Origin of the sequence: Streptomyces sp. NPDC005706, from assembly GCF_040631045.1 — a bacterium.
Lineage (GTDB): Bacteria > Actinomycetota > Actinomycetes > Streptomycetales > Streptomycetaceae > Streptomyces.
Window position 1 is genome coordinate 1 of record NZ_JBEXYS010000032.1, and the last position, 89,146, is coordinate 89,146.

General features: G+C 68.1%; 74 protein-coding genes, 7 pseudogenes and 4 CRISPR repeat arrays. Of the genes and pseudogenes, 44 read left to right on the forward strand and 37 right to left on the reverse strand.

The window, feature by feature from the left end; translation table 11 throughout:
* Positions 1-2,015 precede the first annotated feature (2,015 nt).
* Positions 2,016-2,435 (forward strand): hypothetical protein, encoded by a 420-nt coding sequence (locus ABZ478_RS32590; RefSeq protein WP_359555115.1) that lies wholly within the window; start codon positions 2,016-2,018, stop codon positions 2,433-2,435.
* 520 nt (positions 2,436-2,955) lie between these two features.
* On the opposite strand, the gene ABZ478_RS32595 is transcribed toward ABZ478_RS32590, so the two are convergent.
* Together ABZ478_RS32595 and ABZ478_RS32600 are read right to left on the reverse strand one after the other, a co-directional pair.
* Complete coding sequence (locus tag ABZ478_RS32595; protein WP_359555117.1) at positions 2,956-3,384, reverse strand: hypothetical protein; 429 nt, start codon at positions 3,382-3,384, stop codon at positions 2,956-2,958.
* Positions 3,385-3,876: 492 nt separating this feature from the next.
* Positions 3,877-4,446 (reverse strand): annotated as a pseudogene (locus ABZ478_RS32600) (IS5 family transposase); the annotation flags it as partial.
* A 1,456-nt stretch (positions 4,447-5,902) separates the two neighbouring features.
* Between ABZ478_RS32600 and ABZ478_RS32605 the strand changes: the two are divergent.
* The 4 genes from ABZ478_RS32605 to ABZ478_RS32620 all read left to right on the forward strand — a co-directional run bounded on the left by ABZ478_RS32605 (position 5,903) and on the right by ABZ478_RS32620 (position 11,731).
* Positions 5,903-6,796, forward strand: coding sequence for a ParA family protein (locus ABZ478_RS32605; RefSeq protein WP_359555119.1), 894 nt, complete (start codon positions 5,903-5,905; stop codon positions 6,794-6,796).
* Positions 6,797-7,452: 656 nt separating this feature from the next.
* Positions 7,453-7,971, forward strand: a complete 519-nt coding sequence (locus tag ABZ478_RS32610) for a hypothetical protein (protein WP_359555120.1) — start codon at positions 7,453-7,455, stop codon at positions 7,969-7,971.
* A gap of 409 nt (positions 7,972-8,380) precedes the next feature.
* Positions 8,381-8,818, forward strand: a complete 438-nt coding sequence (locus ABZ478_RS32615) for a hypothetical protein (RefSeq protein WP_359555121.1) — start codon at positions 8,381-8,383, stop codon at positions 8,816-8,818.
* A gap of 438 nt (positions 8,819-9,256) precedes the next feature.
* A complete protein-coding gene (locus ABZ478_RS32620) occupies positions 9,257-11,731 on the forward strand; it encodes a hypothetical protein (RefSeq protein WP_359555122.1) in 2,475 nt (824 codons plus the stop codon).
* An 81-nt stretch (positions 11,732-11,812) separates the two neighbouring features.
* On the opposite strand, the pseudogene ABZ478_RS32625 reads toward ABZ478_RS32620, so the two are convergent.
* The 5 genes and pseudogenes from ABZ478_RS32625 to ABZ478_RS32645 all read right to left on the reverse strand — a co-directional run.
* Positions 11,813-12,060, reverse strand: a pseudogene (locus tag ABZ478_RS32625) (IS5/IS1182 family transposase); the annotation flags it as partial.
* 80 nt (positions 12,061-12,140) lie between these two features.
* Positions 12,141-12,914, reverse strand: a pseudogene (locus ABZ478_RS32630) (MFS transporter); the annotation flags it as partial.
* A 30-nt stretch (positions 12,915-12,944) separates the two neighbouring features.
* Positions 12,945-13,130: a hypothetical protein gene (locus ABZ478_RS32635; RefSeq protein WP_359555125.1), complete on the reverse strand. Its 186-nt coding sequence runs from the start codon at positions 13,128-13,130 to the stop codon at positions 12,945-12,947.
* Positions 13,131-13,430: 300 nt separating this feature from the next.
* Entirely contained in the window at positions 13,431-13,691 is a 261-nt protein-coding gene (locus tag ABZ478_RS32640) for a YeeE/YedE thiosulfate transporter family protein (RefSeq protein ID WP_359555126.1), read from the reverse strand.
* Between the two features lie 251 nt (positions 13,692-13,942).
* A complete protein-coding gene (locus tag ABZ478_RS32645) occupies positions 13,943-14,680 on the reverse strand; it encodes a transferase (RefSeq protein WP_359555128.1) in 738 nt (245 codons plus the stop codon).
* A gap of 85 nt (positions 14,681-14,765) precedes the next feature.
* Between ABZ478_RS32645 and ABZ478_RS32650 the strand changes: the two genes are divergently transcribed.
* A complete protein-coding gene (locus ABZ478_RS32650; RefSeq protein ID WP_359555131.1) occupies positions 14,766-15,641 on the forward strand; it encodes a glycosyltransferase family 2 protein in 876 nt (291 codons plus the stop codon).
* Here the strand turns inward: ABZ478_RS32650 and ABZ478_RS32655 are convergent, their stop codons facing one another.
* From ABZ478_RS32655 to ABZ478_RS32720, 14 genes are all read right to left on the reverse strand, one after another.
* Positions 15,642-16,745 carry an NAD-dependent epimerase/dehydratase family protein gene (locus ABZ478_RS32655; RefSeq protein ID WP_359555133.1) on the reverse strand — a complete coding sequence of 368 codons (1,104 nt, stop codon included), beginning with the start codon at positions 16,743-16,745 and terminating at the stop codon, positions 15,642-15,644.
* A gap of 202 nt (positions 16,746-16,947) precedes the next feature.
* Positions 16,948-17,331 carry a DUF6415 family natural product biosynthesis protein gene (locus tag ABZ478_RS32660; protein WP_359555134.1) on the reverse strand — a complete coding sequence of 128 codons (384 nt, stop codon included), beginning with the start codon at positions 17,329-17,331 and terminating at the stop codon, positions 16,948-16,950.
* A gap of 585 nt (positions 17,332-17,916) precedes the next feature.
* Positions 17,917-20,088, reverse strand: a complete 2,172-nt coding sequence (locus ABZ478_RS32665) for a hypothetical protein (protein ID WP_359555135.1) — start codon at positions 20,086-20,088, stop codon at positions 17,917-17,919.
* On the reverse strand, positions 20,085-21,158 hold the full coding sequence (locus ABZ478_RS32670; protein WP_359555136.1) for a hypothetical protein: 1,074 nt from the start codon (positions 21,156-21,158) through the stop codon (positions 20,085-20,087). The genes ABZ478_RS32665 and ABZ478_RS32670 overlap by 4 nt, the downstream gene beginning before the upstream one ends.
* A gap of 98 nt (positions 21,159-21,256) precedes the next feature.
* Complete coding sequence (locus tag ABZ478_RS32675) at positions 21,257-22,525, reverse strand: hypothetical protein (RefSeq protein WP_359555138.1); 1,269 nt, start codon at positions 22,523-22,525, stop codon at positions 21,257-21,259.
* A 6-nt stretch (positions 22,526-22,531) separates the two neighbouring features.
* Positions 22,532-22,807, reverse strand: a complete 276-nt coding sequence (locus ABZ478_RS32680; RefSeq protein WP_281295922.1) for a hypothetical protein — start codon at positions 22,805-22,807, stop codon at positions 22,532-22,534.
* 3 nt (positions 22,808-22,810) lie between these two features.
* Complete coding sequence (locus tag ABZ478_RS32685; RefSeq protein WP_359555141.1) at positions 22,811-23,809, reverse strand: bifunctional lytic transglycosylase/C40 family peptidase; 999 nt, start codon at positions 23,807-23,809, stop codon at positions 22,811-22,813.
* Between the two features lie 190 nt (positions 23,810-23,999).
* On the reverse strand, positions 24,000-25,607 hold the full coding sequence (locus tag ABZ478_RS32690; RefSeq protein WP_359555143.1) for an FtsK/SpoIIIE domain-containing protein: 1,608 nt from the start codon (positions 25,605-25,607) through the stop codon (positions 24,000-24,002).
* 262 nt (positions 25,608-25,869) lie between these two features.
* Positions 25,870-27,012, reverse strand: a complete 1,143-nt coding sequence (locus ABZ478_RS32695) for a hypothetical protein (protein ID WP_359555146.1) — start codon at positions 27,010-27,012, stop codon at positions 25,870-25,872.
* 46 nt (positions 27,013-27,058) lie between these two features.
* Complete coding sequence (locus ABZ478_RS32700) at positions 27,059-27,325, reverse strand: hypothetical protein (protein WP_359555149.1); 267 nt, start codon at positions 27,323-27,325, stop codon at positions 27,059-27,061.
* A 13-nt stretch (positions 27,326-27,338) separates the two neighbouring features.
* Complete coding sequence (locus ABZ478_RS32705) at positions 27,339-27,518, reverse strand: hypothetical protein (RefSeq protein ID WP_359555152.1); 180 nt, start codon at positions 27,516-27,518, stop codon at positions 27,339-27,341.
* A gap of 205 nt (positions 27,519-27,723) precedes the next feature.
* A complete protein-coding gene (locus ABZ478_RS32710; protein WP_359555155.1) occupies positions 27,724-28,149 on the reverse strand; it encodes a hypothetical protein in 426 nt (141 codons plus the stop codon).
* Positions 28,150-28,332: 183 nt separating this feature from the next.
* Positions 28,333-28,626 (reverse strand): hypothetical protein, encoded by a 294-nt coding sequence (locus tag ABZ478_RS32715; protein ID WP_359555156.1) that lies wholly within the window; start codon positions 28,624-28,626, stop codon positions 28,333-28,335.
* Positions 28,627-28,862: 236 nt separating this feature from the next.
* On the reverse strand, positions 28,863-29,465 hold the full coding sequence (locus ABZ478_RS32720) for a hypothetical protein (protein WP_359555157.1): 603 nt from the start codon (positions 29,463-29,465) through the stop codon (positions 28,863-28,865).
* A 397-nt stretch (positions 29,466-29,862) separates the two neighbouring features.
* Here ABZ478_RS32720 and ABZ478_RS32725 point away from each other — a divergent pair, with 397 nt between their 5' ends.
* The 3 genes from ABZ478_RS32725 to ABZ478_RS32735 all read left to right on the forward strand — a co-directional run bounded on the left by ABZ478_RS32725 (position 29,863) and on the right by ABZ478_RS32735 (position 32,426).
* Entirely contained in the window at positions 29,863-30,660 is a 798-nt protein-coding gene (locus ABZ478_RS32725) for a GntR family transcriptional regulator (RefSeq protein ID WP_359555160.1), read from the forward strand.
* 165 nt (positions 30,661-30,825) lie between these two features.
* Positions 30,826-31,863 carry an AAA family ATPase gene (locus ABZ478_RS32730; RefSeq protein WP_359555162.1) on the forward strand — a complete coding sequence of 346 codons (1,038 nt, stop codon included), beginning with the start codon at positions 30,826-30,828 and terminating at the stop codon, positions 31,861-31,863.
* Positions 31,860-32,426, forward strand: a complete 567-nt coding sequence (locus tag ABZ478_RS32735) for a guanylate kinase (protein WP_359555165.1) — start codon at positions 31,860-31,862, stop codon at positions 32,424-32,426. Before ABZ478_RS32730 ends, ABZ478_RS32735 begins: the two co-directional genes overlap by 4 nt.
* Before the next feature lie 7 nt (positions 32,427-32,433).
* Here ABZ478_RS32735 and ABZ478_RS32740 read toward each other — a convergent pair whose 3' ends face one another.
* Both ABZ478_RS32740 and ABZ478_RS32745 read right to left on the reverse strand, forming a co-directional pair.
* Positions 32,434-33,273 carry a DUF1932 domain-containing protein gene (locus tag ABZ478_RS32740; RefSeq protein ID WP_359555167.1) on the reverse strand — a complete coding sequence of 280 codons (840 nt, stop codon included), beginning with the start codon at positions 33,271-33,273 and terminating at the stop codon, positions 32,434-32,436.
* Positions 33,274-33,277: 4 nt separating this feature from the next.
* Complete coding sequence (locus tag ABZ478_RS32745; RefSeq protein ID WP_359555170.1) at positions 33,278-33,922, reverse strand: HAD family hydrolase; 645 nt, start codon at positions 33,920-33,922, stop codon at positions 33,278-33,280.
* 157 nt (positions 33,923-34,079) lie between these two features.
* On the opposite strand from ABZ478_RS32745, the gene ABZ478_RS32750 reads away from it, so the two are divergent.
* From ABZ478_RS32750 to ABZ478_RS32835, 18 genes are all read left to right on the forward strand, one after another.
* Positions 34,080-34,358: a helix-turn-helix domain-containing protein gene (locus tag ABZ478_RS32750; protein WP_359555173.1), complete on the forward strand. Its 279-nt coding sequence runs from the start codon at positions 34,080-34,082 to the stop codon at positions 34,356-34,358.
* A 278-nt stretch (positions 34,359-34,636) separates the two neighbouring features.
* Entirely contained in the window at positions 34,637-34,780 is a 144-nt protein-coding gene (locus tag ABZ478_RS32755) for a hypothetical protein (protein WP_359555174.1), read from the forward strand.
* An 8-nt stretch (positions 34,781-34,788) separates the two neighbouring features.
* Complete coding sequence (locus ABZ478_RS32760) at positions 34,789-35,829, forward strand: hypothetical protein (RefSeq protein ID WP_359555176.1); 1,041 nt, start codon at positions 34,789-34,791, stop codon at positions 35,827-35,829.
* Between the two features lie 130 nt (positions 35,830-35,959).
* A complete protein-coding gene (locus ABZ478_RS32765; RefSeq protein ID WP_359555178.1) occupies positions 35,960-36,514 on the forward strand; it encodes a helix-turn-helix transcriptional regulator in 555 nt (184 codons plus the stop codon).
* 743 nt (positions 36,515-37,257) lie between these two features.
* Positions 37,258-38,628: a CRISPR direct-repeat array (repeat unit 29 nt; unit sequence GGGACCATCCCCGCGGGTGCGGGGAGCAG).
* Between the two features lie 337 nt (positions 38,629-38,965).
* On the forward strand, positions 38,966-41,782 hold the full coding sequence (gene cas3, locus ABZ478_RS32770) for a CRISPR-associated helicase Cas3' (protein WP_359555180.1): 2,817 nt from the start codon (positions 38,966-38,968) through the stop codon (positions 41,780-41,782).
* Positions 41,775-43,469 carry a type I-E CRISPR-associated protein Cse1/CasA gene (casA, locus tag ABZ478_RS32775; RefSeq protein WP_359555183.1) on the forward strand — a complete coding sequence of 565 codons (1,695 nt, stop codon included), beginning with the start codon at positions 41,775-41,777 and terminating at the stop codon, positions 43,467-43,469. Before cas3 ends, casA begins: the two co-directional genes overlap by 8 nt.
* Complete coding sequence (gene casB, locus ABZ478_RS32780; RefSeq protein WP_359555185.1) at positions 43,466-44,185, forward strand: type I-E CRISPR-associated protein Cse2/CasB; 720 nt, start codon at positions 43,466-43,468, stop codon at positions 44,183-44,185. The genes casA and casB overlap by 4 nt, the downstream gene beginning before the upstream one ends.
* Positions 44,182-45,375, forward strand: coding sequence for a type I-E CRISPR-associated protein Cas7/Cse4/CasC (gene cas7e / locus ABZ478_RS32785; protein ID WP_359555186.1), 1,194 nt, complete (start codon positions 44,182-44,184; stop codon positions 45,373-45,375). Before casB ends, cas7e begins: the two co-directional genes overlap by 4 nt.
* The gene (gene cas5e, locus ABZ478_RS32790) at positions 45,372-46,094 is read left to right on the forward strand and encodes a type I-E CRISPR-associated protein Cas5/CasD (protein WP_359555189.1); all 723 of its coding nucleotides are present in this window, start codon (positions 45,372-45,374) and stop codon (positions 46,092-46,094) included. The genes cas7e and cas5e overlap by 4 nt, the downstream gene beginning before the upstream one ends.
* Positions 46,094-46,864: a type I-E CRISPR-associated protein Cas6/Cse3/CasE gene (gene cas6e / locus ABZ478_RS32795; RefSeq protein WP_359555192.1), complete on the forward strand. Its 771-nt coding sequence runs from the start codon at positions 46,094-46,096 to the stop codon at positions 46,862-46,864. The genes cas5e and cas6e overlap by 1 nt, the downstream gene beginning before the upstream one ends.
* A gap of 4 nt (positions 46,865-46,868) precedes the next feature.
* Complete coding sequence (cas1e, locus tag ABZ478_RS32800) at positions 46,869-47,852, forward strand: type I-E CRISPR-associated endonuclease Cas1e (protein ID WP_359555195.1); 984 nt, start codon at positions 46,869-46,871, stop codon at positions 47,850-47,852.
* Positions 47,849-48,199, forward strand: coding sequence for a type I-E CRISPR-associated endoribonuclease Cas2e (cas2e, locus tag ABZ478_RS32805; RefSeq protein WP_359555197.1), 351 nt, complete (start codon positions 47,849-47,851; stop codon positions 48,197-48,199). The genes cas1e and cas2e overlap by 4 nt, the downstream gene beginning before the upstream one ends.
* Before the next feature lie 90 nt (positions 48,200-48,289).
* A CRISPR array of direct repeats spans positions 48,290-49,111; the repeat unit is 29 nt; unit sequence GTGCTCCCCGCGCCTGCGGGGATGGTCCC.
* Between the two features lie 344 nt (positions 49,112-49,455).
* Positions 49,456-50,469, forward strand: a complete 1,014-nt coding sequence (locus ABZ478_RS32810) for a hypothetical protein (protein ID WP_359555200.1) — start codon at positions 49,456-49,458, stop codon at positions 50,467-50,469.
* Between the two features lie 116 nt (positions 50,470-50,585).
* A CRISPR array of direct repeats spans positions 50,586-50,858; the repeat unit is 29 nt; unit sequence GTGCTCCCCGCGCCCGCGGGGATGGTCCC.
* 290 nt (positions 50,859-51,148) lie between these two features.
* Positions 51,149-51,400 carry a hypothetical protein gene (locus ABZ478_RS32815; RefSeq protein ID WP_359555202.1) on the forward strand — a complete coding sequence of 84 codons (252 nt, stop codon included), beginning with the start codon at positions 51,149-51,151 and terminating at the stop codon, positions 51,398-51,400.
* Entirely contained in the window at positions 51,397-51,780 is a 384-nt protein-coding gene (locus ABZ478_RS32820; RefSeq protein WP_359555206.1) for a fic family toxin-antitoxin system, toxin component, read from the forward strand. Before ABZ478_RS32815 ends, ABZ478_RS32820 begins: the two co-directional genes overlap by 4 nt.
* Positions 51,781-51,816: 36 nt before the next feature.
* A CRISPR array of direct repeats spans positions 51,817-53,935; the repeat unit is 29 nt; unit sequence GTGCTCCCCGCGCCCGCGGGGATGGTCCC.
* Positions 53,936-53,987: 52 nt separating this feature from the next.
* On the forward strand, positions 53,988-55,049 hold the full coding sequence (locus ABZ478_RS32825) for a hypothetical protein (RefSeq protein ID WP_359555209.1): 1,062 nt from the start codon (positions 53,988-53,990) through the stop codon (positions 55,047-55,049).
* 559 nt (positions 55,050-55,608) lie between these two features.
* Positions 55,609-57,408, forward strand: coding sequence for a pentapeptide repeat-containing protein (locus tag ABZ478_RS32830; protein ID WP_359555210.1), 1,800 nt, complete (start codon positions 55,609-55,611; stop codon positions 57,406-57,408).
* A gap of 541 nt (positions 57,409-57,949) precedes the next feature.
* Positions 57,950-58,594, forward strand: a complete 645-nt coding sequence (locus ABZ478_RS32835) for a hypothetical protein (protein ID WP_359555271.1) — start codon at positions 57,950-57,952, stop codon at positions 58,592-58,594.
* A gap of 9 nt (positions 58,595-58,603) precedes the next feature.
* Here the strand turns inward: ABZ478_RS32835 and ABZ478_RS32840 are convergent.
* Both ABZ478_RS32840 and ABZ478_RS32845 read right to left on the reverse strand, forming a co-directional pair.
* Positions 58,604-58,785, reverse strand: a pseudogene (locus tag ABZ478_RS32840) (IS5/IS1182 family transposase); the annotation flags it as partial.
* 109 nt (positions 58,786-58,894) lie between these two features.
* Positions 58,895-60,599: pseudogene (locus ABZ478_RS32845) on the reverse strand (Helicase associated domain protein).
* Positions 60,600-60,663: 64 nt separating this feature from the next.
* Here ABZ478_RS32845 and ABZ478_RS32850 point away from each other — a divergent pair.
* The 3 genes from ABZ478_RS32850 to ABZ478_RS32860 are packed head-to-tail and all read left to right on the forward strand — an operon-like array spanning position 60,664 to position 61,673.
* Positions 60,664-61,032, forward strand: a complete 369-nt coding sequence (locus ABZ478_RS32850; protein ID WP_359555213.1) for a hypothetical protein — start codon at positions 60,664-60,666, stop codon at positions 61,030-61,032.
* Between the two features lie 45 nt (positions 61,033-61,077).
* Positions 61,078-61,302 (forward strand): hypothetical protein, encoded by a 225-nt coding sequence (locus ABZ478_RS32855; RefSeq protein ID WP_359555214.1) that lies wholly within the window; start codon positions 61,078-61,080, stop codon positions 61,300-61,302.
* On the forward strand, positions 61,299-61,673 hold the full coding sequence (locus ABZ478_RS32860) for a fic family toxin-antitoxin system, toxin component (protein WP_359555215.1): 375 nt from the start codon (positions 61,299-61,301) through the stop codon (positions 61,671-61,673). Before ABZ478_RS32855 ends, ABZ478_RS32860 begins: the two co-directional genes overlap by 4 nt.
* 762 nt (positions 61,674-62,435) lie before the next feature.
* On the opposite strand, the gene ABZ478_RS32865 is transcribed toward ABZ478_RS32860, so the two are convergent.
* Both ABZ478_RS32865 and ABZ478_RS32870 read right to left on the reverse strand, forming a co-directional pair.
* On the reverse strand, positions 62,436-63,635 hold the full coding sequence (locus ABZ478_RS32865; RefSeq protein WP_359555216.1) for a HEPN/Toprim-associated domain-containing protein: 1,200 nt from the start codon (positions 63,633-63,635) through the stop codon (positions 62,436-62,438).
* A gap of 240 nt (positions 63,636-63,875) precedes the next feature.
* Positions 63,876-64,868 carry a hypothetical protein gene (locus tag ABZ478_RS32870; protein WP_359555218.1) on the reverse strand — a complete coding sequence of 331 codons (993 nt, stop codon included), beginning with the start codon at positions 64,866-64,868 and terminating at the stop codon, positions 63,876-63,878.
* Positions 64,869-65,116: 248 nt separating this feature from the next.
* On the opposite strand from ABZ478_RS32870, the gene ABZ478_RS32875 reads away from it, so the two are divergent.
* On the forward strand, positions 65,117-65,527 hold the full coding sequence (locus ABZ478_RS32875; protein WP_359555221.1) for a hypothetical protein: 411 nt from the start codon (positions 65,117-65,119) through the stop codon (positions 65,525-65,527).
* Positions 65,528-65,595: 68 nt separating this feature from the next.
* Here the strand turns inward: ABZ478_RS32875 and ABZ478_RS32880 are convergent, their stop codons facing one another.
* Entirely contained in the window at positions 65,596-66,021 is a 426-nt protein-coding gene (locus ABZ478_RS32880; protein WP_359555223.1) for a DUF4259 domain-containing protein, read from the reverse strand.
* 193 nt (positions 66,022-66,214) lie between these two features.
* Here ABZ478_RS32880 and ABZ478_RS32885 point away from each other — a divergent pair, with 193 nt between their 5' ends.
* The 6 genes and pseudogenes from ABZ478_RS32885 to ABZ478_RS32910 all read left to right on the forward strand — a co-directional run bounded on the left by ABZ478_RS32885 (position 66,215) and on the right by ABZ478_RS32910 (position 72,557).
* A complete protein-coding gene (locus ABZ478_RS32885; RefSeq protein ID WP_359555268.1) occupies positions 66,215-67,432 on the forward strand; it encodes an ABC-three component system protein in 1,218 nt (405 codons plus the stop codon).
* The gene (locus tag ABZ478_RS32890; RefSeq protein ID WP_359555226.1) at positions 67,429-67,905 is read left to right on the forward strand and encodes a three component ABC system middle component; all 477 of its coding nucleotides are present in this window, start codon (positions 67,429-67,431) and stop codon (positions 67,903-67,905) included. Before ABZ478_RS32885 ends, ABZ478_RS32890 begins: the two co-directional genes overlap by 4 nt.
* Positions 67,902-69,869 carry a DUF3732 domain-containing protein gene (locus ABZ478_RS32895; protein ID WP_359555228.1) on the forward strand — a complete coding sequence of 656 codons (1,968 nt, stop codon included), beginning with the start codon at positions 67,902-67,904 and terminating at the stop codon, positions 69,867-69,869. Before ABZ478_RS32890 ends, ABZ478_RS32895 begins: the two co-directional genes overlap by 4 nt.
* A gap of 207 nt (positions 69,870-70,076) precedes the next feature.
* Positions 70,077-70,331 (forward strand): annotated as a pseudogene (locus tag ABZ478_RS32900) (S24 family peptidase); the annotation flags it as partial.
* A gap of 786 nt (positions 70,332-71,117) precedes the next feature.
* Positions 71,118-72,125 (forward strand): hypothetical protein, encoded by a 1,008-nt coding sequence (locus ABZ478_RS32905; RefSeq protein ID WP_359555230.1) that lies wholly within the window; start codon positions 71,118-71,120, stop codon positions 72,123-72,125.
* 81 nt (positions 72,126-72,206) lie between these two features.
* Entirely contained in the window at positions 72,207-72,557 is a 351-nt protein-coding gene (locus tag ABZ478_RS32910; RefSeq protein ID WP_359555232.1) for a WhiB family transcriptional regulator, read from the forward strand.
* A 415-nt stretch (positions 72,558-72,972) separates the two neighbouring features.
* Here the strand turns inward: ABZ478_RS32910 and ABZ478_RS32915 are convergent, their stop codons facing one another.
* The 3 genes from ABZ478_RS32915 to ABZ478_RS32925 all read right to left on the reverse strand — a co-directional run bounded on the left by ABZ478_RS32915 (position 72,973) and on the right by ABZ478_RS32925 (position 75,866).
* The gene (locus ABZ478_RS32915; protein ID WP_359555234.1) at positions 72,973-73,470 is read right to left on the reverse strand and encodes a hypothetical protein; all 498 of its coding nucleotides are present in this window, start codon (positions 73,468-73,470) and stop codon (positions 72,973-72,975) included.
* Positions 73,467-74,471 (reverse strand): hypothetical protein, encoded by a 1,005-nt coding sequence (locus ABZ478_RS32920; RefSeq protein ID WP_359555237.1) that lies wholly within the window; start codon positions 74,469-74,471, stop codon positions 73,467-73,469. Before ABZ478_RS32920 ends, ABZ478_RS32915 begins: the two co-directional genes overlap by 4 nt.
* A 702-nt stretch (positions 74,472-75,173) precedes the next feature.
* Positions 75,174-75,866: a hypothetical protein gene (locus ABZ478_RS32925; RefSeq protein ID WP_359555240.1), complete on the reverse strand. Its 693-nt coding sequence runs from the start codon at positions 75,864-75,866 to the stop codon at positions 75,174-75,176.
* A 209-nt stretch (positions 75,867-76,075) separates the two neighbouring features.
* Between ABZ478_RS32925 and ABZ478_RS32930 the strand changes: the two genes are divergently transcribed.
* Positions 76,076-76,893 (forward strand): IS5 family transposase gene (locus tag ABZ478_RS32930; RefSeq protein WP_359555242.1). Its coding sequence is split into 2 segments (ribosomal slippage): positions 76,076-76,415 and positions 76,415-76,893, totalling 819 coding nucleotides; the frame shifts between segments, so codons are not numbered across the junction.
* Between the two features lie 80 nt (positions 76,894-76,973).
* On the forward strand, positions 76,974-77,627 hold the full coding sequence (locus tag ABZ478_RS32935; protein WP_359555245.1) for an SMI1/KNR4 family protein: 654 nt from the start codon (positions 76,974-76,976) through the stop codon (positions 77,625-77,627).
* A gap of 691 nt (positions 77,628-78,318) precedes the next feature.
* Here ABZ478_RS32935 and ABZ478_RS32940 read toward each other — a convergent pair.
* From ABZ478_RS32940 to ABZ478_RS32950, 3 genes are read right to left on the reverse strand one after another with little or no spacing between them, the layout of a single operon-like run.
* Positions 78,319-78,750: a hypothetical protein gene (locus ABZ478_RS32940; protein WP_359555247.1), complete on the reverse strand. Its 432-nt coding sequence runs from the start codon at positions 78,748-78,750 to the stop codon at positions 78,319-78,321.
* 33 nt (positions 78,751-78,783) lie between these two features.
* Positions 78,784-79,002, reverse strand: a complete 219-nt coding sequence (locus ABZ478_RS32945) for a hypothetical protein (protein WP_359555250.1) — start codon at positions 79,000-79,002, stop codon at positions 78,784-78,786.
* Complete coding sequence (locus tag ABZ478_RS32950; RefSeq protein WP_359555252.1) at positions 78,957-79,238, reverse strand: hypothetical protein; 282 nt, start codon at positions 79,236-79,238, stop codon at positions 78,957-78,959. Before ABZ478_RS32950 ends, ABZ478_RS32945 begins: the two co-directional genes overlap by 46 nt.
* An 86-nt stretch (positions 79,239-79,324) precedes the next feature.
* Here ABZ478_RS32950 and ABZ478_RS32955 point away from each other — a divergent pair, with 86 nt between their 5' ends.
* From ABZ478_RS32955 to ABZ478_RS32965, 3 genes are read left to right on the forward strand one after another with little or no spacing between them, the layout of a single operon-like run.
* Entirely contained in the window at positions 79,325-79,861 is a 537-nt protein-coding gene (locus tag ABZ478_RS32955) for a lanthionine synthetase LanC family protein (RefSeq protein WP_359555255.1), read from the forward strand.
* 7 nt (positions 79,862-79,868) lie between these two features.
* The gene (locus ABZ478_RS32960; RefSeq protein WP_359555256.1) at positions 79,869-80,015 is read left to right on the forward strand and encodes a hypothetical protein; all 147 of its coding nucleotides are present in this window, start codon (positions 79,869-79,871) and stop codon (positions 80,013-80,015) included.
* Positions 80,016-80,053: 38 nt separating this feature from the next.
* On the forward strand, positions 80,054-80,371 hold the full coding sequence (locus ABZ478_RS32965) for a hypothetical protein (RefSeq protein ID WP_359555257.1): 318 nt from the start codon (positions 80,054-80,056) through the stop codon (positions 80,369-80,371).
* Between the two features lie 114 nt (positions 80,372-80,485).
* Here ABZ478_RS32965 and ABZ478_RS32970 read toward each other — a convergent pair whose 3' ends face one another.
* A complete protein-coding gene (locus ABZ478_RS32970; RefSeq protein ID WP_359555258.1) occupies positions 80,486-80,782 on the reverse strand; it encodes a hypothetical protein in 297 nt (98 codons plus the stop codon).
* A 1,123-nt stretch (positions 80,783-81,905) separates the two neighbouring features.
* Here ABZ478_RS32970 and ABZ478_RS32975 point away from each other — a divergent pair.
* The gene (locus ABZ478_RS32975) at positions 81,906-84,683 is read left to right on the forward strand and encodes a DUF87 domain-containing protein (protein ID WP_359555260.1); all 2,778 of its coding nucleotides are present in this window, start codon (positions 81,906-81,908) and stop codon (positions 84,681-84,683) included.
* Between the two features lie 23 nt (positions 84,684-84,706).
* Positions 84,707-86,548, forward strand: a complete 1,842-nt coding sequence (locus ABZ478_RS32980) for a hypothetical protein (protein WP_359555263.1) — start codon at positions 84,707-84,709, stop codon at positions 86,546-86,548.
* Between the two features lie 265 nt (positions 86,549-86,813).
* Here ABZ478_RS32980 and ABZ478_RS32985 read toward each other — a convergent pair whose 3' ends face one another.
* Positions 86,814-87,320, reverse strand: coding sequence for a hypothetical protein (locus tag ABZ478_RS32985; protein WP_359555266.1), 507 nt, complete (start codon positions 87,318-87,320; stop codon positions 86,814-86,816).
* Positions 87,321-88,042: 722 nt separating this feature from the next.
* Positions 88,043-89,146, reverse strand: a pseudogene (locus tag ABZ478_RS32990) (helicase associated domain-containing protein); the annotation flags it as partial.

Genomic DNA, 89,146 nt, shown 5'->3' on the forward strand with positions numbered 1-89,146 from the left:
CGACTCACCGGCGAGAACACCATCTCCTGGCGCGACCCGACATCAACAAACCAAGCCCGCATCACGGGATGAAACAACGGGCGAAAACGACCTCTTAGCTGGCACATCGAGCACTGCCTCAATCTTGGCGTCCTCCATCTCCAAGTCATCCAGACACGGGGGGCGAGCGACACCGTGAGCAGGCCCTCTGTCAGAGCGACTTCACTGACACAGCCGTAGGCCGTGCACTGGTCCGGGGTCATCACGCAGTAAGTATCGAGGCCGAGCGCGATGTCGTGCGCAGAGGGCTCACCGACAGGGCACGTGAAGAGCAGGAAGAAGCCCTACTCGCCCTCGTACTCCGCCACTCCAGCCTGCATCTCGCCATCAACGTCGACCTCGGCAGCCACCGCACGGGCCGTGAACCTGTATGCCATACACCGGTTCTATCAGGGGCCACGGCACACACTCAGACCCGTACGCCCAGCATCGCGAACGCTGTAAGGAGCAACCTCCAAGACGCTTCTGTGAGCGGCGGGCAATGGGTCACCGTGAAAGCAGCGAGTTACTTAAGAACAGTCGGAGCGACAGATCACGCAGGGGGCCGCGGAGCGGGCACCTCTCAGTAGCCGGGCTCGGTTCGAGGCGCAGAGCCATTACGCCGTAATGGAGTCCGGGGGAGTTGGCGCAAGCGACAGCAAGGCGCGACGGCAATCAGCGTCCTGCAGTGACGGCAGCCAGTCTCAGCAGAGCACAGGCGTGCTGCAGCAGTCGGCGAGCCCGTCAGGCTTAGCCTTCCGGCAACGCGTCTGACGCCGACGCCGACATTCCGGACTCTGGGCAGCAGGGGAGCGGCGGGCTTCGCGATGCGGCGGAAGCACATCACTCTTCGATGTGACCATCTGCCGTACCTGCGTCGCCGAGGCATCCCGGCTAACCATCCCAGGGGGCTGACGACCAGGCCGTCCGGCCGACGCTACGGCGCACGCGGCGGTAGTCTCCCGGCTTGCGTGCAGATAGCGCAACGCCGCCGGGAGGACCAGGGTCCCAGCTTGGTGAGCTATTACGTCGTAATAGCCGCGCTAGTCGGGCTGCCTTGATGAGCGAACTCAGCATGTCGCCCCTGTAGTGATCACATGCCGTCCGGGGAGAGGGTACGAGCCGTGATGATGCGGAAGCAGTGACGCGAGAGAGCTCCGGCACAGCATGCTTCGGGGTTCAGCGCGAACGGCATAGTCAGGCGGGTAGCCACCGAGCGAAGGAAGGTAGGAGTAGTCCCTCTCGCACACGCGCATCTATTACGCGGTAATAGATCAAGGGCAACGGGTGGCCGGCAGTCAGCCTCGCGCGAGTGACAACGGTTAGCCTGAGCAGACGACTCATTAACTTCGTGCTTGTGATCGGTGGGCACCGGCATCAGCAGGTGGCGGTCAACGGTCCGCCAGGACAGCAGGAAGTCGCCTTGAAGAGTTGAACCGGCGGAGCACGCCGATCGGGGAGCGGTCAAGCAGTCATCGCCTAGAACGCCGGGCACGGTCGGCGAGTCCCAAAGCTATTACGCCGTAATGGAGTCCGGGGGAGCGACGCCCGACGGCAGCAGTGTCCTACGAGTGGCGGTAGTCAGTCTCAGCAGAGCCAATCCGTGATGCAGCAGCCGGGCCAAGCCGAAGCTGGAGCCGTCGGAGTCAGCGTCCGTGCACGAGCCCGGCGACAGCGTCGGTACTCCGGAGCCGAGGGAGCTGGAGGAGTTGGTGGACGTCGCGATGCGGCGGAAGCCCATCGCTCTTCGCTGTGACATCCCAATTTCATCTCCATGTACCTGGACTCCAGGATGGAGGTCGAGCACCTGGTCCCAGGAGAGCGGCCGATGCTCAGTTGCTCGACTTGCAGCCCTCACGGCTACCGTCGCCTCGCCAAGTAGAACGGTGCCTAGCTGCCGTCTGCGCCTTGATGGCTGGCTTCCCATTGTCCGAGCGCGCTTGGCCGGGGGCAGCCGGTGCTAAGGTCCTGTTGATCGAGATACGGGGCGGTATCAGGTGTTCACGCTTGTCACAGCTGCGGTGTTCTGCTTGCTGGCGCCGCACATGGCTTGGTACATCAACCTTCCTTTCCTCCCCGTCGTGACCGTCTGCTTCCTCGCGGACATGGCGTCGATGAAGAGGCACGTCCGGTACCTGGCTTTCGGCTACCTCCTCTTCATCGATGTCGCCGCGCCGTACGAAGCGAGCCGGAAGGACGGCTGGAACTGGGTCGCGCGGGTCGACCTGGGCGTCCTGCTGGTGGCGACCCTCGTGGCGGCGCTTGTCGTCCTGTTCGGTCAGGAGAACGCCGACAGCACCCGCCCGGCGCCCCTGTCGACGGTACGCAACCGGCCGGTTCTGGGGGTGCGCCGACGCCCGGCCCGGGTCGCTGCCTTGCGCCGGCAGGCAGAGCGGGCCAGGGCCCGTCGCCGCTGACCGGGGCGGTCGACCACGCGGGTGTTTACTCAGAGGGGGCTGGGCTCAACCCTGGATACGCCAGACTTCCTCGTTTCTCTGGCGCCTCTTGCTCGAGGCGCTGGCAGTGGTAATGGCACTGGCGTCGGACTAGGCGACTTGGCTGGAGAAGCAACGGTGTCGCGACGGCGAGACCGCCCCTGAGTTACTCCGCCGACTCCGCATATGGAACGGCTCCTTATAGGGGCCATTGCTCATCATCAGGCAGCTCGCCTGTCCCGGCCTCGTCGGGGGCCTGCACGCTCCGAAAGCGCCTCGCGAGCAGGGCAGTTGGGCTGCGGACCACGTACCCTTGATTGTCCTGGCTCTCATCGGTGTGGTGCTGGGGACCATGGGCAGCATATCCAACGACGATGTCACATGCCCCGGCGGAGCCACCAGCTGCGGCGTTCCCTAAAAAACGTCACGGCATTCCACCCGAAGCCCGTGTCCGCCGCCATGGGTCGCCGACAGATGTGTGGGTGGGTGGACGGCGGGAGCTTCACTTCTCTGTGGTCATGCATTCGAGGGCGTTGAGGAAGGCCTGCAAGGTTGCTTCGTCGCGGAGCCTGTATCCCTGTACTTTGCCTGAGCCTGGTCCGAGCGCGATGATCGGGGACTTCATGCCGCTGTGCCACCAGCCTTCCGTGGCACCGCGTTTGAGAACGCGGGTGAAGGCGCCAGCGTGGCCGCGGAGGCTGCTGTCGTCGTTTTCGCGGAGATCGTCGGCGGATACCTCGCCGTCGACTCCGGCCAGGGCTGCACGGAGGATTCGCTGGGCTCGCGGAGCGAGGGCTTCGTAAAAGGTGCGGGCGCGCTCGGTGTCCCAGCCGGGGTTGTGGCGGAGGGAGGCGCGGTGCTTGTCGAGCAGTGCTAGCAGCTCGCGCTCGAACTCAAGGGTTGGATTCTTCACGTGTACGGTGATCTCCACACGGGCTCCCGTTGCATTAGACGCGTATAGAGCGGGGAGATCGTATTCTCGCAGATGGCCCGTCAACAGGGTCTGCCTGCGTCTACGTAAACCGGTGAGGCTCGTATCCGGCTGTCAAAGGCTTGTTCGGCGGTTCAGCTGCAGGCGGCGCATTGGTCGGCGCGGGTGTGGTGGTGCTCCTCTACATGCTTTTGGGGCCGGGCGACGGCGGACTGCCGTCAAGCTGACCTCGGCGCACTCGGAGCGGGCAGGGCATGCGTCAATGTCGCAGTGGGCGGGCCGTTGCGGAACTGGACCTCCAGGCCGGTAGCGCGGCGGCCGCCGCCGCGGAAGCAGACCTTGCCAAGTGCTTCGGCCGCGAGGTCGCGCAGTCGCTGTTCGCCACCACCATGGTCCTGGGCGTCGAAGAAGGCGGCACCCGGCGGGCGGTGGAGCGCTTAGAAATGGCGTTGGACGTGGCGGGGAGTGATGAGGCAGGCGGCGAGTCCGAGGAAGGCCCCCGTGGATGTCGTCGCGTCGTTCCCAGCGGATGCGTGAGCGGAGAAAGCCGTAGAGCCAGGTGATGGTGCGTTCTACCACCCAGCGGAAGACACCCAGGCCGCAGCCGTGTTGCCGCCTCGCTGAGCGATCACGGGTCGATGCCGCGCTGCCAGTGGAGGCGACGGTACTTGTCGTGGTCGTAGCCGCGGTCGGCGAGGAGCGCGTCGGGCCGGCGTCTGGGACGGCCAGCGACGCCGGCGGCGGCTGGAACTCTCTCGAGCAGAGGCAGGGCAGTAGTTGGGTGACGTCGTTGCGGTCTCCGCCGGTCAGTGACACTGCGAGCGGGATGTCTTGGGCGTCGGTGAGGACGTGGTGCTTGCTGCCCGGTCGTGCACGGTCGACCGGGCTGGGTCCGCTTTTGGGCCCCGCCGAGCGGCCCGCACGTGGGGGGAGTCGATCAGCGCCCGCGACCAGTCCAGCTTCTTTGCGACCTCGAAGTCTCTGGAGCAGCACCAGATGCAGTTCGTCCCACACGCCGGCTTCGTTCCATGCAGCCAAACGCCGCCAGCACGTCATCCCCGAGTCGAAGCCCTGCTCCTGGGGCAAGTACCGGAGTGACGACGTCGGGTGTTGTAAAGGTTGAGCAGCGGAAACGCGTCGAGGCGGGCCTCGCGTTCACTGGACCAGGTCTTGCGGGCTTGAAACGTCCCGCGTTTGAACGTTGCGTCGAAGTACTCGGCAAGCGGGTTGTCCGCGCTTGAGTCGATGGCGCTCATGGACTGCCGGACGCCGACCGTGAACAGCCGTTGTCGCAACGCCCCTTTGATTTGGTTACTACGAGCCCGTGACCTGCAGCTTACTACGATTCCTGCAACGAGCGGTGCAACGTTCTGTGCGACTCGGCAGCAGCACGCGCCGCATCCCTGCCCCTTACGGTCGACTCTACATGCAATCCTGCAACGAAGGGGGCAACGATTTATGCGACGTTATGCGCTACGTCATAAACAACGACCCAGGCACAGTGTTGGCACCGCCAGGGAATCCTGCAACGATCTATACAACGTATTGGAGAACCTATCACGCAACGCTGCAACTTACGTTGCACGCACTCCTAGCACTTCTGAACGCACGCTCCACGCAACGCACGCTCAAGTAAGCTGTCGACCAAGGGCATCAACACTTCATCTATCGAGCTGACTTCCCATAGTGCCAACTACCTAGCTCTCAATAGCTTGATCCACGTAGCATGCTATGGAACGTGCAGCCCTGCGCTCACTGCACCGAGCTATCTACTTGCAGGACTTTCCCTGACTCTTACGAAGGAGCCGTCGAATCAGCTGCGCAGCGGACGCGTAATCCAGTTGTCCAACTGCCTGACGCTGTGGAACACGAATGAACGCCCGCTCATGCCCGCGCCTCTCGTGCCTAACGACTCAGCCGGCTGACATCCCAGCGCGGGGTGTTGCTGCCCGCCCGTCGAGAGAACTCGCAAGCAGCCAAGCGGGCGCTTGAACCGATCCTCGATGCTCCGCGCGAACCGCTCGACTCACGGCTATGCCAGCGCCGCCCAGCCACGAGTCCCTCTGGTGAGCGAATCCACAGGCCGCTGGCCTGCACGGTAACCACTCGCGCCGCTGCCAGGCCAGCCGACGCCTGGCAAGCCACTCGACCTTGCGTGACACCAGCGCCAGCCGACAGGCATCCGGTGATGAGCGCACAGCGCACGCCTGTTCCCCCAGCAGGCAGGAGAGGTATCAAAGGCGGTCGCCGGCCCGTTTACCTGCGCCGATGGCGGCTGGCCGTGGTGTCATGCAGAGCGCTCGCCCGGTAAACAGCGAGTTCTAACCCAAGAGGCGCCCTGTCCTGTTATCGTCATGCGCAAAGATCAGGTGTCACTAGAACATCGCCGTCTCGGAGGGCCTGGCAGAGTGGCCTTGTAGCTGGACGATCTACCCAAACTGCCCCTCCTGGATCCCTGGCGAGGTGGCGTGGTGCTCTGGTGACACGAACTCACAGTGCAGGGAGAGGTGCTCGAGGGATGAAGGTCTTCGCGTTCGCGACTCAGAAGGGAGGCGTAGGCAAGACCAGCACGACCGTCAACTTCGCAAGTTCACTCGCCCTTGCTGGTGGCCGCGTTCTCGTTGTCGATTTGGATCCGCAGTCCCAGGCCGGCGCGGCGCTGGGGGTGAACATCATCGGCGAAGAGCAGCTGGCTCGTTCGCTCGGCTGGGCGCTTCAGGCCCGCTTGCAGGGCATGCGGATGCCGCTCACTGACATCTGGTTCGACCGTACTCAACTTCTCGAAGAGTTCGGCGGGCAGGGTAGGCTCCACCTCCTCGCCAGCGAAGAGTCCACCATGACTGCGGCCCAGGACTTGATCCACAAGAAGGGGTTTCAGTCCACGCCCATCCTCCGTCGCATGTTGCTCGAGGCTGCCGAGCACTTCGACTTCGTTGTGATCGACACTCCGCCCGCCGTTTCCTCCCTTTCCGCAACGGCTCTGGCGGCCGCTGACTATGTGATCACGGTGTGTATCCCGGAGTACCCGGCGCTCAAGGGAGCTGCAGCAACCCGCGGAACTGTCCGTTATGTCAAGGATAGGACAAATGGTGAATGTGATCCCCAGTACTTGGGGGTGGTGCTGAACCGCTCCAACCCGCCGTCCAAGTGGAAAACTCAAGAGGTCAACATCCGGAACGGCATGCTCGATGCCGGGTTGAACCCGTTTCAGCGTGACGTCCGCACGGACAATCGCATCAGTGACTCCTTTGCCTACGGCACGCCAGCGGTCATCCGCTATGCAAGTCATGCTCCTGGCAAGATCTATGCAGAGTTGATGCACCAGGTCCTGACCCGAACCACTCAGGCAGAAGAGAAGTGGGAGATGCCTGGGCGGATCGAGTCTGTTGAGGATGCCGAGGTCGTCGGATGAGTAACGACGCCGCTAACGAAGCCGAGTCGAGAGCAGGCAAGTCCAAGACCAAGGCTGCAAGAGCCACTCAAGCGGGGTCGAAGCGTCGGACGCCTCCAGCGCATTTCGGGGCAGGTTTGGTTCAGGGTCTCATCGCGGGGGCTGAGGACGTAGCTGGCCGGTCTTTCATCGGGGGCGGGAAGCCCGCGTCTGATGAGAGGGAAGTCGTAGGACCGGCTGTGGCCGCGGAGCCGCCTTCGCCCGCCCCCTCCGAGTCCTCGTCCCCGCTGCCAAGCCAGGCCCTTGGCTCGCCCGTGCCGCCTCAGGTGGCTGGCCGCGCAGAGCACGCACATGATGCCGATCATGTGGTCGATGCAGCGGCGCAGACGGGGCCTTCGACGCTTGCGGCACCAGTCGCTCAGCCAATCGTGGATATGCCGGAAGCATCCGCTGCCCCTGCGGAGCTTGTCCGCCCCACGGATAGTGAGCCTGTCGACCTGGAGCCGGCGGAGGCTGGCGGGCCTGAGGGTTCGTCCTCCCGGGTGGGATCTCACACTTCGAAGATTGTGGAAGTCCGGGCTACGCGTTCCGGGGCCCAGGCATCCGAGGTGGATGACAGTGGGGGAGAGGCCCTTGCCGGCGGCGGGCATGCTGGGGGCTCCGTCACCGATCGAGGAATGCAGCCTGGCAAGTCTCAGCCTGGGGCGGCGTCGGCGGAGGGCCGGCCCCCGAAGGGAAGCCGGCGTCGCCCGCAGGCTGCTGCTCATGCTGTCCTGCTCGAGAGTTTCAAGGACGCCCGCCTGCACTCAAAAGATTGGCAGGGGTGGGGTTTTCGTATCTATCCGGACACACTGGCGGCCCTGAAGCAACGCATGAATGCGGATCGGCGGTCTACCGGTCTCAAGCTGGCCACGGGTCACTATGTCGACGCTGCCCTTCGATCAGCGCCCACCGAAGTGACAGAAATGATCAAGCTTGCGGACGAGTACGACGGTGAGCGGGTGTTCGCCAATGAGACCACGCGTCCGTCCACCTACCGGGTCGGGTTGGTTGCTTACGAGCTTGCCTCCAATCTGAAGGTGACGATGGATGAGGCGGACGAGTCCCGGCGCGGAGCTGCGTTTGTTTCGGCGGCGCTCCAGAGGCTTCTGGATGGTCTCGAGTTGGGTGGCGCGTTGATGCTGCCAGCCCGGTAGGGCCGGTTCGGTCAGCTTCTTCAAGAGCCTCAGCCTGCGGTTTTGCCTGGGCTGAGGCTCTTTCATGTATGCACTTTGCAACGAGCAGTGCAACGTTCGCTGCAGCGGGCACCACAACGCTCTGACGAACGATGCTGCGATCTCTGCATGCGACTAGCGTGCTCTTCAGCCGCCTCTCCATCGCGCCTTCCATTCTTCTATGACTAGAGCTTTGCCGCTCTGAACAGGTGGAACAAAAGCGGTCTTTCCCTGGTCAACGCCATAACTGATTAGCAGGGCCGACACGCCAAGCTCTAGTGACAGGAGGACTTTTCAAGATCGAGTGCGCTATGGTGTGAGCCACAATTAGCTAGCGGTGTCCCGGAGCACACAGATGTCGATGACAGGTCCTCAACTCAGTACAAGCGCAGTGGCGACCGCTGCGGGACTGAGCGAGTCATGGGCGTGGAAGGCCCGCGACCAGGGAGTGATCAACGAGCCTCACTTCGAAGAGGACGTCGTTGCGCTTCGGGTCTACGCCTTCGTCTCGCAGATCGTGTGGCCTGGCACCCGCCGGCCTCGCAGCGCTCGCCAAGAGCTCGAGCTCTGGCAGGCCTCGGCCGTGGAAGCAGCCAGGCAGGCTGTTTCCGACGAGAACACCACGTCCGAAACAGCGTTGTGGGTCCTTGAGGATTCCGTTCGGCTGGTGACCACGCCAGCCGAACGCGCAGCGGTCGATCTTCAATATCTCGGCGGCCGTGTCGCGTTCCGCATTCCTGTCGGCCTCTGGGTAGCGGAGCTGCCTGAAGCCTTGGAGAACGTCCGCACCCGCAGACGCCGATCAGTCGGGTCTCGAGCGAGGTCCTGATGCGCCGTCTTCTTCCAACCTCCAGCGCAATGGTCGTCTGCTTCACCGCAGACATGACTCGGCCCGGGATCTGCGGTCCCGGGCCAGTCGCGCTGTCAACGCCTGGAGTCTGCGGTTCCAGGTTCGTCCAATCACCAGGGAGGTGATGTCCGGCTCGTCGCACCCCTAACTGAACAAGGCCACCCACTCGGCTGCCTCCCACTGCCTTCCAGGAGCCGAGCGGCGATAGACGACGCCCTCTTTCGTTGTCGACAGGAGTCGATCATACCTACCAGTCCGAGGGCTGGTTCAGTGTTGCCTGAAACAGGCGACACCAATCAGCTCAAGATGTCCAAAAACCGTTCATCTCTCCCTTCCCGACGACCCCGGAAGTCCCCGCACCGGGACGCCTTCGCTTCCTGGGCCGGCCCGGTTCCGACCGGGACGCCAAATCACCCCTTGGAGCTGGGCGAAGGCATGCGGACTGCGATGCTGTCCGCAGTACGTGCATTGTTGGGAGATCCGCGTCTGGCTGACCGCAAGGACGTGGTGCGTCTGGGCGCCGTAGTGCTCCTTGCGAAGGCAGCCCACCGCACCTGTCAGGTGGCGATCACGGCTCGGGAGCTCGGGCGGTGGCTCGGTGTTCACGAATCGACGGTGGACCATGAAGTCCTGCCTGTACTGCAAGAGACAGGCCTGGTCACCAAGACCGTCGTCTCGGAGAGGGGTCGCGCTCCGTTTACGTACTACCGGATCATGCCGATGTGGAACGCCCGTGGCGTGAAGCAATCCCCGTTGGCTCTTCAACGACAGCAGCTTGCCACGCTCTTGCGTTTCATTGAGAGCCTCTTCGCCCCCGGGTGGGGCCAGGCCTGCGAGACTCAGCCGGGGTTGCTGGCTGGACGGCGAGGGCGTGGTGCGGCCACGGATCGTCTGGCCCTGCTGCTCCTCGCCTTGGAATCCCGGCCGGATGGTCGGGTGCCGCTGATGGGCGGACGGCTGGCGAGAAAGCTTCAACCGCATGGCCGCGCGGCGGCCACTCTGGCCCGCTTGCTGGGCTGCGCGGTCCCAACGGCTGCGTCGGTGCTGGCACGACTGGAACGGGTAGGCGCTGTAGGCCCCGTCGGCGGCGATGGCAAGGGGCTTCGGCTCCCTGCCATCGCCTCGGCCCATCACCGTGGCTCCCAGCCGCAAGTCGATGCTGCGGGTGCCGCTCCCACGCCAGCTCACCCGACCCACCCAGCTACCCCGTCCTCTGCGCCCTCAGCGCGCACCACCGTGTGCGACAACTGCCGCGGCGAAGGCCAGGATGCCCTGATGCCTCTCGAAGGCGAGGGGTGGCGCCAGCCCTCCTTCGAAGACCTTCTCCTGGAGCCAACGACAGTCAACGCAACTGCACCCAGGGGTATCGGCACGACCGCCGACGGCAAAAGCGCAGCTCAGCGTGACCCATTGGACTCTTCATCTGGTCGAAAAACTACGGGGCTTCACACCCACCACGCTCCTGTGGCTGATCATGTCCTGGAAACTACTGGCGATTTCGGGTTTTCCGGCGAAGCCGATAGGGAGCAAGGAAGTCTGCCGAGGCGCGCGTACACGCGCGAGGCCAACCCACACCACGCCCTGCCGATGACAGGCGCCGGGTCCGCCTCCAGCCGCGCATGCAGCCCGCTTCGCGGGGACAAACCGAACGATCTCCCGCCGACGGGCAGTGCCCATGGTGAGGGTGCTGACAACGAGACGTTCCAGGCTTGGCGGCGCGCATACCAGACCGTTGTGCCGGTGTGGTCTAACGTTCCTGCAGCCGTGCTGAGTGCGCTGCAGTACGCGGAGATCCTCTGGGGTCATCTGGCTCGTCCTGGTGCCCGCAGGCGCGTAGAGCAGGCAGTCAAGTGTGAACTTCAGGTGCTGCGTGAGACCTTTGGGGCCAATGCCAAGGTGGAGCAGATCCTTGCCAGCCGCCTGCGCCGGCGCATCGACGACCAGGGAGACATCCCATTGAGAGATCCGGTCGGCTGGTTGGTTGGCAGGGGCTTTCGCCGCCGGTCGGTTTGTCCGGACATGCGCTGCGACGACGGCATGCGAATGGATACCGGGTACGCGTGCGAAGCCTGTCAGCTGTTGTATGCCGATCGGCGGGCACTGCGGCATGCAGCGGTGGTGGAGCTCCACCACCGCTTGGGCACCTCCGTCACCGGCCGCGTGCCGCGGAGGGAGTTCGATACCGAGCTGCACCGTACGTGGAAGCGCCAGGTGCAGCACCAGGCCCTTCAACAGCGGCACGAGGCGAAAGTACACCAGGCCCGGCAAGCTGCGGTCTCGGCACGGCGGGAAGAGCTCCAGGCAGCCGAGGCCGCCCGGCAGCAGCTTCCGTGTGGAGTCTGCGGGCGGCCGCATGCTGGGGGACTGTGCGGTAGCTGCGCGAATGCTCGGCGCGTGGAAGAGCTGATCAGCGACGCAAAGGAGATCGCGGTAGCGGCATGGGCTTTCCAACGTTCCCGTGAACAACAGAGGGACGTCGCCTCCACCACGGAGTCCGAAATTCGTGCCAAGATCCGCCAGGAAAGGGAGGGCGTCCTGGCCGAGGGGGCGTTCGAGGAGACGGTCTCTGTCATGGGTCGACTTACTGCCGAGTTGGCCTTGGGAGAGATTCGCCGACGAGCCCTGGAGCACCTGGCGTGCTCGGAGGAAGCCAGTGTGGAGGCGAATACAGCTGGCACCGCCGAACTCCGGCGACGCCACCTGCACGGGACACGGGTGCACGCCAAGGAGTGTGCCGGCGCAGTCAGTCGGCTAGCCCGGTGGCGGACGGCCGAGTACCTGCTGCGGATGCGGGTGGGTACGCTCAGAGCATCCGGCAGCCGCACAAATGAAGACCGAAAGCGCCAGCCCTACGCTCGGCAAGCGGAGCCGATCAAGGCGGTGTCCAGGTGACTCCCCCCATGGCGTCGTCTGCCGTGTCAGCACGGCCCACACCTCCGGGCCGCAGTTTAGAGGTCGTTTCATCCTGTTGTTTCATCCCTCGATGCGGCTCTGATGAGCTGGTGTCGGGTCGCGCCAGGAGATGGTCTTCTCGCCGGTGAGCCGGCGGGCCGGCGGGCCATAAGGTCGGTCATGGCGAGGCGGATCATGGCTTCGGAGCGGTGCGGGTGGGTTTCGTAGTCCCGGGCCGGGCGACAGTGGAGCATGAGCCAGCCGTAGGTCCGCTCGACTGCCCAGCGTTTCGGGATGGGGGTGAATCCGCGGCTGCCGGGCGTGCGTGACTATCCGTGATCGGGGACGGAGCCGCTTCCGTCGTGGGCGCTGGAACATTCCCCGTGGCGATGCGTTCTTTCCGCCATGGCAGGAGCAGCGCGCTCGCCATACACAGCAGCCCAGCGATGAGCAGGGCACCGCGTACCCCTACTGGGGCGGCGATGAGACCACCAGCGATCATGAAGGCGGCCTGGCATGTCTTCGCGCCGACGGACCAGGAGGTGCCGACGCGGGACATGAACGCATCCGGTGTGGCCTCCCTGCGATACGTGGTGAACGACGGGTTGAAGACCCCGGCTGAGAAGAGCAGGCCGAAGTCGGCGGCCACGATGACGAACACGCCCAGGACACCGGAGGGCGCCAGAGGCAGCAGGACGGTCCCCAGTGTGCGTGCGACACCGGACAGCAGCAGAATACGGCGCTGTCCGAAGCGCCGGGTGAGCAGTGGGGTCAGGCGTGAGCCCAGCACGCCGCCCAGGCACGGCAGCCCCAGGGCAAGTCCGTACTGGCACGGTGCCAGACCGAGGTCATCCAGCATGAGGACGGTTATCAGCGGCGACGTCATCATGATGGATCCACCAAACAGAAGCGCGTTGAAGAACAGCGGCCGTAGTCCTGGGTGCCGCAGGAGGTACTGCCAACCGGCAGCGATGTCGCGGCCCAGGTGAGAGGTGGCGGTGCGGGCCGGTGGCGCGGGTTCAGGCTGCCGGATGCGACGGTACCCAGGGCCGCTCCGAGGAAGGACAGCGCGTCGACCACCATCGTGGCGGCCGTGCCCCAGTGCCCCGATGAGAAGCCCGCCGACGGGGCGGGCCGGCGCTGACGCTGATCCAGTTGGTCGTCTCGAACAGGCTGTTGGCACGAAGACGGTGCTCGGGCAGGACAAGTGCCTTCAGATGCGCGCCACTCGCCGCGTCGAACGCGACAGACGCCGCGTCTGGAGAACGCCGACGACACACAGCTGGGTGTAGGTGAGCCTGCCGAAAGCCATGGCGACCGGAACGCTCGCCAGCAGAACGCAGCGGGCCAGGTCGGCGGTGATCACGACGGACCGCTTGTACTGGTGCTCGATACGCACACCGAGCGGCAGAGCGATGTGGCCACCGCAAACAACGCGGCAAGCAAAGAGACCTGGAACGCAGAGGAGTCCAGCACCAGGAGGGCAATCAACGGCAATGCCCCCATGCCGACGGCACTGCCCGCTGCGCTGACTGCGTAGGCGCCCCACAACTGCCGGAAGTCCTGCCCGAGCGTGCTCCGCCGTACCAACCGAACCTCCCGAGGCGTGAAGGCGCTCAGCGTAGTGACTCGGACCAACCACCACCCCGTGATCAAGACATCACCAGACGCATCTCAGAGCTGAGATTGGAAACAGTACTTACAGTCCGCAGGAGCCGCAGTCGAGGTGGAAGTAGCGGGCGTTGGCCCAGCGGCGCAGCCGGATGCCGACGGTGACGCCGAGAATGGTGACCACGGCGGGGAGGTATCCGCCGGCGACCTGGACGATCGGGATGGCCGGGCACCCGCCGGAGAGGGCCCAGTCCGTGCCGAACAGCGCAGCGCCCGGGACCACGCCGGCGTGGATGCGCCCTGGGGTGCGGCGGATGCGCAGCAGAGCAAACGCGCACACGATGATCACGACGGCTCCGGCTAAGCAGTGTCGGGCTCGGGCACGCGCACGGTTTTCTGGGCGGGTGCTCTCGTCTTGGGAGCGACCTCGGGGGCCAGCCACCCGAACAGGCTCTCCTGCGGGTGAGAGCGGCTGGTCTCGGGCATGAGGGGAGCTGTCGCGGTCGTCACCGTTCCTCCGATCGCTGCTGGGTTGACGTGAAGCGCGACCCCGTTCACTCCCGCAACGTCAATGGTCCTGTTCTGTTACACCTCCCGTGCTCACCTGCCCGGGAAAGTCCCCGCGTGCAGGCTCCCGCGCGGGGGGTTGCGCCGGGCGGGGCGCTGCCGGACGTGGGCTTCGGCGGTGTGCGGGGCGGTGATGACGCTGTCATCGGGGATGGTGCGGGCCGCGACGGTGACACCGCTGGCGATTCGGCAGTCACGGCCGACCGCGAGGCCAGGGCCGAGGCTGATGTTGTTGCCGGTCTGAACTCGGTCACCGATCAGGGCGCCGAACTGTGGTGTGCCGCAGCGGTACAGGCCGCAGGGGACGCGCAGCACGATCTCCCGTTCGGGGTTGCTCATGTGGGGGCTCCACATGCTGATGGCCGCGACGGTCACGCTGGCGGATAGGTGGGCGTCCGCGCCGACCAGGGTGCGGTTCACGCCGATCCGGTGGCCGAGGATGGTCCGCTCGCCGAGGAACGTGCGGGTGACTTCGCAATTGAAGCCGACCGAGACACCCGCGCACAGCACGGACCCGGCGCGGACCGTCGAGAACTCCCACACGCGCACGCCGGGGCCGATGATCACGTCGTCGCCGATGATCGCGGTCGGGTGGATCTTTGCGGTGGGGTGGATGCGGTGGGGGAGCCGGGTCAGAGCGCGGGTGTGCCAGTCCTCCCAGGCCGTGAGGAAGTCGGACAGCTCCGTCTCCTCGATCTGCTCGTACGGGGTGCCGGCCAGCATGCCGCTGGTCGGGGCGGTGACGTAGTCACCGAGGCGGAGAGTAGGCATGGGTGCCTTCCTGTGGGTGGTCGGTGGCTGGCCCGGCGACGGCTAGCATCACCGGCACCGGATCCGAGGAACGGGGAGTTCATCCATGCGTCACCCGCGCTTAGGCGTCGCTATCTTGACCATGGGTAATCGGCCCGCCGAGCTGGCCGACCTGCTGGCGTCGGTGGCCGGGCAGGACACGTCCGCCGCGCGGGTGGTGGTCGTCGGCAACGGCTCGCCGCTGCCTCCGCTCCCCGACGGAGTGACCGGTGTCGAGCTGCCGGAGAACCTGGGGGTGTCCGGCGGCCGCAACGTGGCGCTGGCCCGGCTGCGGGAGTTCGGCGACGTCGATGTGGTGGTGGACCTGGACGATGACGGCCTGCTGATCAGCCGGAACGTCTTCACGCGGCTCACGGAGCTGTACGCGGCGGATCACCGGCTAGGCATCGTCAGCTTCCGCATCGCCGACGAACGTGGCCGCACCCAGCGCCGCCACATTCCCCGCCTGCGCGCCACGGATCCGATGCGGGGCGGGCTGGTGACGACGTTCCTGGGCGGCGGTCACGGGCTGTCCATGCGGATGCTTGATCAGGTCGGCGGCTGGCCGGAGCCGTTCTTCTACGCGCACGAGGAGACCGATCTGGCGTGGCGGGCGCTGGATGCGGGTTGGAAGGTGCTCTACGCACCGGAGCTGGTGCTTCAGCATCCGTGGACGTCGCCGACCCGGCACGCGGTCTTCCACCGCATGGTGGCCCGTAACCGGGTCTGGCTCGCCAAGAGGCACCTTCCCGCCCCCCTCGTCCCCGTCTACCTGGGGGTGTGGGCTGTGCTGACCGTTGCCCGCACCCGGTCAGTCGCGGGGCTTCGGGCCTGGCTGGGCGGGTTCGCCGAAGGCGTGCGCACCCCGTGCCCGCCCCGCCGGCCGATGCGCTGGGCCACGGTGTGGCGGATGACCCGGCTGGGCCGGCCGCCGATCATTTGATCAGGCGGAAGTAGCCTCGGACTGGGAGCGCAGCCACCCCGGGATCGCCCCGGGCGTCCGGCGCAACCAGCCCGCGTAGCGTGCCACCCCCTCCTCGACGGTGATCGTCGGCCGCCAGTCGAGGACCGCCTCCATGCGGCGGGTGGCCGCGTACCCGCCGAGTGGATCACCGGGCGGCATCGGCATCTGCACCATCCGAGTGCCCGGGTATCGGGCGGCGACCAGCTCAGCTACCTTCCGAATGCTGGTGGGCGTGCCCGTCCCGATGTTGATCGTCTCGTTGTGGGCGCGGGGCGCGATCAGGGCCCGCACGGTGGCTTCGGCGATGTCATCGACGTGGACCAGGTCCCGGATCTGGTGGCCGCCTCCATTGAGGTGCAGGGGCAGCCCGAGCGCGGCCCGGGTGGCGAACCAGGCCACCACCCAAGAGTGGCTGTTCTCCTTGACGACCTGTGGATCGCCGTAGACGGAGAAGTACCGCACGATCGTGTACGAGGTGCCCACGGCGCCGAGCGTGAGAGCGGCCTGCGTCTCTCCCCACGCCTTGGTGTTGGCGTAGACGGACATCGGCCGCAGCGCCGCGTGCTCATGGAACTGCGGCGGCACCCGCCCGTACACGGATTCCAGCAGGGCTCGCACCGTCCGGAATTCGTCGCAGGGGCGCGCCCAGTCGTCTGGGTTGCCGTTGCCGTAGACGCTGGCCGAGGAGACGTACACCAGGCGGCGGGTCCTCGCGCAGGCCGCGACCGCCTCGAGGAGGACTTGGGTGCCTGTGATGTTGTTGTGGATCGCCGACATGGGCTCGCGGGTGCAGGCGGCGACGTCGGCGAGCGCAGCGGCATGGATCACATAGTCGGCATTGCTAACGGCCTTCTTGACCAGGGCCGTGTCCCGGACGTCACCGACGATGACGCCCGGGTCGGATGCGTCGACGCCGAACAGATCCCGGTAGGTGTGCCGCGGGTAGGCGTCCAGCGTGCACAGAGCAATCGGCTGGGCCCCGATCTGCCGTAAGTGGCTGGTGATCCGGCTTCCGATCAGTCCGGCGCCGCCGGTGACCAGTACGGTCCGGCCTGCGAGTTCCTTGAACTGGGTGTCGTGCACAGTGCCCTCCGTCAGTGGTTGAGGTGTGCGCCTCGAACGCGCACAGATGCGTGCCGGCGCTGAGGCCCAGTGGGGATGGGAACCCGAGCGCCGTTCTCCGCCCGCGCCGACCGCCTGGTCAAGGACGGGCGGAGCTGTCCCGCAACGGCCCAGGGGAGTGCCCGGCCGTGCTACTGCGGGCGTGTCGCCTTGTGCCGCACCGTCAGGGGATGCAGTGCGACACAGGAGTCTGGGAGCCCGGCGGGGGCAGTGTGGGGAGCTCGCATAAGGTCAGCAGCGACCGGGCCAGGATCGCCGTGTCATGCAGTTGCTCGGGGTCCCGGGCCGCGGCAGGGTCTTTGGCAGTGAGGGCCTTGCGGGCGCGGGAGGCAACGTGGTCGGCGGTGGCGCGGGTCTCTCCGTGGAACTCGTTCGTGCGGCCTTCGAGCACTTCAAGGAGCAAGTGGAGGTGTCCGCGCAGGATCCCGGTGAGGTGCGCGCGCTGCTCCTCGCTGCCCAGGTCCGGGCGGCCGATTCGTACCTCGCCGAGCACTGTCATGTAGGTGCGGCGGATGTGGTCGGCGTCGATGCTGTACAGGGCTCTCATGCGATGTCCGGCTCCGGGTCGGTCGGCAGGTCTGGGTGGTCGAGCGGCCGGTTGGGTTGCCCGGGTGGCCGGCGGTGGCGTCGTTGACGGTGATGCCGAGCAGCGTCGGCGACTTGGCCGGCGGCAAAGAGCCGGGGTGATGGTGGTGCCTAACGACTCCGGGGCGCGTGACCTCGTGCGATCATCTGCGATGTCTGCCGGTCGGCGACATCGTGGCTGAGGCTGCCCCAGGCGCACCCGTTCACGGCCGGGTGTGTCATCCATAGCGTTGAGCATCTGGTCGAATGCGTGGCGGTGGTCGTTGGTGAGGGTGTCGTCGCCGTAGTCGACGAACCGGCCGCCCTCGTCCAAGCGTTCCGCTCGCGCCTGTAGCCGGGTCATCAGTTCGGGCCAGGCGCTGTCACGCTGCCAGAAGCGGAAGAGCCCACGGACCGTCTGTCACGGCCCGTACTCCGACGGCAGATCCCGGCATCGTCCGGCGGGTCCTGCAGCGGACCGCCGGCGGGCACTCAAATTGCTTGATCCCGGCCCCTCACGGCCCGTGCCGTAACGCGCGGGCCCTGGATACGTGGAGCGTGCTGGGGGTCAGAGATCGGAGGGCAGCTTGGCTCCGGTCTCGGCGTCGTAGGCGAGGCCGGTCGGGGACAGGCGCACCGTACGGGAGTAGGGCGCCATGCCCTCCTTCCAGGTTTTCCCGCCGATCGCTATACGGACCGTGACGTCGGCTAGAGCATCCTTGACCGGCAGTACGATCTCGGGGGCCTTGGGGAACCATCCATTTTCTCGGGTGCTGTGGGCGGTCTGCCCGGATGAGGCGTCAAGGCGCAGGAACTTGGCGTTGCGGTCGGCGTATGAGCGCAGTTCCACGATGACGCGGTCTCGGTCGGTGCTCCAGTGTGCGACCAGGTCGGCGTTGACGCCGTCGATGCGGACTGCTGCGCCGGACCTTCCCTTGTATGCGGCGGCCTTTTCTTGGCGTTCCTGGCGTTGGTCGTCGTTCTCGGCGCTCTGCCAGACGCAGGCCGCCGCGATGGCCAGGGCAGTGATTGCGGCGACGTAAGGCCAGGTGCGTCGTTGTGGGGGCGCCGGTAGCTCCGTGGCAGGGGCTGACATCGGCAGGGGGGCGACCGGTTCGGACCCGCGATGCCAAGCCGGTGCTCCGCTGCCGTTCGGCTCGTACCACTCGGCGTCTTTGCCCATACGTGCGACGGTAGCGCGCAGTTGCGCGGCCTGATCCCTGCTTCCGGACAGCTCCGCCACTTGGGCCCGGGTGGACAGCCAGGCTGCGGCCTGATCTGAGTGGATGCCGTGGGTGGTGATGTCTTCACGCTCCCCGATGGCGGCGAGCTGGGCGGCTTCGTTGAACCGACCGGCCGCTGCAGCCTGCAGGACGTCCTGGTGGCGGGTGTCGATGACATTCGGAGGCATCTCGAAGTTCCAGCCGCCTTCGTCGTCGAAGGCGGTGATGTCCTGCTGTTGCGTTGCCTGCTCGACTGGTGTGAGCGGGCCCTGGTCCAGGGTGTCGTGGCTGCTTACGAGATCAGGCACTGCCTCGTCTGCCCCGTGCTCAGGTTCGACGACGTGGGCTTGCTGCGCTTGGCGGCGTCGTGAGGACGTATCGGTGAGGTCGGCCTCTTCCGCACTCAGTGCGGTCTGGACGATGTCGACACAGTCGGGGCCCACCTTCCATACCGCCTGGCCCGGTTCGAGTGTCGGGATCCTCTCCACTGCCCAGGCGGGCAGACCGAGCAGATGGCCGACGTTGGCCGCCTCTTCGGGGCCGAGGCGTCCGACGTGGGCGATTTCGCACAAACGGGCCAGGTCCTGCGCCTTGCCGTTGCCGAGGTCGGACAGCGTGTGCATGACGACGTCCAGCGACAGGGCCGCCTTGCGGGAGTTCTTCAGCAGCCGCTGGATCAGCTCGCTGGTGGCCGGGGACAGCAGGATTTGCCAGGCCTCCTCGAGGACCAGGTGCCGATGCATGGCGGTCGACTGGCGCAGCCACACGTGCTCTGCCCAGCAGGACACCGCGGCCATGAGCGATGGGATGGCGGGGCTGTTGCGGTCCAGGCGGGAGAAGTCGAAGGACAGGATCGGCAGGTCCGTCTCGGGAAGACTTGCATCCTGGCCGTCGAATAGGCCGCGCAGCGATCCTTCGGTGTAGCGGGACAGGGCGATCGCCGCGCCCTCACCCCACTCGGTCAGCTTGGCGGCCGGCCACCTGCCGTCCTCGGCGCTGACCAGGGCGTCCACCAGCCCGTTCAGCGACGTCGCCTTTGGATGGTTCAGGGCGTGCTGGAGTGCGTGGGTGGCCTGGTGGCTGAGCGCGGCCGGTTCGACAGCCGCGATCAGGGAGCGCACCAGCTGCTCGCGGACCTCGGGCGGAAACATGCTGCTGCAGGGGTTCAGGGTGAAGGCGCTGGCCTCGATGACCCGGCCGCCCAGGGAGCGCACCAGCGGCGCCCACTCACCCCCGGCGCTGTCCTCGCCGAAGCTGTCGATGACGACGGCTTGGTGGGCGTGGTGGAGGATTTCGCGGCGGATCCTCGCCTTGGCTGTGGTGCTTTTGCCCGAGCCGAGTCCTCCGAGGGCAAGGGAGTTGGTGGATGGCAGCACGTTAGCCGGGGCGAGGACGGGGGACAGGTGGAACGGGCGCCCGTCGAGTAGTGACCGCCCGATGGAGATGCCGGGGAAGGCGTTGCTGGAGGCGACGAGCGGTGCGGTGATCGCGGCATGGCTGGAGGGTAGGCGGATCACAGGATTGCCCCTTTCCTGGTGGAGGCTCCGTGAGGGCTGGTCATCACGTGGGCGCGGTGTTGCTGGCCGGGGAGCCAGTCCAGGTGGACGCGATGCCGGTCGGCGGTGAGTGAGGCCTGCCAGCGTTCGGCGGTGATGGCCTCGAGACTGTCGCCCCATACGGTCAGGTAGGCGTCGAGGTCGACGAGCGTGGCGCCATGGACGAGCGCGCCGTGTGTGGCGGTGGACGCGATCTCGTGGCTGGCGGCCTTTACCTTGTCGGTGGTGAACGCCTCGCTGGCGGCGGCCTGCCACTTCGCCGAGCGGCGGGACTGGCCCGCCGGGAGTGGTCGGTAGAGCACGGCGAACGAGCGGTCGGAGTCATGTCCCAGTAGCAGCTTCGGCATGAGGTCGCCGCCGGTCTCCTCGGGCCAGCCAGTGATCCGCGCGGTGGCCGCGTAGCGGCCGTCGTCCAGAGCAATCCAGCCGGGCCCGCGCCCGGTCACAGCAGGGGGCGGGTCGGGAGCGAGGGGAGTCAATGCGCCGAGAGCGGCGAATTCGCCTGCCAGGCTGTCCAGGACCCGAAGGGGCTGGCCGACCAGCCCCTTCGGGACGTGCACGCTGATGGTCTGAGTGTGGGTGGTGTGAGCACCGACGTTCGCGTGGTGGGTTACGTGCACCTGGATACCGGCGGTGCGGGTCTGGCTGCCGGTGAATGCGAGCGCCCGGGAGAACGCGGCATGGAACGCGGCCCGGCGCTGCGGGTCCTGCATGGTGCCGTGCTCCGGGTACAGCGCCCATGAGGTGGTGGCCCCCGCCTGGGTGACCATGGAGGCTGGGGTGGTGCGCTCGGTCAGGTGTCGGTAGCCGACGGCTGCCCATCGGGCGATCGAGCGCGGCCCGGGGGCGAGATTGAGCAGTGTTGCTGCTGCGCCCACCGCGCCGAACGTCCACACGGGTGGTGGGGTGAGCATTGCCGACGCCAGGATGGCGCACCCGGCCCCGGCGTTCGCTTTCGTCAGCAGGGTTTCGGCGGGGCTGAGTCCGCGCTGCAGTGCCGGTACGCGGTAGCCGGGCGTCAGGGAGTACATGCAAAGCCTCCAGAGGAAGGGCCGACCGGGCCCCGGTGTCCGCCCCTGGCTGCCGTACAGCGAGAGGGGGGGCACCGGGGTGGGAGAGCAGTCGGTTGCTACAGGTTGTCGCCGGGCCGGCCAGACCGGCCGGGTGCCGGCCCGGGGTTCGAGGCCTGGCGTCTGGGATTGGGCGGCTGAGGGGTGCCGGTTCGGGGCTGGGCTGCGGTACGCGCCTGCTGGCGTACTTGCCTGATTCGCTCAGTGCGGGCGGCGGCCTCCGTTGCCTGCCGGCGGGCTGAGTCGACAGCGGACTCGGTGGTCAGGCGTCCCGGCCGCTGCGGCCGCTTGACGCCGTAGGCGGCGAAGAGCACGCCACGGTCCTGCGACATCGCCCGGCCAGGAGTGGGCACCGTGCGCGGCAGGTGTGGGGTGTTCTCCTGCTCGTAGAAGTCCGGCGCTCCCGCCCGTACGACGGCTCGCGCCACGGGATTGGTGGTGTTGCGTTCCACCAGCGTCCGAGCGCCGCGGGCCACCTTGGGCCCGAAGTAGGGCACTCCATGGAAGATCATTCGAAGCATCAGCGCGTCCGCGGCAACGAGCAGCACGGCGTCCACGACGAGCGAGCCATGGGCCAGCTCGACGAACGGTGCGACGAGCAGGAGTGCGAACGGGGCGAACATCAGCCCCAGCAGCCGCATCGCCCACTGTTTGACCGCTGTGGTGTCGCCGCCGCGTGCTAGGGACGCCAGCACGAGCGGCGCCATGCACACGAACACCAGGATGCCGATCTGGCGGGTCATGAAGACCAGCGCCGCGAATGCGAGGGCGACTACCAGCGCGGAGACGATCAGCAGTAGCGCCAACGGGTTGCCCGCGTCTGCTCCCTTCTCCAAGTCGTCACTGATCACGGAGAAGAGGGTGGACTCGTTGCTGGCGAACGCGGTGGTAAAGGCTGCGCTGACGGCCTTGTTGAGCAGCATCACTGCACCCGGTACCGATGCCATCCCGGCCACGGCCGCGAGTGCCCAGCCTGTGGAGGCGCCCATCTGCTTCAGCCGCGGTGCGCCCTGCCATGCGGTCAGGGCGCACACCACGATGACACCGATGAAGATCGCCACGGCTAAGTGCTGGCCGAGCCACAGGAACTGCTGGTAGACCCAGCTGTCGGCCTTGGCCGGCGCCCACGTCTTGTCAGGCGCGACAAGCTCGATGACCTTCTTGATCAGGCTTTCGGCGAGGTCTTTGACGTGGTCGGAGGCTCCGTGGGTGAGGCCTCCGCCGCCTCCGAGCCCGCTGCTGTCGGGTGGGCCGCCTCCTGGGTTGTCCGCTTCGCAGTAGGCGCGGCCTGGGCCTTTGATCAGGTTGCAGGGGTCTTTGTCTGCCATACCGGATCAGCCCTTGGCGTCGGTGACGGTGGAGAAGAGGGTGTCGCCGTAGAGGGCGAGGATGACGGCGACGAACAGGGTGCCGACTGCGAGGGAGCCCTTCTGCAGGGCGCCCTTGGGGTCGTTGGACAATTGCAGCAGCATGCGGACGGCGATGATGGCGATCACGGCGGCGATGCCTTTGGTGACCAGGCCGCCGCCGGTGAGGCCGATGGTGTCGAAGAAGTCCTTGAAGCCGCCGGACATGTCGACGGGCTTGGCGAGGGTGGTGAGCTGGGGCATGGGTCAGATCTCCTGGCTGTGGTGGGCGGTGGGGCGGGCGACGGCGATGAGGTCCGGCATGGTGTCCATGGGGTCGTAGCGGACCTGGGTGCCGGGGCGGGGGGCGTTGAGAATCCAGCCGCCGCCGATGTAGATGCCGACGTGGTGAATGCTGCTGAGGCTGGTGCCGTAGAACACGAGATCGCCGGGGCGTACTTCTCCGGGTTTTACGGGTTCTGATGCGGTGTATTGCTGTGCTGCTGTGCGGGGCAGGGTGATGCCGGCCTGTGCGTAGGCGTAGAGCGTGAGGCCGGAGCAGTCGAATCCGGTGATGGATTGACCGGAGCGGCCGTTGGGAGAGCAGCAGGTTCCTGTGCTGGGGCCGTTGGAGTTTCCTCCGCCCCATGAGTAGGGGGTGCCGATCATTTTGGTTGCTGCGTTGAGGGCGGTGGAGGCTTGCACTGTGGTCGCGGTTTTGCTGCGACCGGTGGTTGGTTTGTTGGCGAGGGCCTGGATGGACCGAACGTAGTTTTGTGTCTCTTTGTAGGGAGGTACGCCTTTGTATTTGCGAACGGCTCCACTTCCGGCGTTGTAGGCGGCAAGTATATTGCTCTGCTTGTCACCGGGAACATCATGGACGTCTTTCGCTGTGCCGCACAGATATCCGGCGGCTGCGGGGATGGCGTCTTCGGGGTCCCAGACGTCTCGTTTGCCGTCGTTGTTTCCGTCGACGCCGTGCTTCTCCCATGTGGACGGCATGAATTGTGCGATGCCTTGCGCGCCGACTGGGGAGCGTGCTTTCGGATTGAATCCGGATTCTTGCGTGAGGAGCGCGGCGAGCAGGTTCGGGCTGATTTCGGGGCAGGTGTTTCCCGCGTCCTGGATCAGCGACCTGTACTGGGTGGGGACGGCCAGGCTGAGCGCCGTGGACACCGGGTTGTCGGCGGCGCCCTGCACGAGTGCGGCTAAGACGACGGCCGTGGTCGCTCCTACGCCGATGGTGACGGCTGCAGAGGCACGCAACGGGCCTCCTCCCTCTCTTCCTGGTGTTTTGGGTGTTTGCGCTGGTCAGGTCCGCCATGGGGGACCGTCATGGCACCGCCTCGAGGCGGTTGGGGACCGCCAGGGCACCGCCATGGGTCGGTCCGGTGTGGCGGTGCCATGGCGGTCGCCGGCGGTGCTGTGGCGGTGCGCCGGCGGTGGTGCGTGGCGGTCACGAGTCGGACTTCGCGAAGGCGAGCAGGTCGTCCAGGCGGTAGCCGCGGCCCTGTGACGTCTTGTGCGCCGGGGGGCCGCCCAGAAGCTCGTTGAGCTTCTTTCCGCGCTTTACCGGATCGTCTTCCAGAATTCCTAGGGCGGGTGCCATGTCCGGTGTGGACATGAAGTCCAGTCCCTTGCTGCGCATCAGGTCGATGGCCTGCCGGAGCGGCGTTTCCTCCGGGAGTGCCTCCACGTGTGCGTCGACTTTTTCGTCGACCACGTCCCAGATGAATTTGTCTGAGAAGTGGAATCCTCGGATGAGGGTGGAGCGCCCTTTGGTGAAGAGGACGCCCTGTCCCTTGATGTCGGGGTCGAGGAGTGCGGGGTTGATCGGGGCGACGGTTTCGAAATAGGTGTCGCCGAGAGCGACCTTGGCGGTTCCCGCCGATGCCACGTAGAGGCACAGGCGGTAAAGGAACTGGTCGCGGACCATGACGGGAATGGCGTTCGTGGACGGGCGCTGGGTCATGAGGACCGTGGAGATCCCGGATTCCAGGGATTTGGAGACAAGGGACCGGGTGTCTTCCGCGATCTGCTTGGCCTGGTCTTTATCTTCGCTGTTTCCGCCGGAGGAGAAGAAGTCGGCTGCCTCGTCTACGATGAAGATGACCGGCTTGAACTTCGGTGCGGGTTGCCGGTTCCGGAGGGATTCCTTGATTTCCTCGTACCGGCGGTCCGATAGGTCGTTCAGCTCCCGGACCATGTCCCAGAAAACGGCCGGATCATCCGACGACTCATAGCGGGTGGCGATCGGTTCGAACCTGGTCAGCCCGCAGAATTTCCCGTCGAGCAGATACAGGTCGAACTCGCCGTACGCGATCAGCAGGCAGGTGATGAGCCCGTTGATCAGCGTGGTCTTGCCCATCTGCGTCATGCCCGCGACCAGGAGCGAGGCCTTGTCGAAGGTGGGCACCCCGACGAGCTGGCCGGTGACGTCGTGGCCGAGCGGGACCCCGGCGAACGCCGCGATCTCCTGCCAGCTGGGCGCGGGGAAGGGGCGGGTGAACGGCGGCTCGTGCAGCTTGAGCAGCTTGACCCGGCGCTCGTTGTCCCGGCTGCGCTCCATCGTCAGGTGCAGGCGGGTGACCTGGAACATGCCCGCCACGGTGCCGAGGCGCTTCTCGACGTCCTCGTAGGTGCGCCCCTCGGGGACTAGGAAGTCGTACAGCGCGCCGGTCTGTACGTCGCTGACCGTGGCCTGGTCGGCTCGGATGACTTCGTCCTTGCCGATGGCGCCGGCCGTGCGGAGCGCCGCGGTGAGTTCCGGGTGGGCTGGGGCGGTTTCGGCCGGGGGCAGGGTGCTGTCCGCGGGCAGTGGGACGGCTTGGGTGACGGCCTGTGTCCCTGCGCTCGTCTGGGCTTTGGCGGCCGTCGGTTGGCGTGCCCACAGGCGCTTGGCGGCCGTTTTGGCCTTCCAGGTGCCGTAGCCGATCGCGACCAGGGCTCCGGCGGTGAGCAGGACGGTGGCGGGCCAGGTGAGGCCGAGTTTGTCCTTGATGGCGGCGAGGACGCCGAAGGCGGTGGCGAGGACGCCGATCGCGCCAGCGGTCTGCGCGTACATGTCCTCACCTGCTTGTTTTCCTGACACGCCTCTCCTTCTGCGGGTCGTGCATGGGTGCACGGGGTCGTGCACGCGGGTGGCGGGATGGGGGGTGGGGTGCGCGCCGGGTCTGCTCTCTGGGTCTGCGAACCGTTCGTTCGCTCGCCAGGTCACTCACCGGGTCTGCAACCGGTCGACTGGCTTGGTTTCCGGCAGTCGCAGCAAGGGCCAGCCCGCAGGGGGTGCGGGTTGGCCATCACTGGTGGTGCCGGATAGGGCTGGGTCAGATGTCGGCGTCCTCGGACGCCTCGTCATCGGTGCCGGTGTCGGTCATCTCGCCGTGGCCTTCGTTGGCCCGCAGCGCGGCCCAGGCGTGGCGGATCCGTTCCTCGCTGCCCTGGTAGCCGGCGCCGCGGTAGGAGCTGCGGGCCTGACGGAAGGACAGCGGCGGGTCGTCGGAGTAGCGCAGGTGGCGCAGCACGACGCCGATCTGCGTGTCGGTCAGTTGCTCGCCGGGCTGCGGGACCGGCACGCCCTCGACGGCCGCGAGGTCCGTGAGCGTGACGGTGTGTGCCGCTGGGTGGGCCGGTGTGCCGGTGGGCGTGACGGCGGGTGTGCCGGTTGCCGTGCCGGATGCGTGCGGAAGGGCGTTGACCTGCGTGCCGTTGGCGTCACTGCCCGGCAGCGGCGTGCCGATGGGTGTGCCGGGCAGGGCGGGCGCGCCAGGCTTGAAGGTGCCGAGTTCGGGCAGGGCGATAGCTGCGACCGAGGCGGGCAGCACCTTCTCGGCGATCGTGGCGGCGGTGGTCTCGGCCTGCTCGTGCAGGTCCTCGGTCATAGTCTGCTGGGTCCTGAGGACCGACAGGCGGTAGGACGTCTCGGCCTCGGAGACCCGCTCGTTGAGATCTGTCGCCAAGGTCAGCAACTCGATCCGGTCGGCGGCTTCCGCCTCCATCTCCTCGAGCTGGTCCGCGACCTGCTGGCGCCTGGTCGCGATGGTGCGGCGGGTCTTGTCCGACACCCGCCGGCCGAGGGCCGGCAGGGCGATCCACCACGCGCCCTTGGTCGCCACGATGGCGATCGGAGCGATGACCACGGCCAGGTCGAACCCGGTGTCCGTGCTCTTCAGCCTCAGGGCCAAGTCGACCGTGGGGATCGCGGCGTTGACGAGCGTGAGCGCCAGTCCCGCCCACCGCACCCGCCCGGCGCGCCGGCGGTTGTTGCAGGACAGGATCTCGGTCGCCTGGAAGACGACCCAGAGTGCGTCCAGGGCGCCCACGGTCGGGACCGCCCACTTCCCGAAGGGCGGCTCCAGGATCTGATAGCTGACGGCCATCGACAGGACGGCCGCCCCGAGGGTGACCACCCCCAGGATCGCCAGCACCATCCCGCGCGACGTGGGCCGCCGCCAGATCTTCTTGATCACTCTTCTGTTTCCTCTCGCGTTTCGGGTCGGCGGAAGCCGAAGCCGTTCACAGGGCGTTGGGCTCCAGGGACCAGAAGACGATGTGGGCGCCCTGGCATTCGGGGTGGCTGTCGGCGATCTGATCGCGCAGCTCGGCGAGGAACTCGGCGCGCGTCCAGCCCGCGGGCGGGGTGATGGGGCCGGTGAAGGTGTGCATCAGGAACCCGTTACCGGCCGGGGCCTGCAGGGTGAGGACGAAGTGATGCGTGCCGCTGCCGGCCGCCTGGGCCGTGCCGGGCGCCTCAGTAGTGCCGGTCGTCTGTGATGTGGTCATCGGTGATCGCCTTTCAGCGCCGACGGCGCTGGTTGAGTCGATTGAGGTAGGCGTCCTGCAGCCGCGTGAACGACGCCCAAAGGCGACCGCCCTCAGGGCAGCGGGAGGCGTCGGTGCAGCTGGTGCAGGAAGTGGTGTGCGCCTGCTGGGCGCGGTGCGAGGCCTGGTAGCGCTGGTAAAGATCGTCAGGCAAGGGACGCCTGTCTTTCGTGGTGATGCCGGCGGATGAGGTGGAGGCCGGTGACGCGATGCCCGGGCGTCCCTCGCCGCCGCGGCTGCCATAGCGGCGGCCGTGAGCAGCAGATGGGAAAGCGAGCGAGTCGGTCCGGCGTCGGTCGCGGCCCGGGCAGCGCGGTGCTGCGCTGCCCAGGCCGCATGTATGAGGTGCGGCAGGTGGGTCAGCTGCACGCGCTGCAGACGCCGCCGGACCAGCCCTCGAACCAGCCGCCACACACCGAGCACTGACCACCACCGTTGGACACGGGGGCGGGGGCCGGGGCCGGATCCTGGGCGGCATCGTCCGGCGCAGGCGTGTGAGCACCGGCCTCGCTGCAGCGGCACCGCCAGTAGCCACACACAGGGCAAGCGTCGTCGGCCATAGCCGGGCGGTGCGTGGTGAGCACCGGCTGCCGCTGGAAGCCGGGCATCATCTCCTGCAAGGTGCGGCGCGCCCGCCGGCCGACCGGGATCCGGGCGTCGGCCTCGCGCACCATGCGTGCCAGGAGGTCACCGAGCTGGTGGTGCGCGGCGGCGGTGCAGGCACCGGAGTGCCAGCCACCGCACCGGTCACACGCGTACTCGGGATTGACCGCGGCTCCTGTCATGTGGGCCACGGGACGTGTCATGATCGCAGTGGTCAAGGGAAGTCCTCTTTCCTGTGACCGGACAGCCCCGGGGGTCTCAAGTCGCCGGGGCTGTCGCCTGTGACTGGCCGGACGGCCAGCCACGGCCCGTCTCCCATCCCCCTTACGCGCTCTGCGGGGTGGGAGAGGGACCGTGGCGGGCGGTCAGGCCGCTGGCGCGTAGACGCTCGTATCGGGGGCGGGGCGGATCAGGTAGTCGCTGTCCGTCCACACCGTGCCGACGGCGAAGGGCTGGCCGTCGGGACGAAGGGTGTCGCGGACGATGACCGCCCACCGAGCGGCGGTCCGGCGCAGCAGCTGCGCGGCGTCAGCCGGGTTCGTAACGAGCGCCAGGACCTCGAACCGGCCGTCACTGTTCTGGTAGATCGCGCCAGGGCGGCGGGGGCCGATCTCGTCTCGGCCGCTCAGACAGGTCTGGTGGAATGCGATGCTGTGCATGTGGGTCGTCCTCCCGGATCTCGACCTGCGACAAGAACCCCTCAGGGCTGCATCCCTGAGGGGTTCGTCGTGTTCTGGCCCCGCACAGCAGCGGGGCAGTGCGTCCTGCGCACTCCACCGGCCACCGAGCCCTGCGTGGCGTGGTGGGCGGTGGGCAGCGCAGGGCTGCTGGGAACCCGGCAGAGGTGGCGATGCCGGGGCAAGGAGGACGGCCACAGCCGCCCTCGCGCGGTGGATCAGGGCACGGGGCGCTTGGGGTGCAGTGTTTTGAGCGGCACCGGCGGCGCGCCCAGCGGCGCGTCATGGTCGGGCACTTGTGCGCGGCAGGCGTCGGTCTCGCGGACCGCCGACTCGGTCGATGCCCACCTCACCTCGCGCAGCAGCCACAGGGGACGACCATCGCCGGTCTTGTCATTCGCCGTCTGCTTCTGCGCGGCGATCTGGCTGACGGCCGGGGCAGGGTGCACCTCAGGCTTCCGCCGCACGGCGGTTCGGCGACGGCCGGTGGTCTCGGCGTTGCCGTCTTCGAGGCGCTCCCGCCACTTCTCGAACTCGATGTCCACGGTGACCAGACGGTTACTGCCCTGGCAGCGGCCGGCCGCGTCCTTCCCCGCACGCCCCGTGTCGTGCGGGACCAGCTTCTGTCTCTTGGCCTGAATGCCAGTGATCGGCACCCACGTCGTGCAGTCAGGACAGATCAGTGACGCGCAGATCGGACGCAGGTCGTACTGGTGGGGCTTGAGTGTGGAAATGGCAAGCGCCGGTCGGCCGCTGATGTTTCGGGAGCGGGTCCGGCTCCGGCGGTGGCGGGCGGTGCGCTCAGGGGGCGAAGCAGGCATCTGGACTCCTCAAGGACGGAGTGGCAGGGAGCGCGTCGCGATGCTCTCTCTGCCCTCCGGGCCGCTCAGCACAAGGCCGGCGTCCCGGAGGACAGACAGCGCACAGCGCTGCAGCGTGCACACAGTCGTCGCGGCCGTCAGGCTCCAGGGGAGTTCGATGAAGCTCTCAACCCCGGCCACCCCGAAGGGCGAACGACTACTGCGGTGGAGTCGTAGGCGCGTAACCCCTACTCAACGGAGCATTAGAGCTATCGCTATCGCCTAGTAGAGACCATGCAGGGCTGCTAAGTCAATAGCGATAGCTCTATGTGGCGCGAGCAGTTGTATTCGGCGCGTCGCCCACTGATAGAGCTAGCCCTAGAATCAGATCCACCCAGCACTCTGAAAGGTGGCTTCGATGGCCGTCTCGTATCGCGACATCGCCGCCGACCTGCGACAGCAGATCGGCGAGGGGCGATACGTATCGGGCGACAAGCTGCCGATGCTTACCGAGCTCCAAGCCCAATATGGCGCTGGCTACCAGACCGTGCGAAGCGCCATCTCGCTCCTGGAACAGGAGGGACTGGTCGTCGCAGTGCGCCGCAGGGGGACCATAGTGCGGGAGCGCCCCAAGAAGCGGCGCATCACACGGTCCCGTCAGGTCTTCCGCGACGAGACCGGCTACTACTTCGACCCCACCGCCCACCCGTGGGTCGCCCTGGAGCCTCCCACCCTGCGATGGGGCGTCGTGCCGGTCGACCTCGCTGCCCTCATGGGGCTCGCCACCGGATCCGAAGTTCTCGTTCGTGACGGCGTGATGGGCGATCCCGACACCGGGATTCCGAAGCAGCTTGCCACCAGCTACCTGCCAGCCGACCTCGCTCGAGGAACTCGACTTGCGAAAGCCGACACCGGCCCGGGAGGCATCTATGACCGCCTGGAAGAGATGGGCCACCGCCCGCTCCGCTGGAGCGAAGGCGTTTCTGCCCGCATGCCCTCGCCCGAAGAGGCGGAGGCGCTGAGTCTTCCAGCCGACGTCGGTGTTCCACTCCTGCGCATCGTGCGGGTCACGACCTCCCCCAACGGCGACGTCGTCGAACTGAACGACACCAGGATGAGCGCCGAAGAGTTTGAGATCGGCTACTCCATCCGACGCCACACAAGTGCTCGACTCACTGATGACGACGGAGACGGAGACAACGGTGACGACCACTGACTGCACCTCACGTCCGGGTTGCTGATCTGGTGAGGCCCATCACACCCGGACCGGACGCGGTGAACCATCACAGGGGCTTGTCGAAGCTCGTACGCATCGCCATTCATGGGTTTTCAACATCCGCGTACACATGCGATTTGCAGCTCGAGCCCTAGGCTCGCGGCCATGACGATGACGGAGGGGCAAAGGGTGGTGAAGCAGCGAGTTGGGTGGAGGCCAGACCGGCTGCGTGAGCAGCGCGAGGCTCACGGCCTGACCCTGGAGAAGGCGGGCGAGCGTATTCGGGAAGTTGCTGAAAGAGCCAAGCTCAAGGGCATCCCAGCTGCGAACCCGCAGACTTTGTGGCAGCACGAGCAGGGCGAGGTGTACCCGGGCCCGCACTACCGGCGCGCCTACTGCCTCCTCTACCGCGCGACCGAACCCGACCTCGGCTTCCGTGCCGCTCTGCCGGGGGAGGAGACGTCCTTCAAGCTGACGCCGATGGACGACCGCCTTAATGGCGCACACGTCTTGGCAGTTGAACGCGCGATCCACCGCATTTCGCCGGGCACCGAGGACGCTGGGCACTTCGCTCTGCAGCAGCGGATCATCGACGCGTGGAAGCGACGGCATACTGGCGGTGACCCACACCGTCCGGTCCTGATCCTAGTGGGCGGGTTCGCCGGTTCCGGGAAGACGGAGCTCGCGCGCTTCTTCGTTCAGCTCACGGGCTGGCCGCTGCTCGATAAGGACCCGCTGACGCGGCCGCTCGTGGAGCGTCTCCTGGTGGCGTTGGGCGGCGACCCGAACGACCGGCACACGGAGCTCTATCGGGAACGTGTTCGGTCTGTGGAGTACGACTGCCTCATGCAGTCGGCCATGGCCAACATCAGGTGCGGGATCAGCACCGTGCTCTCGGCGCCGTTCATCGCGGAGATGACCGACCCGGAGTGGATGCAACGTCTGTCGAACCGGGCCGCCTCCATGGGCGTCGACGTCTTCCCGGTGTGGGTGCGGTGCGATGAGGAGTCGATGCGCGAGTACATCACCTTCCGGTCCGCAGCCCGCGACGCGTGGAAGCTCCAGCGTTGGGACGAGTACATGGCCACGATCGATCTGGACCTGCGGCCTGCGGTGCCGCATCTGGTCGTCGACAACCGGCTGGGGACCGCGGTGACGCTTGCGGACCAGGCCCGGCAGGCCATGGGTGCGACGTACGCATGAAGGGAGGCCAGGGCGTGATCCTCTACGGCCCGCCGGCGGCGGGCAAGGACACCGTCACCACAGCGCTCACCGAGCTGCGCCCGCAGTGCCGCCAGTTTGCGCGGCTCAAGGTCGGCTCGGGCAAGTCGCTCGGCTACCGGATGGGCACGGCGGAGCAGCTGCGCAACCTGGAGGCCGCGGGCGAGGTCGTCTACGCAAACAGCCGGTACGGCAACGTATATGTCATCGACGCGCCCGGCCTGGACGCAGCGTTTATGGCCGGGGTACCGGTGGTGCATCTCGGGCAGGTCGATGGCATCCGGGCCCTGCTCGACGGCTACCCGGCGGACTGGGCGGTGGTGCTGCTGTGGTGTCCGCGCGAGGCTACCGCGGAGCGGTCCGCAGGCCGGGGCGACAGCGACACAACGGCGCGGATGGCGGCGTGGGACGCGACCCAGGAGGACCTGGACGCTCATCCAGGCATGGTCTGGGACCTGACGGTAGACACCACAGCATCGTCGCCGGAGGAGGTGGCGCGGCTCATCGACCAGTTGCTCGCGCAGCCGGGAGCGGCGCCGACATGAGCGCGGGCTACGGCTGGGCGAGTCGGTCTAGGGCATCAGTGAGCGTGAGCTCGCCGTCATCCTTGGCGTCTTGCCACCGTGCCAGCGTGGATGCGGCCGCGCGCAGCATCTCCGGCGGGAGGCCGGCGGCCTCGAGGGTATCGGCGGCTTCTTCCAGCTCCGGGCCCCAGCGCCAGGCGCGCGCCGCGGTTTTCGCGACGTACTGCGGCTCGGACAGGTATGAGTCGGTGCGCCGGGAGGCCACCTCGATGAGCTCCTGGTCGACGCCATGCTCACGTGCCATGCCGACCGCGAGCGCTACCAGCACCCGGCTCGTCTTCTGGAACGAGGCGTACGACAGTTTTAGGGCGGACGCCTTCCCCACCTCGACACCCAGCACTGCCGTCTGGACGGCAGTGCCCGCGAACAGCGCCTCGATGCGCGAGGTCGCGTCGTTCCCGCCGGACAGGTGCAGGGTCGGCGTCTTACCGCCGACTGGTGGTGATCCCACGATGCCCCCGTCGACGACGGTCGCGTCTGGTTCGAGCAGCGCGGCGATCCGCTGCGCTCGCTCGGGGTTGATGGCATTCGCCTCTACGTACACTCCAGAGAAACGGCGCTCGGAAACGTCGTGGGCCAAGCCCTCGGCGGCGGCCGGCGGGCAAAGACTGATGACGATGTCGCTGTGGTCCAGCAGTTCGGGCAGCGTGGGCACGGGCGTCAAGCCGAACCGGGCGGCGCGCGCCGTGGAGGCCGTGCTACGACCGGCTTCGCACCACAGGACCGCGGCCGCGTTGGCCGTGGCGCAGGCCGCGACGGCGGCCCCCATGCTGCCGGGATGGAGAATGCCGACGGTCGGCTGGTCCACGGTGCTACTCCGTCTCGTTCAGCAGGATGGTGATGGCGTCGGTGACGTCGTCGACGACATGATGCGCGGCGGGAAGTCCGTCAGGCCACAGTCGGCCACGCAGCCAGATGGTGCGCAGGCCAACTTGGTGACCGCCACCGATGTCTCCAGCCGGGTTGTCGCCGACCATCCAGCCACCGTCCGCGAGGTCTACGCCGCAACGCGAGGCCGCGAGTTCGAAGAGGCGCGGATCCGGCTTGCGGATATCCAGGTCACCGGAGACGGCGACGCCGTCGACCACGGTGGCGAGTCCGGTCTTCGTAAGCTTGGCGCGCTGAATGTCGCCGGCACCGTTGGTGATGACGCCGATTGTCCAAGCGGCCGCCCGCAGACGGGCCAGGCCCTCGAGGACCACGGGACGGCATGTGACGGCAGACGACATGAGATCGACGTACTCCTGCCACAAGTTCGCGGCCGACACCTCCAGGCCGAAGGCTCCACGCAGCCGAGCGAAGTCGCCGGCAGTCGCTCGTTCAGCCAGCTCAGTTCGCAGCCAGAGTTCGGCGTCCTGAGGGAGAGCGTGGGAACGGCACAGACGGCTCACAGCGTCGTCGAGCGCCGACTGACGATCGACCAGTGTGCCATCCAGGTCGAGCAGGGCGAGGGTCATGTGGGCGACCCTACCTCTGGCTCTAGCTGCGCAGATGCTGACAACGCACCACCCCTACAGACTGCCCTGCCGAGCGACACGTAGCTGAGATGCCATCAAATGCTCTGTAGGGAGCTGCTTTCTATGTACAGTTTGAGATCACCAGGAAGGGGGAGTGATGAATGATCTGAACGAGGCCGTGGACGCGCTGCTCAGTCGGCCTGCTGATGTCCTTCCTTCTCCTGAGGTGCGGGCCAGGCTCCGCAAGGCATCTGGACTCACTCAGGAAGAGGTCGCTCGGGCCTTCGGCGTACACCGGATGGCGTTTCTACGCTGGGAAAACGGTCAGTCCATGCCTCGTCGGCGGCATCGTGACGCATACCTCCGCCTGCTGAAGGGGTGGGCCGACAAGCACCCCGAGGCCGCCCTCGGATCCGGCCTTGCGAAAGCAGGCTGAGGTGAACGGCTTCGACTGGCCCCCCTAGGAAACGCCGAAGCGGCCCTGTCGCCACAACAGGACCGCTTCCTAGCGAATCGACTCACCAGCCCTGAGAAAGCTTTGAGTCGTGAGCAGCGAGGTGACCTCGTCTGCCGGGTGATGCCCGTGGGCCCAAGAGCCCGCGTGGTCACCTGTACCCAGAGTATGCGCAGAAGATTGCGCAACGCCACTACTCCGGGGTCCACATAGGTCACATTTGCTGGTCGCGGCTCCCCTACCTGGGGAGATACATCCCTATGCGCCACCAGACTCTCTCGGCGAAGGCGCCGGGGGGTATCCGCGTTCGCGGACACGCCATGGCCATCTGCGCGACCGTCGGCCACGCCCCCGCGGCCGACGCCATCTCCTACGTCCGCCCCGCCTGGGGGGTGGCACTGTGATTCAGCATATGAACCTGGTGTTCCAGGCGGAAGGGCTGAGCGTGGGGGAGGGCGCGTTCTTGATGGCGTGCGCCAATCACACCGACGACCGGGGTTACGTCATCGCGCACATGCAGCAGCTGGCGGACGAGGCGCACATGTCTCTCAGGTCCGCGCGGGACCAGCGTGCCCGGCTGGAGAAGCGCCGGCTGCTCAAGGCGGGGCAACGGTTCAGCCCGAAAAATGGGGCGCAGCTCGCCAACCTGTTCCGGATCAACCTGGATTTGCTGGCCAGCATGAAGCGCGCGCGCCGAGACTACGGGCCGTCCCTCGTGGAGGAGCTCACCTTCAGCGAGACACCCGAGGAAAAGCCCAGCTCAAACCCCCCGGCGAAATTTGCCGCCCCTCCGTCAGACCCCCCGGCAGATCTCGCACCCCCCTCGGCAGATCTCGCACGCTCCCCGGCAGATCTCGCAGGGGCAGGGGCGGCGAAATCTGCCCCCCTTCTCCTTCCTTCTTCCTCCCCCTCTTCTCTCCCTCCGGGCGCGGGCGTCGCGAGAGGTGTTGACGCCTCAGAGAGCACAGCACCGGACGGAGAGAGGGAGAGGGTGGCTTCGCCCGAGGGCGAGAACGACTCCGGGGCTGGGCTGCCGCAGCAGCGCGAGGGTTCAAACCCAAGCACAGCAGCGGGGGGCCGGATCGTGGCCGCGTACGCGGCCGCCCTCGGGCGGCCGGTGCTGAAGGGCACCAGGGCCAAGCTGGAGCGCCAGGCGGTGGAGCTGCTCGGGCAGGGACTGCCGGAGACGTGGCTGTGCGACCGAGCAGAAGAGCTGGCGGCGCGCGGCTGGTCCGACCTTGTCCAGCATGCAGAACGGTCCACCGCTCCGATCCAGGGGCAGGGTGGGAGGGTCGGCTCCCGCCGGGCCGGCCCGCCGGAGTGGTGCGGTGAGTGCGGTGAGGACAACCCGGCCGCACGCCTCAACCCGCGGTTCCGGACCCTCGGTGAGATGGGCGGTGGCGAGAAGTGCCCACGTTGCCATCCTGACCGAGTCATCTCCCCGGCCGCGTGAAAGCCACCACGAAGGCGCCCTGAGCGCCTCCTCGCGGCCGATCACCCCCTTCGGTGTCAATTCCCCTCAGCGGGCACCGTGATCGACCGTCAGGGGGGCGCACAACCGATCTTGAAAGGAATTCTTCGCGATGGGTCTGATCTCCGACAGCCTGGACCGCGCCACCCAGAAGGCGTTCACCCGCTCGATCCCGAAATCCGCGCCCGTGCAGATGCGCTACCTGGTCCGCCAGCTCAAGGGCACCCGCCCGGTAGCGGAGCTACTCGGTGTGTCCCAGCGCACCGTGGAGCGCTACGTGAAGGACCAGATCCGCCGGCCCCGCCCCGATCTAGCCCAGCGCCTGGCGGACGCCGTCCGCGCCCGCTGGCAGCCCCGCATCCGCGAACAGGCCCGCCGACAAGCCGCGGCCACCACCGGCATCATCATCGATACCCGCGCCCGGTTCGGATTCACCGCCGCTCCGGGCACCACCGACGACGCCCGCATCCGACACCTCACCCTCGCCCTCCCACCCGCCTACGCCGCCCGCCTCTTCGACGCCCGGGCCGCCGGCGCCACCGAAAACCAGCTGCGCGCCATCACCGCAGAAGGACTCGGCGAGACCTACTTCCGTGACGGCGGCCGCCGCGCCCACGGCCTGGAAGTGGAGTTCACCGACGTCGAGCAGCTCGACTTCGACCTGTGAAGCAGGCACGCATTCGCATGCGGGTGATCTTCTATGCCACTGCGTTACCCGGCCGTCCCTCCCAGGAGTTGACCGGGCATGATCCCACGACTGATCAGCGTGGCAGCCGGCGCGACCGCCGTCCTTGCCGTCATTGCGACTGCGCCGGCCCTGGCAGCGCCGGCGGCCGCACCCCGGCCCCACGCGTGCAACACACAGGCAGCGGCCGCGCAACTGCACACCACCGCCTCAGCCGTACATTTGCGCGAGGGCCGAGGCACACGCCACCGCTCCCGCACCGTCCTGCCGAGGAACACCGACTTCTACGCAGAGTGCTGGGGCCGCCTTCAGACTGATACGTGGTGGGCGTTCGGCCGAGTCGTCTCCGGGCCCCACAACGGCCTGCACGGGTGGGTGAGCGGCGCCCACCTCGCCACCGGCTACCGGCACTGACCTCCGGCAACGGAGTCCCATTAGCCAGCGCGAAGACCCAGCCGCACACCACAAAGAGCAACCGTCACTGTCCTGCTCTCATCCCACTTGGACCAGCAAAAGAAGGTTCGGCGCCTGGCAGGGCTCGGCGTGGATCTCGGGACCATCCCTGCGGGTGTGGGGAGCAGGACGGGTAGTCGAGGACCAGCGCCGCGTCCTGGGGACCATCCCCGCGGGTGCGGGGAGCAGACCGAGACGCCGAACACGTCGGCCAGGTGCTCGGCACCGTGCGGGGAGCAGAACTCGGCGCCGGCCGCGAACGAGGTCATGAAGGGACCATCCCCGCGGGTGCGGGGAGCAGGGCGCGACGAAGGAGACCAGGCTCGGATCGGCGGGACCATCCCCGCGGGTGCGGGGAGCAGGCCGTCGAGAAGCGGCATCGGGCCATCCAGGACGGACCATCCCCGCGTGCGCGGGGAGCAGATGACCAGCAGGGCCGCGTAGCCCGTCCAGACGGGACCATCCCCGCGTGCGCAGGGAGCAGCTCGACTCTGGCTTGTAGCCGCCGCCCGCGTTGGGACCATCCTCGCGTGCGCGGGGAGCAGGTGGCGCTGGGCCAGTTGAGGGCGCCGGCCCAGGGACCATCCCCGCGTCCGCGGGGAGCAGTTCTAGGTCTTGTCCCAGTCGCCCGGCTTGTTGGGACCATCCCCGCGTGCGCGGGGAGCAGGGCAAGACCGCGCGCGGCTACAACGACCCGATGGGACCATCCCCGCGTGCGTGGGGAGCAGCCCCTCAGACGACCTGGCTGGGCCCGTAACGCGGGACCATCCCCGCGTGCGCGGGGAGCAGCCATGGCGATTCCGCCACCGAGCACCAGCATGGGGGCCATCCCCGCGGGTGCGGGGAGCAGGCCTCCGCGCTGGCCGGCGCGGACAAGGCCACGGAACCATCCCCGCGGGCGCGGGGAGCAGATCGGTGGCGCGGCCACCCTCGCCGTCACCGGGGGACCATCCCCGCGGGTGCGGGGAGCAGCACGTGGTCGTAGGCACCGTAGTTGGCCCACAGGGACCATCCCCGCAGGTGCGGGGAGCAGCGGCACCCAAGAGCGTGGCCGGGTTCCGTACGGGGACCGTCCCCGCGCGCGCAGGGAGCAGAACACCGACCGACTCGAGTTGGACGCCGCCTGGGGACCACCCCTGCGGGTGCGGGGAGCAGATGAACACGAACTCCAGACCGGTGGTGGTGAAGGGACCATCCCCGCGGGTGCGGGGAGCAGACCCGCGGCAGGTTGTTCCGCGCCCGGATCTCGGGACCATCCCCGCGGGTGCGGGGAGCAGCAGAACTTGCTTCTGCGACGTGCCCACCCGAAGGGACCATCCCCGCGGGTGCGGGGAGCAGACCTCGGACGGTTCGACGTCGCTGGTGTGGGAGAAACCATCCCCGCGGGTGCGGGGAGCAGTTGCTGAGGTGCTTGAGCATCGACAGTGGCGCGGGACCATCCCCGCGGGTGCGGGGAGCAGTCCGTCCTCCTGCTTCTTCGGCAGGCGGCACAGGGACCATCCCCGCGGGTGCGGGGAGCAGATGAGCCCCACCGGCTTCACGTACACCGTGGAGGGACCATCCCCGCAGGTGCGGGGAGCAGCCGACGAACTACACGGCGTTACGGATCACGCTGGGACCATCCCCGCGGGTGCGGGGAGCAGGCTTTGTGACCTGCGGTTCTACCGGGGCGAAGTGTTGGTTTCGGCAAGTTTCATCGATTCCGGCAAACGTTGCATTTAGCGCCCCAGTTCTTGGATCGCGGACCAGGCATAGTCTCGTCGTTGGCGCTGGTGCCTGTTGGCTTGTAGGCGCTGGCGGTTGATCCTTCTCATTTTCTCCATACTGGCTTCACGTGTCATCTACATCCTGTATGCATCTGGCATGACTGGGGAGAGGGTGGCCGGTTCGGGGTTGCGTGCCTGGTTGGGCGGGCCGGCGTCGAGTGTGTGGGCGAAGCACGACCGTGAGGGGGAGCGGTGGCTGCCGTTGTGGCGGCACATGGAAGACAGTGCGGCTGTGGCGGGGCGGTTGTGGGACGAGTGGCTGCCCATGTCGGTGCGGAGGCTGATCGCTGATCCGCTGCCGGGTGGGCAGGTGGCTGCTCGCCGGTTGGTGGTGTGGCTGGCGGGTGTGCACGACATCGGGAAGGCGACACCCGCGTTCGCCTGTCAGGTGGAGCAGTTGGCGCAGGTCATGCGCGGGCACGGGTTGGAGATGCGCTCGCGGGAGGCGATGGGCGCGGACCGCAGGCTCGCGCCGCACGGGCTGGCCGGTCAGGTGCTGCTGGGCGAGTGGCTTCAGGAACGCCATGGCTGGACGGTCAAGCAGACCGGGCAGTTCACAGTCGCGGTGGGCGGGCATCACGGGGTGCCGCCCGAGCACGGCCAGATCCAGGCACTTGACCGTCACCCGGACCTGCTGCGCACGCACGGTAGGAGTCAGGCACTGTGGAAGCGGGTGCAGGGCGAGCTGCTCGACGCCTGCGCGGCCGAGTTCGGCGTCGGTGAGGACCTCGCGGACTGGAAGACGGTGAAGCTTGCGCAGCCGGTGCAGGTGCTGCTGTCCGCGCTGGTCATCGTCTGCGACTGGATCGCCAGCAATCGCGACCTCTTCCCCTACTTCCCCGAGGACGTGCCCCGAACGGGGGCGGAGCGCATCGCGGCGGCCTGGGCGGGTCTGGACCTGCCGGGCCCCTGGCGGGCCGAGGAACCGACCGCGGACGTGCACGAGTTGTTCGCGTCCCGGTTCGACCTCCCGCCGGGCGCGAAAGCCCGCCCGGTGCAGGAAGCGGCTGTCGAACTGGCGCGGGAGATGGACGAGCCGGGGCTGATGGTGATCGAGGCGCCGATGGGGGAGGGGAAGACGGAGGCCGCGCTCGCCGCTGCGGAGATCCTCGCCGCGCGCTCGGGAGCGGGCGGCGTGTTCTTCGCCCTGCCGACGATGGCCACCGGAAACGCGATGTTCCCCCGCCTGCTGCACTGGCTGGACCGTCTGCCGGCCCCGCCGGGGACGCGCTACTCGGTGCTGCTCGCCCATTCCAAGGCTGCTCTCAACGACGACTTCGTCGGTCTCCTGGGCGACGGGGGTCAGCGGATCGCCGCGGTCGACGTGGACGGCCACGGCGGTGAGCAGTGGCGGCCGTCGAGCCGGGACCGTGTCGCCGGGGCCGAACTCGTCGCCCACGCCTGGCTGCGGGGGCGGAAGAAGGCCATGCTGTCGTCGTTCGTCGCGGGCACGGTCGATCAGCTGCTGTTCGCCGGGCTCAAGAGTCGGCACCTGGCGCTGCGCCATCTGGCGATCGCCGGGAAAGTCGTCGTTATCGACGAGGCCCACGCCTACGACACCTACATGAGCGTCTATCTCGATCGGGTGCTGTCCTGGCTGGGCGCCTACCGGGTGCCGGTGGTGGTGCTGTCCGCGACGCTGCCCGCCGGCCGGCGCAGGGAACTCGCCGAGGCGTACGCGGGCAAGGACGCCACGCGTGCGGCCGCGGACGCCTTCGAGGCTGTCGGGAAGGCCGGTGACTATCCGCTGCTGACGGCGGTCACGCCCGGCGGCGCGCCGCTGATGCGGCGTCCTGCGGCTTCGGCCCGAGGTACGCAGGTCGAGGTGGAGCGGCTGGATGACGACGTGGACGTCTTGGCCGATCGGCTCGAGAGGGAACTCGCCCAGGGCGGCTGTGTCCTGGTCGTGCGCAACACCGTGCGCCGGGTCCTTGAGGCGGCTGCAGTGCTGCGCCAGAGGTTCGGGGAAGGACACGTCACCGTCGCCCACTCGTGCTTCGTCGACGTCGACCGGGCCGCGAAGGACGTCTCTCTCCTGAACCGCTTCGGGCCACCGGGCAAGGCCGACCGGCCGGCAGGGGCGCACATCGTCGTCGCCAGCCAGGTCGCCGAGCAGTCCCTGGACGTCGACTTCGACCTGCTCGTCACCGACCTCGCCCCCATCGATCTCCTGCTGCAACGCATGGGACGCCTGCATCGCCACCTGCGCAGCGGCCCGGAGCAGACCGACCGGCCCGAGCGGCTGCGCCAGGCACGCTGGCTGATCACCGGCGTCGACTGGAACGCCCCAGTGCCGCGGCCGGTTGCCGGCTCGGTCGCCGTGTGCGGGGCGTATGCGCTTCTGCGTTCGGCGGCCGCGCTGCTGGAGCACCTCGACGGTAGCCCACGGCGGCCGGTGGGGCTTCCGGCCGACATCAGCCCCCTGGTGCAGCGCGCCTACACCGACACGTTGGACGCCCCGGCCGGCTGGATGCAGGCGCTCGAGGACGCCCGGGCACGTCATGAGGAGCATCGTGCGGACCAGGCCGAGCGGGCCGCGACGTTCCGGCTGGATGCCGCGGCCCGGCCCGGCCGGCCGCTGTTCGGCTGGGTTGCCGCGGGTGTCGGGGACGCGGACGACACCCGCCAGGGGCGGGCCCAGGTACGCGACAGCCGCGAGAGCCTGGAGGTCGTGGTCGTCCAGCGGCGCGCCGACGGCAGTCTGGCAACGCTTCCGTGGCTCAAGCCGGACCGCAAGGGCCGCGTGCTGGCAGGGCTGCCCCTGCCCACGGACCAGGTGCCGACCGCGCTCGCGGCCCGCACCGCGGCCAGCTGCGGGCTGCGGCTGCCGATCCAGTTCAGCTTCCCCGACGTGATGGACCGGGCCCTCGACGAGCTCGAGGAACTGTACGTCCCGGCCTGGCAGACCAAGGACAGTCACTGGCTCGCCGGCCAGCTGATCCTGCCGCTCGACGAGCACTGTCAGACCCGCCTGGCAGGCTTCACCCTCCGGTACAGCCCGAGTGACGGTCTTGAGGTGACCCGTGCCTGATTCCGAGCAGAGCAGCAGCGGTGGTGTGCTGTCGTTCGACCTCACCGCCCAACCGTGGATTCCCGTCCTGCGACTGGACGGCAGTCAGGTGGAGTTGTCGCTGCGCGAGGTGTTCGAGCAGGCCCACGGCCTGCGGCGCATCGTCGGTGACCTGCCCACCCAGGAGTTCGCCCTGGTACGGCTGCTGCTCGCCGTTGTGCACGACGCGCTCGACGGGCCGCAGGACACCGACGACTGGGCGCAGTTGTGGGCCCATGAAGATTGCTTCGCGCCGGTCGGGGCGTATCTTGAAGAGCAGCGGGACCGGTTCGACCTGCTGCACACCCGGGCGCCGTTCTTCCAGACCGCGGGGCTGCAGACCGGGCAGGGGGAGGTGTTCTCCCTCAACCGGATCGTGGCCGACGTCCCCAACGGGGAGCCTTTTTTCACCGCCCGGATGCCTACCGTCGAGCGGCTCACCTTCGCCGAGGCGGCCCGCTGGGTCGTGCACGCGCACGCCTATGACACCTCCGGCATCAAGACCGGCGTGGAGGGCGACCCGCGGGCCAAGGGAGGCAAGGTCTACCCGCTCGGTGTCGGCTGGGCCGGCAACCTCGGAGGCGTTTTCGTCGAGGGCCGCACCCTGCGCGAGACGCTGCTGCTGAACCTGGTGGCCGCCGACACCGCCAACCTGCAGATCGACGACACCGACGCCCCGGCGTGGCGCAGGCAGCCCTGCGGGCCGGGCGGCACGGAGCGCGCCCCCACGGGGGTGCGCGATCTGTACACGTGGCAGACGCGGCGCCTGCGCCTGCATTTCGACGCCTGCGGCGTGCACGGCGTCGTCCTCGGCTACGGCGACCCGCTGGCCCCCCGGGATCGTCAGCATCGGGAGCCGATGACCGCCTGGCGTCGCAGCCGGGCACAGGAGAAGAAGCTGAAAACGCTCCCGGTCTATCTGCCGCGCGAGCACGCGCCCGAGCGGTCCGCCTGGCGCGGGATCGGCGCGCTGGTCGCGAACGAGGCCGGCAGCAGCCAGGGGCCGGAGCCCGCCGACTACCTGCGGCCGGGAATCCTGGAGTGGGTGGCCCGCCTGGTGACGGAAGGCGAACTCGAGCCCGGTTTCCTGATCCGGGCGCGGATCGTCGGCGCGAGCTACGGCACGCAGCAGTCCGTCATCGACGAGATCGTCGACGACCACGTGGCCATGGCCGTCGTCCTGCTCCACCAGCAGGACCGGCGCTACGCCGAGCAGTCCGTCGCCGCCGTCGCCGACGCCGACCTCGCGGTCAACGCGCTCGGCGATCTCGCCACGAACCTGGCCCGCGCGGCCGGCACCGAGACGGACGGGCCCCGCTCCACCGCGCGCGATCTCGCCTACGGCCTCCTCGAGGCCCCCTACCGCACCTGGCTGGCCCATCTCGCCGACACCGACGACCCCTACGCGCAGCGCACCGCCTGGCAGCAGCAGGTGCACTCCATCGCCGGCCGCATCGGCGACCGGCTGATGGCCGCGGCAGGGAACGCGGCCTGGCAGGGCCGGACCGTCCAGCTCAAGCACGGCACCGAGTGGCTTAACTCCTCCCTCGCCGGCAAGTGGTTCCGCGCCGCCCTCCACAAAGGCCTGGGACACCCCGACCCTGACGACAGACGGCCGGCGACGGACGCAAGCCCGGCACCCGCCACCACCGCGAAGGCACCCGCATGACCACCTCTTCCGCACCCGTCACCGTCACCGCCCGCGAACGGGTGACCCGGCTCGCCGCCGACCACCTCACAGCCCTGCAGCGGGGCTATCTCGCCGACCAGTCCCACTCGGTCGCCTCCCTCGCCAGGCTCCGGCGCGGCGCCGGACGGCAGGCCGGACAACTCCCCGACCTGTGGGCACTGATCGACACCGGCCCCCTGCACCAAACCCCCACCGGCGCCCGGCCCCTGACCGAGCAGGAGCTGGCAAGAGCCGAGGACGCCCTGCACGTCGCCCTCACCCTCTACGCACTGCACCAGCAGTCCCGCCGCACCGGCATGTATCAGGCCGACCGGCAGGACCGCCGCCGCGGCCTGGGCGCCGCGGTGCGCCGGATGATGAAACCCGGCGAGATCGACGCACCCGTGCACAAACGCCTGGTCCGCGCCGGCACCGCCGCCGACCTGGCCACCTGCGCCCAGCGGCTGCGCGACATCGTCGTGCTGCTGCGCCGCGAAGACATCGAACTCGACCACGCGCTGCTCGCCGGACAGCTCTACACCTGGCAGCGGCCCGGCGGCGCGGCCACCGTCCGCAGGGAATGGGGCCGCTCCTTCCACGCCTGGCACGACAAGCCCGCCAGCCCCCCTCACCCGGCCGCCGACCGCGACACCGCGGACACCACTCACACCGCCGACACCGCCGTCACCACGGACACCGACAAGGACGCCTCGTGAACCGCATCTTCCTCGACGTGCACGCCCTGCAGACCGTCCCGCCCAGCAACCTCAACCGCGACGACACCGGCGCCCCGAAGACCGCGGTGTACGGGGGAGTGCCGCGCGCCCGCGTCTCCAGCCAGGCGTGGAAGCGGGCCACCCGCACCTACTTCAAGGACGAGCACCTGCTCGAGCCCAGCGAGCTCGGCGTGCGGACCAAGAAGATCGTGGAGGCGGTCGCCGCCAGGATCACCGCCCTCGACCCCGCGCTCACGGGCGAGGACGCCCTGCGGATCGCGGACGAGACGGTGAAGGCAGCCGGCTTGAAGACCGAGGTGCCCAAGCGCAAGGCGAGCGCCGCCAAGGACGGTGAGCCGGAGCCGGCACCCCAGTCCAAGTATCTGGTGTTCCTCAGCAGCCGCCAACTCGACGCCCTCGCCCGCCTCGCCGTCGACGGCGCCGCCGACATCACGGCGCACCTGAAGGACAAGAAGACCAAGGACAAGGCCAGGCAACTCGCCGACACCCACCACTCCGTCGACATCGCCCTGTTCGGCCGCATGGTCGCCGACGCCGCCGACATCAACGTCGACGCCGCCGTCCAGGTCGCCCACGCCCTCAGCGTCCACCGCGTGGAGAACGAGTCCGACTACTACACCGCCGTCGACGACAAGAACACCGACGAGGAGACCGGAGCCGGCATGATCGGCACCGTCGACTTCAACTCGGCCACCCTCTACCGCTACGCCGCCCTCGGCGTCCACCAGCTCGCAGCCAACCTCGGACACGGCCTGCGCGAGGACGAGCCGCGCACCGAACCGGTCCGCCGGGCCGTCGAAGCCTTCGTCCACGGCTTCATCGCCTCCCTGCCCACCGGCAAGATCAACACCTTCGGCAACCACACCCTGCCCGACGCCGTGATCGTCAAGCTCCGCACCACCCGGCCCGTCAGCTTCGTCGCCGCCTACGAGGACCCGGTGCGCGGCGAAACGGGCGGCTACGTCCGCGAAGCGTGCGAGCGCCTGGCCGAGTACATCCCCGACATCGAGCGCGCCTACGGCGACGAAAACTCCACCCTCACCTGGGTGCTCCGCGTCGGACCCAACACCCACAAGCTCGCCGGACTCGGCACCGAATCGCCCACCATCAACGACCTCGTCACCGCCGTCGGCCAGGCCGTCGCCGAACGCCTGGAGAAGCCCGCATGAGCGTGCTGACCCTCCGGCTCGCGGGCCCCCTGCAGTCCTGGGGGGCCTCGGCCCGCTTCACCCGCCGCACCACCGAATCCGCCCCCACCAAGAGCGGCGTCATCGGCATGCTCGCCGCCGCCGCCGGCATCCAACGCGGCGACGACACCGCACTGGCACCGCTGGCCGCCCTGCACTTCGGCGTCCGCATCGACCAGCCCGGCACCGGCGTACGCGACTTCCACACCGCCCACCACGGCGTCACCGGCAAATCCATGCCGCTGTCCGAACGCTTCTACCTCGCCGACGCCGTCTTCGTCGCCGCCCTCGAAGGCGACCCGAGGCTGCTCACCGAACTGAACGCAGCACTGCGCGCCCCCGTGTATCCGGCGTTCCTCGGCCGCCGCTCCTGCCCGCCCTCCCTCCCCGTCGAACTCGGCCTCCACCCCCACGGCGACCTGCTCGACGCCCTACGCACAGAGCCCTGGCAGGCCTCACCCTGGTACCGCAAACACCACCGCAGCCAAGACCACGTCGAACTGACCGTGCTGCGCGAGGCGCACCCCGACGAGCACCACACCGCGGACACCCTGCGCGACCAGCCGCTCAGCTACGCCGCCGAACACCGGCGCCACGCCCTGCGCACCCGCGTCACCTGCAGCGTCCGCATCCCCAACCCGTCCGCCCGGCACCTGCCCCGCCACGACCCCTTCGACGCCCTGGACGAAGAGAGCGCCTGATGTACCTCACCCGCTTCCGCGTGAACACCGCACGCACCGGCGCCCGCCGCCTGCTGTCCTCACCCCAGGCCATGCACGCAGCCGTCATGTCGTCCTTCCCGACCCTGCTGCCCACCGACGCACCCCCCACGGACGGGCCCCGCGTGCTGTGGCGACTGGACCACACCACCCGCGCCGAAGTCATGCTGTACATCGTCAGCCCCGACCAGCCCGACCTCACCCACCTGGTCGAACAGGCCGGCTGGCCCGCAGCCGCCGACCCCACCGCACCCGGCTGGCAAAGCCGCCCCTACGGCCCGCTCCTCGACCGGCTCACCACCGCAGACCGATGGGCCTTCCGCCTCACCGCCAACCCCGTCCACCACGCCCGCCGAAAAGACGACGAACCCACCAAACGCACCGCGCACATCACCCCGACGCACCAGATGGGCTGGCTCCTCAAACGCCAAGAAGCCTGCGGCTTCCGCGTCCTGGAAAAAACAGACGGCAACAGGCTGCTCCCCAGCGGCACCACCCACACCAAGCAACCCCACCACGGCGACCGGTACGAACTGACCGTCCGCGACAAACGCACCCTCGCCTTCGACAAGCACCACAGCACCAAGGGCAGCCGCCGGGCACCCGTCAGCCTGGTCACCGTCACCTTCGACGGCCGCCTGGAAGTCACCGACCCGCAACTGCTGCGCCGCGCCCTGACCCAAGGGATCGGCAAGGCCAAGGCCTACGGCTGCGGCCTGCTCACCCTGGCACCACTCGCCCCGACCGGATGAACCGGTGACCACAATCTCCCGGCGCCCCACGCTCACCCCACGCCAACTCACCCGCACCGGCGAACGGCTCTCCTTCGTCTACCTCGAGCGCTGCACCGTCCACCGCGACGCCAACGCCATCACCGCCGAGGACGCCGACGGCACCACCCACATCCCGTCGGCGACCATCGGCACCCTCCTCCTCGGCCCAGGCACCCGCATCACCCACCAGGCGATGAGCGTCCTCGGCGAAACCGGCGCCGCCGTCTGCTGGGTGGGAGAACAAGGAGTGCGCTACTACGCCGGCGGCCGCGCCCTGACCCGCTCCTCCGCGCTCGCCGAAGCACAAGCCGTGCAGTGGGCCAACGTCCGCAGCCGCCTCGCCGTCGCCCGCGCCATGTACCGGCTGCGCTTCCCCGACGAGGACCCCACCGGCCTGACCCGCAAGGAACTCCTCGGCCGCGAAGGCACCCGCGTCAAGGACTGCTACCGGGCCCAGTCCGCCCGGACCGGCGTCCCCTGGCGCGGCCGCCGCTACACCCCTGGTGACTTCACCAGCGGTGACCCGGCCAACCAGGCCATCACCGCCGCCGCCCAGTGCATGTACGGCATCGCCCACGCAGTCGTCGCCTCCCTCGGCTGCAGCACCGCCCTCGGATTCGTCCACTCCGGGCACGAGCTCTCCTTCGTCCTCGACATCGCCGACCTGTACAAGACCGAGATCGGCATCCCACTCGCCTTCGACATCGCCGCCGAAACCGAAGAAGACATCGGCTCACGCACCCGCCGTGCCCTACGGGACCGCATCAACGAAACCTCCCTGCTCGACCGCTGCGTCAACGACATCAAACGCCTCCTGCTGCCAGAGACCACCCCGACCGAGGCGATGAACCACGACCACGATGTCGTCACCCTCCACAGCGACGGCCACACCGTCCCCGCGGGCCGGAACTACGGCGAAGGAACCGACCACAACGACACCTACAGCGACACGGACATCAGCTGGTGACCGTCATCGTCCTCACCAACTGCCCGCCCGGCCTGAGAGGCTTCCTCACCCGCTGGCTCCTCGAAATCTCCGCCGGCGTCTTCATCGGCAACCCCTCGGCACGGATCCGTGACCTGCTCTGGGCCGAGGTCCAGCAATACGCCGGCCAAGGCCGCGCCCTCCTCGCCCACACGACGAACAACGAGCAGGGCTTCACCTTCCGCACCCACGACCATGCGTGGCACCCGGTAGACAAAGAAGGACTCACCCTGATCCGTCGCCCCAACGCTCAGGGCACCTCGAAACCCACGGCTGCCTCACGCAAAGGCTGGAGCAACGCGTCCAAGCGACGGCAGTACGGCAGATGACCATGCTTATGTGCTTTGTGGCATTTGCCGGGATCAGTGAAACTGTCTCGTACCGGCCAGCCCTCGTGACAAAGCCCCAGGTCACCAAGAGTGCTCCCCGCGCCTGCGGGGATGGTCCCTGCCCCCTTCGCTGCCCCGACGGCCGCACCTTGTGCTCCCCGCGCCTGCGGGGATGGTCCCTGGCCCGAGTACTTCGGCAGGAGATACAGCATGTGCTCCCCGCGCCTGCGGGGATGGTCCCGCGAGATCAACCATTTCGCGGAAATGTTCCGCGTGCTCCCCGCGCCTGCGGGGATGGTCCCCCGGCCCCCGTACCGGACCTGCTGGCCCTGTTGTGCTCCCCGCGCCTGCGGGGATGGTCCCGAGGAACTGGCCGAAGCCGAAGCCCGCCAGCCGTGCTCCCCGCGCCTGCGGGGATGGTCCCTCACCCCGTATGCGACAGCCGTCGCCCCGCAGGTGCTCCCCGCGCCTGCGGGGATGGTCCCGCGAGCGTCACCGCCGTCGCCGCAGGCGGCCGGTGCTCCCCGCGCCTGCGGGGATGGTCCCGGCCAGCGCATCAGCATCCCGTCGGCCGGCCTGTGCTCCCCGCGCCTGCGGGGATGGTCCCCACTCCCCGCGCTCGTCCAGCGCGGCCTGGACGTGCTCCTCGCGCCTGCGGGGATGGTCCCCGGACCGCGGTGCGCTTGTCCGGGTAGAGCTGGTGCTCCCCGCGCCTGCGGGGATGGTCCCCTCTTCCAGGCTGGTGATCGCGCCGATCGTCTGTGCTCCCCGCGCCTGCCGGGATGGTCCCGGCTCCCCACCCCCGCGGCCGCGGAGCCGGCCGTGCTCCCCGCGCCCGCGGGGATGGTCCCGAGATCCGGCTGGTCGGCCAGGGCGCCGGCAAGTGCGCCCCTCGCCCGCAGGAGTGCGTGCGCTTCAATTATCGTTGCAGGCGCCACAAGTGCTCCCCGGGCCTGCGGGGATGGTCCGATGCTGCAGCGTATGCGTGACCTGGCGATGAAGTGCTCCCCGCGCCCGCGGGGATGGTCCCCCGGGCCCCGTATTCCCGCCGGGCAGCTTGTGGTGCTCCCCGCGCCCGCGGGAATGGTCCTGCCTTCGACCGGACCAACCAGCCGAACGAGGTGTGTTGCCCGCGCCCGCGGGGATTGTCCCGGGTGTGAGTCGAAGTGGGCCAACTACCTTGCTGGTGAGGGACTTGTCTTGCCCGCGGCGCTGACCTACCTGCTGCAGGAATGAAGTCCGGGGGAGTTCAACAAGTGGTGCAACCTGACGAATTCGAAGTTTGGTACACAGCGGAAGACTTTCCGGACACCTTCCACAAGACCGGCCGGATGGTCTTCACCGTCGATGCTCTCGCGCACGCCCTGTTCACCACGGGCAGAGCGCCGCATGATCAGGCCTCCTATGGCTGGACATCCGTCTACGAATGGCTTCACCGCGTTGCGCTCATTCCTGCCTACATCCGCCGGGCACCTACGGGGCGCCTCACCCGATCCGATCTCGCACGTGACCTGGACCGATCGGAGAAGGTGGCGCTCTCTTATGCCTTGGGGCAGGCCATGACCGGCGTCTTCAGTCAACAGGTTGTTTCAGTGCGGTTCCTGATGCACGTAGACCGGTATGCCGCCCGCTACGGCATCCGTTTCGCCGCCAACACCCGCCGACGCGCCGACTTGTTCGGGGAGAGGCAGTCGGGCGGATGGGTCGTTGCCGAGGCCAAGGGCCGGTCCGGCAACATCGATGACGAACTCAAAGAGACGATGCGGGCCCAGAAACGGACAATCCGATCGGTCGGAGGAAGGCCGCCCGCTCTGGCATACGCATGCGCCGCCCACTTCCCCCAGTACAAAGGGGTGCCCGATCATCTCAAGCTCCACGCCGTGGATCCGGAAGAGGCAGAGCTCGAAGCCTTCGATCTGCCAGCGGGCCGAGACCGGTTCATCCTGGCCTACTACGAGCCCTTCCTGGCAGCACTGGAGGCGGGGCAGGAAGAGTCCACCCTCGACGGGTATGAGCTCGCATCCTTCGGTCCATTCCAGGTCAGCGTCGGCGTCCTGACCGCAGTCGTCCAACGCGTGAGACGGGCACAACAGGGCCGCACTGACCACCTATACGAAGACGTCGCTGAGCTCCTCGACACTCACCTGACCACTGCCAGGTCGGCCAACCGGTTCATGGACGGAACCATCATCATGAGCAAGTGGCAGCAAGCGCTCAACCAAGAAGACTGGAGCACCGAGACAGACGGGAGCTACCCAGAATGGTGGTAAAGCTGAAAGCTGTCAGCCGCTTCGAGGGAGCCCACCCCGCGAGGGCGGTACAGCGTCAGCAGCGCGCTTGCGCCGGCATGCATTCGTTAGCAGCTTGACCGCGTGGGAGCGACACCGTGTTCTCTGCGCCCTCGGGGATGGTCCCGGCTGGGGGAGGGCCGACAGCGGACAGGCGTGGTGCTCCCCGCGCCCGCGGGGATGGTCCCAGCGACCGCCGCGGTGAGAACCGCGGCGGTGAGTGCTCCCCGCGCCCGCGGGGATGGTCCTTCGCCTCCTCAGGTCCCGTCTCACAGTGGTGGGTGCTCCCCGCGCCCGCGGGGATGGTCCCCCGGCGGCGGAGCAGGAGGAGCTGACCCGGCTGTGCTCCCCGCGCCCGCAGGGATGGTCCCTGGCAGCGCGCCCAGCCCTGGACCGGGGAACTGCGTCCCGCCCGCGGCCGCGCCCAGCGGGAGAACACGAGCGGGGACGGGGTCCGCACCAGCCGCCGGCAGCGTGAGGTGATGCGGCTGCTTTGCTCGGGGATGTCGCAGCCGTCGACCGCCCAACGGATCGGGGTGTCCAAGCGGACCCTGGAGGCGGAGATCGTCACCCTGAAGTGCTCCTCGGCCCTGAGCGCTGTCACGTGGAGGATCGTCAGAACCGGCTGTAGCGGTGTGTACGGGTCGCTACGCTGGTGGGTATGGGGAAGAAGCAGATCAATGTCCGTGTGGACCAGGACGAGTATGACGTGATTGCGGAGCGGGCGGCGGCGGCCGGCATGGACGTGTCGGAGTACGCCCGGCGGGTGCTGGCGGATGAGGGCAACGACCTGCGGCACCGGTTCCTTGGTGCGGGGGAGTACTTCGCGCAGGAGTGGGGTCCGCACTTCGCTGAGCGGTTCGGACACCCGGCCCCGGAGGCCAAGGGCGAGGCGCAGGGGCGGGCTGCGTGATCTTGCACATCGACCGTGCCTGGCTGTTGGATCTCGCGCACCGGAGCGTGCCCGGTGATCCGGACGTCCTCGACTTCGGGACGCTGCAGGCCGCGGTGGCCCGGCACGCCGACAGGGTGATGGACCGGCCTGTGTATGCGCAGGTTCATCACCGTGCGGCTGCGCTCATGCACCAGTTGATCCGCGTGCCAGCGCTGGAGTACGCGAACGAGCTCTTCGGTGCGATCGTCGCGGCTGCCTATCTGTCGGCGTCTGGCGCGATGGTGACGGTGGATCACAAGCAAGCGGCGGACCTGGCCGAGCGGATCGCACGGGACGGGCTTGACGTGCGGGAAGTCGCGGACGAGATCAAGGGATGGACCTCCCCGTCGCAAGGTTGAGCTGGACTTGTGGAACTCGCCGTGGTGGTAGGTGGAGTGCTGCCCGCGCCTGCGGGGATGGTCCCGATCCCGAGTACGGGGACCCGAGTGACCGGCTGTGCTCCCCGCGCCCGCGGGGATGGTCCCCGAGCCGCCATCGTCTCCACCGCGGCGACCGCGTGCTCCCCGCGCCCGCGGGGATGGTCCCGCGTACGGCCTGAACGCGGCCGTGGCCGTGTAGTGCTCCCCGCGCCCGCGGGGATGGTCCCAGCTCGGGGTAGCGGTCGGCGAACGGCTGGAGGTGCTCCCCGCGCCCGCGGGGATGGTCCCGCGTACGGGTCGAGCGGCATATCGGCCGTGATGTGCTCCCCGCGCCCGCGGGGATGGTCCCGGCAGCGAGGCCAGGATTTCGGCGCGCACAGGTGCTCCCCGCGCCCGCAGGGATGGTCCCCTCCTCCTGCAGGTCGCTGATGGTGTGGGTCTGGTGCTCCCCGCGCCCGCGGGGATGGTCCCCTCGTCTACGTCCGCGCGGAACTGCGTGCCGAGTGCTCCCCGCGCCCGCGGGGATGGTCCCCTGATCCGGGGTAAGCGAGTCATACCCTGCAAGTGCTCCCCGCGCCCGCGGGGATGGTCCCGTGTCCTGATACAGGTGGGCGTGCTGCTCCTTGTGCTCCCCGCGCCCGCGGGGATGGTCCCTACGCCACCGACGTAGAGATGGGCACCGCCCCGTGCTCCCCGCGCCCGCGGGGATGGTCCCATGGGCCGGCGGCCGAACGGACCACCCCAGTAGTGCTCCCCGCGCCCGCGGGGATGGTCCCGGCAGCGGCCGCGGCAGCGGCCGCGGCAAGAGCAAGCGCGGCGAGTGCTCCCCGGGCCCGCGGGGATGGTCCCAGGGTTGAGCAGGGCACGCACGCCACGCCACCAGCATGTGCTCCCCGCGCCCGCGGGGATGGTCCCTTGGACAGGTCCAGGGTGATGGTCTTGTTGATGTGCTCCCCGCGCCCGCGGGGATGGTCCCGTCACGTCCCGCCCGGCGGGTATGACGGGGTAGTGCTCCCCGCGCCCGCGGGGATGGTCCCAAGGAGCTGCAGGCATGATGTTCACGATGGTGGTGCTCCCCGCGCCCGCGGGGATGGTCCCACCGAGTGGACCCTCGACCTGTTCATGGACCGGTGCTCCCCGCGCCCGCAGGGATGGTCCCGACATGGTCGACGTCCAGTAGCCCGGCGGGAGGTGCTCCCCGGGCCCGCGGGGATGGTCCCGACGGGGCGCGGCGCACCAACCGCGAGGGCAAGTGCTCCCCGTGCCCGCGGGGATGGTCCCAGAGAATCCAACCGCGCACGGAAGCGGTTTTCGTGCTCCCCGCGCCCGCGGGGATGGTCCCGACGTAGAAACCGGCCTGTGTGCCGGGTGTGCGTGCTCCCCGCGCCCGCGGGGATGGTCCCAAGGACCAGTCCACGGCCCACATCTTTCTGCAGTGCTCCCCGAGCCCGCGGGGATGGTCCCCTGTCCGCCAACACGCAACGCATCTACGGCCGGTGCTCCCCGCGGCCGTGGGGATGGTCCCATCGGTGGAACCCGTGAGACCGTCCCACGCACGTGCTCCCCGCGCCTGCGGGGATGGTCCCCACGGGAACTACCTGGCCACCAAGGAGGAACGGTGCTCCCCGCACCCGCGGGGATGGCCCCGCCATCGTCGCCCAGCGGCGGTGCGGCTTCTGGCGCTCCCCGCGCCCGCGGGGATGGTCCCGGGCCCGGCAGCGTCGCATACCGTGCGCCCTGGTGCTCCCCACGTCGGTGGGGATGGTCCCACCGAGCGGATCAAGAAAGTCGGCGAGTCGTTGTGCTCCCCGCGCCAGCGGGGATGGTCCCCTCGGCGCCGAGTACGCCGGTCTCACCCTGGAGTGCTCCCCGCGCCCGCGGGGATGGTCCCACCAACAGCAACAGCGCGTACGCGCTGGACATGTGCTCCCTGCGCCCGCGGGGATGGTCCCGTGATCCAGGGGCAGCCCGCTCTCCGGCCGCGTGCGCCCCGCGCCCGCGGGGATGGTCCCGAGTGCTACCACGGCCGCCTGCCGCCCTACGCGTGCGCCCCGCGCCTGCGGGGATGGTCCCGTGATGTCGTCTACGGTCACGTTCGGCAGCCCGTGCTTCCCCCGCTCGCAGGGATGGTCCGCTGTTTTCTTGATGACTGCCCCGGGGGTTTGCCGGACTGGAGGAGGCCCCAGATGATTCGTGCTGGGCGTCTGCATGTGGTGCGTACGCTGGCCGATATTGCGGTGCGGCAGGGCATCGCGGTGCAGACCCTTCTCAACTCCGGGCGGCATCTGGCGGAGGGTTTCCCGGCGCCGTTGAACGCGGGTCGGACGCGGTTGTATGACGGCGAGCAGGTGGATGCGTGTCTCGCGGGCCTTCCCGTTCCGCCGCTTCCGGTGACCGATGACGACGAGGACCTTCTGGATCGTCAGGAGGCCGCCGCGCTGCGGGGGATGACCGCGCAGCGGTGGGACCGCCGCAAGTTGGATCCTGCTGTGAGTGAGCATGTGTTGCTGGTGGGCGGGGTTGAGCATTGGCCGCGCCGTGTCGTGCGCGATCACACTCCCACGCCCCGCCGTCATGCTGGCGGTGGTCGGCCCGCCGGCGTGGGGGACCAGGTTCCCCGCGACCAGCTCCCGGCGCTCGTCGCGCAGCTCTTGGACGACGACCCTGCCCTCACCGCAGCCGGCGTCACCGACCGTCTGGGCGTGCACCCCGACACGGCGCAGGATGCGCTGACCCAGTGCCGTGCGGAGCGGATGGCGGAAGTGATGGAGCAGCGCGGGGGGACGGCCGCCGAGGCCGCCGCCGCGCTCGGCTATCCGGCTGGCCTGATCCGCCGCGCGAGCGTCCGCGCTGAAGCCGTCCTGCGCAGCCGCCGGGCGCGCTCGTACCTCGTCGCCGTCGCCCAGGTTCTGCACGCCCGCGGCTGGATGACCACCGACTCCCCGCCGGCCGTTCAGTACCCCGAGGACGACGCCTGCGTCGCCGTGCTCGTCCTCGACACCCCCTCAGCACCGGCGCCCGCTTTGGTGTGGTCGGAGCGGCACGGCTGGCGCATCGCGGTCTCCCGCCGTCATCCGCTCGGTCGGGGCGGGGCTTGGCTGCCGCCCGGCCCGGGGGTGTGTCACCTCGCGACCGGCACGACTCCCTTCCCCGCTGTCTTGGTGGACGCCCTCGACAGCACCGATCCACTGGAAGGCGATCAGCCTCCGCATCCGCACCGTCCGCGCCGCCGGCTGGTGCGAGTGTGAAGGCGAGTGCGGACGCGGCACCCACACCGGCCGCTGCCCAACCTCAACGGACAGCCCGCGTACTGGCACCGGCTCCAAGGTCGTCCTGACCGTTGCCCACCTCGACCACACACCGGAGAACTGCGACCCCATCAACCTCAAGGCGATGTGCCAGGGCTGCCACCTGCACTACGTGACCTTCGAGCTGTAGCGGCTACTCTGTACCGTGGGTCAGAGGTACGGCACCGGGGCCTTGTAAGGGCGCTGTGTCTGTGGGCGCCCCTGCGACCGGAACTGCGCGCCAGAGGTGTAATCGGAGGTCCCACGGCGACGCCCCCAGCCCCGCGTCGACCCCTCGGAGCTGGCGGCCGCGCCGACGAGGAGCCGACCCCCGCCGTCTGAGTTATCTCGGGTGCCGAGCAGGCAACAGGCATGTGAGGCAGGTGAGGCAGGTGGCCTCAGCGCACCGTGTCTGACAGATATCTACGGGTTGTTCAGGCACGTAAGGCATGTTGAGTCTGAACCGTTCCCGTGCCCAGGGCGTCCATGTGGGCACCCGACACCGTGGAGCCGCCGCACCATGAGCACACCTTCAACAGCGCCGTCCTGGCGGCATTGCGCGCACGGCGCGGACGCGACCAGCGATCCCGTCGGCTGCCGCGGCGTCCACGTCGCCGGCCACACCGCATGCCTCGCCCACCTGGCCGATGCCGACCGCGACGCTTACCTGGCCAACCTGACTCCCGGCGCCAGCATCGACCACCGAGGCACCACCTTCACTGACTCCCTCCTCACCACCCTGCTCGACGCCCTCCAAGACCCCGAAACCGGTGAGGCCCGCTTAGGTACTGCCATGTTCTGGCAGGCGATATTCGAGGGCAGCGCCGGGTTCAACTCGGTGACCTTCGAAGGCGACGCCGTGTTCCGGGAAGCAACCTTCGAGGGCTACACCACGTTCGAATCGGCGATCTTCGAGCATACCGCCATGTTCGATTCGGCAACTTTCGAAGGAGACGCCGTTTTCTGGGGGGCGGCTTTCCGAGGCGAGACCTTCTTCCAATCGTGCACTTTCGCGGGCGGCTTCGCCGCGTTCGGGGAAACGTCTTTCGGGCAAGTTGCCATCTTCCGCCATGCGGCTTTCAAGAGCGACGTCGGGTTCCGGGAGGCGACCTTTAAAGGCTACGCCCAGTTCGGAGGGGCGACCTTCGAGAACGACGTCGTGTTCTGGGGGACGACTTTCGAGGACGACGCGTCGTTCTGGTCGGCGACCTTTGTGAAGGCTGACCAGTTCGGCCCTGCGGTGTGTGCTGGGCAGGTTGTGCTGTCGGGTGCCGTCTTCGGCGGCCCGGTGACTCTCTCATTCGCTGCACGCCGTCTGGAGTGCCGTCGCACTCGATGGTCACAGACAGCGGAGATCCGTCTGCGCTTTGCCACGGTGGACTTCGCTCATGCCGTGTTCGAGTACCCCCTCACGATCGCCGCCGAGCCAAGTCCATTCGTACTCAGTGACGGTCGACCGCTCGCCGAGAATCGTTTACCGAGTACGTACGACCTCGGGGTGCGGGTAGCGTCGCTGCGTGGGGTGGACGCGGCCCACCTGGTCTTGGCCGACCTTGATCTGTCGGGATGTCTGTTTGCTGGCACGGTCCACTTGGACCAACTCCGTCTGGAGGGGGCCTGCACTTTCGACACGGCTCCGCCGGCCGTGCACTGGCGGCGCTGGTCGCCCGTGCGGTTCACCGCACGCCGTGTCCTCGCCGAGGAACACCATTGGCGTGCCAGCCAGCCGGGAGCAGTGCGGGGCTGGAACGTAGCAGTCCTTGGCGCCGGGCGGGCGGGGCCGTTGCAGCTCGCTCCGGTGTACCGGGCTTTGCGCAAGGCGTTCGAGGACGGAAAGCACGAGCCGGGGGCGGCAGACTTCTACTACGGGGAGATGGAGATGCGCCGCCACGCCGACGACATCCCCCGCAGTGAACGGGGGTTGCTGACCGCGTACTGGGCGCTGTCCGGCTACGGCCTGCGCGCCTCCCGGGCCCTGGCCTGGCTCGGCGCGGCCATGCTCCTCACCATCGTCCTGCTGATGGCCTTCGGCCTCGCCCAGGAACCCCCGAAGCAGACCGCGACCGGCACCGTCCCCGCCGGCGGGGGCAAGGTCACCTTCGAGATCGACAAGGACGATCCCCAGAATCCCACCGGCAACCGGTTCACCGGCGAGCGCTTCGAGAAAGCACTGAACGTCACTATCAATTCGGTGGTCTTCCGCTCCTCCGACCAGGACCTGACCACCGCCGGCACCTACATCGAGATGACCTCCCGCCTGACCGAACCCGTTCTGCTGGGCCTAGCCGTCCTCGCCGTCCGCAACCGCGTCAAACGCTGACGGCCCTGCCCCGGCGTGGCGGAGCCCAGGGAACGGTTCGGCCGAACCGTGCTGGACCGCGGCATGACGGTGGCCAAGCTCCGCTGCGGCCGCCGTATCAAGGGGGAACGCCTACGGCGCCCCGCCGTACGGCTGGCAGGCCCTTCGGTCGAGTTCCGCACGCTAGGAGCGCGGTGCGCAGTCCGGCCCTTCAGCGAGCCCACGCCTTCATGGGGTCTCTGATCCAAGACTTTGCCATCAACGTCCTGAGCGGCGTACTCATCAGCCTGTCGGGCTTGGCCATGCGCAGACTGCGCCGCCGGGTGGCTCGTCGGCGGAGCGAGCTGGCATCGTCAGCCGACACCACTAGCAACGAATAAAGACAGACGGCGACGCGCGATGCCGGACAGACAAGCTGTCTGGCCGGGCCGTGTCGTCCAGGACGCCCATCATCCGGTGCGACCTGCCCCTGTCCCGTTGAGCCGGGGGCCCGTGCCCCCGGCCCCCGGCATCTTTCCGCCGGGCGTCATGAAGCGACCGCGCCACCCGAACGGAGATCAAGGTGTCCGTACGCCCCATCGAGACCGGCTACGCCGGGCACCGCTTTCGCTCTCGGCTCGAAGCGCGTTGGGCCGTCTTCTTCGACAATTTGGACATCGTGTGGGAGTACGAGCCGCAGGGCTACGCGGTAGGCCCGGAAGGTGACCGCCAGCCGTACCTTCCGGACTTCTGGCTCCCCAAGGAGAAGCTCTGGGTGGAGGTGAAGGGGGCGGAGGAGCAGCTAGACGTGGAGCTGCTTGTACGCGCGACCATCCCGCACTTCGGGCTCCCGAATCCGGCGGGCCCGTGCTGGATCAGCGAGCACCAGGCCCGGTTGCTCATCCTCGGACCGGTCCCACTGATCCAGGCCGTGCCCAAGACCGGAAAGCCCGCTGGGTACATCCATCCGGCTCACGTCCTTCTGAGCTTTCGCAAGGGCGATGTGTTCGAGGGGTGGGCCGCCTTCCACTCCTACGGCATCGAGATGCACCCGGAGGGCGGTCTGGTCGGCAATGACGGGCCTGACGTCATCTGGCACACCCGCGGCTCCGACTGGGGGAACTGGCTCCAGCCGGCCAGTTACATGAACCCTGACCACGACGACCGTGTACAGGCCGCCTACCGCTCTGCACGCTCCGCTCGCTTCGAGCACGGCGAGCGGCCCTGACGACCAAATGCGTTCTACCACCCAGCGGAAAACACCCAGGCCAGAGCCGTGTTCTACGCCTCGCTCAGCGATCACGGTCGGATGCCGCGCTGCCAGAGGAGGCGACGGTACTTGTCGTGGTCGTAGCCGCGGTCGGCGAGGAGCGCGTCGGGCCGGCGTCTGGGACGGCCAACGACGCCGGCGACGGCTGGAAAGACAGCACTCACACGGTGGTTGGGGGCGGGCGTGGCGAATGTTCCCGTGTTTGTAGTGCGGTTCATACTGCCCTTCCAGTTTTTGGAACGGCAGTAAGCGATTCGTCTATGCCCACTCGACGCCCAGCTCCCGGAGCGCGTCGAGCTGCTCGCCGGTGAGCTTGTCTCGTCTCGCGCGAGTGTTCGATATCCATACGCCCAGCTTTACGGTCATCGGGGCCGCCTCGCCGGCGACGGTGACCTCTTCGCTGTGGTCGCGCGGGACCGGCCGGCGGGCGCCTTCCCGTTCGACCCACTGTGCGAGGGCTGCCAGTCCCCGCTGGAAGGCCTGCTGTGCCTTGCTTGGGCCCCTCGTCACGCGCCCGGCCGGGGCGGGGGACGGCGCCTCAAGCGGCTTGACGCCCAGCGCGGTCAGCCTGTCCTGCTGCTCGGTCGACAGCTGCGCCCAGGTGCCCGATTTACGCTGCTGTTGGAGCCACCGTCCGATGTCATCGCCGTCGAACCGCACGCCGGGTGCGATGTCCGGTAGTACTCCGCCGGGCTCGTCCTCCGCGAGCTGGGCGAGCAGTCGGTAGTGGCGTTGCCAGTTGAGTGGCCAGGGGCAGTTCCAGTCCGGGTCGATCTCCGTCAACCGCGCCGCGCGGTGCTCTGCCCGCTTGGGGTCCTTGCCCAGACCGCCGTTCCAGCGGAGGTTGGCCATGTGCTGACCGACCGGGACCATCGCCTCGCCTTCGCCCCACACCGCGTCCTCGCGGTGCGAGGTGGCCGGTCGCCCGCCGGTAGGAGCGCAGCGCGGCGAACTTGGCCTCCCACGCCTCCTCGCCCGGTTCCCAGACCATCCCGGCCTCTGGCGCGTCCAGCAGGGTCTTGCGCCGCGCCTCCAGTTCCCCGGCCCGCAGCGCCTTGCGCTGCTGGTGCACCCACCGCCCGAGGGGGAAGTGCTTGGTGACGCCGACCTCGACCTCCGCGTCGTAGGGCACGGCGTAGACGCCGGTGATTCCGTTCTCCGCCCGCCAGCGGATCAGGGCTTGGTAGCCCTCCAGCCACACGAGCGACTCGGGCCGGTAGACCCGGGTGCGCAGGAAGGCCGCGATGGTCGCCGCGTCGCGCGGGCTGGAGAAGTGGAGCAGGGCGGACTGGGCAGCGGCGTCGGTGTCGTCCTGCTGCTGGTCCTCGCCGTCGCCCTGGCCGCCGGCCCCGACGATCCGCCCTTCCTCATCGCGCTGGAGGTGGACCTTGCGCTTGCCGCTGGTGAGGGCGCGGGAGGCGAGCTGCTCGACCAGGTGCTCATCATGCGAGCGCAGGCCCTGGAGCACGGCCACGAGCGGCTTGAAGCTGGCGGAGGCGACCATGTCGGTCGGGTCCTCGCCGGGCTCCAGGAACACCGGCACGATGATTCGCGCGATCTTCGTGCTGCCGTCCTTGTTGAGGCGGAGCGCGCGGCCGATGTTCTGCACGATCTCGACCTGGGAGCCGCGGGTGTCGGCGAAGCAGACGGCCTCAACTCCCCGTTCGCCGGTGATGTCCACGCCTTCCCCGAGCACGCGAACGCTGGCGAGGAAGGCGCGGTGGACCCGGCGTCCGGCGGCGTCGATGCCGTTGGCGAACTGGCGGATGACCTCGCGCCGCTCGGTCACGAGGTGGTCGCCGCACAGCCACGCCGACCTGACGCGGTCCGGGGGTACGTGGCGGCCGGCCTCGAGTTCGTAGAACGCCGCGTCGATGGAGGACCTCGGCAGCTTGTCGGCGGCGCCGCGGTCCTCGTCGGTGGCGGTGTGGTCGGGCATGAGGTCCGCGACGGCCGTGCGGATCGCGCCGCGGCTGACGCCGTGGTCGCGGGCGAGGGCGGCTATCGAGCGGCCCTCCAGGTACGCGGTGCGCACGGCGTCGGTCGACCTGGCCGCGATCGCGGGGCGGCGTCCGCCCTTGCTGGCGTCGGCGGAGGAGACGCTCGAGCAGACGAGCGCCCACTGGCGCGGGACGCTGGCGTCAGCCGGCCTGGACTTCGACACCCCCCGCCCGGCGTCGGCCGTCCTCCCGGCGATCGTGGCCGAGCTGGAGCGGCTGGTCTGCGGGCTGACGGTCGTGCGCGAGGGCGGCAGCCCGAGAAACCTGCCGCCGAAGCCGAGCGCCGGGATGGACGCGGTCAGCGCGATGGAGTGTGCGGCCATGTTGCGGGAGCTGTGCGCGGTCGCTGAGCGGGGCCGTGCCCGCAGCCAGGGGGAGTGGCTCAACCCCGGGTAATCCAACGGCCTGTAGGGGCCACGCTGCCGCTGCTACCCTGCGAACATGGCGAAGAACATCGAGGTACCGGTCGATGACGCCGCGTACGCGGCGCTCGAAGAAGAGGCCGAGCGCGCCGGAATCACGGTGCAAGAGCTGGTCGGCCAGGTGGTCACGCACGACATAGGCCGCCGCCGGTTCATGACCGCCGCAGAGCATTTCACGTCCGCCTGGGGACCGGCCTTCGACGAGGCCTTCGGCACCGCCAACCCCGGCGGTGCCGCCGCGTGATCCTGCACGTAGACCGCGCCTGGCTCCTGGACGTCGCGCACCAGCAGCTACGCACGGACCCTGACGTCACCGACTGGGGCAGCCTGGCGGCCGCCGTCGCACGTCACGCCGACGAGGTCATGGGCACCCCCGTGTATCCGCAGGCGCATCACCGGGCGGCCGCCCTCATGCACCTCTTGGTGCGCGTGCCCGCGCTGGAGTCGCGCAACGAGCTGTTCGGAGCGGTCGCCGCCGCGGCGTACCTCACCGCTTCCGGCCTGACCGTCACCGTCGAGCCGAAGGAAGCCGCTGCTCTGGCCCGGCGCGTGCACGAAGGGCTGAGCGTCCGTGACCTGGCCCACGAGATCCGACGCCAGTGGCTCACCGGCTGAAGCAGCGGACAAGATCAAGGCACGGACTGCCCGGCCGCGAGGCTGAGCCGTAGAGTGCACGCAGAAGGGCCCGACGCCTCACCCCCCGGAGGCGCCGGGCCCTTCTGCGTGCCGGGCTTACGCGTGGGCGCGGGGCAGCACATCAGCGGCGGACTGCGTGGCACCAAGAGAAGACTGCTGAACCATGACCCCAGTATTCCGTGCCTGCCGCAGGAATGGCAGCGCGAAAGCGCTTCTGCCAATCCGATTCCGGTCGGCCGGGCCGCGCTGAGCTACGGCGGCTCATCGGCTGCTCGAAGCTCATCCCCGATCGCCAGCGGCACCTCGCCCCGGCCGAATCGGCCGAGCGTCGCCGAGGTGCGAGGCTCTGACCTGCGGTGTTCTTAGAAGGGCGCGAAAAGGACAGCCAGTGGGAGGCCTGCCGGTCTGCCAGGTAGGCAGGAGTCCCTGCGGCTGTGTCCCGTGCATGCCCGGGCACGATAGCGATCTCACAGAGCCACGGAGTGCTGGCCAGCGGCATACCGGATCAGCCGTCGGTCCGACGTCCGCCGCACGACCCCAGCTCGGCAGAAGGAGATGAAAGGTGGTGACCATGAGGAGGACGAGCGAGCAGGGCTTTGCGGTCGGTCGAGGATGATTCGTGAGGAGCTGATCGAGGCCGCCCTGGCAACCGGCGGGCTGGGGCGGGACGAGCGAGCCTGACGGGGCCCGCCTCCCGGCGAAGGCCCTCGCACGCGGGGCGGGCCCGGCCGACGGCGGCCTTCAGTCGAAGGCCGACACAATCTGGTCGATGATGGCGCGGATGCCGCTCCAATCCGCGTCAGGGTGCGGCCCGCCGACCCGGTGCGCCCTCACCTTAGCCAGGAACCGTTCCTGTGCAAGACGCTTGTCTTGGTCAGCCAGTGCTCCCTGGTACCGGCCCAGTTTCGGATTCCACGACTTCCACTGCACGGGCATGAGCCCGGAGTCTGTCTGCAGAACGTCCTGGCCGAGGTAGAGCTCAAGTGCTCCTGCCCGGCCGTTGACATCCGCGGGCACCGGGTCGTCGGTGTACGGGCCGAGGGTCGGGTAGTGCTCCAGCTCTGGCAGCGACGGGTAGAACATGACCCGGCAGCGTCCCGGCAGGCTCCGCGTCAGGGTCTTCTCCATCCCGGCGATGCCTTCGGTGTCGTTGTCGGCGATGGCCACGAAGCGGTTGGCGACGCCGGCGGCCACGAACGCCGCCACGTTGCGGGCCAGTTGGGCCACTCCCCCCTCCACGCCGCCGGAGTCGTAGTCGAAGAAGGTGACGAATCCCTTGAGGTGGGGATGAGTGACCTCCATGCCCATGGACAACAGTCGGGCGTCGGTCGGCCCTTCAGTAAGCACGAGGAGCGGGGAGCTCCGGGTGAGGTCGGCGAGTTGCTCGGCGCGCGCCTCCTCCGCGATCGGCTGGGCGGCGTCGAGTTCGACGCAGCATCCGGTGAGCTGGGTCAAGTCCAGGCCTGCCGTGCTCTGAGGGGCGGGGGCGCAGTCCAGGAGCAGCCGTACGAAGTGGCGGCTGTCCATCCGCATGGCGAACTCGTCCAGCGAATCGTCCAGCAGTTCGTCGCGCCCGCCGCTCTTGTTCTCTTCCGGCGGGAAGGCGTGCGCGTCCGAGGCGAGGAGTCGGCGGATGTGGTCCTCCACGGTCGCCGTGTCCAGGGTCGCGCCGTGCGGCTCGCCTCTGATTGCGGTGATGGCTGCGGCGAGGGCCTCCCGGGCTCGGATCTGGGTGAACCCCTGTACCTGGAGCCGCTCGCGGAGCGCCATCACCGTGGTCTGGTAGGTGAATTCGGCCCATGGCTGCCCGTCGTCATGAGTGTGTTCGACGACCGGGCACCGGTCCTCCTCGGTGAACAGCGCTGCCACGTCCGGCAGATAGCCCTCCCGCGCGTACAGGAAGGTGTGCCCCGCGATCTCGAGGTAGGAGTGGTGTCCCATGGGGACAGAGTGGCAGGGGCCTCCCCTTTGGCGCCGCTGATATCCGGTACCGAACACGTGGCCGCCTGCGACACGCGATGGCGAACGCCGGGTAGTCGGGCTGGCCACGACGCTGTCGGCGCGTCTGCGCGGTGTCGTCTGGGCCGTTTGTGCATACAAGCGAATTCCTCAGACCCTTTCACGCGAGTTACCACGGCTGGCTCCGGCCGGTCGGTCAGTGCCGGAAGCTTCGCGTCGAACTCACGCGGCGTGCCCAGGACGGTGCTCATGTGGCGGCTGAGGCGCCTCAAGGAAATCCGAGGGGAGCAGCCCGGCGCCACCGTCACCAGCCCGGGCCGGTGACGCCGTGGTCGGGGCGTCCGCGTCGGGAATCACGACGATCCCGCCGACGTGGTCAGTGACCCATGTCGGAGGAGTCCGGCCTTCCAGGACGTCGCGCACGTAGCCGGGGACCTCCGCCCGCAGACCGCAGAGCATGTGAGCGAGGTACGGCACGGAGAAGTGCCCGTAGTCGTTGGGGACGTTCTCGAAAAGGGCGCCGGTGACCGTGGCGGCGCGTTCCATGACTGCCGCGCCGGCGAACTGGCCGTGCCTGATCCGCTGGACAGGCCGGAGAAGTTCCTTTGCCACCCTGCGAGATCCTCGCTGCGACTGCCGCAGGAAGCGCTCAAGGTCCTGGTCCAGCCCGCGCGCGAGGGGCACGATCGGCGCGTCCAGGCCGTCGGGGCTGGCGATGTCCTCGACGGGAACGGCGTCGTGGAAGGCGCTCACGCCCGCGTTCTTGGCGTCCAGGCCGACCGCGTTCTCCGCCACCAGAGCGGAGACAGTGGACACACCGACCCGGTCGCGCTCCTTGCACGGAACGTCGTCATGAGTGCGGTCGCAGGCCAGAGTCGATCGGTACTGGGCGTCCCCGCAGTACAAGACGTACGCGGCGGGGACATGGAAGCGGTTCGCCGCCTTGATCAACTTCGAGAGCTGCGTCCGGTCGTCGCCGCGCGTCTTGTAGCTGAAGTCGATGCTCCAGCGCTTGCCGTGCAACTTCAAGATCTTCGCCTGGACCAGGAGCCCGTAGCAGGTACCGTCCCGATCCACCCACCACCACAGCCAGTCGGCTCCGTTCTCCTTCTCCTCGTTGGCTGAGCACTCGACGAACCGGATGCGCGGGGATGCGGTGGACAGGAGCACCTGGGTCGCCGTCACCTCACGGAACATCCCGCCGGCCTCCAGCATCCCCGCCATTAGACGATCCACTGCCGTCCGACCCTGCCGGAGCGCCTCATGAGGGCTGGTCTCATGCCCGGAGAAGTGACTCAACGCGGCTGCCCTTCTGCGACTTGGCCATGGCTTCCTCATCATCCCCCGGCACCAGGTCCGTCGTAGCCGATCCGGCGTCCTCGTGACCGCCTCCCGGGCCAGACTGCGTTCGATCCGCGCCGGGCCCCGCCACGCGATCGGCTTTCCCGATATATGCGTTAGGCGTGCGCAATGTGACATGCCATCAGGGCGGTGTGCAGAGGTTGGCCCAGGCGCTCGACGACATCGACGGGCGGGCCTACAAGCGGTGGCACTCGCTGCGGTACGGCAGCATCTCGCCGGCCCTGATACGGGCGATGGCGGACGAGCTTCTCGACCATGTCGCCGCGCGAACGGTGACGGAGCCGGGGCTCGACGCCGCGGCCGGCACGGTCGCCGTCACCGCCGCGGAGTGTGTGCACGGGGTGCTGAGCATCATATTAGGTGGGTCCGAGGAGCTCTCCCCAGGTCGGGTCAGAGAGATCGGCGTCCGGAGCGGCCTGGGCGACGGCCGCGAGCACGTCGTGGAGGCGGCCGAGCGGGGGCGAGGTGTGATCGCCTGCGATCTCTTGGACCGAAGTCACGTTGTCGGGTAGGCGGAGGAGAAGTACATCCCAGCTCATGGCGGCCTTCCGGATGGAGTCAGGTAGTGGTTGCGGTGCGGTCAGATAAGGCTGAGCTGCTCTCCGGGCGGCTGCGGCAGGAGCACGCCCCGCAGGCGGCGGATAGTCGCGCGCCAGGGGCCGCCATCCGATTCCGCCCATAGGTCCATCAGCTCGGACGGGTCGGTCATGACGCGGTCAAGGGCCTGAAGGGCGAGATCGCGCAAGCCGGTGAGATCAGGAAGCGGCTCTTCCGGCCCATACACGGGATCGGCAGGTTCGCCGCCAGAGCATTGCGCGGCGACGAGGGCGGCCGCAGCAACGGCTTGCTCAGATTCGGGTGCTTCCAGATCGCCCGCGGTGTCGATCAGACGGGTGAGGATGCCGCGGACGATGCCCTCACGTTCGCCTGCGGCTGCCTCGTCGAGGTCGTCACAGAAGTCTGCTGCGGTGTCGTTGTCGAAGGGGCCGACATCCCAAGTGCCCATGGTCTCTCCAGATCAATCTTGGTCTTGACCGAGGCAGCCTGACAGAGGCCACTGACAGGAGCAGCCGCGCAGTCCAAGGGATGCCTGCGACCTTCTCCCGTGGTGCCTCATGCAGAGAGGCAGAGCACCCACCCTTATGCGGATCGTCCGCCTCATGGAATGATCGCGGGACCGGTCTGGATTGGGGGGCGTGATGGCAGACGGGGGAGAGCAGTACGAAGCGTCGGCGTCCGCTTTGGGCTACCTGTTCCAGTTCGCCAAAGCTCTGCACATGTGCATTGAGCAGTGGATGAGCGCTGGCCCCGACTGGAGCATTGCAGTTGAGGCCGCCGATGATATCGAACAGCACATCGGCTCCGTGACTGACCTTCTTCAGCTCAAACAGCGCGCCGAGGGCGTTCGGTTGACCGATACGTCTAAGGATCTCTGGAAGACCCTCCGGATCTGGGCAGAGGCAGCTACGGCAGGACGCATCGACCTGGAGGAGACGAACCTCTACCTGCTCACCACCGCTGAGCTGCCTGCGGACAGCGTTGGCTACCTCCTTCAGCATCGCACCACGGGGCACCGCGATGAGGAGCGAGCCCTGAAGCAGCTCTGTGCCGCGGCCAAAGCCTCAAAGACCAAGAGCCAAGACCTCCTGAAGTCATTCGCTGCGCTGACCGGCATGGCCAAGCCGCTGCAGAGCGCCTTGCTCGCGCGAATCCAGGTCGTCGGGGGTACCGAGGACATCTCCGACGTCCGTACCGCAATGCTCCGCCTCGCCGCAGTGGCCGCCGGCCACGACGCGGCGAAAGCCTTCTTGAACCGGCTGGAGGGCTGGTTTTACGACCGCGTGATTGAGCAGATGCGTACGCCGGGCGGCAGCCCGGTCACCGGTGTCGAGTTCGACGAGGTGTTCAGCAGCCTCCAGCGGCAGTTTCAGCACGACAACCTGCCGATCGACGGCGACATCACTCGTATGACCGGCGACCCCACGGAACAGGCAGAGAAGATCTTCGTCCGACAACTGGGGCTCATCGGAGTGGGCTCCACACGCATCGGCTTCGCTGTCCGGGACTACGTGCGCGCCTTCGCGCAGCGCTCGCGATGGACCAACGAGAACCTGCTACGCCCTGGCGAGATCGGCGAGTACGAGCGCCGGCTGGTGGAGGAGTGGGAAGCCCGCTTCGCCGTGATGGAGGAAGAACTCGGCCCCGAGGCCACCGAGGAGCAGAAGAAGGCCGAGGCCAAGCTGATCTACCGATGGGTCGACCAAGAGGCCCGCTTCCAGATTCGCACCGGATGCGACGAGGTCTTCGTGACCAAGGGCTCGTACCACATGCTCGCCGACGAGCGCCGAGTCGGTTGGCACCCCGATTTCGCCGCCCGCCTGATGCAGCTCCTTGAGCCCGTCGAGGTCCTTGGATGAGCCTGAGCCGCGAAGAGCGCGCCCTGTACAACCCCGCCTTCACCGCGCTCCTGTGCACCCGTGCCGTCCAAGGCCACGAGCAGCAGTACAACACCCCCTGTCCGCTGCCCGTGGCCGTCGTGGCAGGGATCATGGCCCTTCAGCCCGCGATCAGGGCGGTACTCCCCAGCACCCTGAACAGCGGCTTGATGAAGTGGCTCGACACGAATGACGCCGTGCGCGTGGCCATGACCCGCAACGCGGCCTCCCTCGCCGCCGTGGTGCGTCCCGGCGTCCTGTTTGCCCTCCAGACCAGGACTCTGCGGGCCACAGAAGAGGGACTCACCCTGGCCCTGGGCCCCACCACCAAGGGGATCAAGGGAGCAACCGATCAGACCATCGCGATCCAGCAGGCCGCCCAGTTCCTCGGGCGCTGGCTACCCAGCACGGGCAGCCTCAGCACAGTCCTGACCCTTCTCGGAGTCAAACCGTGACGTTCCAAATTAAAGCGGTCACCATCTACGGCAAGAAGCCCGGCCAGATGCGTACCGTCCCCTTCCAGCTCGGCGCCCTCAACATAGTCACGGGTGACTCCCGACGTGGCAAGAGCGCGCTGCTGACGATCATCGACTACTGCCTTGCCAGCTCCGACTACCCCGTCAAAGCGGGCAAGGTCCGTACCTACGTCAGCACCTACGCCATCGCCCTCGTCAAGGCCGGCGAGCAGCTCTTCGTAGCTCGTCAGGCGCCCAAGGACAACGCCAAGACCAGCACGACGATGTGTGTGCTCACTCAGGCTCCCGGCAGCCCGCCGCCAGCCTTGGAGGATCTTCGCTTCACAACGCCCGAGGACACCGCCAAGGCCTACTTGAGCGACTTCTGCGGTATCGACAACACCGTCCGCGTGCCGGCCGTCGGCAAGAACACGCTCATAGCCCCGTCCATCCGCCACGCCCTCTTTTTCTGTTTCCAAGCTCAGAACGAAGTCGCCAACCCTGATGTTCTCTTCCACTCGCAGGGCGAGGAGTGGAGACCGAACACCATTCGCGGAGTTGTCCCGTACTTCCTCGGCGCGGTCGATCCCGAGCAGGCACTCCTTCACAACAAGCTCCGCAACCTTCGCCGGGACCTGGCCGACAACGAAGCCAAGCTCGCCGTATCCGCAGACCGAACTCCCGCCAGCGGCCAAGCTCAGGCTCTCCTGACCGAAGCCGTCGAAGTCGGCCTGCTGCCCCCGCAGACCGGCGCGCAGACCGCAGAAGATGTTCTCCAGCTCCTCCGTCGTCTCCGCAATGAACTGGCTCACGGCGGCGCGCTGCGGCCTCACGAGCCCGGCGGCGACGACCCCCTTGCGACCCTCCACGCCCGTCGAGCGGACCTGCGCCGAGATTTCGCGCTGGCTCGGGCCCGGATCGCCGACCTCAAGGGTGCCCTCGCGGAGAACGACGAATTTAGCGACCAGGCCATCGAACAGCGCGCCCGCCTTACCTCCCTCGGCCTCCTCCGGCAGGACGCAGAAGCCGGGGATCTCGACCACTGCCCCGTCTGCGACAGCACCATTCCCTCGGCGAACGACACTATTGCCAGCCTCACACGGGACCTCGCCCTCCTCGACGGCGACCTCGGGGTCATCCGAAACGACACCCCCGCTATCCGTCGGCTCATCGCCGACCAGGAAGACCGCCTGCAAGAGCTCCGGTCAGAACTTGCCCGCAACCAGGAGCAGGTTCAAGAACTCACCACGGGCCTGCGCACGACCCAGCAGGAGCCCGACGACCTGCGCCGGGCTGCCATCGTCCAGGGACGCATCAGCCTCTACGTCGACACGATCGCCCAGCAGGCCGCGGCGCCTCGTGTCCTGGACCGCCGTAACGAACTGCGCGACCAAATCGCGGGGCTGGAGGAACAGCTCAGCGGGAGCACCCAGGACGAGCGTCTCGCCAGCTTCCTCTCCCTGATTAACCAAGACATCAGGGAGAAGGCCAGAAGACTGGACCTGGACTTCGCGGCCTCGCCCATCCGACTCGACCTCAACCGGCTCACGGTTATCGCCGACACCACCGACGGACCCGTCCAGCTCAAAGACATGGGGAGCGCCGAGAATCATCTGGGCTACCACGTTTCCACTCTGCTCAGCCTCCATGAGTGGTTCACCAGGCACCAGAGCCCGGTTCCCCGCATTTTGGTCCTCGACCAACCGTCGCAGGTGTACTTCCCAGCAGAACCGACCGGCGAGGAAGTCCTGCAGACCAACGACCGCACGCACCTGCTGAACACGTACGAGGCCATTCACCGCACGTTGCAGCAACTCGCCGGCAAGATGCAGGTCATCGTCATGGAACACGCCGACCTCGACGACCCAGCTTTCAGCCAGCACGTTGTCGAGCGCTGGCGGTACGGCAACGACTCAGGACTCGTGCCCTCGACCTGGATGGAGCCAGATACCCCAGAGAGCTGATCACCACCTCGCCCGCCGCTGCCGCGGCGGCGGTCATGAAGTGAATTAAGTGGCCGCTGACACGGTGTTCTCGCGAAAGATCTGAGTCCCACTGCTGGACCAGTGCACATACCCGGACACGCGAACCTACGCCAGGCCGCTCGCGATCGGGCGTAGTCTGCCATCGGTTCCCTTCCTGAGCCCTCCAAGATTCGGCGAACCCGTCGGATTCAGGTGTCCGGGGAGAGCATGATCGAGGCAGCCATCTGCGACGGCGACGTGGTCACCGTCCGGCGGCAGCAGGTCGCCGAGCCGGGTGACATCGTCGCCGCCTTGCTCGACGGCGAAGCGACGCTGAAGAGGCTCCAGCGCGATGCGGCCGGCCACGCCTGGCTCGTCGCGCACAACCCCGCGTTCGCACCGCTCGCGGCCGACGAGGCGGTCATCCTGGGCAAGGTCGTCGCCGTGATGCGTGCCCTCTGACGATCCTCGCGGCGGCCCACGGTCAGCCGTCGCCGGGACCAGCCGGGCAGGCCTCCGTGGCGGGGAGAGGAAGAGGCTGCCTCCGGCGGCACGCGGCGCTCCTCGCTTCCGGGGCTTCGGCCTGATCCGGGAACGGCCGATTCTCTGTTTTTGCCCCGACGTGGGGGTCGACGGTGAACGATGGTGGTTGTGACGCACGGGGACGTAGGAACCAGGCTGCCGCTCGACCGCACGGACGCCTTCGCGGCCTTGGAGGCTGCTGTCCGGCGGTGGGGAGCCGATGTGCCGGAGGACCCGGGGGCGGGTGAGCTGGCAGAGCTCCTGGACGGGATCGTGGGACGTCTGCGCGGGGATCGAAACGCCGAGCAGTCCCAGTCGGCCGCGGAGCTCTGGGCCCAGGCGGCCGAGGCCCTGCGGGCCGTTTCCCGGCTCGGTAGCCTCCTGCCGGCGATCTCGCTGTGGCACTTGCATTGCGGCAAGAGGCCGGTGCCCGCGGCCAGATCGCCGAGCAGAGGGATCCCCAGCCGGTCCCCTCCCTGTTGTAGGTGTCCTGAACCGACGACCGGCGGTGCGGTGCGGCGCGCCCGTTGGAGCCCCACTCGATGGATATGGTGGCACCCTGCGGCATCGGTCTGCTGCTCCTCCCGCGAACTCGGCCCACTGGTTCAAGGCGGAGGCGAAGAAGCTCGGCTTCGATCAGAGCCATCTCACCGACCGCACCACCGCACACCAGTGCCTGTTCCTCACGCTCCGCGGGCCGACGGAGCGGAGCGAAAGGTACCTGCCATGTCGGCCACCCAGACCAGCAGCCGGGCCCGGACGTACGCCCTCTACACCGGAGCTCCCCGCCAGCTCGCGTGCGAGGTCGTCGCCGGCCTTCCCCGGCGCGCCCCTCTCATCCCCGCTCCCGCCAACCACGAGCAACTGCTCCTCGAGTCCGAGGTGTTCTACTGGGTTCTTGGCTCCCAACGGAACTTCTTCGAATTCCCCTTCGGTATCCAGTACGTGCAGCCCACCGCGGACGGCATCAGGCTCCACCTAGAGAGCAACGCGAGCCTCGACAGCCTGCTGGCCGGCCTGCTGCCCGGGCGGGTGAGCGTGGGTACCGGCGACGACGAGATCCACGGCCTCAACGGGTGCCGGATCACGGCACGAAGCGAGCGCGGCATCGAGCTTCGCCGCCTCGGACAGCCGACCAGCATCCGGCTCACCGGGCCCTCCCGACGCGCCTTCCAGAAGGCCGAAGCCGCGCTCGCCGAGCGCATCCGTGACCACGGCGGCGAGGCGAGCTGGCTCGCTGGCGACACCTGGACCGCCCACGAACGCCGTTGGGAAGACGAGCGCCAGCCACTGCCCTACGAATCCACCTGGCGTGCCGCGGCCTGGCTCCCCAGCGGGCTGCTGCGCCGCCTCGGCCTCCTGCACACCGTTGCCGTCCCTCAAGTCGTCACCGGCCACGAGTCCCGGCTGGGGGAGTGGTGGGTCCTGGAGCTGGACCACGACGCCGACACCGGCCTGCGCCGCGCCGAGTTGGTCCAGGCCCTCACCGACCCGGAGCACGGTCTTCCGCTGGAACTGCGGGGACATCGTGACCTGACCCCCGGCAAAGGCCTCGGCCTGATCCTCCTGAAGTCCCCGGACAACACCGCCACCCTCCAACTGCGCTACGACCGCTTCGACTACCCGGTCAAGCCCGAGCGGGCCGAGATGTTCGACGCGATCCGGCGACGGATCAGCACCGTGACGGGCGAGGCCCCGCTCCCGGCGATGCCCGGCTGCTCGGCCACCGGCTGAGACCCAGGCACCACCAGGACCGCCGTCAAGCCTCCGTCACCCGAACGGATTGCCGTCGCTCGGCGATCTCCTGCGCCAGGGGTGCCGGACCAGGGAGAGGACGGCATCGGGGTGGTCGGGGATGATCAGGACTGGGGTGAGCACGCGGCCTGCCGGACAGCAGATCCCGACGAGCTGTTCGTCGAAGGTGCGGCACAGAACAAGGCCAAGGTCATCTGCACCGGCTGCCCTGTGCGCACCGAGTGTCTTGCCCACGCCCTCGACCTGCGCATTGAGCACGGCATCTGGGGTGGGATGACCGAGCGCGAACGGAGGGCTCTTCTGCGGCGGCGCCCTCTGGTCACGTCCTGGCGCCGTCTGCTCGAGGCTGCCCGATCGGAGTACGAACAGACCCCCGGCGCCGAGGACGGACAGTGGGGCGCCACCGGATGACGCGTGGCCGCGGCCGAACGGACCGCCCCAGCGCCGGCGGTGACATCAGTGCCATCCACCCGGCCGTTCCTGACAACTTCGCTCCCCTCACCTGCAGCCGACTCACTAACGTCACCCCTTATGGCGACAGACCTCGTTAGCGGCCCGACCCGCAGCTGCATGCGGGAGATCAGCTCACGGATCGAACTCTCCCCACTCCAAGCCTGCTGGGACGGCAGCGTCGTATTCGAAGTCACGACGGATCCTGTCGAGCTCTTTCGCCCACTGCCGCTGGGGCGCCTCCTCGCCCTTTCCTCGAGTAGTGGAGGGAAGGCGTTCGATCTGGTTACGGGCGTGGCGTAGAACGCGCAGAGCTTCGGTGCCGCCAAGTTTCACAAGCTCACCGGCGCTACCACATCCGATGAGGGACGCCGGCTCACCCCTCCATGTGCTCGAGCACGATGTCGATGCTGAGGGCGAACCGGGGCCGGGTGGTACGGCCGGTGCCTTGCGCCGCCTGAAGGGTGCGCTCGCTGCTGCTGCCGAGCCACAGGCCCACGACCAGGTCGGGCAGGTACTGCTCCATCGTGACCGCGGTGCGTCGGACGGCCGTGTACCCGACGGTGAACTGCTGCGAGGAAGGGCGGGCAGCGGCGCCCTCGACCGCGGCGAGGAATTTGGCCGGGACCACCAGAACGTCACCGTTCCCGCGGACCAGCCAGTATACGGAGCTTGCGCTGTGCTCCAGCAGGTCGTGCAGCTGGCGGCGCTTGACCGTCCAGGAGTCCTCGCGTCCGGCGCGCCCGGGCGTCAGCGCGGCGGACTTCTTGACCTGGATGAGGTCTCCCGTGCGCAAGTGGAGACGGCCGGGAACGCGTACGTCGACGACGACGCCGATGTCTGCTCCGTTCGCCCGTTCCTCCTTCTTGGTCACGGTGCGGTGGCCGACCGCAGATGCGGGCTGGCCACGCCGGCTAGCCGGGTGCGGGCGGGAAGGGCGGTGAACTCAGCGGCGAGACCGGCCAACAGTGTCGCGGTCAGGTGCTCTTCCTCCGCGGCCCCGAGGTCGTGCATGGCGCTGGCGAACTCGGCTAACGCGCGGCGGGTGGCGCCCCGCACGAGGTCCTCCAGCCCGTGGTCAGCAAGCCAGGTGGACGACGGCGCAGCCAACGGACGCGGGAAGTCGGCCCGGCGGGCATCGACCGACGCGGAAAGGACGTTCAGCAGCCGATCTGCGAGCGGCCTTGTGGTCTCGGTGGCGGCCCGTAGCCCACCGGCGCGCAGCTGCACCGGAAGGATCACGCTTCGGCTGCACCGGTTGATCGCCTGCCGGACTATCCGGTGCTTGTCGGCGAGTGCAACGGTGACCGCCACGTCCAGGCCCTCCAGATGACGTCCCAGGAGCAGCAGCCACTCCAGCGAGCGCGCCCACAACCCCGGCCGCGCCTGCTTCTCCACCATGTGTCGCAGTCCGGCTGCCGCGACCGGGTCGCGCTCCTCGGCCAGGAGTGCCAGGTCACGCCACAGCTGTGCCAGCCGCTGGTCAACGTGGGGATCGAGGCGGTCCAGAAGCCGGGAGGTCCACGTCTCATGCCGGCTGCGAGGGCCCTCACGCTGCTCGTGCGCCCGGGCGAGCCCGACGGCGACCGCACACGGCACCGGCAGTACTTCGGCGACTGCGGGGGTTGCGCAGACGGCCCAGCGCACCAGGGGAGGAGGCCCGCCAGGGTAGGACCATTCGATCAGCGGCCGATGAGCGCACTCGGCAAGCAGCAGGTTCTCCGTCCACTCTCGGTGCTCCCGGGCGAAGTCGGCGAAGGCATCCGGATCGCGCCGGGTAAGGTCATCGACATCTCCGGGGCACGCGCTCAGTGCCTGCCGACAGCAGTCGGAACACCAGGAGACAAAGGAGTAGTGAGCGGGGCAGGAGTCCACCCCGCGACTCTACGGCCCTCGTTACCGCCGTTTTGCAGACGCAAGTCGGTCGGCAAAGGACATGCCGGTCTCCTCGCTCCGGACAGTCGACCGTCGTTCACGCCACGACGTCAGTCGGGCCGGATGTACCGCGGGTAGGTCCGAGAAGATCCGGGCCGTCCGGGGCGGTCCGGTGTCGGCCATGTCCGGTTCTCGTGCTTCACGGGTACCGGGCCCGATCTGCCGGGCAAAGTGGGAGCGGCAGACGATTTCGACCGGTGTCCCGGCCTGGGTGGGATGAGCTGGCGGCCTCGGGGAGGGAACGTCGTGGCGCTGTTCACTCGGAACACCGACGACAACAGTCATGCGAGCCAGCAGCGGTGGCTCCAACGTCCGGTAGCCAACGCCGTGTTCGACGAGGCTCAATTCATCGACCGCTACGCGGTGCTGCGGTGGGACACCGACCGCGGCGGCATCGCGTTCGTGCACTCGATGGTCGATGGCAACGCTGCCCCCAAGTCCGTCACCAGTGCCCTGCGCCGCCACCACGGTGCACGCCTGGCCGACAGGTACGCGTGCGTGGTCGTGGTGCAGACCAGCACCCAGGTGAGTCAGCCCTGGGTGCCCGACCTCCAGGCCTACGACGTTGACGGGGGTGACCAGCCGTACTACGCAACGTGGGCGCAGTTGGCAGCCCTTCTCGGACAGCCGGCGCCGTACTGGTTACACGCGCTGCGCGACCGCGACGCGATCGCCGCCTGGCGGCCGGGCGCCCCACCGGCGGTGGTGCCCGCGCACGACATCGCCACCCCAGTCACGGCGCTGACGGAGCTCGCTGCGGACGAGCCGGACGGGTCCCCTGCGGCCGAGCTGTGCTGGTACCTCGCTCGCGAAGTCCGCCACCGCGGCCACGCCTCGACCACCCGCTACATCGCCGAACTGCGCAAGAACGCGGCCGACGGCGGCGACGGTGCCCACCTCGTCCTCGGCGCGGTACCGGCTCCGCTGCTGCGCCCCGAGCCCGAAGAGCCGACGGAGATGGTCCGCCGCGCCGGCTGGCTGAGCATCACCGAACGCCGCGACGTCCTCGCCCACCGGGTCGCCGCCTTCGCGCAGCGCTGGGACGGCGGCCGGGACTGGCACACGGGAGCTGTGGTCAGCGTGCGGCCGGACGCCTGCGCCACCGCCCGCGAGTGGGCCACGTGTCTGGTCCCGGCGGCTGCCGATCAACCACCGACCATCGGTCAGGCCAGGGGCGCCGGGGCCGCGGCGGGCAGGGAGCGGGATGCCGAGAATGGCGTCGGCGGAGGTGCGGGCGATGTCCCGGACCGTCTGGCAGTCTGCCGGGGTCCGCAGCACGCGGCGGACCAGGGTCACGGACAGCCCGGCCCGGTCGGCGATGTCTTGCGCGGACATGCCCCGCTCACGCAGCCGTACAGCCCACCGGGCCACGGCATGCGGTGGGACACGGGCGGACAGCCCACGCGCGCGGTCCTGCTCGCGCCGGCGGCGGGCCCGCAATGCTGCCTGGCGGCACTCGGCGCGGGCGCAGCCTTACTGATCGTTTCAGAATGGGCTGAGTCTGGGTCTTGCGCTCAGCGATCTTGGTCGGCACGGTTTCCGAAGTGCGTGCTGATCTTGTTCCTGACGACTTGTGGGAGCGGGTGGCTCCGCTGTTGCCGCCCGCTCCCGAGCGACGCCGCCGCCATCCGGGGCGATTGCGTGTTCCCGACCGAGCGGCACTCGCCGGCGTCCTGTACGTGCTCCGGACCGGTGTCGCCTGGCGTGACGTCCCCGCAGAGACTGTGGGCTGCTCCGGGGTGACGGCCTGGCGCCGGCTGCGGGACTGGACCGACGGCGGCGTCTGGCCCCGCCTGCACGCCGCCCTGCTGAGCGAGTTGCGCCGCGCCGACCTGCTGGACCTGGACGACTGCGCCGTGGACGGCTCGCACATCCGGGCCCTAAAAGGGGGGATCACGTCGGCCCCTCGCCTGTCGACCGGGCCCACCCCGGCTCCAAGCACCACTTGATCGTCGACCGTTACGGAACCCCGCTCGCTGTCACGCTCACCGCAGGCAACCGGCACGATGTCACCCAGCTCCTGCCCTTGTTGGACGCGGTCCCATCCGTCCGGGGTCTGCGGGGACGTCCCCGCCGCAAGCCTCGGAGGCTGTACGCGGACCGGGGCTACGACTTCGACAAGTACCGCCGCCTGCTGTGGAAGCGTGGCATCAAGCCCGTGATCGCGCGACGCGGCGTCGCCCACGGCTCCGGACTGGGCAAGGTCCGCTGGGTGGTCGAGCGCGCCTTCGCCTGGCTCCACCAGTTCAAACGACTCCGCACCCGCTACGAGCGACGCGCCGACCTCCATCAAGGCATGCTTCAACTCTGCGGAATCATCTGTCTCCGACGGCTTCGGAGAGCAGTCGAAGCGCAGCAGTAGGCTCCTGGCGTGTGACCTTTTCTCCTTACGATGTACCAGCGCCACTCCACCATGAGCCCAGCCCGGTGGCCGGGCAAGAAGTGGACGACGACGCGTTGATCGAAGCGCTGCAGGCTCGCGCATGGGATCCGGGCCTGCGATTCGACCGCGCGGACGTCCCTGTCGCGTGGATCGTCGAGCGTTATGGCAAGTCCCGGTTGGAGCAGGGTCGAGACGACATAGTGTCGTACGGCAGTGACGGGACGGTCCAGCTCAAGGCTGGGGCCGAGGAGGTGACTGACTACTACGCCGACGCTCCTCGCGGGCCGCTGTTCCCCCCGATCTCCCTGTCCGAGGTCGAGAGGGCAGAGCGCAGAATCGGACGCCGCCTTCCCGAACTGCTTCGGCGTGTCTACACCGAGGTCGCCAACGGAGGATTCGGACCCGATGGCGGGCTTGCCTCCCTGACCGACGGCAACCGGGCTCCGAGACACTTGCACGACTGGCCGTGCGCGGCCAGCGTCCACGAACGCAACCTGTCTGAAGGCATGCCGCCATCATGGCTCTTCCTCACCTACGGCGGCTGCACGATGGAATGGCATGTCTCATTGACCGCGGTCGACAACCCAGTGCTTCTCTACGACGCCGACAGTTACACCGACCCTCACGACGGCCTGTGTCATGCGACGGCCTCACTACGAAAGTGGCTGGCGACCTGGGCTGACGGCGGCGACGTCTGGGATGAAGTCCTGTGACTGCTCTTACGAGCAAGGGTGATGTGGCATCCCACGTCCAGCTCATTCTGAAACGGTCAGTTAGTCGGCGCACGACGCTTGGCCGTGACGGACCGACGAGCGCCGCGGCCGGCGCTGGCGCCGGCGCATGGCTGGCACGGCGACGGAAGCGGACTGCTCCCCGGTGAGTGACATGGCGCTTCCTGCTGCGAGTTCGGTGTGCCGGTTCACGGTACGCGCCCCCACCGACAAAGCACCCCCACTACGCACCGCGTGTGAGGTCCACAGACTCGGGCAACAGCGCATGCCACGCTCCTCTTCACAGGCCGGTCGAGACGACAGCGGCGTAACCGCCGGACGGTGCAGCGGGTTGTTCCACAGGACCTCCAGGCGGCCGGAGGAGACGCTCGCGTCGTGGCTGCGCTGGACCACGCTCCGCGTGGACGTCCTGTGCGGCGCCACCGGCCGCGCCGCCGGCCGGGCAGTGAGCCAGCGTGTTCGGCACCCTAGAGGCGGTCACCGCCTCCGGCATCCGGTTCAGCCCGGGCGGGCGGCATCGCGCCCTGCACGTTCGGGCGTCGTGTGGCCGCTGTGGCATCCCGGCGACGGGCACGCCGTCTGAGCGCAATCGGTACGCGAAATGTGCGCTTCAATACCGGACGAGAACCGCCGTCCCTGTCGTCCCTGACATCGGTGCTGCCGGAGTCAGGCGTTACGCGGCTTCGCCGCTACCTCGCTCATGCGGGGGTCGATAGGTCATGCCGTCAGGCAGCTCGTCTCCCCCTGTGGCCTGCCTGTACTTCTCCTTGGCCTCCTCGCTAGCGCGACGATCGCCGATGTCTACTAGCGCCCCCTTCACCTGATGCTTCCCAGGAGTCTGGCGCCGCTGGGCCTCGGACTGAGTCTCGGACTGGGCCTCGGGAGTGGGGTCGGAGACCGGCGGGACCGGCGGGATGTAGATAGGCGACTCGCCGGCCTCGAGGTCCTCTTCGGCGTAGTAGTCCCTGGCGAACTGGAGGGCCACACTGCCAGCAAGGACGACCACGAAGATGATCTCGTCCCTGTTCTTCTTGACCCAGTTCTTCGATTTCTGGAAGACGGAGGTGGGCTCGCCGTCCTCGGAGGGGGCCTGGTTGTCGGTCACCTGCACAGATTTACCGAACTTACCCCTTAACTGTCAGGCATACGGCCCGACATCACGCCTCCCGCTTCCTTCGAGGCAGGGTTCTCCTGTGTTCAAGGGGTTGATCGCCAGCTTCCCGGCCAGACCGAGCGGTGCGGATCGTTCGCCGACCAGGCAGGTGTGGCAGTCGTCGCAGTGCCGGGCCTCGTTGAGGTCCTCGGGCGCGGTCAGGTACCCGGCCTCGACGGCGGCGGCCAGCAGCGCCAGAGGCACCGGTCCCGGTCGAGGTGGACGGCGCGCTGGGCGTCGCGGATGCCAAGCCCGAACGAGTCGCCACGTTTGAGCAGGTCACGGATCTCGCGGGTGGCATGGCCCAGCAGCGGGGCATCCAGGTCCCGTCCGACGCCGCCGAACGCCATCAGCGCCGGGCCCCTGTCGCCGTCCTCACGGGCATACCGGGCCGCCATCTCCGCGATGACGCCACCCAAGTCGTGCACCAGCTCCTTCACGCTCTCCACTGCATCTCTGTCTGCGATCCGTTCTGCAGTACCTGGTCCGGCTCACCGAGCCCCTGGCCGCTCCCGGCGGGCGACCGATGCCCGGCTGGTGGGTCGGCCATGCCCCGGCCGGCAACCCGGCGACCACGCCCGGCGGCCACGCCAACGCCGGCCTCGCCCACGACATCACAGGGCCCCTCGCCCTGCTCGCCCTCGCCCAGCGCCGCGGCATCATCGTGGAGGGGCAAGAACTCGCCATGGCCCGGATCCTGCGCTGGCTCGACGGCATCCAGCACAGCGACCACCACGGAACCCGCTGGCCCCGCTGGATCAGCACGGCCGGCCCGGCCTCCACCCACGGCCAAGCGCCGTCCTGGTGCTACGGCACCCCGGGGATCGTCCGCGCACAGCAGCTCGCCGCCCTCGCCCTCGCGGATGAGGACCGCCAGCGCAGGGCCGAACGCGCCCTGCTGTCCTGCCTGGCCGACCGCCAGCAGCTCGCACAGCTCAAAGACCGGAGCCTTTGCCACGGCGTCGGCGGCCTGATCCGTACCGTGCAGCGCGTCGCAGCAGACGCAGAGACCCCCGAGCCGCTGGCCGACTGGGTCCGGCCGCGCCCCCGAACACTTCCTTGAAGCCTGCGTGCCGGACCAGCCCGGCTTCATCGAGGGCGCGGCCGGGGCCGCGCTCGCCTTCATGAGCGCTGAGCCCGGCGCAGTGGCCGCCACCCGCTGGGACGCCTGCCTGCTGCTGATCTGGGAGTCGATCACATGCCGCCCTCCACCGTGAGCCCCGGCGAGGACGCTGTCCTGTCTGTCCTTGGCGGAATGCCGCTCGACGAAGCGGCCCGGCGCGTGCCGACGTCGCCTCTGCAGCTGGCCGAGGCGATCGAGCGCTACCGGGCTGCCGGCTGCGCCGCACTCGCTTCCCCGCTGACGGACTGGTATCAGGTGCATCTCACGTTCGCCGACTACCCCTCTGCCGCTCGCACATTCCGTGCCTACCTCCTGCCGGTCCTGCAGGACGCGGCCTTCGGCGCTTGGTGGTTCGTCCGCCCCTCGCCATACCCGCTCGTCGCCCTTCCAGACCCCCTTCGGGATGTCGCGCACCGAGAAGCCGGGGGCCGGCGGGTTGGTGCACCGTAGATCGCCCCTGCGGGCTCCTCGACTGGCACGTCGGGCCCCGGACGCAACGACCGCGCGGCCTTTTCACGACGACTCGGACGGGTGCCGCAGCCGGAGGAGCCGGCCCTTTGCTTATCACGGCTCTGGAAACCCGGGAGGCGGGCTTGGGGTGCTGTTGAAATCTGAAATGGTCCAGATGATCAGTGCCACGACCGCCAGAACGAAAATGGAGATGGCCGCGATGTAGGCCGCTTTGGGTATTCCCTTGGCCTGCACGGACGCGCTGGTGGTGAGGTTCTCCAGTCGCGTCGCGCGCAAGGTGCCGGCCTTGGCCGTTCCGCGGACGCGTACCCAATCACCCTCGTGTATCGATCCCTCGTAGGTAAGTCCACGCATTTCAACCGGGATAAGCGTCGAGCGGTCGCCCGCCACGTCATAGCGCTCGACACGGAAGGTTAGAACGGTCTCTGAGGCACCCTCCCCGCGTGGCTCGGACCGTGTCTGCACGCCGCGCGCCAGTCCCTCGGCGAGCGCTGCGCCGTTCGGCAGGGCAGAGGGGGCCCCTGCGCGAGGAGGCCACCCGACTGGCCCAGGGACGGAACCGTCGTGGTGGGACGGGCCACGAGGTTGCCAGGCACCGCCGCCGGGAGGCACTGCGACGTCAGGTTGCTGCGGGGGTGGATAGCGCGGCTGTGTGGGGGGGACGAGGTCAAGGGCCTGGCCACAGCGGCCACACACGCGGGCACCGGGCGCATTTGTCGTCCCGCAGCTGGCACACGTTGTCGACCTGGCCATGACCGAATTTTATCGTCGTTGCGCCGGGCACGCTCCCTGTGGCCCACGACCTGCCATTGGCTGTCGTAGTAGTCGCTCGGTCGTCCGCTACCGGGAACGGTGAGGATGATGCCTGCTCATCGCGTTGTACCGTGGCGGCGCTCTCAAGCCGTCGATGAAGCAGACGGCGAACAGGACGTGGCTCGAGGCAGCGTTGCGTCGCTCAATGCCGCCGGCGGTCCTGAACTGCGAGCAGCATTCTCCGACGTAAAATGTTCATACGGGCCAGCTACTCGGCATGTTCCTGCGGAGCAGCACCGGCGCTGGATGACCGGATCTCGACACTGCACTCCCTTCGTACTGGCCACCTTTCTGAGGATGAGCGGCCATGATGATCGAAGGTCTAACCGCTTCGGACCTGGACTCTCTACAGCGCGCAGGGTTCCAGCCGCCCCCTCCTGGCGCCGCTGGACGAGGTCAGTTCACCTGGGCACCACCGGAGCTGCGGACACTGATGCAGGTCACCGGCGTAGGGCGTATGGACAAAGCTCCGCGGTCCCTACCCGATCCGGCGAACCTGGCTGCGCCGGACAGACGGTCCGGCGTCCTGCCTTACACCGACGACACAGGGCAAATCACGCGCGATTTGATGTCCGCGTTGTATCGGTACAAAGTACCGCTGGCGTTCATGGCTGGCAGTGAGCCAGGACGGACTTCGTTCCGAGTAGGAACGTGGCTTCCCGAAGGCAGCTCCGCGGACTCAGTCCGAAACAATGGGCGCTTGGTCGAGACTGCCCTCGCCACCCTGTATCCCGCCATTGACCTGCAGCCCGACAACAAAGACGGCGACCTGTGGGCACGCGGCGGTCTGGTCCTCGGTATCCCGACCCTCAAGCGGCCGGACGCCGGCGACGGCGCAGCCCCCTTCGACCGCTTGCTGCGGGCCCTGCATCGGGTGCGCTGGGCCGCGACGGTGCTGGCACAACCGGTCGACGAAAGAATGGTGCGCGATCTGAAACTGCGGTTGATCAACGACATGCGGGCGGTAGAGACGGCCACCAAACTGGGCGGGGTGCCGAGCCCGCTGGCGGCCCACTACCTGGAGCTGCTCGGTGTACAACTCAAAGCGTTCACCGACGGCCAGGGCACCGGGGTATGGCGGACCGCCGTCTACCTACTCGGCGACCAGGACGGATATCCGCAGCTCGCCAGCTTGTGGCAGGGCGTGTTCTCCGGTGAGCGCTCGCTCCCAGAGCCGGTTCGCATCTGGGACCGCGACGACATACCGCGGCTCGCTTCCTCCTGGGCGATGATCGACCCGGCCGACGACGTGCCTGCCCCCGCGCACTATCTGCAACCTTTCCAGCATCAGACTCTTCTCACTTCCACACAGCTGGCCGCCTACGTGCATTTCCCGAATCTGGAGACCAACGGCTTCACGATCACGGAAGTCCCCGAACTTGACACAGTCCCCCCGCCCGCCGACACCACCGCGCTCCCTCTTGGAAAGGTCATCGAACGGCGGCGCGTAACCCCCACGTCCTACGCCGTTCGAGCCGACCAGCTCACCCGGCACACTCTGGTCACCGGCGTGACTGGCTCGGGCAAGACCAACACCATCTTCCACCTGCTGCGTCAGGCGACCGGCCGAGGTGTGCCGTTCCTCGTCTTGGAACCGGCCAAAACGGAATATCGGGTGCTGCTGAGCGACCCTGCAATCGGACCATCACTGCAGGTCTACACACTCGGCAACGAGAACGCGTCCCCCCTGCGACTCAACCCCTTTGAGGTGCTGGAGGGCACACCGATCGCCGTACACCTCGACCTCCTACGCTCGGCGTTCAACGCCTCCTTCGGCATGTGGACCCCGCTGCCCCAGATCCTGGAAGCGGCACTGCACGCCGTCTACGCCGACCACGGCTGGGATGTCACCGCCGACACCAACCGGCGCCTGGACCCGGACGCCGACCGCTCCCGAGCCTTCCCCACCCTCGCCGACCTGGTCACCAAGGTGGAGGCTCTCATCCCGCAACTCGGCTACGAGGAGAAGGTGACCGGCGACCTGCGCGCGGCACTGACCACCCGGTTGAACAGCCTACGAACCGGTGGTAAGGGCCGCATGCTCGACACCCGCCTCTCCACCCCTACCGACGTACTCCTGAGCGAGCCGACCGTGCTGGAAATGGAGGCGATGGGTGACGACGACGACAAGGCCTTCGTGATGGGCCTCCTGCTGATCCGCTTGGCCGAGTACCGCCGCGCGTCCGGAGACGTGGACAGCCTGAAGCACCTGCTCGTTCTCGAGGAGGCCCACCGCCTCCTGGCCAACACCACCCCCGCCGCCCGTGGTGAGGACACAGAGGCCGATGTCCGGGGCAAGGCGGTCGAAACGTTCACCAACCTGCTGTCCGAGATCCGCGCCTACGGCCAAGGAGTCGTCGTCGCGGACCAGATCCCCACCAAACTCGCGCCCGACGTCGTTAAGAACACCAACCTCAAGATCGCCCACCGGATCGTCGCCGGCGACGACCGCGAGGTACTCGCCGCCTCGATGGCCATGACTGGTCGTCAGTCCACAACACTTGCAACCCTCCCGGTAGGCCGGGCAGCAGTCTTCACGGACGGTGACGACACTCCACTCTTGGTTCAAATCCCTGCGAGCAAGGGCGGCACCGGAACCTGGCCCTCTCACGCTGACGTGCGCACCCACATGGCTAGTCAGGGCCTCGACACCCGGCCTGCCCGCCTGCTTCCATCGGTCGACTGCGACCAGCACTGCCTTGCGGCACCGGAAGCCTGCGCGGCTGCTCGCGCCCTTCTGAGCGACGCGCCAGTGCGCCGCGCACTGGCGCGGATCATCTACTCCGCCGTTCAGGCGCGCGGAGCCCTCGACCGGCTGTGGCCCGACTTCCTCGCCGTTATCGAACCTCGCCGCCCAGACTGGGTCGACCGGAAGGATCTGCTCGCCTGCGTCGCCCGGCACGGCGCCCAGCACTTCGCCGACCGCCGCGGCGCCCGCGCCAACTGGAGCTACAGCCAGACCGCACACATCGGCCAGGCCGCCGAGCGCATTCTGACCGCGCACTCGGAGGGACAGGACACAGACCAGCCGTCCGCCGACCTGCGCGGCCTTCTCCTTGCCGGCCAGAACGGGACCTACGGCCCCTATCTAGGCTGCGCCGCCATCTGGCAGGGCTACCCAGGCCCATGCCTGTGCAGGTACCCGGTTGCCGAACTCGGCGAAGCTACGGATTTTACGGAAGCTTGGGCCCGAGCGCGAAAGAGCGATCTAGGTAGAGAGGATGGCGGAATAGGCGTCGTCTGGGGGGTTTGCCAAAGCGCTGCCTACCAGTTGGTTGAATTTCCCGACGATCAGCAACCGTCACCATTGGCTGCGCAGCTTGCCGAGGTCGCGAAGTGCACGGCCCTCTGCTTCGCGCAGCAAATGCTCGATTCCGAGAAATGGACACAGCCGGCCGACCAACGGCAACTCTTGGCCCGACTGGCGCGAGAAGCCCGGCCACCCGACAAACAAGGCCAATCAGAGAGGGAGCGATGAGTAGGAAATCTGAAGGTCGAGACTTGTCCAAAGACTTTCTGGAAGACTTGCACGAGAGCAGTGTCGCCGTCCCCAACGAGCCCCACAAGACTGAGTCTTTCAACGACAGTGACAGCGGAGGCGGCGGCTGGCATTACGAGTCTCAAGGCGACTCATACCTCGACCAAGCCGAACAGGAACAGTACAACATTCCGGACGGGGATGGCAGTGGAAGTCTCGGTGGTGATTTCACCGCACTCATTGCAGCGATAGATCAAGCTGCCCTTCTGCAAGCCACCTCAAATCCGGCAACCCTCCCGCAAAGCAACCTCTCAGCAGGCCTCGACCAACTCAGCCTTTACGACGGAACTCGCCAGTCCCTCTCATGGATCCCGGGCGGCGGATCGTCCCCGACCACCGTCAGTACTGATGCAGCAAAGCCGGGCGATGCGGTGAAGGAGTCGAACCTCTCGTCCATCATCAGCGTCAAAGCGTCCGACTTGACGGACGGCCAGGTGATCAAAGTCGAAGTCGGGGGCAAGACGGTAGAGATCATGGTGAGGGTTGCGGATTTGGGTGATGGTACGAAAGTCATAACCTTCTCGAACTTTGCAAACCCTGGTCAGGAGGCAAGAATCAACGTCTCCACAGACAATAAAGAAGCCTCCCAAGTTCTTATCTCGCTGCGCGTTGATGCCGACGGCGGCGGTTTCATGCGCGTGACTCATCCCCAGGACATCGGCGTGGGTTTCCAAGCGAGCGACGGCTGGCACATCTCAGAGGCCACGACTCCAGCGACGTCGAGTGCTGGCAAATCCCCTGTCCAGGGGAAGCCAGGCGGATCCCCTCAGCCGGACAGCCCGTCCGCCAAGCCGGGCCCAAACGGCGCCGATCAGCCAGGGGCTGAGACGAAGCCGGAGGTACCTGGACCCGACGGCCGCACCAACTCCGAGATACGCACCGAGCTGGAGAGAAGAGGCCACGCACCCTTCGAGCAACTGGTGACGCAGATGGGGCGTGGACCCCTTGATTCAAGCAAGGTCCCACCACGCTTCGTTGAATGGGCACTGGAGCACAACGGAAGATTCATCCCTGCGCTCATCGAAAAGAAGGAGCAGACAGTAACGGATGAAGTGTTCAGGGAACACCCGGCGCAAGAAAACCGGTACTTCAGGATGGCTGTCACAGGGCCCGAGAGTAAGGTAGCCGCTGAAAAGGCGGCTGCGGAAGAAAGGATAAGGCAGGCATATACCCAGGGCATCCTGCAGGGCCTAGGGGCGCGGCGCGGAGCAGCATCGGAAGGGCTGGTGGGACCGGCGCCGGAGCTGTTCGAGAAGAACCCGCCACCCGGATTCAGTCGCAATGAAATGCGGGAGATCCACACCAAGCTGCGCTATTTTCCGGATGCTTTCGAGCCTGCGACGAAGCAGCCCGGCGTGGACTTCGTGGACGGGAAAACGAGAGCGCAGACAACCGAGCAAACGGTCAGTGGTGGTCAAGTTCGAGTCCGGCAGACAATCAAAGGCGGCGAATGGATCCAGGGAAAACGGCTGCTCGAAGACTCAAAGAGCAAACCTGAGAAGCTAGTCAGGGAAAGCGTGTCGAAAGCTGTCAAAAAATTCTACGATCCTGTTCGTAACAAAGAGTCCACTCGGTCGAGTGTGATGACTGACGGCACTAAATACACGAGCGTGCTAAAGGACCCCGATAGCCTCCGTATCCACATCGAAGTGCCACCCGAGCTCACAGGGATGAATCAGGAAAGGCTAGCAGAACTACAGCGTGCTGCTGAGGCAGAATTGAGGCTGTGGGTAGACCCGGAAACCGGGATGTATGAGGGCGTCCCCATTCGTGTCCAAGTTGTCCCCACACCGGAATCCCCGTGAGTAAGTGTGACGTCGTCCTGGCGCAGCGGCACCGCGCTCTCGGCGTGCTTCAGCGCCCTGTCGGGCAGCGACCATGGCGCGCCGTCCCGCAACATGCTCTACATGACGACCCTGCTGACCACGAAGGCCAAAGCAGGCCAGCGCTGCTACGGGGGGCACGGAGGGAGCCGGCCCTCGGTTGCGGGCCGCCCTCCCAGCCACGTACCCGGCTTGTCGATGTCGAGCCAGGTGACGTGCGCGCTGTACCCGTCCTGCTCGTCGTCGATCACGCACTCGACTCTGGGTCTGATCTGTGTAGCGGCTCTTTAGAGCGCTGTGCGTGGATGCGGCGCACGTGCTTCACCGTCACCGCCGCGGGGATACCGGCCAGGAGGAGGGACAGCCCCACCGGGAGCACCCCGGCCCACACCGTTGGTGAGACGTACGCGGTGCCGGATGTGCCGTCCACCAGCCACGCGCGGACCGGTTGCGAATCGATGTCGCCGTCGACGGGGACATCGAACGACGAGCCGCCGTCGTCCGGGGTGAAGGTGCCCGAGCAGGACGTCGACGTTCCAGCATTGGCCACGGTGTTGTCGTATGTCCGGCAGTCTACTTCGGTCACGGTGCCGGACTCGCCCCACAGCGCCGTCCGCAGCTCTGCGGTGAAGTTCGTCAGTACGACGTAGGCCAGAAACAGCCCGACCAGATAGGCCACCGCCAGCCACGGGGCGGGTCCGACCTGCTCCGGCCCGCTCCGTTGCCCGTCCAGAACGTTCCCACCCTCGCTCATCCCACCCTCGGATCGCCGACGGACCTCCATGGTGACCGATCCGAGGTGCCCTCGGAAGCCCTCCATGACGTGCTGATGGGCCCGCACGATCGTCGAGGCGACCGACACCAGCCAGTCGATGTCGTCGGCCGCGTCCTGGCCGCGGCCAGCAGCCGAGGGAGCCCGCACCGACCACCAGCCGACACGCTGATGAGGGCCCGGTCGGATGGAGCGCCTCTCTGGCGGCACTCTGGATTTCGCTGTGGTCGGGCGGGCTCCGGCTGTGGCTGCTGCGGAGCGGGCGCCGGGCGGGGTGGCTGGACGGCGGAAGACCTCGCCAGGCCAGCGGCGCCGACGGAACAACCATGGCGCTTTCCGGGTACACGAGCTCCATGATCTTCTTCAGCAACCGGATCGGTTGTCTTGGTTCCCTGCTCATCAGCGCGGTACTGACCGCTGTCCTCTTCATGATCTTCGGGCACTGATTCAGCTCCCTTAAGGTCCAGCGCATGCCGATGACGGCCAACCGCTAGGGATGCGGCTCCTGCGTTGCCGTTCAGGTGTGGGCCGAGGCGTAACTGGCAAGCGCGAGAGCAGCCGGAACGCGGGCCGGGCGGGGTAATCCGAGCGGGGGCACAGTTGTACGCAGTCCACCAAGAACCAACCTTGTACGCCCTCCGTACGCTATATGTGCGCTTCACAGTCGGGTAGGCCGCTGCGCCTGGGCGGTCGAGCCGTTCGCATCAGGTCCATCGCATGCCGATGTTGGAGAGTTGCTCCACGCGGTCGGGGGAGAGGGTGGCGGCTCTGGAGCGTTGGTTGCTGATCCATGCTCCTAGTCGCAGGTGGTGTTCTTCCGCCTCCACCTTCTCGTCGTCGTGGCTGCCGTCCTCGCCACCGAGGACGATCCGTTCGGTGTGGCTCCTTGGTACTCGCAAATGTCCTTCGCGTTGGTGGTACTGGGTGGCGGCGGTGAGGTTGAGGGCCCATTTGTCGGCTTGGCTGCGTCGTGGCGCCGGTTTTTCGGCTTCGGCTGCGGGTTCGATCCCGAGGACTTCCTCGCACAGCCATTGCTGGGCGCTCGTGAGGTTGTCGAAGCCGAGTTGCTGGGTGCGTACCCACCGGCCGAGGTCTTCGCCTTAGCGTACGACCACGCCGGGCTGGGTGGGGAGCCCACCGCCGGTCTCGGCGAGGTGTTGTCGGGTGAGGTGGAAGCAGCGTTGCCACTCCACCGGCCAGTTCGGGCACCAGGAGGGGTCGATGTCGTCGAGCTGCTGACGCCGCATCTCCGACAGCGCTCCGGTCGACGACGGAACGGGGAGGCCCTCGGCTCGCCGCTGTTCGATCTCGGCCGCCTTGCGGGCGGCTGCTCGTTGGTTTTTCAGCCAGATCCCTACGCGGTATCCCTGGTAGGTGGCGTCGGTCGGTGCTGCGAGGTGCCCGTTCTCGGCTGCCCAGCCGCGGGCTGCGGCGAGGCCTTCGTCCCAGGCGACGTCGTAGTGCGACCAGACCATGCCCAGCTGTTCCAGCTGGGCGATGCGGTCGGCGTCCATGTCGCTGCGGGCGTAGAGGCGGCGGGCGTCGGCGATCCATTGTCCGAGCGGGAACGCGGCGAGCGAGGCCGGCCATCCCGCGCCCTCGGCCTCCACCTGCTGCTCCTGTTCGTCGCCTGCGGCGGGGACGCGGTAGGTGAAGGGCACCTTCAGGTCGCCGTGCTGGCGGGCGTAGATGCCGGCGGCCTCCACACCACGTCGCCAGTGGGTGTGTTCGGGGTTGAGGACGCGGAGGTTGATGAACGCGGCGAGCTGGGCGGGGTCGCGCGGTGTGCTGAACTTCAGCAGTTCCCG

Bases quoted from the DNA above. Each gene is read 5' to 3' on its own strand.
- ABZ478_RS32605 (WP_359555119.1), top strand. From the start codon at position 5,903: ATGAAGGTCTTCGCGTTCGCGACTCAGAAGGGAGGCGTAGGCAAGACC.
- ABZ478_RS32610 (WP_359555120.1), top strand. From the start codon at position 7,453: ATGCAGCCTGGCAAGTCTCAGCCTGGGGCGGCGTCGGCGGAGGGCCGG.
- ABZ478_RS32645 (WP_359555128.1), bottom strand. From the start codon at position 14,680: ATGCCTACTCTCCGCCTCGGTGACTACGTCACCGCCCCGACCAGCGGC.
- ABZ478_RS32650 (WP_359555131.1), top strand. From the start codon at position 14,766: ATGCGTCACCCGCGCTTAGGCGTCGCTATCTTGACCATGGGTAATCGG.
- ABZ478_RS32660 (WP_359555134.1), bottom strand. From the start codon at position 17,331: ATGAGAGCCCTGTACAGCATCGACGCCGACCACATCCGCCGCACCTAC.
- ABZ478_RS32670 (WP_359555136.1), bottom strand. From the start codon at position 21,158: ATGTACTCCCTGACGCCCGGCTACCGCGTACCGGCACTGCAGCGCGGA.
- ABZ478_RS32675 (WP_359555138.1), bottom strand. From the start codon at position 22,525: ATGGCAGACAAAGACCCCTGCAACCTGATCAAAGGCCCAGGCCGCGCC.
- ABZ478_RS32680 (WP_281295922.1), bottom strand. From the start codon at position 22,807: ATGCCCCAGCTCACCACCCTCGCCAAGCCCGTCGACATGTCCGGCGGC.
- ABZ478_RS32690 (WP_359555143.1), bottom strand. From the start codon at position 25,607: ATGTACGCGCAGACCGCTGGCGCGATCGGCGTCCTCGCCACCGCCTTC.
- ABZ478_RS32700 (WP_359555149.1), bottom strand. From the start codon at position 27,325: ATGACCACATCACAGACGACCGGCACTACTGAGGCGCCCGGCACGGCC.
- ABZ478_RS32710 (WP_359555155.1), bottom strand. From the start codon at position 28,149: ATGACAGGAGCCGCGGTCAATCCCGAGTACGCGTGTGACCGGTGCGGT.
- ABZ478_RS32715 (WP_359555156.1), bottom strand. From the start codon at position 28,626: ATGCACAGCATCGCATTCCACCAGACCTGTCTGAGCGGCCGAGACGAG.
- ABZ478_RS32720 (WP_359555157.1), bottom strand. From the start codon at position 29,465: ATGCCTGCTTCGCCCCCTGAGCGCACCGCCCGCCACCGCCGGAGCCGG.
- ABZ478_RS32725 (WP_359555160.1), top strand. From the start codon at position 29,863: ATGGCCGTCTCGTATCGCGACATCGCCGCCGACCTGCGACAGCAGATC.
- ABZ478_RS32730 (WP_359555162.1), top strand. From the start codon at position 30,826: ATGACGATGACGGAGGGGCAAAGGGTGGTGAAGCAGCGAGTTGGGTGG.
- ABZ478_RS32735 (WP_359555165.1), top strand. From the start codon at position 31,860: ATGAAGGGAGGCCAGGGCGTGATCCTCTACGGCCCGCCGGCGGCGGGC.
- ABZ478_RS32745 (WP_359555170.1), bottom strand. From the start codon at position 33,922: ATGACCCTCGCCCTGCTCGACCTGGATGGCACACTGGTCGATCGTCAG.
- ABZ478_RS32750 (WP_359555173.1), top strand. From the start codon at position 34,080: ATGAATGATCTGAACGAGGCCGTGGACGCGCTGCTCAGTCGGCCTGCT.
- ABZ478_RS32755 (WP_359555174.1), top strand. From the start codon at position 34,637: ATGCGCCACCAGACTCTCTCGGCGAAGGCGCCGGGGGGTATCCGCGTT.
- ABZ478_RS32760 (WP_359555176.1), top strand. From the start codon at position 34,789: ATGAACCTGGTGTTCCAGGCGGAAGGGCTGAGCGTGGGGGAGGGCGCG.
- ABZ478_RS32765 (WP_359555178.1), top strand. From the start codon at position 35,960: ATGGGTCTGATCTCCGACAGCCTGGACCGCGCCACCCAGAAGGCGTTC.
- cas3 (WP_359555180.1), top strand. From the start codon at position 38,966: ATGGAAGACAGTGCGGCTGTGGCGGGGCGGTTGTGGGACGAGTGGCTG.
- casB (WP_359555185.1), top strand. From the start codon at position 43,466: ATGACCACCTCTTCCGCACCCGTCACCGTCACCGCCCGCGAACGGGTG.
- cas5e (WP_359555189.1), top strand. From the start codon at position 45,372: ATGAGCGTGCTGACCCTCCGGCTCGCGGGCCCCCTGCAGTCCTGGGGG.
- cas6e (WP_359555192.1), top strand. From the start codon at position 46,094: ATGTACCTCACCCGCTTCCGCGTGAACACCGCACGCACCGGCGCCCGC.
- ABZ478_RS32815 (WP_359555202.1), top strand. From the start codon at position 51,149: ATGGGGAAGAAGCAGATCAATGTCCGTGTGGACCAGGACGAGTATGAC.
- ABZ478_RS32825 (WP_359555209.1), top strand. From the start codon at position 53,988: ATGATTCGTGCTGGGCGTCTGCATGTGGTGCGTACGCTGGCCGATATT.
- ABZ478_RS32830 (WP_359555210.1), top strand. From the start codon at position 55,609: ATGAGCACACCTTCAACAGCGCCGTCCTGGCGGCATTGCGCGCACGGC.
- ABZ478_RS32855 (WP_359555214.1), top strand. From the start codon at position 61,078: ATGGCGAAGAACATCGAGGTACCGGTCGATGACGCCGCGTACGCGGCG.
- ABZ478_RS32865 (WP_359555216.1), bottom strand. From the start codon at position 63,635: ATGGGACACCACTCCTACCTCGAGATCGCGGGGCACACCTTCCTGTAC.
- ABZ478_RS32870 (WP_359555218.1), bottom strand. From the start codon at position 64,868: ATGCTGGAGGCCGGCGGGATGTTCCGTGAGGTGACGGCGACCCAGGTG.
- ABZ478_RS32880 (WP_359555223.1), bottom strand. From the start codon at position 66,021: ATGGGCACTTGGGATGTCGGCCCCTTCGACAACGACACCGCAGCAGAC.
- ABZ478_RS32885 (WP_359555268.1), top strand. From the start codon at position 66,215: ATGGCAGACGGGGGAGAGCAGTACGAAGCGTCGGCGTCCGCTTTGGGC.
- ABZ478_RS32890 (WP_359555226.1), top strand. From the start codon at position 67,429: ATGAGCCTGAGCCGCGAAGAGCGCGCCCTGTACAACCCCGCCTTCACC.
- ABZ478_RS32905 (WP_359555230.1), top strand. From the start codon at position 71,118: ATGTCGGCCACCCAGACCAGCAGCCGGGCCCGGACGTACGCCCTCTAC.
- ABZ478_RS32925 (WP_359555240.1), bottom strand. From the start codon at position 75,866: ATGTCCGCGCAAGACATCGCCGACCGGGCCGGGCTGTCCGTGACCCTG.
- ABZ478_RS32955 (WP_359555255.1), top strand. From the start codon at position 79,325: ATGCCCGGCTGGTGGGTCGGCCATGCCCCGGCCGGCAACCCGGCGACC.
- ABZ478_RS32965 (WP_359555257.1), top strand. From the start codon at position 80,054: ATGCCGCTCGACGAAGCGGCCCGGCGCGTGCCGACGTCGCCTCTGCAG.
- ABZ478_RS32985 (WP_359555266.1), bottom strand. From the start codon at position 87,320: ATGAGCGAGGGTGGGAACGTTCTGGACGGGCAACGGAGCGGGCCGGAG.